This is a genomic window from Pedobacter hiemivivus (assembly GCF_004331685.1).
Lineage (GTDB): Bacteria > Bacteroidota > Bacteroidia > Sphingobacteriales > Sphingobacteriaceae > Pedobacter > Pedobacter hiemivivus.
This window is the reverse complement of the sequence record NZ_SJSM01000003.1, coordinates 1-115,343: the sequence shown is the minus strand read 5'-3', so window position 1 is coordinate 115,343 and position 115,343 is coordinate 1. Positions and strand designations below refer to the sequence as shown.

Sequence of the window (115,343 nt, the reverse complement as noted above, 5' to 3'; positions counted from 1 at the left end):
TCGGATGGTGCAACAGACGGTGTTCCGGATAACCTGATGAAGCACGAATACGCTGTACCATGGATAAAAATGATTCATCAGGAAATGCAGCAAATAGAAAAAGGCAAGTCGGATATTAACCCTTATGCCATTACCAATGAGGCTGAATTTTTTGCTGTAGTATCCGAATACTTTTTCGAAAACCCTAAACAGTTAAAAGATAAACACCCAGAGTTATATCAGATCTTATCGGATACCTTTTTACAAGATCTTGCCAGTAAATAGCTTTTAAAGACTACCTAACAATGCAACAACAAACTCTGTAGGGATCTCTACATGGGGGATATGGCCACAGCCATCAAATTCAATAATTTTAGCCCCAGGGATCTTAGCCGCAGTTTGCTTTCCTAAAAACCTATACTGTCCGTATAAAACCTGTTGATCAGGGCTAAGTAAGCCTTTGCCTACGATGGTTTTATCTTGTTTTCCGATAAACAAAACGGTTGGCACTCTTACATTGATAAACTCGTGTACAACTGGCTGCTCATAGATCATGGTATAAGTCATTGCGGCAACTTTTGCCCATCTTGGAAAATCAGCACTATTGGTTACTCCTGCAGCTACCCGTACCAACTCTTCATATTCAGGCTTCCAAACCGTAAAATAAGAGCTTTGGTAGTATTTTTTAATGCTCTCTGCTGTAGCTTTCAACTCTGTCGCATACTGTTGATCGGTGCTTACATAAGGAACAAAAAGACGGTAATCTTCTAGTCCTATAGGATTTTCAAGTAACAACATCTCTGTTTGTCCAGGATACATCAGCGCAAAACGGGTAGCCAACATTCCACCCATTGAATGACCTAACACACTTGCTTTTTGGATACCCAGTGTATCAAGCAAAGCTTTATTCCAGGCTGCCATTTGATGAAAACTGTAATGAATGAAAGGTTTTGAAGATTTACCAAAACCAATCTGATCTGGAACTATCACTCTAAATCCTCTGCTGGTTAAAGCTTTGATAACTTCTGTCCAGTAATATCCCCCAAAGTTTTTACCATGGAAAAGCATCACTGTCCTGCCGTTGGCCATTTGTGTGGGTGCAACATCCATGTAGGCCATACGTACATCCTGCCCTTCTACAGCTATAGGGAAATATTTTACGGGATAACCGTATTTAACATTTTCTAAAGTGATGGATAAAGTATCTGTTTTTTGAGCCTGTGTAGCAGTAACCAAACAAAGAATGGCCAAAATGGAAAGTGATAGTCTTTTTAACATAGTTAGTTTTTAAAGCAACAATAAAAGGAAGCGAAAGTTCTAAACTTAAGCATTATTTATTTTTATGTGCAAAATAAGGGAATTATAGTTGTATAGGCTGTATCATTAGCCCGTTCGTGATCCTGAATTTATTTCAAGATCACGAACTGACTAATGATACAGCCTTACAAAGAGTTACCTCCGACTATAAAAAGGGAACACTAATCCCGAATGTAACATTACGACCCGGGTTATAAATACCTACTGGCTTGTACCTACTTAGGTGATTGTAATATTCCTTATTTAAAAGGTTTTGTCCGGTTACCCAAACATTCAGTTTGCCTTTATCCGTATTGAAGCTTGTACCAAAACCCGCATCCAATAGTGTGTAACCATTAGTCTGTGTTTCAAAACTATCAAAACGAGCTTGTTTAAATGTGTTTGTAACACCTACTTTAAAGTAAGTATCGGCTAATCCTTTTACATTTGGTTCAAAGCGTATTTCATTGCTGATACTGGCCGCTGGAATGAATGGCAAAGCCTCATCATTAGCCCTATTCACACCTTTCGTATAAGAGAAGGAGTTTTCAAAATGCAGGGATTTCACGATGTGAAAATCAACAGAAGCCTCGCCACCAAATAAATCGGCATTGGTTTGCACATAACGATAAACTGGTAGAGTTTCTACACTCCCATCCTCATTATCGAAAGGCATGGTCTCATTGTTAAAGTTTCCGGGATAAATGTAATTAAAGATCCTATTAGCATACGCATTTAAACCAAAGGTTACCTGCTCGGCTGTATACTCCAATCCAAGGTCGAACTGCAGACTGGTTTCCTGCTTCAAATTGCTGTTGCCAATCTCGTATCTAAAGGTTCCTTCATGTCGACCATTCGCACCAAGCTCGGCAATGTTTGGTGCTCTGAAGCCCGAACCAGCATTGCCTTTAAGCACCAGATTTTTTGCAACTTCGAAAGCGAAGCCCAATGAACCAGACATATTAGAGAACTCGTTGTTAAAGCCATTAAAAATCTGTTCTCCATTAAAGCTCAAATCTTTACCATTCATCTTTTTGTAATCGTAACGAACACCTGCATTGATCGCCCCCTTTGTGAAATTTCGTTTCAAATAAACAAAAGCACCGATGTTGTTGCTGTTATAATCGGGGATCAGAAACTCCTCACCACTATTCACGTTATTTTGATACATGCCTTGCACACCAACTGCGGGTTGCCATTCGCCAAGATTAGGAAAGTTGTACTTTACATCATAGGTATATGATTTGAGGTTTAAGTTTAAACCTGGCTCCTGCGCACTTTCTTCAAACTCTTTTCTAATATTACTCTGGAAAGCAAATACGGTTTTCAATTGTCCCTTTCCCAGGATAAAATTGCTGTTCAAAGCGGCTCTATAATGTGTCAGGTTTTGGAATGGCAAACCGACTGCTCTTTCCTTCGCTTCCGATTGGGGGATCACATCCCCGTCTTCATTTACAAAGTTACCATCTGCATTCGGCCCATTTTCGACAAGTCCAATATTGGTATGAAAACGGGAGAAGCTAAGATGAGAATAGCCCCAACTTTTATTTAAGCCCAACATTCCATTGAAATCTAGCTCATTAAACCCTGAATTTGGCACAGTGGTATTTTTATACCCAAAACCGTATGCATTTTTATAAGATGCACGTCCGCGATAAACAAAGCCATCATCGTTTCCTTGCAGCATTAATGAAGAGGCGCTTAGTCCGTTATTTGTACTATAGGTAGAACTAAACGCACCATTGTATACACCTGGTGCAGGCACTAGATCATCGATCACATTAATTACACCACCCAATGCATCCGAACCATACAATAAACTTGCTGGTCCTTTTAAAATCTCAATCCTTGCTGCAGAGAACTGATCGACCTGGATACCGTGCTCATCACCCCATTGCTGCGCTTCTTCTCTTGCACCATCAACCATTGTTAGAACCCTGTTGTAGCCAAGGCCTCTTATGATTGGTTTAGAGATAGCTCCACCGGTGCTTACCTGAGAAACACCCGGGATTTTAGCAATTGCATCAATCAGGTTTGTACCTCCAGATTGGGCTAGTTTTGTTTTGCCCACTGTAACCACTGATAAACTATTGGTTTTATTGTTAGAACTAAAGGGTGTGCCAGTGATGACCACCTCTGCACTCTCGATAACTGAGGCCGATAAAGGAATCACTAAGTTATGTTGGCTGCCCAGATCAACTAGTACAGAATATGTTTTGTAGCCCACAAAACGAACTTCTAGCAAAAACTTCCCTTTTGCAGGTACATTTTTCAGAATAAATTCCCCTTGTTCGTTAGTGCTTGTAATGGCTTTTAGATCCGTAATGTAAATGGTTGCGCCTGGAAGCGGAGACTTCATATCAGCGTCAATAACCTTGCCTCTAAACTGGGCAACTTCGGTAGCGAAACTCAATACCGGAAAAAATAGATATAGTGCTATAAATAGTAAAAGATGTACTCTTTTCATCAGAATAAATTGTTTAAACGACGGCACCGGCATATAATCATATGCTGATCCATCAAAATAATAATTAAAAGGAAAACAGGTGTACTACCTGTAAATTGGCAATTAGGCTACAGGAGGACCCCGAAGCGCCAGGTCAATTAATTCTGTATAAGACCCACTTATGGTGTGGTAGGTTTTGGATACAGGTTTCCAAACCAGGTAAACCTGAAACTGATGTTTAGTGGTAATGTAATTTTTTTCGAAATGAGCTTCACAGATTAAACAATGTTCCGCTTTATTGGTAACATGCAATTTATGGGTACATGTTTTTTCATGAACAGAGCACTTAGGCTCATCGTGATGGTGATTGTGAAAGGCACCAAAGGGAGTGAGTGCTATGGCAAATACCCATAACAACAAAACCGATAATATCCGATGGATATGTAAATGTCTTTTCCCCAATTCGAGTCAAAACTAATAAATTCTATATAATTATATTCAATGATTTATAATCATTGCCAATCTATGACGAGAATTGTACAAATAAAAAAAGAGGAACAATCGCCACAATTGCTCCCCTTTTTTAACCTAAAACTAAAAACTATATATAAGACTATAATAATAGCAAAAGGTTTCATCGAAATACATATTTTTTATTATTTGTAATTAGTTTACTTAGGTCGGGTCACCCATCCATAAATATTATTGTTTAAAAAAAACAAATAATATCTAAACAAATCGTCGTACTTAATATCTTTGTAATTATAAATCGCCTCCGACTTTGAAAAAAAAAGCTGTAACATTTAAAAATATCCTTGTCATTGAGGATAATAACGCCATTCTTGATGTGATCACTTTAATTCTGCAAAGTGAATCCTATAAGGTAACCGGATTAAGTAAAAGTGCAGATATGATGATGCACATTGATCTGAATAAGCCGGATCTTCTTATTCTTGATATCATGCTTCCTGACGGAGATGGAAGAAATTTGTTAAAACAGCTAAGAACAAATCAACCAACAGAGAAGTTACCTGTCCTGATGATCTCTGCAAAATATACCGCACAGAACATACAGCACGGAGAATACAAGCCAAATGGTTTTTTACCAAAACCGTTTGACATTGACGAACTACTGGATAGAATTGAGGGTATTCTTGCCGGAAAGACATACTAGCCCTGTGGGCCAAATTCGTAGATTAAACTAAAAGACCTTACTATGAACGACAACGAACAACTTATCCAACATTTTTATACTAGCTTTCAACGAAAAGACATACAAGCGATGCAAGACTGTTATGCAGCTGATGCCACGTTTAGCGATCCCGCATTTACGAATTTAAATGCTGCAGAAGTCAGATCGATGTGGGCCATGCTATTGAAGAGTGGCAAGGATATGCGCATTGAGTTCAAAAACATTAAAGGTAATGAAGGTGGTGCAACCGCCGAATGGGATGCCTGGTATACTTTTTCTGCGACAGGCAATAAGGTTCATAATTCCATAAAAGCTTCTTTCCTGATTGAAAATGGAAAAATAGTCAAACATACAGACCACTTCAACTTTTACCGATGGTCAAGACAGTCCCTTGGCTTGACCGGCGTATTACTGGGATGGACCAGCTTCCTCAGAAATAAGGTCAGTATTACTGCAAAGAAAAAACTGAAAAGCTTTATGCTTGGAAAAGCTTAATTAGCTTTTAACAATTCAATGATGGCTTCGGCAGATAACTTTTGTTGCTGTCCACTTTGCATCTCTTTTAATGTGAGCAAGCCTGTTTGCATTTCATCACTTCCGATCAATATCACATATGGGATCTGCTTATCATCTGCATAGCTCATTTGCTTTTTAAGCTTCGCTGAGGCAGGATATAACTCTGCAGCGATATTTTCCGCACGCAAACGCTGTAAGATCGGCAGCGCGTATCTTTCGGCGTCATGATCGAAATTACTAATCAATACCTTTGTGCCAACAGCAGCAGATTCAGGAAAAAGGTTTAGTTCCTGCAATACGTCATAAATCCTATCAGCCCCAAAAGAGACACCAACTCCAGTTAAACCCTTTAAACCAAACATACCGGTTAAGTCATCGTATCTTCCGCCACCGCCGATGCTGCCCATGGCTACCTCATTGGTTTTAACTTCAAAAATACAGCCTGTGTAATAGTTTAATCCACGCGCTAGCGTGATATCAAGCTCCACATTAGGTTTTAAAGAAGAATCGGCTTTCAGCATTTCTTTTACATAATCAAATACCGATTCTATTTCCTTTATCCCGGTTAGGCCAGTTTCGGAAGTTGCCAGTACAGATTTTAAGCTATCCATTTTCTGCTCATTTGAGCCTTCCAATAAGATAACAGGTTTTAATTTCTCAATATCATCTTCAGTAAAACCGCGTTCTATCAGTTCTTTGGTTACTCCATCCAGACCAATTTTATCCAGCTTATCTATAGCCACAGTCATATCAATAATCAGTTCTGGTTTGCCAATTACTTCAGCAATCCCTGATAATATTTTACGATTATTGATTTTTATAGTAAAGTCTTTTAATCCCAGATTGCTCAACGCTTCCTGGTAGATCAGAATAAACTCTGCCTCATTTAATAAACTATCTGAGCCTACCACATCCACATCACATTGATAAAACTCTCTGTAACGTCCCTTTTGCGGTCTATCAGCACGCCATACTGGCTGCACCTGGAAACGTTTAAAGGGCAATGAAATGTCATTCTGGTGCATCACAACGTAACGCGCAAAGGGCACGGTTAAATCATACCTTAAAGCCTTTTCACTAATGGATGAAATCATCGCATTTGAATTGGCTTGCGCCAATAAATCAGGTTTTACTTTAGAAAGGTAATCTCCGCTGTTTAATATCTTAAATATCAGTTTATCCCCCTCATCACCATACTTACCTGTTAAAGTCGAAAGATTCTCCATTGAAGGGGTTTGTATTTCGGCATAACCGTATTTCTTAAATACCTTTTTAACAGTATCAAAAATAAAATTACGTTTCACCATTTCCTGAGGAGAAAAATCTCTGGTTCCTTTTGCTAAAGAGGGTTTGATATTCGACATGAGCGCAAAAGTACAAAACTAACGGGCATAAAAAAAGGTTGTCTGCTTTTACGCAGACAACCTTTTGTATTTTTATGATTTGAAAGTTAAACCAATAATCTAATTGGCTCTTCTAATAATCCTTTAAGTGTTTGCAAGAAAGCAGCACCTGTAGCCCCATCAACCACACGGTGATCACAGCCTAAGCTCAGCTTCATCACGTTACCCGGTACAACTGCTCCGTTTTTAACGACAGGAATTTGTTGTATCGCACCTACAGATAGGATTGCTCCATCAGGAGAATTGATGATTGATGTAAATTCATCAATACCAAACATACCCAGGTTAGAAACTGTAAAAGTAGATCCTTCCCAATCCGATGGTTGTAATTTTTTAGCTTTTGCTTTCTGTCCGTATTCTTTAACCTCTGCAGAGATATGAGATAGTGATTTACCATCAGCAAAACGAACTACAGGAACCAATAAGCCATCTTCTACAGCCATTGCTACACCAATGTTTGTATGCTCATTGAAACGGATTTTATCACCTCTCCATGAAGAGTTGACTGCAGGATGTTGTTTTAACGCAACAGCAACAGCTTTAATGATAATATCGTTGAATGAAACTTTAACTGGAGCAACAGAATTAATAGCCGTACGTGCAGTCATTGCATTGTCCATATCAATACTAATATTTAAGTAGAAATGTGGAGCAGTAAACAAGCTTTCTGCTAAACGTTTAGCGATAACCTTACGCATTTGCGATACAGGCTTCTCAGTATATCTTTCTTCACCTACATATTGAGGAATAACTGGCGCTGCTTTCTCTGCAGCCGGAGCTGATGAAGATTCTGCTTTTGCAGCCGCTGGAGCAGACTTAAAGTTTTCGATATCTTTCTTAATGATACGTCCACCATCTGCACTCCCTGCAACCTGTGCAAGATCAATTCCTTTATCTTTTGCGATTCTTTTTGCTAATGGAGATGCCTTTACGCGATCTGTACTAGTCGATGAAACCGGAGCTTCTTCTGTTGCAGCAGCTTTCTCTGCTACCGGAGCATCAGATGTTTTATCAGCAACAGGTTTTGCAGGAGCATCACCTTGACTAAGAATTCCACTGATGTCAGTTCCAGCAGGGCCAACAATAGCAATAATGCCATTTACTTTAGCTGCCTGACCTTTTTCAACACCGATATGCAATAAAGTTCCTGCAGCATACCCCATCACTTCCATAGTAGCCTTATCGGTTTCTACATCAGCAAGGATATCATCGTCTTTAACTTTATCACCAACTTTTTTATGCCATTCAGCAATTACGCCTTCAGTCATAGTATCGCTTAGCAAAGGCATTCTTACTACAGTAACACCCATTTTCTCCAAATCAGCTTCGCTTAAACCAGTCGCCGCAGCAGAAGTACTTTCTTCTTTCGCTGCTTCAGCAGGTTTAGTCTCTGCAGCTGGAGCAGCACTAACGGCGCTTTCAGCATCAAGGGCAGCTTTATAATCTTCGCCTTCTTTACCTATAACCGCAATAACAGCATCAACTGGAACAGCTTTACCTTCTTCTACACCTATGTATAAAATGGTGCCATCCCAATATGATTCTAAATCCATGGTCGCCTTATCGGTTTCCACTTCGGCCATTACATCACCGCTTTTAACTTTATCGCCAACTTTTTTATGCCATTTAGCCATTACACCTTCAGTCATGGTGTCGCTCATTTTGGGCATTCTAACTATTTCAGCCATTCTATAATATCTATTGAAATGCGTTCTTAATTAATCTTTTACGTAAGGATAATCCTGTTGTACATAAACATCCTTAAATAACTCTGATGCATCAGGGAAAGGAGATTCTTCTGCAAATTTCACAGCATCATCCACAATCTGTTTTATCTTACCTTCAACTTCTTCAATCCAAGCCTGATCAGCATATTTCTCTTTCAAAACAACTTCTCTTACAGTCTCAATTGGATCTTTAGCTTTATATTCTTCTAATTCGTCTTTAGTACGATATTTAGCTGGATCAGACATCGAGTGTCCACGGTATCTGTATGTTCTCATTTCCAGGAAGGTTGGACCTTCACCGGCTCTTGCACGCTGAATAGCTTCATCCATTGCATTATGAACTGCAACAGGATCCATACCGTCAACCGGAGCACATGGCATATCAAAACCTAAACCTATTTTGTAAATGTCAGTCATGTTTGTGGTACGCTCAACAGAAGTTCCCATTGCGTAAAAATTGTTCTCACAAACAAATACTACAGGAAGTTTCCAAAGCATGGCCATATTGAATGCTTCGTTTAAAGCACCTTGACGAACAGCACCATCACCCATGTAACAAATATTTACATTGTTCGTGCCTTTATATTTTTCAGCAAATGCAATACCTGCTCCCAATGGAATCTGTCCACCTACAATTCCGTGCCCACCATAGAAATGAAATTCTTTACTGAACATGTGCATTGAACCACCTTTTCCTTTTGAACAACCAGTAGCTTTACCATACATTTCTGCCATAATGCTATCTGCACTTACACCCAAAGCTAGCGCATGAGCATGATCACGGTAAGTAGTAATCATGGAATCTCCTTTCTGCATAGCAGAAATTGCTCCGGCTACTACCGCTTCCTGACCGATATATAAATGACAAAATCCACGGATTTTTTGTTGTCCGTAAAGTTGACCGGTTTTCTCTTCGAACTTGCGCATCAGCAACATCGACTCAAACCACTTCAGATAGGTATCTTTATTTATTTCTACTGCACTCATTTTTGGGGTGTTGATTTTTTTACGAGAGCAAATCTACTTTTTTATTGCAATAAATCGAAGCAATTGATGTAAAATGCCTATAATGGTTACATAAATTATGTTGGCCAGCAATGCTTCTAACAAGGTCAATATTAACGCATATAGCCAAGATAACAAATTAAAAGCAAACAGATCATTCAGAACGCAATCATAAGTTGCACTTAAAACCCGACTGGCAGAAACTTATATGGTGGAAAAAATTTAGGCCCCTTTGTTAAAATGTTGATAACTTTCAATATAAAATTGCCCGAATTTGGATAACATTTGTAAAATGTATATGTTTGCCATCCAAACAATAAGCCCGTAGTGGTGTACGTTTAAGTGTAAGTGATTAATACCCAAACTTAACAGTATAACATGATAAAAAAGTTTTTGTTGTCCTCCCTAATTTGTTTATGCAGTCTTACGGCTATCAACGCACAAACGAAAACAAAAGAAACAAATAAATTAGCTGATCCAGACAATTTAGCTTCACAATATTTTTCACAGGTTATGGGTGTTGCAGTTGATGCAACTTCAAACGTAAAACTATACAAATTCATTTACGAATGGATTGGTACTCCTTACAGATTTGGAGGAAATACACAAAAAGGAATCGATTGCTCGGCTTTCACCAAAGCAATTTATGATAAAGTTTTCAACACTACCATCTTAAGAAACTCGCGTGATATTTTTAGCATGGTTGACCCATTACCTAAGGATGAACTGAAAGAAGGAGATCTGGTATTCTTCAAAATAAAAAGCCGCAGTATTACACATATCGGAATTTACCTTGGAGACAATCGATTTGCTCATGCTTCTTCAAGCCGTGGTGTAGTAATTAGCAATTTAAACGAACCTTATTACTCAAGATATTTTTATAAAGGTGGCCGTATATTAGATGGCGTGAAGGAAGATCTTATTCAAGAATAGATCATCTTTAAAGATGAAGTTTTCTACCATAGGCTTTTTCTCCGCCGCTATCCTACTTGCCGCCTCAAGCTGCCAAAGCAATACCGCTAGTGTTCCTAAACATTTACCTGTCCAGGACACCGTTAAGGTTGTAAAAAAAGACACGATATCCATCACCGCTGTTGGCGACATCATGATCGGCTCTGCTTATCCAAGTAAATCCAATCTGCCCCCTGATGATGGCGTAAATAGTTTTAAAGCCGTAGCCGATTATTTAAAAGGCGATATCATTTTTGGCAACTTAGAAGGCTGCTTCTTAAATAATGGAAAATCTACAAAATGTAAAGATACCATTGGCAATAGCTGTTTTGCGTTCAGAATGCCTGAGCGTTATGCAGGTATCATCAAAAATGCCGGTTTTAACTTACTCAGCGTAGCCAACAATCACGTAGGAGATTTTGGATTAAAAGGGAGAACAAGAACAGCCGCCATTTTAGATTCCCTAAACATCAATTACGCAGGCCTGCTATCTCATCCTTTCAGTGTTTTTGAAAAAGATAGTGTTAAGTATGCTCTCTGTGCCTTTGCTCCAAATGAAAACACCGTATCGATAAATAAGATTGACAGTGCGATACAACTGGTTAAGCGCTTAAAAGCGAAAGCTGATATTGTTATTGTTTCCTTTCATGGTGGCGCAGAAGGTGCTAAATTCGAACATGTAACCAAGAAAACGGAAATATTTTACAACGAAAACCGTGGCAATGTATACGCATTTGCTCATGCTGTAATTGATGCGGGTGCCGATGTGGTTTTAGGCCACGGCCCTCATGTTACAAGAGCGATGGAAGTATACAAGAATAAATTCATCGCTTATAGCCTGGGCAATTTTTGCACCTACGGTATGTTCAGTCTCAAAGGTCCGAATGGAATTGCTCCCTTACTACAACTCAAAATAAACAGCAAAGGAGATTTCCTATTTGCTGATATTATTTCTGTAAAACAGGACAAGATCAATCGTCTGACAGTAGATACTCAGGACGGGGCGTTCAAAAAGATTAAATCCCTAACTGATACGGACTTCCCCGGACACCGTTTAGATTTTTCTTCGGCAGGACGAATCCAACGGAGAAACTAGGACTCGTCCTTTGTATTTTTAACCAAGCCGATACCTGACACAAAAAATATCAATCCAATAATGCCAGCAACAATCAGTTCCCGGCTTTGTATGCTATGATTTACAAAGCCGTATCCGGCGTAAATAAGTCCTATTACACCTAATATAGTTAGTACAGTGCCAAAAATACGTTTAACATTCATAATGATTATGATTTAGTATAACTGTATTACAATATCCATGCCTCTATGGAAATTCAACAATGTGATTATTAAATCTTCAAATGAGACAAGAATTTTAGTACCTTGATATCATTATATTAGTAACCTATAAAACCCCATTATGTATACAACGTATATCATTCTTTTTGTGCTGATAGTCATTTTAATCAGTTCATTTGTTACCGTTAAACAAGGTACAATTGCTGTAGTTACAATTTTTGGAAAGTACAGACGGCTTTTAAGCCCAGGACTGAGTCTAAAAATCCCTTTAATAGAAACCATCCACTCCCGAATCTCGATACAGAACAGATCGGTAGAGTTATCTTTTCAGGCAGTTACACAGGATCAGGCAAATGTATATTTCAAAGCCATGCTTCTTTATTCAGTAATCAATCATGATGAAGAGACCATTAAAAATGTAGCTTTTAAGTTCGTAGATTCAACTAACTTAATGCAGGCATTGATTCGTACCATCGAAGGGTCGATCAGGGCTTACGTGGCCACACAAAAGCAAGCCAACGTACTTGCACAGCGTAATGAGATTGTAGACCATGTTAAGCATCAGATTGACCAGGTATTGGAGAGTTGGGGTTATCATTTGCAGGATTTGCAACTAAACGACATTACATTTGATGAAGAGATCATGCGCTCGATGAGTCGCGTTGTAGCCTCTAACAACTTAAAAGCAGCTGCAGAAAACGAAGGTCAGGCTTTATTAATTACTAAAACCAAAGGTGCAGAAGCCGATGGTAATGCAATTAAAATTGCTGCCGCTGCTGAGCGTGAGGCTGCACAGCTTCGTGGACAGGGAATTGCCTTATTTAGGGCTGAGGTTGCCCATGGTATGACTAAAGCGGCTCTGGAAATGGAAGAAGCTAACCTGGATATCTCGGTAATCCTTTTCACCATGTGGACAGAATCTATCAAACAGTTTGCAGAAAACAGCGAAGGCAATGTGATCTTCCTTGATGGTTCAACTGAAGGGATGAATCGTACCATGAAAGAAATGATGGCTATGCAAATTCAAAAAACTACAGATAGCAAAAAATAAATACTTGCTTGTATAAAAAAGGGGTTTTATCACGTGATAAAACCCCTTTTTTATATCGTTAACTTAATCTTTATTTAAACTCTCCTGTAGTTTTAACAAATTGTTTTCCTTTAGGATTTGCCAGCTGCATAAAGTCCGCCATAATCTTTAAGCTCTCATTCTGAATAAAATCAAAATTATCTTCTTTCTTTATCTTGTCTCCTTTTTTAACAGGCGCCAAACCTCTTGATGCTCTTAAAGAGTTCAACCTAGCCAAGTTTTTAGCTTCAAGACTGTCTCTTTCCACTTTCAATTTAGCTTCATTTAAAGGCACCGAAACTTCACTTTCGCGTTTTTTAGATTCAGCAATATCTTGTACCATAATTTTATAATCAGGCGATTTGTCCATGCGTTGTTCATGTAGCTTAACAAGCTCCGATTTAAATGGCGTCAGATCAGCCACCGGAGCAAAATCAGACTTTTTAACTTCATCCCAAGGCAAAGCTGAAGGCTCTGTATCCTCTCCTATTTTATCCATTGGATATAATGATGGGAATTGAATATCAGGCATTACACCTTTATGTTGTGTACTGCTACCCGTTACACGGTAAAACTTAGCCATTGTAAGATTAATCTGTCCGAGCTTAACATCTTCTTTACCTGTTTTTATAATTGTTCCGTTTTTATTTACCAAAGCCGCTAGCTTCTGTAAAATAGACGGATTAACCAATTTATTCATATCGATTGAAGATTGCACGGTTCCTTTACCATAAGTTTGTGTCCCCATGATGATCCCTCTTCCATAATCCTGAATAGCACCGGCAAAGATCTCAGATGCAGAAGCACTCAATCTATCTACCATAACGCCCAGTGGGCCATCCCATACTACACCTGGATTAGCATCCTCACTTACTTCTACCTCGTTTTTAAGGTCCTTAACCTGTACAACAGGTCCCTTATTGATAAACAAACCGGTAAGATCAATGGCTTCAACCAAAGAACCGCCACCATTTGCTCTTAAATCCATTACAATTGCATCAACTTTATCTAGCCTTTTTAAGGTATCAATCAATAGCCTTACATCACGTGTTGTGCTTTTATAATTAGGATCCCCGGCATTTGCCGCTTTAAAATCAGCATAAAAAGCAGGAACAGTAATGATTCCTATTTTGTATGGTTTGCCGTCCGATTGGATTGTCTGTACTTTCTTCTTAGCAGACTGATCTTCCATTACGATTTTCTCTCTCACCAATTCTATAATAACTGGTTTAGAAGACATCTCTTTTCCTACAGGGATGATTTTTAGACGAACCTTTGTACCCTTAGGCCCTTTTATTTTAGCAACTGAATTTTCAATTCTCCAGCCAATGATATCTTCGAATTCACCATCACCCTGCGCTACACCGATAATCCTGTCGCCAGCACTTAATAGCTTGCTTTTAAATGCAGGTCCGCCTGGAACTACTTCCGAAATCTTCAATATTTCGTTTTCCAGTTGTAATCTAGCCCCGATACCTTCAAAAGACCTTGCCATGTCTTCATTAAACTGCTGTGCATTAGCCGGATTGAAATAGTTTGTATGCGGATCAATAGTTTCAGTAAATGCATCCATGATGGTTTGAAACACATCTTGATTATTTAGCTTTGAAGCTTGTGACTTCAACGCCTGATAACGCTTTGTAAGTGTTTCTTGATTCTTAGCCTCAGCAGTTCCGGCAATCTTTAAATTAACCAGTTCGTATTTAATCCTTTTTCTCCAGATATCATCCAGCTCAGCTTTTGATTTTGCCCAAGGCATTTTTTCACGATCAAACACATAAGTTTCATTCGCATTAAAATTCTGCTTCGCTTTAATTTCAGTGAAGGCAAAATTGATAAACTCGTTATATCGCTTTAAATAAACATTAAATATATAAAACGGGGCATTCAAATTTCCGCTACGGAAATCGTCATCCAGTGAATTTCTAAATTTTTCAAACTCCTTAATATCCGATGCCTGGAAGTAATATTTATATGGATCCAGCTCCTTAATGTATTTATCCAATACCAATGAAGAGATTGAATCGTTAACTTTTATCTTCTTGTAATTGTAGTTTTCAATCAGCGCAACGATCTCCTTACATACCAATGCCTGTTTTTCATCAGGCATAATATTGCTGACTCCCTGAACCAATTGTTGAGGTTGCGGGGCAGCGTGACATGCAAGAACTGCGGCAGTAAAGGTTACCAGTAATATCTTTTTCAACATCTCTTTTACGATTTTAAAATCCATTTTTGTATTTAGTACTAATATGATACCAATTTTAGAAAAAAAAAGAAAAGAGACAGTATTATTACTGTCTCTTTTCTGTAAACATACTAAAAGTAGTCAAATTACTATAATGACAATGATACAAAAAAAACGATTTGTTTTATAATTTATTGTTTCACCAATTGTTTCTTGGCCATAGCTTTAGCAGGGATTTGAGCCTTTGCTTCCCTAATTTGATTTTTAAATCTAGCCATATTTGAAGACTTAGCTAAAAGCTCGGCCCTGTTCAGGTCTTTCAGTGCAAGGGTATATTCTTTTTTCTTCGTTTTTACCTGTGCCATACCTAAAATTGAATCTATATATGCGTTGTTATCGCCAACCTGTTTAGCAAGTATCCCCTGTTGGGTATAGAACCATAAAGATTGAGTTAACTTATCTGCTGCCAGGTATATTTTACCTAACTGGCTATACGATTCCATCTGTCCCGTTTTACTGCCAATTTTAGCGTAATTTTTTAAAGCTACATTAAGCGTCACCTGTTCCGCTTCGGCATAATGTGCCATTAGATAATGAGCATTCGCCAATCTCAATAAGGCAGAACCATATTGGCTAAACTTTTTAGAACTATTGTATTCAAATGCGGCTTTACCAAATAGGGTAATTGCATCATTTAAATCACCGTGACGTTCTTTTTTTTCAGCGTCAGCAAAATAGGCATCCCCGCTATTTTCTTCCAAATTTGACGTAACAATATTCACCGCCCCATTTACTTGTGGTGGTTGTTGTGACAAGAAAGGATTTGTTTGGGACATAGCCTGATTAGCGCTAAAAAGACAAATCAATAGGAAACAGATTTTATTCATCGCATCAAAGATATGACAAATTTACATAAACAACTGTATACTAAACAAAAAGGAGAAAATTCAAACTTTACTTAGGGGTAGATAACCGAGGTGCAATTCATCTTCAAAAAGGAGGGTTGTAGGCTCTATTTGTATATCGAACCTACTTTTCATGTGTTCTGGAAGGACATCAGCTATTTCAAATGCATCATCAACATCCACTCCGTACTTATCATCAATATGGGAAACAGCACCTTCAAACCCTGTATGCTTATAAAAGGTGGTTTCTTTAGCTAATCTGCTGGCATCCGCCATCGTATCAGCAACCAGAAGCATTTTATAGTGGAGTTCATCAAATTCTCCTGGTTTATAGCCTCCAAGATTGATAAAAAATAATTTATTGACATTAGTCTCCACTACATCTCCTTTGGGTACCACTTTTAAACTATAGCTCCCCACAGCTGTTACTTCCCGCCAGGCATCAATATGGATTTTATCATTTGCTTCTGGCCAAAAATTAAGAATATCAGTCTTCAGATCACTTATGGAATCCCTATGGCAAAAAAAATATCATGCTGTTCTGTATGTCTACCTTGCGGTTTACAGCCAAGTAAAATCATAAATAATTTTGGTACCAGGTTACCTTCCATTTCACAAAGTATTTACTTAAACTCTGCTATAAGTTGTTTACAACGCTCTTCTATTTCTAGAAAAACGGGCTCAAACAGTTTATCATCAAAATAAGGATCTGTTACTTCAAGCTCATCCGGTAAAAACAACTTCACTTTATTCCGATGTTCCGTAGTTGAAGCAAGCTTTAATACATCCTTCAAATTATTTTGATCCATAACCAGGATATGATCGAAATCATCAAACATATCCCGGTTAAAATGTTTAGCTCTTTGCTTAGAAATATCATAACCAAAATTGCTGGCGACAGCAATACTCCTCCTGTCAGCAGGCTGATTTACATGCCAATCACCAGTACCTGCAGAAGAGATTTCCCAACCCAATTGTTGCTCCTCTACCAGATGGCGCATAATCCCCTCCGCCAATGGCGAACGGCAAATATTACCCAGACAAACCATTAATATCTTCATTTACTTAGTTATAAATGTCATTAAGAATACTTGCCAGGCAAATTCCACCTTTTAAAAGCTGCTCATTAAGCAAACCTACAAATTCGAAATTATACTTATAGCTCAATTTTTCTTCTGGTTTAATATTAGCATAAATCTTATTGCATGCCTGATAAGATCCATAAACATAATCCTTTAATGAATAAGTTTTCCAGGTACCCAATTGAGCAGCAGATGGATAATCAATGGCATTCGCATACTCCGTATAACTTAACTGCTGATAACCGATAAGCGCTTCATCCCAAACCCTGTGTAGATTAGATTTTTCGCCAAACCAGGTTACAAAAACCTTATTTCCACCCAAATCTTCTTTTCTAGCTGTATGCATTGGCTGATTTAAGTCGCCAACCAAATGGATAAGCATCCGCATAGCCAATAACTTCTGATCTGCGGTGCTCTGCTTGTTTTTTAAGGTGGCAGTCATTTCAAGAGCTTTATTGTATACATTCGCTCCCTTTTCAGTATCCAACACATCAAATACACCTTGCTTATCTAATCCTTCAGGCAAGTTTACAAAATGCCAGTTGTATAAATAGTCATAGGTAGGATCAGACTTTATAAAGTCACCCCAGTTACTTGCCATAGCAAGGCTTTCGTTACCTAAGATATCTTTTACTCCTTTTCTTGCTTTATTAGTCAGATGGCTTTCCGCAACTTGTGCAACTATCCTATGACCAAGCATCCCCCAAGCTCCTGCATTTAGCGGTAAGTACAGAATAACAGCTAAAATTAAAATGGCTTTGTACCCAGTAGTTATTAAACTCTTTTTCGTATTCATCGATGTATAATTATGCTTATCATAGCGATATCAGGTATTACAATTCTTTAGGCACGCAAATAATCCGTTCCTTTAAAATCAGATTACATTCCCTTTGATTACCTACACTTTCCAGATGCAGGCTGCTAGGTTCAGAAGATTTAATGTAAAAAGCTTTTTCATATCTTCCAATCTGGTAACAGCCCGACACCTTTTGTTTATAATTTGCCTTAGTGTAAGTTCCTGCTAAAAATAAGCTATCTCCCCTTACTGCATATACCCCTTTAGCGTATTCTTTCCACACCCCACCGTTAAAGCAGGAGTCCGAATAGTAGTTCACTTTGGAGTGTGTGGTCAGGTCAACATAAAACGAGTCACAGGTAAACTTAAACTTATGCTGTGTATAACTCAACAGTTTATCCGAATTTTTGATACTGTCTTGATTCCATATACCTTGCAAAAAAGCTTCTCCTTTTCCCTGAACATCAGGTAACCTTCTGCACGAGGCAGATACACACAAAATAAGCAACAGATAAAATGCCAATCTCAACATTCCCATACAAATATTAAGTGCTTATTTTAAACTACCAACCATATCCTCTGGACGAACCCACTCATCAAATTGTTCACCGGTTAATAGGCCTAATTCAATTGCAGCATCTCTTAAGGTTTTATTTTCTTTATGTGCTTTCTTTGCAATCTTTGCTGCATTCTCGTAACCAACATGAGGATTTAATGCCGTCACTAGCATTAAAGAGTTTTCCAAATGTTTTTTTATCTCTGGAAGATTTGGAAGAATTCCGGCAGCGCAATGGTCATTAAATGAAACGCAAGCATCTCCAATCAAACGTCCCGATTGTAAAACGTTGGCCGCAATTACAGGTTTAAACACATTCAGTTCAAAATGGCCTGTAGCCCCACCGATACTTACAGCAACATCATTTCCAATCACCTGAGCACAAACCATTGTTAATGCTTCTGGTTGTGTAGGGTTAACCTTACCTGGCATGATAGAAGATCCCGGTTCGTTATCAGGAATAATGATCTCCCCGATGCCAGAACGCGGGCCCGAGCTTAACATCCTTACATCATTTGCAACTTTCATTAATGAAACCGCCACACGCTTGTATGCACCAGAAAGCTCTACCATTGCATCATGCGCAGCTAAAGCTTCGAATTTATTAGGCGCAGTAACAAAAGGCAAGCCTGTTAAATCCGCTATCTTTTTAGCCACCAATACATCGTAACCTTTAGGCGTATTTAAACCTGTACCAACAGCTGTACCGCCTAAAGCTACCTCACTGATCATTACCAAAGCATTTTTAATAGCTCTAAGACCATTACTAACTTGTTGTGCATAGCCAGAAAACTCTTGTCCAAGAGTTAAAGGAGTAGCATCCATAAAGTGAGTACGTCCTGTTTTTACGATTGTAGCAAATTCTTCAGATTTAGCGACAAGGGTTTTATATAATTTTTCTAATCCCGGAACCGTAACTTCAACGGCTTGTTTATAAGCCGCAATGTGCATTGCAGTAGGGTAAGTATCATTTGATGACTGCGATTTATTTACGTCATCATTAGGATGCAAAACTTTTTTATCATCAGCCAGATCTCCACCATTCAAAACGTGCGCACGATAAGCGATAACCTCATTGGCATTCATGTTACTTTGCGTACCTGAACCCGTTTGCCAAATCACCAATGGGAATTGATCATCTAAGCTACCTGCAATCACCTCATCACAAGCTTTTGCAATCAAAGTTGCTTTATCTTGTGATAAAACACCCAGTTCTGTATTTGCTAATGCCGCTGCTTTTTTCAAATATCCAAAAGCATGAATGATCTCTTTAGGCATAGAAGCCTCCGGACCAATTTTGAAGTTATTTCTTGAACGTTCAGTTTGAGCACCCCAATATTTATCAGCAGGCACCTGCACTTCACCCATCGTATCGTGTTCGGTTCTAAAATTCATAGTATTCTTTTTTTTGTTGTCGCAAATTTAAAGTTTTTATGCCTCAATGAGTTGGATTTATGTAATTAATCAACGACAAAGTTTACAATGTTTAAAACTCTTTTACGTTTAAAGGGGTAAAAATCCTTATTTTTCGACTTTTTAACCTGTATTGCATTGTCCATGAAATTTCGTCAACTAACTATAGCCTTATCATTAGCCATATTATCATTATCATCCTGTTCAAGTCCGGCAGAAAAAGCCAAGAAGGCAGAAGCAGATAAAAAAGTAAGAATACCTGAAGACGATAAGGCGGATAGTTTATTATTGGTATACAATCCGGCAAAAGGTGATAAATGGATTGCCGATTTTGTACAAAACTTACATAAAAAATATAGCTTCAATGGAAACGTACTGGTAGCAAAGGGTGGAAAAATCATTTATGAAAAAGCTGTTGGCTGGGCGGATTACCTACATCGCGACAGCCTGAAAATAAACTCAGAATTCGAGCTAGCTTCTATTACCAAAACCTTTACCGGTGTTGCAATTATGCAACTGGTTGAAACAGGAAAGCTTAAACTTACAGACGATGTGAAAAAATTCTACCCAAACTTCCCTTATGACGGGATAACTGTAGAATTACTACTATCGCACCGTAGTGGAATGATGAATTACGTTTATTTCATTGACGATATCTGGCGTAAGGAAAAACGCGACATGAAAAAAGGAGTATCAAACCAGGAAGTAATGCAGGTAATTGCTGATAAAAAACCTAATCCATATACCAAACCTGACAGACTTTTCCATTACAACAACTCGAACTTTATGGTGCTGGGTGCAATTATTGAAAAGGTAACTGGGCAACGCTACTCCCAATATATGATGGAACATATATTTAAGCCGGCCGGGATGAAAAACACACATGTTTATTCTAAAGCAGAGTATGAGAAAATCCCTGTAGACGTTGTAGGTCATGATCGTAACAGCTGGCGATACTCTGTAGTGCAAAACTTTTTAGATGGTCCTGTTGGCGATAAAGGTATTTACAGTACTTTGCATGACTTAGTCTTATATGATAAATATTTAAAGAACGGTAGACTATTAACACAAAAAAGTCTGGATTCAGCGTACAGAGGCCGAAACAAAGCTATTAAAGGTCATTTTAATTATGGCTATGGCTGGCGTATGTTTGACGGAGAAAAAGATAGAAAAGTAGTGTACCACACAGGTTGGTGGCACGGGTTCAGACACATCTATGTACGCGATTTCCAAAAGGATATAGTCGTTATATTTCTAGGCAATTTAACCAATGGCAGTCTGATGCACCTCGATGAACTATATAAGCACCTTGGCGTACCAGTTATTCGTAAGGGAGCCTATTCTGGCGCAGGATCTTTACCCGGAAGCGATGAGGATTAATTAAGAAATCTTATCAAAGGCAATACCGCGACGCCTTTTAGCAAGATAGGTCTTCAGCAAACTATTTTCGGGCAATTCCAGATGAGGATCTACAGTCAGTAATTCTATAACTGTATTTCTGGCTTCCTGCAAAATGAGCTGATCCTTTGCCAAGTCCGCCAATTTCAGTTCCAACACCCCACTTTGCTGAGTACCGGTAATATCACCGGGGCCACGGAGTTGCAGGTCTATTTCTGAAATTTCAAACCCGTTACTGGTTTTCACCATGGTTTCCAGACGTAATTTCCCGTCTGCACTTAATTTGTTTCCAGACATTAGAATACAGAAAGATTGCTCGGCACCACGCCCTACCCGACCACGTAATTGGTGCAATTGTGAAAGTCCAAAGCGCTCTGCATTTTCAATGATCATAACCGAAGCATTCGGAACATTAACGCCCACTTCGATTACAGTCGTAGCTACCATAATCTGACTTTTGCCATCAATAAACTGCTGCATTTCGTATTGTTTATCGGCGTTGCTCATTTTACCATGCACAATACTAATCTGATAATCTGGCCTCGGAAACTGATAGCTCATCTGTTCTATCCCAGCCTCGAGATGCAAAAGATCCAACTTCTCACTTTCCTTAATCAATGGATAAACCACATAAACCTGTCGCCCCTTGGCAATCTCCTGTTTCATAAAACCAAACATCCGCAAACGCTGCCCTTCAAACAAATGTTTCGTTTCAATTGGTTTCCTGCCCACAGGCAATTCGTCGATCACAGACACATCCAAATCACCGTACAGCGTCATCGCGAGCGTCCTTGGTATCGGAGTAGCCGTCATCACCAATATATGTGGGGGTACAATATTTTTACGCCACAGCTTAGCGCGTTGCTCAACTCCAAAACGGTGTTGTTCATCAATCACTACCAGACCAAGGTTTTTAAATACAACCTTATCTTCGATCAAAGCGTGTGTTCCCACTAAAATATCGATCTCACCTGCTTCCAATGCCAGGTGTAGCTGCGTACGTTGCTTCTTGGTTGTACTGCCAGTAAGTATGGAGACCTTAATCAGGCGATCCTTTAATAACGAACTGATTGATTCATAGTGCTGACGAGCCAATATCTCTGTAGGCGCCATCATACAGGCCTGATAGCCGTTGTCATTAGCCAGTAGCATACTCATTAAAGCTACCGCCGTTTTACCGCTCCCAACATCTCCCTGCACCAAACGATTCATCTGAATACCGCGCTGGGTATCCATTCTAATTTCTTTGATTACGCGTTTCTGTGCACCAGTAAGTTCGAAAGGAAGTATTTCATTATAAAATGTGTTTACACGTTCCCCGACTAACGGAAACAAGTGTCCTTTAAATTTCAGCTCTCTAAGTTGTTTATTGTACAACAACTGCAATTGAATAAAGAATAGCTCCTCAAACTTCAATCTACTCTCAGCCTTTTTTAATAAAGCAACATCTTTAGGAAAGTGGATATTTAAAATAGATTCCTTCCTTGATATCATGTGATATTTTTCGAGAATATAAGGAGGTATAGTCTCCTTAACTTCAAAAAGATGTTGTTCCAGCAATAAGGTTTGCAGCTTTTGAATACCCTTACTATCCAAAAAAAACTTCTTTAATTTCTCTGTCGAATTGTAAACTGGTTGTAGCCTAAGGTTACCAGTAATGGTGGCAGGCCTCGGATAACTTTCCAATTCAGGGTGCGAGATACTAAAACTCCCATTAAATACCGTCGGCTTACCAAATACAATATAAACCTTCCCTTTCATCACATGCTCATCTACCCATTTTAAACTTTGAAACCACACCAATTCAATGGAACCAGTTTCGTCAGTCAAACGGGCTACAATTCGCTTCTTATGTTTTTCGCCAATTTGTTCTTTACCTGTAATCCGTCCTAATATCTGCACATAAGGAAGCTCAGGGCTCAGTTCGTTAATTTTATAAAACCTTGTCCTGTCAATATACCTAAATGGAAAATAATTGAGCAATTGGTCGTAAGTAAAAATACCCAGCTCCTTTTGCAAAAGTTCTGCACGTTTAGGCCCCACGCCCTTCAGAAATTCGATAGTCGTATCTAAGGTAGATGCAAACAAAGCTTTAAATATTTTTTCTCTTAAATGTAAAGATATCTTTTATGATAGCCCAATTAAATACAACTACCGATAGTAGCAGTAATAAGTAAGCGAACAATTGATGTGCATCAACATATTCACCGAAGTAGAAAATAGCTACCGTAAAGGCTATAATGGGATTTATATAAATAATAATCCCCAACGTTGACGACGGAATTCCTATTAATGCAAATAAACTTAAAAACAAAGGAATTATGGTGAAAAAGACAGCAATTAGTGTAATATTTCCCCAAAACCATAAGTCCTGAGGAAAGCCTTCATGTTTCAATAAATAAAAAGGCAACATTAGTATAACTGCAAAACCTATTTGGACAGCCAATACATTTAACTTATCCAAATGTTGCATTTTGCGCTGTATAATGAGGTAAAATGCATACAATGAAGCAATGATTACCGACCATAGCACTTCTACAAATGAACCGGTGGCCAACAACAAAATACTCAATAAAGCTATACCAAGGGATATCAATTTCAGCCTGGATAATGATTCTTTTAAAATCAAGAATCCTCCAAAAGCGGTAATCAGCGGGCATACCATATAAGCAAAGGCCGCCGATTGCAAACTCACGTTATTTACGGCGTAGATATAAGTATACCAGTTAGATGTGAGCAGCAACGTAGAGCCAATTAACTGCAATAGAATATTGCGCCTCTCCCTGTTCGTAATAAACGAAAGATAAACGAGATCCTTTTTAAGCTCTTTTCTTCTGAATACAAGAATAGCAAGCCAAATAAAAATAAGGGAGGTAAAAATACGATAATACAAGATCTCTTCTGAAGGAAAAGCCTTCAGATTTCTTAATGGAATCGAGAAAAAACCCCAGATAGCAAAAGATAAAATCCCTGCAAAAAAGTACCGTAAATTAGATTTCGGCAAAATTTAAGCTTTATATGCAGTCATCGAAATTTCCACGTTTACGCCCTTTGGCAATCCTTTTACAGCAACCGTTTCACGAGCAGGAAAGTTCTTGTCAAAATAAGAACCATACACTTCATTCACTTCAGCAAATAAGCCCATGTCTGACAAAAAAATGGTCGTCTTTACCACATCTTCAAATTCATAAGAAGCTTCAAGTAAAACAGCTTTAATGTTTCTCATTACCTGGTGTGTTTCTTCCTTTATTGAAGATTGAGTTAGGTCACCCGTTTCAGGATTTATAGCTACCTGACCTGACAAAAATAAAAAGCCATTAGCAATTACTGCCTGACTATATGGTCCAATTGGAGCCGGAGCATCAGTGGTGTTTATTACCGTATTCATATCAGTATTCAATTAATATTAAGAGTTATGATGTTGTTTAAATTCAGCTTAAAAAAAGCCAATCAATTAATTTCCATAAAACACCTCCTACAAACATCACAATAGCAATAGCATTGATGATGTGCATGATTTTTATATTGGTATTTGTTGGCCTGTTCGAATCCTTTTTTCTGAATAAATACATACTTACACAAAGGTATAAATAAAAAAAAGAGGGCTTCAAAATTGAAGCCCTCTTTTTCGTATTTAATTAGAAATAATTAGTTTCTAGCTGATTCAACACGACGGTTTTGGATACGACCTTCTTCAGTATCGTTTGAAGCGATTGGATTAGCTTCACCATGACCTTTAGTTACAACTTGACTAGCGTTAACACCAGAGTTAACTAAGTAAGTTTTAACAGAGTTAGCTCTGTCTTTAGATAATTTCACATTGTATGCAGCAGTACCTTCGCTTGAAGCGTAACCGTTTACAGTTACTTTACCACCGTTTTCACGCAATACTGAAGATAATTTATCTAAAGTAGGGTAAGACTCAGTTTTTAAAACTGAAGAGTTGAATTCAAATTGGATAGTTTCAAAACCAGTTAAGTTACCAGTGTTTGGAGCTACAACTGTCTCTACTTTAGGTAGAGGACATCCTGAACCATCAACAGCTGTTCCTGCAGGAGTACCTGGACATTTGTCGAATTGATCAGAAACACCATCACCATCGCTATCTTTTTTCAAACCTTCAATAGATTGTTCAACAGCAGATACACGAGTTTTTAAAGCTTCAACTTCATTACGTAAAGATGGATCTTTCAATTCATCATACATTAAAGCTAATGGGTTAACCCACTCTAAAGCCGGTTTAGATTTAGAACCTAAAGAGAATTCTAATCCAGCATATCCGTAAGAGAATTTATCTTTGTTTGAAGCGCCATTTGCATAAACTCCATCCAAGTTATCTCCGTCTAAGAAGTGCATAGTATAACCTAAGTTAAATGCTACACGCTCAGAAACTTTAAATTTAACACCTACACCTACTGGGATATATGCTTCTTTAACGTAAGTTTTAGCATCATGTGAGTCACTTGCAGTACCAACTGATTTATCTTTCCAGTCAACAACAGTATTATTTGCTAAAGTTACTTTAGGCGCATAAGCGATTAAACCGTAACCAGCAGATACGTAAAAGTTCACAGAGTTCTCACGACGCAAGAAATCTACTGTAGCTACATTTACAACACCTCTAATGTCAGCTGAGTAACCAATTTCAGTTTCAAATGCTCTAGTACCATTTTGAACTTGACCAGGAGCATCTTTGTTAGTTCCAGAGATCTTTCCGCGGAAAATGTTACCTTCTATGCCAAAAGCATGACCTAATTGTTTTTTCAATGAAATGCCGTAACCTAAGTTAACTTCAGCATTTTTGAAATCGTTAGTACCACCGATAGCAACAAATGGAGATAAAACACCACCGTTAACACCAATAGACCACGTTCTGTACTGGCCTCTACCACCAAATACCTTGGCAGAAGAAGAAGTCGTAGCATCCTGAGCGCTAGCAAGAGTTGTTACTCCAACTATCGCTACGAAAGAGGCTGCTAGACCCTTTTTTAAAGTAGAATAATTCATAATTTTCTTTTTTAAGGTTAAACAAATTTTAATTGTATAATTTTTTTGTGTAGCAAAATTAAACAAATTTTTAAATTCTCAAAACACTTACACAAACTCCGTTCCAAACTTCTAAATTATTAATAAATAACGGTATTTAGGGCTATTAACATCGCATAAACACTTTAAATCACTAAAAGTTTTTGATTCTGCATAAAAAAGAACAGCCATGCCACTAAATGGTGTTCAAAATACACTTCAAGCTAGTTTTAACTTTTAAACAAAACACCAAAAAACCGCATAATTAGAGCCTAAAGCCACAATACAGGAAAGTCCTGTTTTTAAGACAGGTCAACCATCAATCTGTCAAACCCAGTTATCAGTAAAACGATAAATGTTAAAATCCGCGCTTTTCATAGCCTCAATAAGCTCCGTAAGCAATTTCTGTCTATCAATACCTACCATACGATGATATTGGATAATTTTAAAGGCCTTTTCCGCCAGCAGAAAAGGTTTACGTTCGTTATCAATTAAAGCCGGCTGAAGCAACCATTCACACAGCTCAGCTATCCCCTCCTGCTTATCAGCGACAGTTTTAAACACAGGAATGCACTCGTGTTGCTGATGAACCAATTTTTTAAGATTATTTGCAAATGTATCAGCACCCTCCCTATCCGCTTTATTCACGACAAAGCCTTGGGCAATCTCCATCAAGCCAGATTTTATATTTTGAATTTCATCACCCGACTCTGGAACAAGGACAACCACTGTTTTATCAGCAAGTCCCGCAATCTCAACCTCTGACTGACCAACACCAACGGTCTCAACAAGGATCATATCAAACCCCGCCGCCTTTATAACATCTACAATTTCAATCGTTTTTGCTGATATTCCTCCCAATGCCCCACGAGTTGCCAATGATCTGATGTACACATTAGGGTTATTAAACTGCTGGGACATCCTGATCCTATCGCCTAACAAAGATCCAAAATTAAATGGCGAAGTAGGATCCACGGCAAGAATGGCAATTTTTTTACCCTCCTTTACAATGTGCGCTGTAATTGCATTTACCAAGGTGCTTTTACCCGCTCCCGGAGGCCCCGTTATTCCTATTACAGGAATTTTCGAGTTAACCTTCAATGTCCTTAACAATTCAGTAGCCGGAGGGATATCATTTTCTACAAAGGTAATTGCCCGCGCCAGGGCATTAAAATTCCCTTGTTCAATTCCTTTTAAAAGTGGGTCGTTGGCATCCATTAATAAAGTATCTTTGCTACAAAGAAATAGAATTAATTCAATATTCCCTTAAAGGGTCTACTCCAAACACATTAGATCAAGCATTAGCAATGTCAATACCCAAGATCATTTATCAAACGTTTAAGTCCAACAAACTGCCATTAATTACCAGATGGCAAATTTCAAGATTCAGAAGAAAAAATCGGGATTACAACTATGAATTCTATGACGATAAAAGAATTGAATCTTTTTTGAAGGAAGCCTACGATGATGAAACTTTAAAACTTTATCAACAACTTAATATTGGTGCGGCAAAGGCAGATTTCTTCAGATACGCAATATTGCTTAAAAAAGGAGGTATCTACCTGGATATAGACAGTTCTATAAAGGGAAGTCTTAATGATTTCATTCAGTCGGATGATGTTGCCATCATTTCTGATGAACGAAATCCTGGTTTATGTGTACAATGGGCATTGGTTTTTGAAGCTCATCACCCCTTTCTACAAAGAACTATGGAACTGATGTCAGACAACATCAGGAATAACAAATATCCTCATGATGTACATAAAATGACCGGACCAACAGTTTATTCAGAAGCTATAAAGCAATGCTTAAAGGAAACCCCTAACATCCCCTACCGTAAACTTGGAATAGATTACAACGGTCATTTTAAGTTTAAATATCCACTAAGTAAACTGCTATATCAAAAAGGTACTCATTGGAAAAAACAGCAATTAACGCAGCCTGTACTTAAGGTAAACAAATAGCACAAAGCTAATCCTGTTTTAATAAAACTTACATTTGCAAAAAATACCTTTGAATACCACCAATGAAAGTAACAGGCTTTACCTTTATAAGAAACGCAATCGCAAACGACTACCCTGTAGCGGAGGCCATTCGTTCTATTTTACCACTATGTGATGAATTTGTTGTTGCCTTAGGAAATTCAACAGACGAAACAGCTGCACTTATAAAATCAATTGCACCGAATAAGATAAAAATAATTGATACGGTTTGGGATGATTCCCTTCAAAAAGGGGGACAGGTATTTGCAGAGGAGACAAATAAAGCCATAAAAGCGATTTCGCCCGACACGGATTGGATGATTTACATTCAAGGTGATGAATGCATCCATGAAAAGTACCATGATGTGATCAAACAAGAGATGAAAAACAGCCTGAATGATGCGCAAATAGAAGGGCTACTTTTAAAGTACGTACACTTCTATGGCTCTTATGATTATTATGCCGAGTCACGACGTTGGTATCGAAGAGAAATCCGCGTGCTGAAAAACTTGCCCGGGATACATTCTTACAGAGATGCACAAGGTTTCAGGATCAATGAAAGAAAATTAAGGGTCAAATTAATTGATGCCTATATCTATCATTACGGTTGGGTAAAGACACCTAAGGCCTTACAAGGAAAGGTTAGAAACTTCAATCAGTTCTATCAAACTCAAGATTGGGTGGAGCAAAACTATCCCGTTCAGGAAGCTTTCGATATGAGAAACGCGGATCGCCTGGTTAGATTTGAAGGCACCCACCCCAAAGTAATTCAAAACAGAATAGCAGCCACCAACTGGACATTTGATGAAGATCTGACTAAAAGAACTCCTAAAATGAGCCTTAAAAGACGAATATTACAAAAAATAGAAGACCTAACGGGAGTCAGGCTGTTTGAATACCGTAATTATAAAATTATTAAATAATCATGATGAAGAAAAGTCTTTCTATCATTATCCCAAACTATAATGGCCAGCACTTACTGGAAGCCTATTTACCATCAGTGCTTCAGGCGGTCGAAAAAGCAGAGGTCCCCTTCGAGATCATTGTCATCGATGATGGCTCAAAAGACCAAAGCATAGATTTTATAAAACAACATTATCCTCAGATACATCTGCTTATAAATGATAAGAATCGCGGTTTCTCATATACCTGCAATCAGGGCATAAAAGCAGCACAATATGACCTCACATTTCTCTTAAATTCAGATGTGAGACTTACTGAAGATTACTTTGAAAAACAATGGAAGTACTTTCAACATGAGGATACCTTCGGAGTTATGGGGCGAATTATGAGCGCTGACGGTAGCAAAATAGAAGATGCAGCCCGAATTTTATTTCGCAAGGGTTGCCGACTTAAAGCAAACAGGTTTTATTATTCAACGGATCCTAACGAGCAAAGTACCTATACCGCCTATCTTTCCGGAGCAAATGCTTTAGTTGACACAAAAAAACTTAAAGAGCTGAATGGTTTTGATGAAATCTACTCACCTTTCTCTTCCGAAGACTCGGATCTATGTTTAAGAGCATGGCTTGTGGGTTGGAAATGTTATTATGAACACCAATCCGTATGTTTCCATCAGGTTAGCGGAAGTACAAAAACTCAGATCAAATCAGATTTTATAAAAAAGATCTATTACCGGAACAGGTTTATATTTCATAAAATCCACTTAAATGGATTTAGGGGATGGATATGGCCGCCTTATTTGTTCCTTTTGGAAGTATTACCTAAGCTTATCCTCGGAAAATCATGGATGCTGACAAGCTACAAGGAGTACCTACAGCATATCCCTCAGATAAAAACTTCCAGAAGTAACATTCTATCCCTCAAGAAAAAATACGATTCTCAACTTGATGTGCAGGATATCATCGATAAAATTAACACTTCCATTTCTAACAAGAATGTAGTATTCCTGTAACAACTTACCTTTTATTATAGAAAACGTAACTTTGCAGCCTAATTTTTATAAATGAAAACCTATTTCAGATTATTATCATTTGCAAAACCTATTGAAAAATTTGCAATACCATATATCATCACGACCTTGCTTGCAGTGCTTTTTGGGGTATTAAACCTCACCTTGCTAGCTCCTCTATTTGGGGTAATGATGTCAGACGACAAGCCTAAGCCCATTCCAACTGATACTCCAGTTTCGAACTTTAACGTCATGGCAAAATTTCAGGAATTTGTTGATCATTCTCTGGCTATTTATGGTCCAGAAAAAACATTAACATATATCTGTATTATTATTATCACTTCCGTTTTGCTTTCCAATATCTTCAAATATTTTTCTCAGAGAACTATGGAGGACTTAAGAGTGCATACCCTTTTAAATCTCCGCAAAACGGTATTTAACAATGTAATGAACCTTCACGTAGGATACTTTAACAACGAACGTAAAGGAGATATAATTTCAAAAGTTTCTTCGGATGTGCAAGTTGTACAATTTACGGTTACTAACACCCTACAGGTAGTATTTAAAGAGCCTGTAACCCTTATTTTCTACATCATTGCTTTATTAATGATATCTGTAAAGCTAACCCTATTTTCTTTAATGGTAATCCCCCTATCGGCTTTCATCATTAGTAAAATTGTAAAAAGATTAAAACAACAAGCTAAAGAATCACACGAATCTTTTGCTAAGATGATTGGGTTTTTAGACGAAGCACTTGGTGCTATCAAAATCATTAAGGCCTTTAATGCAACACAAAGGATAAAAGATAAATTCCATAATGAGAATGTTTTCTATTCCAACCTAAATAGAAAAATGGTAAGGAGACAACAGTTAGGATCGCCCGTATCTGAATTTCTTGGTGTTCTAATGGTTGCATTTATTGTTTGGTATGGTGGGTCACTTACGATGAGCAAGCAGCCGAATGCACTTTCCGTAGGGCAATTTATCTCCTATATTGCAATTTTTTCACAAGTAATGCGTCCTGCAAAAGCCTTAACTGATGCTTTTAGCGGAATACATTCAGGTATTGCAGCAGGAGAACGTGTTTTAGAACTTATTGACACCAAGCCGGAGATGGTAAATAAACCAGGTGCACAAGCTCTAAATGGCTTTAACCAGGCTTTAACTTTTGAAAACGTATCATTTAGTTATGGCACAAAAGAAGTATTAAAAAACATTCACCTCAACATTCCAAAAGGAAAAACCATAGCTTTGGTGGGGCCTTCAGGAGGTGGTAAAAGTACACTAATGGATCTAATTCCGCGTTTTCATGATCCAAAATCCGGAAGCATCAAAATTGATGGCCATGATTACAGAGATTTAACCATCGAAAGTATACGTGCTCAAATGGGTACCGTAAACCAAGAATCTATATTATTTAATGATAGCATCTTCAACAACATTGCATTCGCAAAACCCGACGCAACAGAAGAAGAGGTAATTACTGCAGCAAAAATTGCTAACGCTCATGAGTTTATATTAAATACAGAACAAGGTTATCAAACTTTCGTCGGTGATAGGGGCAACCGTTTGTCTGGTGGGCAAAGACAGCGAATCTGTATTGCAAGAGCAGTATTGGCCAACCCCCCAATTATGCTCTTAGATGAGGCAACTTCAGCACTTGATACAGAATCAGAAAAACTAGTACAGGAAGCTTTAAACAACTTGATGAAGAACCGAACATCTATTGTGATTGCGCACCGCCTAAGTACCATCCAACATGCAGATCAAATTGTAGTTATAGACCAAGGAAAAGTACTGGAAACAGGAAGTCATCAGGAGCTAATGGCTAATGACGGACTGTATAAACGTCTAATTGATATGCAAACGTTTATTAATTAATTATCCTAGATGAAAAACGACATAGAAAGCACAAAGCTATTTGCAGAAGACTCCTATCCCTTTGAATTTTCAATTTGTACGCTTGTAACAAAAAAAACCGAATACCAGGAAATGCTGAATTCCTTCTACGAAAAGGGATTTAAACCGGGTCTTTGTGAGTTTTTATATATCGACAATACCGAAACCTGTACACTAGATGCCTATAAGGGATTAAATAAATTCTTACAGGAGGCCAAGGGTAAATACATCATACTATGTCATCAAGATATTATCATTCATGATCATGACATTCAGCATCTTTTGCTCAACATTGATGATATTGAAAAGGCGGATAAAGATTGGGCAATCCTAGGTAATGCCGGCGGAGTCAATTTAAAATGGATAGCTACTAACATTACTCAAGTATGTGGTAATCGAATTACGGAAGATAGATTGCCACTCCGCACAAAAACTGTAGATGAAAACTTTATAGTAGTAAAAAAAAGTGCGAATCTTGCGCTTTCACGCAATTTATCGGGATTTCATTTATATGGAACAGATTTATGCCTCATTGCTGATATTCTAGGTTTTAACGCTTATGTAATTGATTTCAATCTCACTCATAAAAGTAATGGGAATGCGGATAAAAGCTTTTACGACTTAAAGAAAGCTTTACTTAAAAAGTACAAATATGCACTTCGAGGAAGGTTCATGTCAACCACTATTACAAGATTCTACGTATCAGGAAATTGGTTTACTTTATATTTATACAATATGCAACCTATAAAATTCATAGTCAGGCAATATTTAAAAATATTTAAAAGAAAAAAGCGATACGTTTTAAAAACTGAACACAACAATGCTTAAAGTTAATCAGGATACTAAGGTATATATATTATGTGCGCCTAATTTTGCAACGGGTGGGCCAGAGGCCTTACATCAACTTGGACATCAGCTAAATAAAATGGGAATACAGGCATTTATGTATTATTACCCTTTTCCTGCTAAAGGAGTCGATCCTGTACATAAATTCTATGCAGATTATCATGTACCCTATGCTACTGATGTAATCAATATCAAAGAAAACATTCTTATTCTCCCGGAAACCTCACCTGAACACATTTTCGAAGAGAAATTCGGCTTGATGACTAAAGTAATCTGGTGGTTAAGTGTTACAAATTACTATCGTCAGCTAGAGCCGAAAATGAGGCGAGCTAAACGAAAACCATCCTATTGGTTAAGAAAGCTATATAATCCCATTCAATTTGCGACACTCTCAAAGATTAAAGAATTGAATGTAGCTAACATTGGCCATTCCTTCTTTTCCATGCAACACCTTAAAAAAGCTGATATAACACCTATTGGACAAATTTCAGACTATATGAGTCCTGAATTCTTTAAAAAGGTTGATGACGACGTGATTAAAGAAGATATTATTATCTATAATCCCGTAAAAAATGGAGCCTATTTAGACAAAATAATTGTGCTCACTCCAACGTACAAATGGATTCCGCTAATTAACCTTACTCCAGAACAGGTGGCTCAAATGATGAATAAAGCAAAATTATATGTTGATTTTGGCTATCATCCAGGCAAGGAAAGAATGCCTAGGGAGGCCTGCATCATGAAGTGCTGCATGATCATTGGAAAAGAAGGTTCAGCAGCCTTTAGTGAGGATATGCCAATTCCTGAAAAGTATCGTTTTGACAAAACAGACGAAAATATCCCTGCAATTCTAGAGACTATCGCTCTTTGTCTTTCTAATTATGAGGAGGAAATAAAAAGCTTTAGTAATTACCGGAAGAATCTTTATATGGAAGAAAAACAGTTTGCAGAAGCTGTTCAAAAGGTTTTTATTAAAACAAATGCCTCTTCATAAGATGAATACTGCACCTTTAATTTCTATTGCCCTTTGTACCTATAATGGGTCCCGATTCTTGGAGAAGCAGATCATGAGTATCCTAAATCAAACCTATAAAAACATAGAGCTTATCGTTGTTGATGATTGCTCCACGGATCATACTTTCGAAATTATAGCGCAACTTGCTAGTCAATATCCTCAGATAAAACCATACAGGAACTCAGAAAACCTTGGCTTTAATAAAAATTTTGAAAAAGCGATCACGCTCTCTGCCGGAGCTTACATTGCCATTAGTGATCAGGATGATATATGGTTAAAAGATAAATTACAGCGTCTTATTGACCATATTGGAGATAAATGGTTGATCTTTTCCAATTCAGAATGGGTAGATGAAGAAGAAAATATGCTGGGTCGACAAATGTTAGCGCCAAATTTCGAATTGAAAGACCGCTCTTTTAAAAGCGTCCTCTTTTATAATATTTTTACTGGGCATACGATCCTTTTTTCAAGAGATTTATTAGATTATATCCTTCCTATTCCGTCCAATGGCTATTACGATTGGTGGATGGGATTTGTAGCCCTTTACCATAATAAAATTACCTACTTAAATGAATGCCTTACGCTTCATCGGATCCATAGCACCTCAGTATTGTACAAAGAAAAGAATCAAACTAAACCAAGCCCAAAATCCGACAGGTTTAAAGAGATTAGTATAAATCTGGCTATCTTAGGGGTCTATAAGAATTTAAAAGAAGAAGACAGAAAATTGATTGGCAAAATACATACTGCCTACAGTAAAAAAAAATATAGCCTTTACCTGATCCAGAACATTTATAAATATTATGAATGCTTCTTCCCTGATCTAAAAAAACGTAAAGGCCTGAGCAAACTAAATTTTGCCATAAAATTTTCAAAAGGCTATTAATCTAGCGCTCATTGCAATTAAATATATGAAAGTTCATCGCTGGATAGATAAATACAATTATAAGGTATCCTTTAGGATCATTAAAAAATACAGCTCCCAAATAGCCAATGGAGGATCAGTACTGTATGCTTTACACCCCTTATTCTGGAAAGATTATTTATTACGCATTCTACTGGTACTTTCCTCAATTATCACGATTAAAAAAACGGCATACAAAAACTTTTACAGTATAATTTCCTGTAATTCATCCCCATTTTTTTCCAGAGATAAAAATCCTGCACTATATATAAAGCTAAGAGATTTAATTTCAACACTATTTGGCTACAGATATTTCGTTGAGGAAGAAACTTTACCGTTATTAGGCAGTAAAACCGTTTCATCTAAACATATTACCTTCAAGAGCTTTGAAAAGCCCTCTGTAAGCGTTATAATCAACAACGTCACCCGACTGGATTACCTTTATAACTGCTTACAATCATTACAGGATAATATTTCTGATCAACATCCTTATGAAGTTATTGTAATCAACAGAACAAATGATTCTGATATCAAATCCTTTCTCAAGGATAATGTGAAAGGCATTAGTTTGCAAGATGTAGCACTACCCGCCGTTACAACTAAAGGAGATCTTATCTACCTACTTTCAAGTGATACACAGATAAAAAGAAAAAGCATAGCGTTTCTAATTGAGACTTTAAAAAATAAAGCCATCAATTGTGCTGGAGGTAAACTAGTATCCAAAAATGGCCTCCTTCTTTCGGCTGGAGACCAGGAATTTTTCGAAGACCCAAATCATCCCGACTTCAATTATCAACAAGAGGTAACAATATGTAGGTTCAATAATCTGATTATTCGCAAGGACTATTTTTCTACATTGAATTTAACCAATAATATACCTGCTATATACCAACCCCTATCAGAAGCGATTTGTTTCAATGACTTAATCTTAAAAAAAGACAGTTTGGAACATATAACATTAAATAAAGAACCGCATTATAAAACCATTCTCTTTATTGATGATATAATCCCAACACCCGATCAGGATTCCGGTTCCAATAGAATATTCAAAATCATGCAACTTGTAAAAGCTTTGGGCTATCATGTCATGTTTTTACCCGCCAACGGGGAAAAGAAAGCCCATTATTTTGAACAAATGGTCCTAGAAGGCTTCGAAGTATTATATCGATTTCCCAACCGAAAAGGAATGATTCAAATCTTAATGACCAGACTACATCGTATAGATATGGTCTGGCTATGTAAGCCTCATAACAATGAACAGTTTAAATTTCTGTTCGAAAAGAAGAAAGATTTACGCTGGATCTACGACACTATAGATCTCCATTTCTTACGATTACAACGTGAAGGAGAACTATCAAAAGATGACAACCTTATTCAATCAGCTAATGCAATAAAACTGGTAGAACTTGATATTGCAAAACACGCAGATCTTACCATTGCCATTACAAATGATGAGCAAATAATCCTTCAAAAGGAACAGATCAACAATGTTGCTGTAATTCCAAACATACACGAAATGAAGACTACACCTGAAGAGGCAAAATCTTTCTCAACACGCAACGGATTACTCTTTATTGGAGGATACCTTCACAAACCTAACATTGATGCCGCAGAATGGCTTGTAAAGGAAATTATGCCTATAATTTGGGAGCAAGATCCATCAATCACTTTAACATTGCTGGGGAGCAGTCCAACCAAAGAGGTCCTGGCATTACAAAGCGCCCGCGTAATTGTTCCTGGTTATATACACGATGTCTCGTCTTATTTTAACAACAACAGGATATTTGTTGCTCCTCTGCGGTTCGGGGCCGGCATGAAAGGTAAAATCGGCCAGAGTCTTGAATTTGGGCTCCCTATAGTTTCTACTAACATTGGAGTCGAAGGGATAGGGCTAACGGATGGACATGATGTTATAGTAGCAAACGACACCATCGCTTTTGCTGAGAAAATTATGCAGCTTTACAGTTCCCCTGAATTATGGACTGAGATCAGAAATAATTCAATAAATGTATTAAAAGCTTATACGCCAGAAGTCGTAAAACAACAACTGGATCGTTTGCTAAAAACAATAAACTAATGCCTTTAGTCAAAAAAGCAAAAGGACCTATGACGAACTACAAAATATCGATAATTACAGTCAACTACAACGACAAAACCGGTTTAGAAAAGACTATAAAGAGTGTTACAAACCAGTCTTTTAAAGATTTTGAATTTATAGTTATTGATGGCAACAGCACTGATGGGAGCAAAGAGTTATTAAAGGAAAATGCTGCTCTGTTTACCTATTGGTCTGGAGAACCCGATAAGGGTATTTATCACGCCATGAACAAAGGCATCCGAATCGCAACAGGTAATTATTTACTTTTCCTGAACAGTGGCGATTGCCTGTATAATGATGAGGTTCTTGAAAAGGTAAATCAGGAAATAGATGGTAAATATGCCATATATTATGGGGATATCATTTACGATGAAATTACCAGACAAACTAAAAGAACATTTCCCGAGCATCTAACTTTCGGCTTTTTTTATGAACAGAACCTATCTCATCAAGCTAGTTTCATAAAAAAGTCCCTTTTTGAACAGTTTTTTTATTACAATGAAGATTATAAAATTGTTTCCGATTGGGAATTCTTTGCATATACTATTTGTAAAGAAAACGTTCCTTATAAGCACTTAAACTTTGTGGTGACCAATTATGATGCAACAGGGATATCCTCTAATACAGACAATCATAAAATGATGTATAAAGAACGGGAAGCGACTCTTGAAAAATATTTCCCTGTATTCATTGAAGATGCCCCCCTACTTTTAGAACTGCAACAAAAAAAGATGAAACAGTTCCTATTTATAAAACAGTATCCAATTGCGTACAAAGTACTAAAGGCCTGCATTAACACCATTCTACTCTTTCTACCAAAATTTAAGAGAACAATCTAAATCATCAACTATGCTCAAAATATTCTACGATCATCAAATTTTCAGTGAACAAACTTATGGAGGCATATCCAGGTACTTTAAATACCTGATGGATGGTATAAAAAACACCTCAGATATCGAATATAAATTAGGTGTACTTAAGTCAAATAATTACTATATCAGGGACGAAGAGCAACCGCTTAATAAAGCACTTTTTAAAACACTTTTTAAAACACAACACGAGCTTGTAAAGCGCAATAATTCATACTGCAAGTATTTACTAAAGAAAAATGATTTCTCGATCTTTCATCCCACATATTTTGATCCCTATTTTTTAAAGTATTTAAAAAACCCATTAGTCATAACTGTTCATGATATGACATATGAAGCATTGCCGCAATTCTTTAATTCGGGAGATCCTTTACCATATTATAAGAGACTATTGATGGAGAAGGCTGATAAAATCATTGCCATTTCTGAAAATACAAAAATGGATATCATAAAATATAGCAAGATTAAAGAAGATAAAATTGAGGTCGTTTATCATGGGATTGATCTTACTCCTTCAGCGTATGCATCGATAAAGCACTTACCTGAAAATTACATTTTATTTGTTGGTTCAAGATGGTCCTATAAAAACTTTCATACAGTAGCTCTGGCCTATAAATCCCTTTTGACAAAGTTCCCTGACATAAAGTTAATTCTTGCAGGGGGCGGAGCCTTAACTTATGGAGATTCCGAATTTCTACTACGGAATGATATTCTGGATAAAACAATCCAAATATCCGTTACCGATGAGCAATTAAATACCCTTTACAAGAACGCCATCTGTTTTATCTATCCATCCTTATATGAAGGATTCGGTCTGCCAATTTTGGAAGCTTTTAAGAACAATTGCCCTGTAATCTTGAGCAATTGTAGTTGCTTCCCTGAAATCGCAGGAGATGCGGCAGTTTACTTCGATAGCCAGTCCCCTAAATCATTGGAAGAAAAAATTGAATCCTTAATAGAAAACCTTCCGCTCAGAAAAGAAATGATAGCTGCCGGGAACAAAAAAACACTTGAATATCCAATTGAAAACTGCGTAAGGAAGACAATAGACCTTTATCTGTCCATAAGTTAACACCAAAAATATTACTTAAAAAATTCCATTTCTCTTTCAACACAGAAATCAGCTAGATCATCATCATCCCGATGGAATAAACAAACATCATAATATGGGAAAGCACAATCTGATTTTCTGTTTATGTAAGCATAAAGCTGTGCAAGTAAAAGGGTATTGCTTATTTCAGTCGACAACAAAAACTTACCAAAATTGTCATAGTAAAGAGCCTTATTATATCCCAGATCCTTAAAATTCTCAAAGATCGTTAACCCATCGTCTTTTTGTAGTGTAAGATAATCCGCATCATATTCAAAAAATAGAACTGGTTTATCTCTTTTAATTGTATTAAATGAACCTCTTAAAATCTTAAAATCAAATCCGTCTGTATCTGTTTTCAATAACTTGATGTTTTCGATTTTATTTTTAGCTACAAGATCGTCCAGCTTAACAACCGCTGTTGTTTGTCCAGAACCAGTACTTATGTTCGCTGTTCCCCTTGTATTATCAATAACAATACTTTCTTCCTTCGATTCTTCACCTAAAAATGTCTCGTGAACCTCAACTCCTTTAAACAAGGGTAGATTCTGGGCTAACAGCGCTATATAAACTGGGTCTCCTTCAATAGAATGAATCAATTGGTCTACTCCTTCACTTCTAAAAAGAGCTATAGTGTCCCCAATATTTGCGCCCACATCAATGATTGAATAATTCGGATATTTATGTTCTAAATACTTAGCTATTCTTGATAAATTTCTTGAATAATATTTAAACTGAGTTAAATATTCTTCGATCGGATGCTCATAGTTTGACAATAAACTGTAATTACCAACTTTAACCTGTTTTTCCTTCGGTTGTATTTTCTTTTTTCTAAATAATCTTCGTAATCCCATTTAAGTTTTGATGTTCTGCAATCTATGATCTACCTAAGCTCATTGAACAGGAAGCTCAGGAGCAAATCTCAACGAATATATATAATCTAACCAGCCTACGCAACCATCGTTCCTATTTACCTTTTATTTTTTTCCAAGTCCTCGAAAAAACATTTTTCTGCTTTATTGGAGGCTCATATTCCTGCCTTTGTTGTGTGTAGAGATCTGCCTCCACGTTTGGTATAAAGAAATATGGATGTACGATTGAATCTATTTCTACAGTCTCCAAATTAGCAAACTCATGATCACCTATTGTATGTGTCGCATCCGCTCCAAAGCCAATATTCTTAATGAAATTCTGATTAGGCGCGATACTTAAGTAATTATGGATAATGGTAAAGTAAGAGTATTGGTAATCCCAAGTATCAATTTTACCATGATAAGTATCGTGTAAATTCTTGTACCAAGTTTCTTTATAAGGCGCATGGCTTGCCAAATTTTCTAAATCGGACTCTTTAAAACTAGCAAAAGAACTCATGTTAACATCATAGTTATTCCATGCTCTTCGCCAACTTGCCCAACCCCAAATGTGTGGAAGTCTGGAAAAGTAATAGCTACTTTCACCCCTTTTTATTCCGTTTTGGAAGTTTGCTCCACTAATATGGCCAATTCTATCGTCATCTTTATATTTCTCCAATAAACTTGAGCAAAATCCAAAGAAACTTGAAGAGGGCAGACAATCATCTTCTAAAATAATCCCTTGTTCTTCCGCTTCAAAAAACCAGTTAATTGCGTTGCTCACAGCAACCCTACAACCCAAATTCTCCTCTTGAAAAAGAACCTTCAGTTCACAGTCCCAAGTTACATTTGTGGCTATCTCTCTAACAAGTTTACACTTCTGAAATTCGTCTACATTACGTGGCCCATCAGCAGCAACATATAACCTTTTCGGTTCAGCTTCCTTTATTGCCTGAAATACTTTTGAAGTAGTATCAGCTCTATTAAAAACTAAGAATAGAACTGCATCTTCTCGATTGTATTTTATCATACTAATTATAAAATTCCAAAGATATTAAAGTCCCCAAACCTACGTGAAAGCCTCATCATTTTAAATAATTAAGCTTTCATGCTTAAAAAACACTGTTTTAACGGTTTTAGCGAAAAATTCATATTGCTCCTTTTCCATAAACCTATATAAATCAGAATCCATAAACTCAGCAATAGATAAATCACACTCTATTAAAACGACCTTAGGCTTATACTTAGTCCAATTGTTTGAGATTAAAATCTGGAAATCAAACCCTTCGGCATCAATTGATAAAAAATCAATTTCTTGATTTGCTGGCAAGTGATCATCCAAAATAGAAGCCAATGTACTTGTTTCCATTACAACCGTCTTATCAATCCAATAAGAATCTTTTTTTTGATATTCATTAGCAAGTTCCAATGAGAAAGTATTCAAAGCAGTTTCATTGAACACATAAAATGGCATCTTCTCCTTAAGATTAGATACGGGGATTTCAAGGTTAATATCAAGAGGCCTAATACGATTAAACGGCTCCATACTCCCCGGACAGGCATCGATGTTTATACCCCTCCAGCCGTTTTCATAGAACTTATAGGTATTAGAGAATCTTATTGGATGATGGGCACCTACGTCAACAAAAAAACCATCCTGTCGATTTCCAAAAACCCGGGATAAGATTCCATCTTCACCTTCTTGTGAATATGACAAATTTAGATATGAAATTGGTTTAGCTTTCTTTAAGCCTAGTAATGTACGAAGTCCCATGTATTATAATAATGTCCCTAAAGGTAATAAATTATAACGTTTTAAAAGGTGAACACATGTATTTAAAAAATAACTGGCTGTGAAAGCCCGGCTCTAGATACCTTCAACAGGACCTTCTATATATTGACCAAAAAGTCGCTAAACGATAATCATTTCTTTTTTTCGAACAAAAAACCCTTATCATATCCAATAAACTGCTGGCCTATTGCTGTTGTCGTCTATGGTATAATAAAAGTTCAAAACATGATCGGAAAAATGCTTTTAGGCTCGTTCAACAATCGACCCACCAAAATCAATCGCATTTAATCTATTCCTATTTTCGACCAACCTATTATATACAACAGCGAAGAAATAATGCCATAGGGACACTCTATTTGATCAAATAACAATAGAATCCTGGCTGTACACAGCTTCATTATTCTTGACTTCTAATAATAATGCTTTGCTTTCCCAACGATGTTGCCAGCTTCATATCCCGAAGCACGCCTTTTTGCTTCATTCCAACTATTGAAGTATCCAAACCAACCATATGGATGGACGTTTTTAGCTTCTTTTTAAGGATATTTTTAATCTTGAGCATGGCTAACAATACTAAATTACCGTCCGTTTGAAGAAATAAAGTTCTTGGCATTACACCATTTTGAGACCCATTGGATACTCCGATCTACAGCCTATGGCAGGTTCAAGATGAATTTGAATAAATAGAATAACAGATAATCGGGTATCTAAATTAGCGTCCCGATTATCTATTATTCTATCAATTCAAAATATTAATTGGGAGAATTAAAAGCATAAAACTTTATGCCATTTTCAATCCATCCATTTGCAAGAGGATTATACGTCATATCATAAAAGTATCCGTAAGTAACCTGAGGATGAAAGAATTGGTGAATAGGAACTCTAAAATCACCTGGCACGTTGTACGCATAAAAATCAGGCTGCCCAGTGGATGCCCACTGATCAAGCCCAATGGTGTTGTTGGTCGTTAGACAATATATAGCTTTGGTCTTATGTTGCATAATATATACAGGAACCGATCCTGCAACCTGAGTCCCATAAACATAAATCGGATCATTTGTTATGCGTCTCCAACCCGGACGTCCTTCCATAAAGTTACTATTGATTGTATATATATGTCCAAACTGCGTGGAGTAAAAATTATACAATAATCGCTTAGCACCAGAACAATCACTAGTATAGTAATCCCCATTGATAAGGGTATTATAAATACCATGATTTTTTGCATTTCTCAATCTATAGGCTATAATAGCACCTCGCGAATTAGTCGTTAAATTACCACTCTTAACAACGTAATCATGAAATGCTTGTAAACCACTAATGGTCTCTGCAGCCAAAGTAGATGAACCTCCAATTGCTGTTCCACTAATTGTCATTTCTTCCGTTACATCCTTCTCCTCCTGTTCTATGTTACCTCCTCCATTAGCACCCCAAGCATTAAAAGTAACTTTTAATGCTTTTTTAACGCGAGTAGAGTCATAAGAGCTTTCTACTAAAAGATAAGCACTTCTTCCGTAATCTATACTGGATACATAAACCGGAGCTATACCGGAATCATAATCGATAGGCTTATTGAAGAGATTTCCATCCTGAGGAATGTCTATATCAGCAGTAAAAAACTTCTGATAAATCTTTAACAGATAGTAATTTTTGTTGTTAACATTGTTTTCATTATAATTAGCAATAGAGGTAAAAAAAGATCCAATATTTAGATTTGCTCCAGCAATCATTTCGATCTCTTTCTTAGACCTTATTTGGGTTACTTGAAAGGTAAAACTAGCTGGCTGTTCCCCAACTATTGGAGAATTGGTAATTTCTTGCATAGCTTCTCTAAAAGAGCTGAGCTGGGGAGTGATCGTTTTAGAAATAGGTCCAGTAGCCCCTTGAATTGAAACGGAGAATGTGACAGGCTTCCGAATATAATCTGAAGGAAGAAAAACTGGAATGTATTGCCCTGTTTGAATACTATTACCATCCAAAAGAGATCCCACATAAAGTATGTCAGAAGTAGGATCTAATACACTTAATTTGTCAAATGTTTGAGACTGCGTATGCAAAGTGGATACACATCCGGAACCATTGTTGGTCGTTGCCACGGACATTCTTTTTCCAATTTTAGTGGAGATTGAAAAGAGCGGTTCGTTGAGATTACTAAATTGATTATTCTCGTTCGTTATTCTGTTTTCAGAATTGATGTTTTGTTGGCTTTCCTCCTTCTTGCAGGAATAAAGAAGGCAAAGTAAAGCTAATGAAAGCGATAATATTTTATTCATATTTTTATTTTTTTCTAAAAATGAAAATATATAACGAAATAAAACTCAATACTACGTGAATGCCCCGTTACACTACGCGAATGAGCACCGTCATTACGTCAATGATATTCTGACATAAAAAACAAAGATATTCTATGAATACAAAATAAAGAGACCTTTGCTCCAAAACAACCGACTGAAATTAAGCTTTTATAGACATCTCATCAATAAACTAAAGGCACAGCAAAAAAATAATTATACAAAAAAAGCGCATTGAAGTTATCCTCCAATGCGCTTTTTTAATATAGTTTGTTTACTTACAACTTCCTTTTTACTTCAACTTGTTCGTAAGCTTCTACAATATCGCCTACCTCAATGTTATTGAAGTTCTGGATGTTCAATCCACACTCGTAACCTCTTGATACTTCTTTCACGTCATCTTTATAACGTTTCAATGAAGCCAGTTCACCAGTGTAAACTACCACACCATCTCTAACGATACGGATCTTGCTGTTACGTGTAATCGTACCATCTAATACCATACAGCCGGCAATTGTACCAACCTTAGTGATTTTAAAGGTATCTCTGATCTCAACGTTAGCCGTGATCTTCTCTTCGAACTCAGGAGCCAACATACCTTCCATCGCCGCTTTGATCTCGTTGATCGCATCGTAGATGATAGAGTATAAACGGATATCTATCTGTTCAGCCTCGGCCAATTTACGTGCACCTGTTGAAGGACGCACCTGGAAACCGATGATGATCGCATCAGAAGCAGAAGCTAACAATACATCAGACTCTGAAATCTGACCAACCGCTTTACCAATGATATTGATTTGAATCTCTGGAGTAGACAGTTTCAATAATGAATCTGATAATGCCTCGATAGAACCATCCACGTCACCTTTAACGATCAAGTTAAGCTCTTTAAAGTTACCGATAGCCAAACGACGACCGATCTCATCCAATGTAATGTGTTTCTGAGTACGAAGCCCTTGCTCACGCATCAATTGTAAACGTTTGTTTGCAATCTCTCTAGCTTCAACTTCACTTTCCAGTGCATTGAATTTATCACCTGCAGTAGGTGCACCTTGCATACCCAATACCTGTACTGGTACCGATGGACCTGCTTTATCTACTTTTTGACCACGCTCGTTAAATAACGCTTTAACTTTTCCACTGTAGCTACCTGCAAGGATAGGATCACCTACCTTTAAAGTACCTGCTTGTACCAGAACTGTAGTCACAATACCACGTCCTTTATCAAGTGTAGCTTCAATTACGCTACCAGTAGCACGTTTATTAGGGTTAGCTTTAAGATCCAGCATTTCTGCTTCTAATAATACCTTCTCTAATAACAGATCTACATTTTGTCCGCTCTTACCAGAAATCTCCTGAGACTGGAAAGTACCTCCCCAATCCTCAACCAAGATATTCATGGCTGATAATTGTTCACGGATCTTTTCAGTATTTGCACCTGGTTTATCAATTTTTGTGAAGGCAAATACCAATGGTACGCCTGCAGCCTGTGCATGGTTAATGGCCTCTTTTGTTTGAGGCATCACCGCATCATCCGCTGCAACAACAATAATTGCAATATCGGCTACCTTCGCACCACGAGCACGCATCGCCGTAAAGGCCTCGTGACCCGGTGTATCCAGGAATGTTACTTGTTTACCTGTTGGTGTAGTTACCATATAAGCTCCAATGTGCTGGGTAATACCACCGGCCTCACCTGCTACCACATTTGCTTTACGGATATAATCCAACAATGATGTCTTACCATGATCCACGTGTCCCATAATGGTAACAACTGGTGCTCTTGGCAATAAATCTTCTTCAGTATCTTCTTCTTCAATAATGATGTCACTTTCATCATCCGGTTTAACGAATTGTATTTCGTAACCAAACTCATCAGCAACAATAGTCAAAGTCTCAGCATCCAAACGTTGGTTGATCGATACAAACATACCTAGACTCATACAAGTCGCGATAATTTTTGTAACCGGCTCATCCATCATCGTAGCCAATTCATTCGCCGTTACAAACTCCGTAACCCTAAGTACACGTGATTGTGATTCCAGCTCCATTGCTGCCTCATCAGCAGACAACGCAACATCATCACGTTTCTGACGACGAAGTTTTGCACGTTGAGCAAATTTACCAGATTTACCAGCTCCACTTAAACGAGCAAGTGTTGCTTTAATCTGATCTTGTATTTCTTTTTCCGTAGGTTCTTCTTTAGGTCCGCCAGAAGGTGATCCTGGTTTGCTGTTCCTAAAATTAGGCCTGTTGGCTGTATTGTTAGTATTGTTTCTAAAGTCCGGTCTGTTCGCAAAAGTTGGGGCAGGTTTAGGAGTACCCGGCTGTCCGCCTTGTACTTGTTGACCGCCTTGGTTTTGACCACCACCTTGCTGTTGTCCTTGACCAGGTTGGCCAGGATGTCCACCAGGAGTTTTCTTGCGTTTACGTTTTCTTTTCGCATCAGCACTTTCTCCCGAAGAAGCTACTGGCTGTGATTTACGATCAGGCGTTACCGGCAAGGTAATCTTTCCAATGATATTAGGGCCAGAAAGTTTTACTGACCGTGCTTTAATCACTTCAGTTTCTTCAGGCTTTTCAACTTTTGGTGGTTCAGGAGTTACTTTTGGTGCAACTACTGGCTCAGGAGCTTTAACCACTGGTGCCTCAACAACCGGTTTTGGTTGCTCTTCAGCTTTAGGTGTTTCCACAGGCTTAACAGGTTCAGGTTTTATTTCCGCAACAGGCTGTTCAACCGGCTTCTCTACTTCCTTAACCGGCTCAGGTGCTTTTTCAATAGGAGCAACCGGCGCTACTGGTACCACAGGTGTTTCAACCTTAGGTTCCGGTGCTGGAGCTTCCTCTTTCTTAACAGGGCGTGTTTTAGCATTTAAATCATCAAGATTGATCTTTCCTACTATTTTCACACCAGGTAAAGAACCTTCTTCAGCTTTCTCTTCTACTTTCTCAGCAGCAGGAGCTTCTTCCTTAGGCTTCTCAGCGGGAGGAGTATAAGCATTCAGGTTTTTAACTAAAATCCCTTCGTTTTCAAATTCAACATTTTTCTTAGGTGCTTCAGCAACTTTATCGGTTACTTCCGGCTCATCACGACGAATTTTACCAATAACAATTTGATTGGCTTCTTCTTTTACGATCTTATCGCCCTGAAACTCTTTCAACAATGCATTGTACATGTCGCGGGAGAGCTTAGTAGTGGGTTTATTCTCAACAGAAAAGCCTTTCTTTTCTAAAAACTCAACGGCCGTAGCTATACCTACGTTAAGTTCCTTAACTGCTTTAAATAAAATTATTGGTTTGTCGTCTGACATTGATATCCTATTTTTTCTTTAATTCTTATACAAAAGTAACGTTTATTCTTGTTTATTTCATGTGTAGGCAATTAGTTTTTAATTACTACATTATTTTGTAAACACCATAGCCAACGTTATTCAAACTCTGATTTTAAAATACTCATGACTTCTTTGATGGTCTCTTCTTCTAAATCGGTACGTTTAACCAACTCATCAACAGACAAAGCCAACACACTCTTAGCTGTATCACAACCAACAGATTTCAACTCATCAATGATCCAGCTATCGATTTCGTCCGAGAACTCTTCGATATCCACATCCTCATCTTCTTCACCTGCTTCGCGGTACACATCGATTTCGTAACCAGTTAATTTACCAGCTAGTTTAATGTTATGTCCACCACGTCCAATTGCCAACGAAACTTGATCTGGCTTCAAATAAACTGAAGCATGTTTAGTTTCATCATCTAATTTAATAGAGGTGATTTTTGCTGGGCTCAATGCCCTTGTAATATATAATGAGATATTGTTTGTAAAGTTAATCACATCAATATTCTCGTTTTTAAGCTCTCTAACGATACCGTGGATACGTGAACCTTTCATACCAACACAAGCTCCTACCGGATCAATTCTGTCATCGTATGATTCTACAGCAACCTTAGCACGCTCTCCTGGTTCACGAACGATTTTCTTAATGGTAATCAAACCATCAAAAATTTCAGGAACCTCGATTTCGAACAAACGTTGTAAAAACTCAGGCGCAATTCTCGAAATAATGATCTTTGGCGTAGCATTTACCATATCCACTTTCAAAATCACCGCACGAACAGAATCTCCTTTTTTGAAGTAATCCGCTGGGATTTGCTCCGTTTTCGGCATCATCAACTCATTACCTTCATCATCAAGCACCAAAGTTTCTTTTTTCCAAACCTGGTAAACTTCACCCGTAACGATCTCACCAACTCTGTCTTTATATTTCTTAAAGATTTCGTCTTTCTCTAATTCCAAGACTTTAGAAACTAGTGTCTGACGGGCGGCTAAAATCGCTCTACGACCAAAACTCTCCAATGTGATCTGCTCAATGTAGTCGTCGCCAACTTCCATGTCCGGATCCAATTGTTTTACCTCCGCCAATTCAATTTCTAAATCATCATCCTCAGAAAAGCCATCTTCCATCACTTTTCTGGTGCGCCAGATTTCCAAATCTCCGTTGTCCGGGTTAACAATTACATCGCAATTCTCATCCGTACCATATTTTTTACGCAACATACTGCGAAATACCTCTTCCAGCACACTAATCACTGTAGGACGGTCGATGTTCTTGAAGTCTTTAAACTCTTGAAATGAATCGATTAAATTAATATTGCTCATTTTTATTTAAATGAAATTAAAACCTTTGTTTCTGTTATATCATTAAAGTCTATGCTGGTTTCTACCAACTGAACCTTTTTACCTTTTTCTTTAACCTTTGCTTCTATGGTTATGCTGTTTTCATCAGCACTTAACAACTTCCCTTCTTTCACCTCGCCACCTGTCAGCTTTACACTTAGCTCGCGTCCAATATTTTTAACATATTGTCTTTTAAGCCTTAAAGGTTCACCCACTCCTGGCGAAGATACTTCCAGATTATATGCCTTTTCAATTGTATTTTCCTCTTCCAAATGAAAACCTACATGCCTGCTAATGGCCGCGCAATCCTGAATACTAATCCCCTCATCGCCATCAACATGTATAATAAGCTTATGATTTGGCAGCATCTTAACCTCAACTAAAAACAACTCCGGCCTATCCGAAATCTTCTCTTCAACTAATTCTGTTACTCTTTTTTCTACCTGCATAACCAATTTGCCAATAATAGAAAAGAGGGGACTTCTGCCCCCTCTTACCTCTATTACAGCGCAAATGTATGAAATATTTTTATAAATTAAAAATGCTATAACACAATGAGTTCTAATATTTAAATTGTTCCTACCTGGTTAGTAATTGTTGATGCGCTCTTACCCCAGGTTTCAACTCGTTTTTCAGCAATTCTTTTACACTCCCAAACCTAGCGTTCAAATGAGTTAAGACCAGATAGTCTCTTCCTTTTACAAAAGGCGTTTTAGGGATAAAAACAAGATTGCTATCTGTAGCTACAACTTTACCCTCAATCGGAAGCTCAGTTAACGTCGAGTCCTGATCGGATGGCGTTTGCAAAACAGAGACCAAACCATTAAGCGTCGAATCTGCTCCAGAGGATTCATTTTGTAGCTGCAACAAGCCCGAGCGATCGATATTATCAAATACAATAGCCGAACTATCCGCAGAAAAGCCTATTAAAAGTGGCTTGTTATTTGCTGATGAACAGGCGAACAAAAAAATAACAAACAAAAAACCACCAAACGATCTAACAAAACATTTAACCATACCGCTAAATTAAACATTATGAGATTTATTGTAGAAATATTATTGACCGGACTTGCAGTATTTATAGGCGCCCGTTATTTGGTGCCAGGCGTCACAGTAGACGGCTTCGGAACAGCCGTTATTGCAGCTCTTTTAATTGCACTAGCCAACGCTACTATTGGATTTATTTTACGGGTACTCACCTTTCCCGTTAATTTTTTAACGCTTGGATTGATTTCTTTTATCATTTCGGTGTTAATGATCTTATTGGTTTCCAATGTGATGTCGGGATTTCACGCTTCAGGATTTTGGGCAGCGGCGTTTTTAGCCATTGTAGTCGCAATCATCAAGGCCATATTTGGGTCCATTGGTGGGACTGAAAGAAACTAAAACCTACTTTAACAACCTTTATTTTTTTTAAAAAAAATAAACAGGTCGATTTAAGAGAAAACTTTAAAATAATATTTATTTTTTGTGGATGTTATAGCCTGGAATGCATAAGTTAAGCGACAGTAAATCTCAATTTCCTGATTCGAGATCTAGCTGCTTAAAAACTTAGGCTATGGAATTAGAAAAGCAACAAACGCAATTCATCTTAGAGATCAAAGAAAAAGTAAGAAGCGCTCAATACGAAGCACTAAAGACAGTAAACACCCAGCTCATTAATCTATATTGGGAAATTGGCAAGTCAATAACCGAAAAACAGAAAGATGGCTGGGGAAAATCCATTGTACCCAAACTGTCTACTGAACTGCAAAAAGAGTTCCCCGGAATTGGTGGATTCTCCTCTCCAAATCTTTGGCTAATGGCACAATTTTACACTGAATATCAATCAGTTACAAATCTCGTACCATTGGTACGAGAAATTAGCTGGAGCAAGCATATCACTATATTAAAAAAATGTAAAAATGACATGCACCAACGCGAGTTCTACATCAGAGCGACTAAAAAATTCGGCTGGACAAAAGATGTGCTCATTCACCAAATAGAGAACAAAACCTTCGAAAAATATTTGTTAAACCAAACTAATTTGGAAAAAGCCTTGCCTGAGCCACAAAAGAAATTGGCTCAATTGGCGATAAAGGATCATTATACTTTCGACTTTTTAAATATTACAGAAGGGCATCAGGAAAGCGATCTCGAGCAAACATTAATAAAAAATATAAAAAGCTTTTTATTAGAGATGGGGAGCGACTACGCTTTTATTGGCAATCAATACAAACTGGAGGTTGGCGGACAAGAGTTTTTTATTGACCTTTTGTTGTTTCATCGAAAACTTCAGGCAATGATTGCCATAGAGCTAAAAATTGGAGATTTTCTACCAGAGCATAAAGGTAAAATGGAGTTTTACCTTGCTGTACTAAATGATAAAGTACGGCTACCTCATGAAAATGAATCAATTGGAATTATTATTTGTAAAAATAAAAACAGGACCGTTGTAGAGTATTCCTTAAATACAAGTTCACTTCCTATTGGAGTAGCTACTTATAGCACAACTAATACACTACCCAATGAGTATAAGTCACTTTTGCCAAGCGCAAAAGATATAGAAGACAAGTTACAAGGGTTCTTTAACGAAACATAAGCTCCAAACAAAACAGGACGCCCATCTCAATCTGAATATCAGCTAGTTAAAATCTCGTACCAATGGTACGAGATTTTAACTAGCGCAAGCATATCAACTATATTAAAAATCCAACACTAAACGCCCAATTCCTTATCCAGATATTCAGACACTTTAGCGACCGCATCACCGATCGTACCACTCAAAATTGTGATAAATGAACCCGATTTTGTAGTCGCAATCAGGTATTTTAAACAATCATCACCACTGTTGTTAATCATAACTTCCATATCAGGCTTCACATCAGCAATTCCTTCCAGCAATAAATCGATCAAATCCTGAGGAACACGCCCACGAAGGTATTTTTCCTGACAGATGATAATTTTATCGAACATCTGAGCGGAAATACGTCCAGTTTCTCTAATATCCTCATCTCTTCTATCTCCAGTAGCAGAAATCACACCAATATGCTCAGTAGCTTCAATAGACTTCAGATAAGTTTTAATACCATTATAACCATTGGCATTGTGTGCAAAATCAACCAGAACCTTAAACTCTTTAAAGTTGAAGATATTCATCCGCCCTGGTGTTTGAGCCGCCGAAGGAATAAACGTTTCTAGTGACATCCTGATATCCTCAATCTTATATCCCCATAAAAAAGTAGTCAACGTTGCAGCCAATACATTTTGGATCATAAAATCTACACTACCACCAAAGGTTAAAGGAATATGGGTTACTTTCTCTACTCTGATCTTCCAATCGCCCTTTTTAATCGTGATGTAACCATTCTCGTAAACTGCCGCTATCCCTCCTTTTTTACTGTGCTCTATAATAACTGGATTATTTTCGTCCATGCTAAAATAAGCCACATTACAATCGGCATTGCCCGCAATTTTAATACAGTATTTGTTATCGGCATTCAATACCGCCCAGCCACTTCTTTTAACCGAACCAATAATTACCGCTTTTACCTTAGTCAGATCATCCAGCGTATGAATATCCGAAATCCCAAGGTGATCTTCCTGTATATTGGTTACCACGCCAATATCGCATTGGTTAAAACCCAAACCGGCCCTTAAAATACCCCCACGAGCAGTCTCCAAGACGGCGAATTCTACCGTAGGGTCCCTTAATATGAACTCAGCACTAATAGGGCCAGTTGTGTCGCCCTTCATCAGCATGGTATTCTGCACATAGATGCCATCAGAGGTGGTAAAACCCACTCTAGTACCATTGCTTTTCAAAATATGCGCAATAAGTCGGGTTGTAGTTGTTTTTCCATTGGTACCAGTAACCGCAACAATAGGAATCCTTGCCGATTTACCTGGCGGATAAAGCATATCAATTACTGGAGCAGCAACATTTCTTGGCAAACCTTCACTTGGGGCCAGGTGCATCCTGAAACCAGGTGCCGCATTAACCTCCAATACAACCCCGCCATTTTCAGGTAAGGGCTGCGTAAGGTTCTCGGCCATAATATCAATTCCGCAAATATCCAACCCAATAACCCTTGAAATACGTTCACAAATAAATACATTCTGAGGATGCACAAGATCTGTCACATCTATTGATGTACCGCCTGTACTTAAGTTGGCTGTAGATTTTAGATAAACAATTTCACCTTTCGGCGGAACCGTTGCAAGTGTATAACCTTTCTTTTCCAGCAAATCGATAGTATCACGATCTACTCCGATCTCTGTTAAAACATTCTCATGTCCATATCCCCTTCTAGGGTCTTCATTTTCTTTATCAATCAATTCTTGTATCGTTCCTTGTCCATTACCTGTTACATGAGCAGGAACACGCAAGGCCGCAGCAACCATTTTATGGTCGATAACCAGAACTCTGAAATCATATCCAGTTATGAAACGTTCTATAATGATTTTACGGGAATAAGTTTTAGCGTATTCAAAAGCCGCAGCAGCCGCTTCATCGGTTAGCACATTAATAGAAGCACCCTTGCCATGATTTCCATCCAGCGGCTTAAATACCAATGGATAGCCAACCTTTTTTATGGCATCTGGCAAATCTGCTACATCAGAAATGGTCACGCCCTTAGCTACAGGAATAGCCGAGTCTTGTAAAATCCTTTTGGTTTCATCTTTATTACAGGCAATATCAACAGCGATACTATTGGTCCTTTCTGTCATAGTTGCCCTAAAGCGAACCTGATTTTTACCATAGCCCAATTGCACAAGAGAACCTTTATTTAACCTTATCCAAGGAATATCCCTCGAAATAGCCTCATCTATAATTGAGCCCGTGCTGGGACCAAAACGTTCTATCTCTCTCAATTCGCGCATCCGCTGAATATCAGCCTCCAGGTCATACTCCTGATCATTGATCAAGGCTTCTGCAATTCTAACAGCAGATTCAGCAGCAAATACACCTGCTTTTTCTTCGATATAGCTAAACACAACATTGTAGATACCTTCTGTTTTAGTCTGCCTGGTTCTTCCGAAACCCGTATCCATTCCAGCCAGCGTTTGGATTTCAAGCGCAATGTGTTCAATCACATGCCCCATCCAGGTGCCTTCTTCAATACGAGCTAAAAAACCACCAGGCGCACCCTTTGAGCAGCGATGGGTATATAAACTAGGCAGCAACTTTGCTATCCGTTCCCCAAAACCTTCAATCACATTTGTCGGCCTCTGCTCCATCTCTTCCAGATCCAAACGCATTTGGATTAACTTCTTCCTTCTAATTGACCATATATTCGGTCCACGGAGCACCTGTATGCCTAAAATATTCATATCGAAATTATTGTTTTATGTGTTGATTGTGACCGCATTATAGGAATCTTTTACAGTTATCATGATACGGTCAAATGGAGACATTAAAGTTGGGCATATTTTTCTAATAAATTACTACTCCAATATGGATTGTTTACATCTATTTTTCGCAAGGGCGAAATCTGGAAAACCGTCCAAAAAATCATAAATAAATCCCATTATTATTAATAAAAATGGCAGATTTTACACTATTGCATATATATTTGGAATTATTGATAATATATTACAGGCAAAATGACTCCAAAAGGGAAATTAATAATAATAGGGGGTGCAATAAATACAGGAAGTTTTACAGAAACTATGTTTGGATTGCCCCAGAATATGAACTTTTTTGAAAGGGGCATTTTAAAAAGAATCACAACAGAATCATCAAAGAATACGGAATCGCGCTTTGAGATCATCACGACTGCATCTTTAATACCCGAAAAAGTAGGCGAAGAGTACATTAAGGCATTTGCCCAACTTGAGGTTCATAATGTTGGGGTACTAAATATTGCCAAAAGAGAGCAGGCCAATGCAGCAGAAAATTGTGCTCGTGTAAAGGCCGCAGATGTGATCATCTTTACTGGAGGCGATCAACTCCGCCTATCCTCCATCTTTGGAGGCACTTCAATTCACCAAATCCTGCTCGACAAATATCAGGATGAAGCGATTGTGATTGCAGGTACATCTGCCGGAGCGGCTGCCAGTTCAAAAAACATGATCTATCAAGGAAGCAGCAAGGACGCCTTGTTAAAAGGAGAAGTAAAAATTACTGGCGGATTGGGCTTTATCGACGGCGTAATTGTAGATACTCATTTTGTCCAAAGAGGAAGAATCGGCAGACTTTTATATGCTACGGCCAGCAATCCAGGAATCCTGGGCATAGGCTTAGGTGAAGATACAGGCTTATACATCTCAAATGGCAATACCATGGAAGCCATTGGCTCAGGTATGGTAATTTTGGTAGATGGGAGAAATATCACCGATACTAACCTTACAGATGTAGAGATGGGACAACCGGTATCCATCAGTAATATGACGGTTCATACCATGTCCGACGGCGACGTATACGACCTTAGCTTACACCAACTCACTATCCACCATCCAAAATCAGTTTCAATAGACTAACAGCAATGAAAATTATTATTCATGGTGGCTTTTTCAGTGAGTCGGCAACCAACCAGGAAACGAAAAAAGCAAAACAAGACGCCCTTTCGGATATTACCCAACAATCCTACAACTACCTAAAAACACATACTGCCTTAGAAACCGTTGTTTTTGGTACGAAATTATTGGAAGACAATGACCTATTTAATGCCGGTCTGGGTTCACAAATACAAAGTGATGGCAAGGTACGGCTAAGTGCCTCCCTTATGGATGGAATAACCCAAAAGTTTAGCGGAGTCATCAATATAGAAAACGTACAACACCCAATAAAGATCTCGGAAAGTCTACTGGCTTACGATGATCGCGTATTAAGCGGAGATGGCGCGCTCACATTTGCCCGCAATAACGGTTTCGAGTTCTACAATCCCATTACTCCGCAACGCCAACAAGAATACGAAGCAAAAAAAAACGAATCCTTACGCAAAGGAACAGTAGGCTGTGTTGCTTTAGATCAATACGGCAACCTTGCCGCAGCAACCTCTACAGGAGGTAAAGGCTTTGAGATCCCATGCCGCGTTAGCGACTCCGCTACTGTAGCCGGCAACTTTGCCAACCAACACGCAGCCATTTCCTGCACAGGAGTTGGCGAAGACATTGTAAGCGCCGGCCTTGCCACTAAGATTGTCACCCGCGTAACCGACGGCTTTACCCTTAAAGCTGCCTGTGATAAATCATTTCAGGAATTAGCTACCATTGATGGCTTTGCCGGTGTTATTGGCATTAGCGCAACCGGAGAGGTATACCATACAGATTCTCACCCATACATGGTCTGGGCAGCGTTTGATGAAACACTAAAAGTCTTCGGATAAAATACTTACCCTTGTAAAGGCTGATCCGGAAAGAAATCTTTGATAGAGCAATTAAGAATACCAGCGATCTTGTTTAAGTGGTTTAGATTATATTTATCAGGTGTTTTACTGCTTTCAACGTTACCAACAAATTTTGAACTTAGCCCGATTTCTATCGAGAGGTTAACTTGACTTATGCCCGCCTTAAGTCTTAGCTCTCTCACTTTATCAATCACAAATTGTTCTATTTTAGAAATTTCACTCATTTAATAGCTAAGTAAGACATTATTGAACAGCATAATGTATGCATATTTATGCTGCATCAGGCTGTAGAACAAACCTGTATTGCACTGATCAGGGTGCATCTGGCCTATCGAGCAGAGATGCGTAATTTACGCCGTCTTTTACACCTCTGCTCCTGCTTTTCAAATGCCCCCATAGAAATGTTCTTATCCGGTAGCCCTGATGACGAAAGACTTTTTGAAGTATTGCTTAAAAGTTATTCGAGAGCGAGATACAAAGATACTTTTAACATTTCCGAAGATGACTCCTGGTTTTTATACAATAAGATTATTGCGTTTGTAGCACTTGCTAAGGTAATGTGTGAAGAGAAGATAGCACAGTTAACACAACAAGCCATGTTATATAACGAATTTGCCAATCCAGCCACAGCCGCCAATTAGCAACCAATTTTACTATTCAATACTGATTTAAAAATAAGATTATGGAAAACATCATGAAAAAACTGGATTACCAGCCCGCAAATTTATCAGACTATGAATTAGAAAACCCTCTAAGCACAATGGTCGACTTTTTGGATAACAATGATCTCCATCATATCAGGGAAAAAGCTTGGCAACTCTATAAGGGATGGGTGAATAACTCAGTCAGATTTACCGAGGGAGATGAAAATGCCGATATGCTATACTTTTACACCCAACTCATTGAATTTATAAATGCGGCGTTTATATATACGGAAAAGAGGAAACTGGAAATTCAGCCATCTAAGGGATGAAAATAAATAAGCGATCGGTCTGCCTAGTATAATACTCCAAATATAGTCCAAGTATAGTCCAACTATACTCCAACTTTTAATATAAAAACATGGAGTATGATTACTGTTTAATCTTTTTTAACTTGAAATTTTGTAGTACGCTAACCAAACCTTATCTTAGATCAGTTGTTTATTTATAAAAAACATATAGATCATGGCAAAATTTGACGGAAAATTCCTGACAGGCGTAATAGGACCTGCTGTTTTTAAGAAGTATCGCAACATGCAATTGGTTACAGGCAAATCCAGGTTGACAAAGGAGAAGCAAACTGAAAACACACACAAAGCAGCAACTCAATTTGGGATCGCCAGTACGCTGGCAGAACAATTCCGGAGCGTTACAACGGAGATCATCACAGATTTTTATGATGGAACAATGGTTTATCGCTTTAGAACGGATGTACAAAAGGCCTTGAAACAAGCATTCAACGCTCAATCTGAAACTTATCATTTTACAGCCAACAGTTTTGATCGGCTCAATGGTTTTGAATTTAATGCGGATTCACCGGTAATGGATAATTTCTTTGTGCAACCTGAGCAGCGCATCGAGGGAAATATCCTGACCATCAAATTGCCGGAAATGCTTGTTTCAAAGGACATGAAATTTCCAGCAAAAGCGACTTCCTGCTTGCTAAACATCGCTGTGGGGATGTTTGACCTTACTTATGGAAATAGAACGATGTGTCCGATTCAGTCGATTGAAATTCCAAATGGTTCAAGAGATAACGTTATTCCTGCGCAGGAACTTAGTTTTGAAATAGAACCAGGCTGTTTATGCATTTCTATGTTTTCATTTCAGTTTATACAAAAAACATTTTCTGGTAACCTGATCATCAATAGTAAAACCTTCAATCCTGTTGCTGTATTCAGAGCAGTAATAGCGGATGGAATAGTAGATAACGAACAGACAGAAAAATGGGATGAGATGTCAGTTGTGAGGGATTCTAAACATTTTAATAAACCCAAAATGGAACTTAAAGCGATTGAGCAGGAACAGGAGAAAGTGAAAAGTGGAGCAGATTTCCCTAAGTACGTTCAAGCGATCAAAGAGTTAGGCGTAGCAGAATTTGTGACCTACGTATCCAATAGCCATACCCTGTATTCTGGGCATAATGGCCATCAGCTAAGCTCCAAGGCACAATATGAACCTTTAGTCGTCGCTGCTGTGGGTAATAAGAAAAAGTTTAGGAAGTATTTGAAAATGCATCAGGCAGGGCAAACGGATTACCTCAGCTTTTGCAGGCATTGTGCGGAAACAGGAATCGATAGATGGATAGTGAATTTATCATTGATGACCTGCACTTATTATGATCAGAAACATCAGCTCGTCCTGACAGAACCGATCCCAAATTCCGAATGAAATTGATTTTAACATACGAAAGGCAGAAGTCAAACCCCTGCCTTTGTGTTGTGAATAAAAAAATCACCCAGAAGAGGCCTCAGCGTTCTTGGAGCTTCTTCAGCGACAAGTAATGCAGCCTCTGAAGAGAATGGTTATTTTTTAAACATATTTTTCAACGCCTCTAATTTCAATTGCAAATCCCCTTCAGGCAATGCTTTCTCTTTTTGCCCAGACTTTTGCTGAGGCTTAGCCACCGCTTTTTTATGCTGATCCGGCTTCGCAAAAGACCTGGCACCAGAACCCTTAGCCCTATCTCCGCTCCCTTTATGATCCTGCTTAGGTTTTGCTCCTACCTCTTTTTTCATAGACAAAGAGATACGCTTTCTCGCGACATCCACCTCCACAACAGTAACCTCAACCTTTTGGTGTACTTTAACAACCTCATTCGCATTGGCTACAAACTTGTCAGCAATTTGACTGGTATGCACCAAACCATCCTGATGTACACCTATATCTACAAACGCCCCGAAATTGGTAATATTAGTTACAATACCCGGCAACTTCATTCCTACTTTCAGATCAGCGATTTCATTTACGCCATCAGTGAAGCTAAACACCTCAAACTGCTCACGTGGATCTCTTCCCGGTTTAGCCAATTCAGCAAGGATATCATTTAAAGTAGGCAAGCCAATTTCTTCGCTCACATACTGCTGAGGTTTAATCTGCTTTTGCAAGTCAGTATCTTTAACCAACTGATTTACGCTACAATTTAAGTCTCTCGCCATTTTATGCACCAAAGCATAACGCTCAGGATGCACACCACTCGCATCTAAAACAGCCTCCGCATCCCTAATTCTTAAGAAACCAGCTGCCTGCTCGAATGCTTTATCACCTAAACGTGGCACTTTCCTTAAGCTTTCGCGATTTTTAAACGCACCATGTTCATTGCGATAATTGACAATGTTTTGTGCCAACTGAGGACCTAAACCAGACACATAAGCCAACACCTGCTTAGAGGCCGTATTCAACTCAACACCTACCGCATTTACGCAGCTCATTACCGTATCATCAAGCGAAGCCTGCAATTTACTCTGATCCACATCATGCTGATACTGACCTACACCTATCGATTTAGGATCAATCTTCACCAATTCAGCCAATGGATCCATCAACCTGCGACCAATAGAAACTGCACCTCTTACCGTAATATCTTGTGTAGGAAACTCTTCACGCGCCACATCCGATGCAGAATAAATAGAGGCTCCGTTTTCACTCACCATCACCACTACAATACCTGGAATATTTAATCCGCGAACAAAAACCTCAGTTTCCCTTCCGGCGGTACCATTACCAATTGCAACAGCCTCAATATTATATTTGGCACAAAGCGAGGTAAGCGTCTCTGCTGCCTTTTTAACATTCCCCTGCCCTGTGTGCGGGTAAATGGTTGTATTTTCTAATAATTTGCCTTGCTTATCCAGACACACCACCTTACATCCGGTACGGAAACCAGGATCAATAGCCAGCACATCCTTCTGTCCCATTGGAGCAGCAAGTAATAACTGACGCGCATTCTCAGCAAATACACGAATAGCCTCTTCATCGGCCTTTTCTTTAGAAAGACTTCTGATTTCCGTCTCCATTGCAGGGCCAAGCAAGCGCTTATAACTATCCTGAACAGCCAATTTAACCTCTGCAGCACAGGCATTGTTACTTTTAACAAACTGACGTTCGAGGATATCAATGGCACCTTCTTCAGCCGGAGTTGCATCCAGCTTCAAAATCCCTTCATTTTCTCCACGACGAATAGCCAGAACCCGGTGAGATGGCGCTGTTTTAAGCGACTCTTCCCAGTTAAAATAATCTTTATATTTAATTCCTTCTTCTTCTTTCCCTTTGATCACAACAGACTTAAAAGCGGCCTTTTGCTGGTAATAATTACGCATAGCGGTTCTCGCCTCAACGTTTTCATTTACCAACTCGGCAATAATATCCCTTGCCCCTGCCAGTGCATCAGCCAAAGAGGTTACACCTAGCTCATCGTTTAAGAACTTCCCTGCCTCTGTTTCCGGCGCTACCTTACCTTGTTCCAATAGAAATAACGCCAAAGGCTCTAATCCTTTTTTCCTCGCCTCAGAAGCCCTTGTTTTGCGCTTAGGTTTATATGGCAAGTAAATATCCTCGATGGTAGCGATATTTGTTGCAGCATTAATCTGCGCTTCCAATTCAGGACTAAGTTTATCTAGTGCTGCAAGCGCCTTTAAAATAGCCTCTCTGCGCTTATCCAATTCCCTCAATTGTTGAAACCTGTCGCGAATACCTGCTACCTGTACCTCGTCCAAGCTTCCTGTCGCCTCTTTCCGATAACGTGAAATAAAAGGAACTGTTGCTCCCCCATCCAGTAATTCAATAGTAGCGATAACTTGTTTTTCCGTTACTGCCAATTCAGCAGCAATGATTTTAGAATGATTGCTCATTTATATTTTGTTTGATCTCCCAACGTACAATTGCCGCCAAAAATAAACCTAACAATTGACATCCTAAAATAAATTATGGTTAACAAAAAAAATCCTGCCGGTATTACCGACAGGATCCTATATCATCATGCGCTCAGAAAAGCGGCAATAATTTTTTATTTATTCACGTACATTACTTCTTTAACTGCTTTTACCACTTTTTCTGCGTTAGGTAAGCTCGCCGCAATAAGGGTCGGAGCATAAGGCAATGGTACATCTGCACAAGTAATGCGCAAGATTGGAGCATCTAAATAATCGAAAGCATTCTTTTGAACGTTAAATGCAATCTCAGAAGAAATTGAAGCCAATGGCCATGCTTCTTCTACAACCACTAAACGGTTGGTTTTCTTAACAGATTCAATGATTGTTTCATAATCAATAGGACGTACAGTACGTAAATCGATCACTTCAACACTAATTCCTTCTTTAGTCAATTCCTCAACCGCAGGGTTTACCACGCGAGTAAGCATTTTACCAAAAGTAACGATGGTTACATCAGTACCTTCTTTTACCACATTGGCTTTACCAATTGGCAGGTAATATTCTTCTTCAGGAACTTCACCTTTATCACCGTACATTACTTCCGATTCCATAAAAATAACTGGATCTGGATCAAGAATAGCTTGTTTAAGTAAGCCTTTAGCTTCGTAAGGAGTAGAAGGAACTACAACTTTTAAACCTGGACAGTTTGCATACCAGTTCTCAAAATTCTGGGAGTGCTGTGCACCTAACTGACCTGCATTACCTGTTGGGCCACGGAATACGATTGGAACAGGAAACTGACCGCCACTCATAGACAACATTTTAGCTGCACCATTAATGATCTGATCTATAGCAACCAAAGAGAAGTTAAAAGTCATAAATTCTACAATCGGAGTTAATCCGTTCATTGCAGCACCTATAGCAATACCGGCAAAGCCTAACTCAGCAATCGGTGTATCAATTACACGTTTCTCGCCAAACTCATCAAGCATACCCTGACTAACTTTATAAGCGCCATTGTACTGCGCAACTTCCTCGCCCATAAGGAAAACGTTTTCATTTTTACGCATTTCTTCGCTTAAGGCTTCACGCAAAGCTTCTCTAAATTGAATCTCTCTCATTGTATATTCAAATATTAACTGGCACAAATATAAGTATTGTAATGCAATTATAAAGTAGTGTTTTAATTACCCTTTAGAAGCCTCAAATCGGCTAAAATAATTTGGCATTTTACATTCCACACAGAGTTAAATATGGAGAAAATGCAAAACCGGCTTCATTCTCTGTTGGCACAAAGGGCTGACTTTCATCAAACAACTCGGCAAGTTTACCTTCTAAGAAACCAATAAACTCCTCTTTTATGCTTTCCAGCTTTACTCCATTTAGCTTTAGCTTCTCTTTGCCTTCTATAAAAAATGTACCTTCCTTGCGCATGTTGCGGATACTATACAAGTTAGGCTCAACCTGTTCAAGCGCATTTGCCCGTTCAAATACATAAGTATAAAATAGCGTCTGGATTAGGGCCTTGTTTTGTTTGTTACTGTTGGTATCAAAAACATCAGCTAAATTACTATACCGCAAAATATCGCTACCCGTTTTATAGTCTACAATACGCGTAATCCCATTTTTACGATCTATACGATCGATGATTCCATGCAAAATGATCGTCTGCTCTACCCCATTAACCTTAAATTTAAAATCGACCTTATCCTTTTTCTCTAAGGCCAAAACCTCAAAAGGAGCTTCATTCTCGTCATAATCTAAAATCAGGTTGGCATATTCCTCAACAATAGCCAGCACAACCTTCTGCATTCCATTATGACTTACCTGATGGTTTTCATTTTCAAACATCACCTGCGCAAAGGCTTTTACAGCCAACTGTGGGATTTTTTTACGATATTCCGCTATCCGCTGCTTGGTTATGACCTTATCCTCGGCCATCAAATCACCGTAAAAAGTCTCCAACACGAAGTGCAACATCGAACCAATATAATTGGCTTCCAGATTTTCCGAAATCTCTTTTGGCTCCTCTATCCTGGCCACGTATTTATAAAAGAACTGCAGCGGACAATTCACATAAGACGTTAAGGCCGATGCCGACAATTGTGTTTCACCCGTTAGGTATTTATTGAGTACAGCCATCACCTTTTCATCTTTATGGATGATAACTGGCCTTTTTTGTTCTGTAGAGATACTTTGCTTATGCTCCAAATAGTTAAAAGTATAACCACTTTCGTATTCGAGTTGCCTCAAAAAACGTGTTGGCTCCCCGGTATTGGTATCATCTGCCTGCGCATTATAAACCAAGCTCACCTTACTGGAGCGCTGCAGCAAACGATAAAACATATAAGCTGAAATGGCATCCTGATTTTCAAGAACAGGTAAACCATAGGCTCTGCGGATGCTATCCGGAATAAAACTTGGCGAGACACTAGTCTGAGGCAGCAACCCCTCATTAACCCCTAAAATATAGACCTGATCAAAATCAAGGCTTCGACTTTCCAACAATCCCATCACCTGAATACCTTGAAGTGGTTCTCCCGTTAAAGGAACAGCGATCCCCTGCACTGCTTTTTGGATAAGCGACAAAATAAATGATAGCTCCTTTGGACTATTTAAGCCGGGCAAATAAGTATTTAAAGCATCGTGCAGTCGGTTAAGCTCTTTAATGGTCGCCACAAACAAATCGGCCTCCGTTTGGCGCAGGGTTTTATGGGCCAACTGCTGTTCAAGGATATGCTTAAAAATGGCCTGCAACGTATTCGTTGCTTCGGCACTATTTTCAACTTTGGTAAAAAACATTGCCAGCAATCCCTTTTGGGCTTTTAACCTCGACAAAGGCACTTCAGCCAATTGTTCTGCCAGCAATTTTTGCTGAATCTTGCTACGTGTCAATTCAGTAATTCCCGTAAGCGGATGAGACAAGAAGGCTTCAACCTCCCTGTGATACACTGTATCTTTTTCTCCCTGGATCAATTGCGCTTGTACACTTAGCCACAAATCCGCCAGACCAAAAATGGACGAAGCCACCAATGGGTACCCCATCGTCACATTTATATTTATAGGATGCTTTTCAGCACCATCATGATAATGCGTGGGTATAGTTTGCAATACAGGTAAAAGCAGACTTTCATCTGCAAGGATAAGCGCAATCTTACCGGCATTGTCTTCCGCTTTTAATAGCGGATAATCGGCCTGAAGCGCAGTACTCAGTATTTTTGCCTGTGCAACCTGCCCTTGGGTTTTATAAACATTTACAGTTTTAGGATTCGCTTTGATCAGGCTTTTACTTGCTCCTAAAGCATTCAGCAAACCATTTACCTCAAAGTTCTTTCTTAAAAACAGCCCTGCCTCCTGCAACGTATCCTTCATATAATACGTATCCGTATCAAAGTAGAACAAGGTTTTTGCCTGATCCTGCCAACGCTTAAAAACCACAGCCTCGGCCCTACTTAAGGCATTAAAACCTACAAATACCAATTTTGGATAAGTGCCTGTAAAGTTTGGCAGCCCTGCTTTCCCTTCAGCCAACTGTCGGTAAATATGCCCCATAGTGGTTAGGCCCTTCTCTTTCAAGGCTTCATGATAACCATGGTACAAGTCAGGCATTCGCCCCCACATCTTAATAAACTGTTCTTGCTGTTTTTTATGCTTTCCTTCGGAATAAGAACTCCAGAAGCCCTTTAAAAATTCCTGTTGCTCCTCACTTAAATAATCAAATTGATAATCTACTTCTGCAAAATCTTCCAGTTGTTCAAATAACTTCCCGGCATTCACCAGGTCATTGTCGATTTGAGCAAAATCACTCAAAATAATCCGGGCAATGGGATAAAACTTAGCTGGATCTATCTTGGCTTCGCCATTTTGCAATACCAGCTCATTGTATTTCTGATATAAAGTAAAAAACTGCGTAAAGGCATCTGCCACCTTTAATTCGGAAGACAAAGCAAAAAACTCCTGAATAGTAAAGAAAGAAGGACTCCAAAAAGGCTTATTGATGATTTTTGCCAAATGATCCTGTAAGTAGGCCACCGGACGCTTGTTGTTAAAAATAATGGCAGCGTGTTGCAGGTTGTCGCCCAGCTGCGTTACCAAATCCTCGGCCACTTCTCTTAAAAATGGTTTTATATTCAATTCCTTACTCATCTTAAACCAGTTTTAATTGTCCACTTAGCGCATAAAACAAATAGGTTTTTACGTTCGTATAGCCCATAGCCATCAATAAGGCTTTATAATGGCTAACCTGTTCAATATGTTTGTCGCTTTCTTGCTGTGTAAATTTATAATCAACTATTGTGACCTCATTGCCATTCACCAACACCTTATCAGGTCGGTAACTTTTGCCTTTCGTATCTATAATACTGCGCTCGTTTAAGCTCTGCTCACTCTTGCCCAATATCTCTTGTAAACCTTCATGCTGTAAAACGGCAACAGCCTGAGCCTTTAAAAACGGCAATTCTTCTTCCTTAAAAATACCTTCCAATAACAAGGTCTGCAAAACAGAATCCACCGCTGCTACATCGCTCGCTCCAGCCAATACCTCATGAAGGATCGTTCCTGTCCTACCAGCACTTTCACCCGTTAACAAATCTATTTCTCTTCGCTTTAAATTGGCATCAAACACTTGACTCAATCGATCAGAAACTGGGTAATAATCCATTTCTATCTGTTGTATAGCCGTGTCTTTTTCAGGTCGATCGAGCACCGCCCCATCTATCACATAATTACCTTCCTCCGATAGCTGATCGGAAAAAACCTTACTTAGCAAATCACCTATATTGGTAATTGTATCGGTCTTTTTACCCATGGTACTGATGTACAAATATTCTTTGGAGCGGGTTGTAGCCACATAAAGCATATTTAAAGCATCCATATTGTTATAAAGCAATTCCTCAAAGTAAGGCTTAGCTACACTGGAACGACCAAGCTCCTTATTGTATTTTAAAGGAATACTGTGCAAATGATGATAAGGGGTATCAGATGCCGGAACCCAGAAAATGCCATTAGGTTTACCATTAATATCCCAATTGCAAAATGGCAGCATCACAGCCCTAAATGCCAAACCTTTAGATTTATGAATAGTGATTACCTGTACAGCATCAGCATTATCTGGCGAAGGCAAGGTTTTCCTGGCCCCCTCTTCGTCCCAAAAAGCTAAAAATGCGGCAATGCCTTTCTCTCCATGCAAAGCAAAACGACCCGTTAAATCGCGTAAAGCAAACAGATAGGGTAAGTTGGCGACATGCTTGCTTTCGCCCAAACCATAAGCGGCTATAATTTTTTCTAATAGCGCCGGCAAAGGCTGCTGCATCCAGGTTTGCCAATCCGCACACAAATCGGCAGGCAACAGATCCGCAAGCTGCGTCAGATTTTTAAACTTTAATGAGAAATAATGATGGGGTTCAACCGGTTTTTCCTGTAAATTGGCATACAAACTAATGCAGTTTGCTTTATACAGTGCAGTATTTTCCGACAATCCACCCATTACCTGCAAAGTGTTGATGATTAGTTTTACTGCACTATTGTTATTCAGCAATAAAGCTTCTCCCGAAATCACATCAATGCCCTGTTCCATTAGTGCTTCTACCGCAGCCACAGCTTCCGAGTTAGAACGAACCAACACACAAATATCCTTCAGTTTATAATTTTTATCCTTAATAAGGATATCCAGCTCTGCCATCATTTTAGCTAACGCCAAATCCCTAAAAGTAGTCTTAGTTAATGTATTGCCTTCCGCATCTTCCTTTAAAACATTAAAGTTAATCGTTCCGCCATCCAGTGTAAATGGCGTAGTTTTCTGTCTTGCTTCAGCATAAACATCGGTTACAATATGATCAAAACCTTGCTCTTGCCACCAATTTAAAACCTCGGCGACATCCTGTTCGGCAATGGTCCCATTCAAATTGACCTGCATCAATTCTGGCAGTTCCTTAAATAAGTAGTTATTAAACTCAATGATATTTAATGTACTCCGGTAGTTCTCTTCCAAACTGTCTTCCAGTACATTTTCTGCTTTAATATCCAGCTTTGCCTGTTGGTGAAGCATGTTCCAATCGCCATTTCGCCAACGATAAATTGACTGCTTAGTATCGCCTACAATTAGGTGATCAATCAGTTTGCCACTAGGCGAGGCGATAGAGTTGCTAAGCAACGATTTAAAGCTACCCCACTGATTGGCCGAAGTATCCTGAAACTCATCAAATAGAAAATTACGGTATCGATTGCCCATCTTTTCCCAAATGAAAGATGGGTTATCATCTGCATCATCGGTTATCCCTTTTAATAGGGTCTGTGCATCACTGATTAACAGATTTGGACTTTCGTCTCTATAATCTTTCAACAAAACAGCCATTTCCTGCATCAAGCGTAGGTAATATAAATTCTTATTGAATGCCTGAGCCAGTAAATACCCCGCTAATCCATCCTGATAAATATTTACCAGTTTTGACAAAACAGGGTTCAACTCCGAATAAGCACCACTTTCTTCACCCTTTTGAAACCACTCCTCAGGCTGATCGACTATCTTTAGCAGGCTAGATATTTTACTTAAATCCCCTGCAGCTATTTTCGGCAGGTTGTTTAATGGTGATCGTGACTTGCCTTTCAAGCTGGATACCTCTATCCCTTCCACCTCAAAAATCTGTTGAGCTTGCTCCGCTAGTTCCTTAATGGTGCTTTCAAAGGTCTCCATTCCGAGCCGGGTAACCTTATTGTAATCCTTAAAAAGGGCATCCAAGTCAGCCGATTCTCCCAGCTCCTTAATTGCATTTTCAAAGGGTTGATACCGTTCTTTGAAAATCTCATTAGCCAAATCAATTAGCTCCCTACGATAATTCCAGCTCAAATTATTATTGATCCGATCTAAGGCCAGATCAATGATCCACTGCAATAAAACAGGATTTTTATCCAAAGCTTTATCCAATCGCTCGGCCAATTCATTCTTTACCTTATCATAATTCATCTCCAGGCCATAACCTGCATCCAAACCTAGCTCAAAGGCAAAACCCCGAATCACTTTCTGCACAAAACCATCTATGGTACTCACTGAGAACCGGCCGTAGTCATGTAAAATCTTGCGGTATATTTTATCAGATTTCTGTTTTAAACTTGCCGCATCCATATCGGGATGTCCTTTTAAGACGATCTCTCTGTAGTCGTTGATCTTTTTTGACGGATCTCCCTCAGCAAAACCTTTCAACACCTCCATAATCCGACTTTTCATCTCTTCTGTAGCTTTATTTGTAAAAGTTACAGCCAGAATTTCGCGATACTTGGTTTCACCCGATAACAAAAGGGTTAAATAATGCGCTGTTAAACTGAATGTTTTACCGGATCCGGCAGATGCTTGTAATATTTTTAAAGGCTGTTGAGGCATTAGGTAAAGCTATTAATATTTTATAACATCGGCAGACAAAATAATAGTTTAGCGGCATATGCTTCATGATAATTACATTACCATACTTGAAAGATAAATACTTAAAATTGTATATAAATTTAAAAAGATGAAACAACTAGCTTTAGTTTTACTGGCGTTTATAGCCATATCCAGCACAGCATTAGCACAGGATAAAGCACCTGTTAAAAAAGAACCTATAACGATTTACAACCCTAAAGCCAATGCAAAGGCCGACATTGATGCCGCCGTAGCAAAAGCAAAAAAGGAAGGTAAACACGTATTTATCCAGGTTGGCGGCAATTGGTGCAGCTGGTGTATTGCTTTTCATAAGCTGGTTGACGCTACGCCTGAATTGAAAGATTATTTAAACAGTAACTACGAAACTGTACTGGTAAACTATAGCCCAGAGAATAAAAACCCTGCTGTAATGGCTAGCTTAGGTTATCCCGGCCGTTTTGGTTTCCCTGTATTTGTAATTCTTGATGGAAACGGTAAAGTAATTCACATCCAAAACTCTGCCTATCTGGAAGAAGGAAAGGGGCACAGTGTAAAAAAAGTAATGGAATTTTTAAAGGGATGGACAGTTGCCGCCCTTAAACCCGAAAATAATAAATAGAAGCTGTAGATCAGCGTTTCTTTTTTACTGCAATCCTTGGTGGTCTTTCGGCCATAGTGATGGCTTGTCCTAACAGGTCCCTGATCACCACGGAAGCGCAGACCCCGCCAAAGGCCGCCGGAATGTACGACATAGTCCCATAGGCAGATTTCTTAAAATTACTACCATCGGTCATCACCAAAGAATCTTTTATCACCGCTTCCGTAGAAAAGACTGCTTTGATTTGACTATAGTTTCCAAGTAGCTTTAATCTTTTTCGTATATCTGATGCAAAAACGCATTGATAGGTATCCGGGAGCCAGGTTACCCTGAGCAAAGTAGGATCCATTTTGCCCCCAGCCCCCATCGAACTCACGATGGGTACGTTCTTCTCTAATGCTTTAGACAATAGGACAATTTTAGGGCTAAGGCTATCTATACAATCCATCACATAATCAAAATGATGCTCCATTAGCGCACTACATCTTTCAGGAGTTAAAAAGTCCTGTATAACATGTAATTTAAGATCCGGATTAATGGCCAATAAGCGCTCTTTCATAATATCGGCTTTATGCTGACCATGGTTGGTAGCCAAAGCTGGCAGCTGCCGATTTCTATTACTCGGATCAACAACATCCCCGTCTACAATTGTCATCTCCCCAACACCAGATCGACATATAAACTCTGCAGCAAAAGAACCCACACCTCCTAATCCTACCACCAGTACATGTTTTTGTTGCAAAAGATCTATTCCCTCATTTCCAATCAGTAGAGCAGAGCGTGACAACCAGTTTAAATCAGACATATTAAATAAGCATTATTTTTTTCCAGTTGGCAAAAATAAGCGCTTTCATCTCCTCTAGAGTAGTATTTTTCAAATTTGCAGCAGCTTGATAAATTTCCTGTATGCTACAGTCAGCAGCATCTGTTTCCAAAAAGAACATATCTGTGTGTTTAACCAAGTCCGCAGCTCCCGAATCGGCATGTAGTATCGCCTTACCAAAAGAAAGGTAAAACCCTTTGTCCAACAATTTCTGCCCCAATTCTTCATCCTTGTTAAACCCATGGACAATAAGAGGCACACTGACTTTCATTTCCTTTTGTAAAGACATCAATTCGTCAAAACACCTTACACAATGAAGAATAACAGGCTTATGAATCTCATTGGCCAACCTGAGCTGTTTCCTCAAAATAATCAGCTGATTTTCCAGGCTTTCCCCTTTCAATCTGTCTAAACCACACTCACCAATCAGTTTAACCCGGGTTTCTTTTGCCGTCTCAGCAAGTTTTAAATAATCTTCATCCAGATGCTCCATTGTCGCAAACCAAGGATGTAATCCTAATGAAAGTTCCTGGTCTTCTGGCAATACGACGCGCATACCTCTGGTTAAAGAAAGACTAAGTATACGCCTAACTCCGTCTTCCCTCCCTTCCTGATGTGTATGTATGTCTAAAAATTGCACAATAGTATTTTAAAGTCCGTCTCCATAGTTAAAGAAGCTATTTACAGTAACTGGTAGCTTTCCTGTAGCGATTATTTGATTTTTGATCACCCCAGCCGCTGCCTTTTGCATAAAGTCCTCTTTCTGATAAGCAATAATCAAGCCTTTACTTTGCTCTAGCCCTGGTAATGCGGCTAAGTTATATGGATTGGCAAATAAAGCGAAAACCGCATTACTTAGCGCCATATCTTTTACAAACATATTTAGATCAGCACTCAATACCATTCCGTTGCCCGGACGTGTACGGGTATCATGAATACCAATAATAATTTGATCAAATGCCTTAAGGTCTCTTAACACCTTTGCAATTGCATTGGCATTCGCATTTTTATCCAAAGTATAGAAAATAGCGTTTTTATAGTAAGCACCAAGTTCGCGTTGAAAAGTTGTAACCTCGGGAGTGCCGATGCTGATAATTACGGTACGCTGCTCTGCTTTAAGTTGTTGAATGTTATTTTTTCCTCTTAGCATAGTCATAGACGCTTCTGCCAGTTGCTGCAGCAATGCCAAACTTTCCAGACGATTTACTTCGGCCACTACATTCTGCTCATCAATGCTCTTCTTAACGTTTAAACCTGCCCAATATTTAGCTGCAAGGATCTTTTTAACGCTTTCATCAATCTGTGCCATGCTAATCCTGTCTGCTCTAATCGCTTTACGCACCAATTTTATAGCTCTTGCACTGTTCTCAGACAACTCTATAATGTCATTACCAGCAATAATACCCATCACATCAGCTTCGCCGTTTTTAAAATTCTTAACCACCCCATTCATACCCATTGCATCAGAAATAACAATGCCTTTAAAACCTAGTTCATCCTTTAAAAGTCCGGTAACTATCGGTTTTGACAAAGTAGATGGCATATTAGGTGTATTGTCCAATGCCGGAATATTCATATGTGCAATCATTACACCAGCAGCTCCGTCCTTAATTAACTCTTTAAAAGGATAAAGCTCCAAACTGTCTAAACGCGTCTTTGTAAATGTTAATTGCGGCAAATCGTAATGCGAATCCACATCTGTATCACCATGACCAGGAAAATGTTTGATACTAACTAGCAATCCCCCATCCTGCATCCCTTTCATATAAGCTGCCGCCTTAGTGGCTACATTATATTTGTTCTCCCCAAAGGAACGGAAGTTGATCACCGGGTTTTTAGGATTATTGTTCACATCCACATCAGGCGCAAGATTCATGTGCATTCCAATACGTTGATAATCCTTCGCTACTTCAACCCCCATTTTATAAAGGAGATCCTTATTTTGAACCGCACCCAGTGCCATTTGATATGGATAAGAGATGGTGCTATCCAAACGCATTCCTAATCCCCATTCGCCATCAGAGGTAATTAATAATGGAACTCTGGCCAAGGACTGGTATTGATTGGTTAAAATAGCTTGTCTAGCGGGACCGCCCTGAAAGAATACTAAGCCACCAATGCGCTCCTTCTTGATCACCTTCCCTATTGAATCCTCATAAGCCTTACCAAAATTGGTATGTGCCCTTACAAAGAATATTTGCGCAATTTTTTGACGTTTACTTAACCGTTTAAAAACAGAGTCTACCCATTTATTAGGTTCAGCTAGTGTTTGTAAGTAGGATTTCTTTTGTGCCTGTGCACTAAATAGGGTTGTTAACAGGAGTAAACTAACTATAAAAAAATGCTTGACATTCATTTGTATAACAATTGGTTAAACTTCAAAGTTAAGCAAAAGTTCCATTTTAATGGATTTGAGCAATCATGTATAAAGAGAATACCCCAGGAATTTTGAAGCCCACCATACATTGTATCAAATTTGATACAATGTGAAAGTCAATAACTCTATGCTCATCATTGATGATCGAGTTGAATTAAATCGGCTAATTAACAGCTATACATACCGTTTAGGGCCATTTATAAGAAAAAAATATTCTACCCATATAAAGTTGGCACATTTCTTTCAACTACTGGTGTATTAAAAACACATAATTATGAAAAAGTTAATCATTTTGGCTCTAGGCCTATTTGCAGCAGGTGCTGCCAATGCACAAGCCCCAATTAGATTGGGAGTAAAAGCAGGTTTAAACCTTCCAAACATTATCAAAGATGATGGTAACAACGATTTTAAAACAAAAGTAAATCCTGGTTTTAATGCAGGTGTCACTTTAGATATCAACCTGATTAAAGGTTTAGCATTTACGCCTGAATTACTTTATTCGACCAAAGGATACAAAGCTGAAACTACATTTGGGGACTACACAACAACAACCAGTTTCATCGATATTCCAATTTTAGCCAGTATTAATCTTGGTGGAAGTGGCTTAAACCTAGTAGTAGGTCCACAAGTGTCCTTCTTACTTTCTACAAAGAATAAATTTGAGAATGGTATAGGGACTGTAGAGCAGGAGATCATTGAAGACAAATCTGATCGATTTAAAAAGAGTCTTGTCGGCGGACTTATTGGCTTTAGATATGACATCAACAATAAGATCGATATCCATGGTCGTTACGCCTTAGATTTCCAGAAAAACAACGAAGATGGCTCAAATGAAACTCCTGAGTTTAAAAATCAGGTCTTCTCTCTAGGTTTCGGTGTGAAATTCTAATTTTACGCTCATAAAAAAAGGCGCCTTTATCATCACTCATGGTAAAGGCGCCTTTTTTACAAAACATATCATTGCCTATTTTGTTATAAGTGTAGTATTCATATTATCATTCATTACTATGAAAAATCAACCCACACAAAAGCACAGTGGAAGTGATCAAGGTAAAACAACATCCGATCGAATGTTCCACAGTACAAAACAAGACAAGAAACAGCAAGGCATTTCAAACGGAGGGGGTCAGCGTTCCGACCAAACCTCCAACAGAGATAACCAACGCAAACGCGAAGGTCATTAAGGTTTTATTTAAAGGAGGATAACTATTCCCTGTTAATCCAGAAAAGCATTCCATACGGGATGCTTTTTTTTATAATTTCAAATTGCGTCTTTTACTTTCGATAATGATTGTTTATACTTACGTTTTATTACACATCATTGTAATTATAAATTATGAGCAAATTTATTTTATCCTTTGATCAGGGAACCACAAGTTCAAGGGCGATTGTATTTAATAAGGAAGGAAGCATTGTTTCCATCGCACAAAAGGAATTTGAACAAATCTATCCTCAACCAGGATGGGTAGAGCATAACGCCAGTGAAATCTGGACCAGTCAAATTTCTGTAGCAACAGAAGCGATAGTAAAAGCAGGCATTACACCGACCAATATTGCTGCAATAGGCATTACCAATCAGCGTGAAACCACTGTATTATGGGATAGAAAAACTGGAGAACCTTTGTACAATGCCATTGTATGGCAAGACAGGCGCACATCTGGTTATTGCGATGAGCTTAAAGCCAAGGGAATGGCTAAAAATATACAAGAAAAAACAGGCCTTATTTTAGATGCTTATTTTTCTGCCACCAAAATCAAATGGATTCTTGACAATGTACCGGGGGCTAGAGAAAAAGCTGCTGCTGGAGACATCGCGTTTGGAACTATCGACTCCTGGTTGATATGGAACCTAACCGACGGAAGAGTACACGTAACTGATGTCAGTAATGCATCAAGAACAATGATATACAACATTCACACCTTGGATTGGGATCAGGAATTACTGGATCTTTTTGATATTCCAAGAAATATCCTTCCAGAAGTTAAATCATCCAGCGAGGTTTACGGAGAAACCACCGGCAATGTACTTGCTGCAAAAATTCCTATTGCGGGAATTGCTGGCGATCAGCAAGCAGCCTTATTCGGGCAAATGTGCACGCAGGTAGGAATGGTGAAAAACACCTACGGAACGGGTTGTTTTATGCTAATGAATATTGGTGATAAACCCATCGTTTCACAAAACAATCTGGTAACTACTATCGCTTGGAAAATAAACGGAAAAGTACAGTATGCCTTAGAAGGCAGTATTTTTATTGGTGGTGCAGTTGTACAATGGCTAAGAGATGGCTTGGGTATTATCAAAACATCTGCCGAAGTAGAAGAACTGGCGCTTAAAGTTCCAGACACTGGAGGAGTATACCTGGTACCTGCATTTGCCGGACTTGGAGCCCCGCATTGGGATCAGGATGCACGTGGGACTATAACCGGCATTACTCGGGGCACAACGGCCTCACACCTGGCAAGGGCGGCGGTAGAAAGTATAGCTTTTCAAACAATGGAAGTACTTAAAGCGATGGAGGCCGACTCGGGGCACAGCATTAAAGAATTAAGGGTAGACGGTGGTGCCACGGCAAATGATATGTTAATGCAGTTCCAGGCCGACTTACTTGACACAACTGTAATCCGACCAAAAGTAACCGAAGTAACCGCATTAGGCGCAGCTTATCTAGCGGGACTGGCTGTTGGATATTGGGATAGTATGGACGACATTAGCGGACAATGGAAAATTGACAAAAATTTCAATGCTGGAAAAACGGATCACATTCCTGAACGAATTAAAGGCTGGAACAAAGCTGTAAAAGCTGCAAAAGCTGCTGCCGAAAACTAAGATATTTAAACACAATAAACTTAATCCATATGTCTCCATTTGCAGCCGAAATTATTGGCACTATGTTTATGATTTTATTGGGCAACGGAGTTGTTGCCAACGTGGTTTTGAAAGGAACCAAAGGGAATAATGCCGGATGGATGGTGATCACTACCGCCTGGGCCCTTGCGGTATTTGTAGGCGTGGTTATCGCCGCCCCATACAGTGGCGCCCACCTAAACCCTGCCGTAACCATCGGTCTGGCTGTAGCCGGAAAATTTAGCTGGGCGGATGCCCCGACCTATATCGCAGCACAGTTTATCGGTGCCATGCTGGGCTCCTTCCTGGTTTGGTTGCTGTTTAAGGACTTCTATGCGGGTACAGAAGATAAGGGAGCAAAGCACGCCACTTTCTGCACGGCGCCCGCCATCCCTAATACGGTTTCCAACCTGATCAGTGAGATCATCGGAACTTTTGTCCTGATCTTTGTTATATTCCACTTCACAGGTGCAGAAATGGGTGCAGATAAGAATCCAATTGGATTAGGCTCCATTGGTGCATTACCAGTAACCTTTTTGGTTTGGGTAATCGGTTTGTCTCTTGGTGGCACTACTGGGTACGCCATCAATCCTGCAAGGGATCTTGGGCCAAGAATTATGCACGCGATATTGCCTGTAGCAGGAAAAGGGGGCAACAATTGGGGATATTCATGGATCCCTGTTATTGGACCTATTGTAGGCGCTACATTGGCCGCTGTGTTTTATTTATGGATAAAAATATAGCCAATCATTAAAGGAACAACATTCGATTATACAAGACAGCTCTGTAAGCATCAGACACCGGTACGATATTTTGGTTAATGACAAGCATTCCACCCTCCACCGTATCAATCTTGCTTACATTGACAACAAATGAGCGATGAACCCTTAAAAAGGTGTTTTTGGATAGCTTTTCTGCTACCGATTTTAATGAAGAGTGGATAGCATAAGTATGGCCAGGGACGTTGATTTTAACATAATCACCCCTGGCCTCCATATATAAAATATCGCTTATTTTTAATCGACGAACCACGTTAGATTCCCGTATAAATACAAATTCATCTGCTTGATCTGGCAAGGCCAGACTTTTTACCACCATTATCTTTCGGGCTTTTTCTACCGCCATCAAAAACCGGGCAGGCCTAACTGGTTTTATCAAAAAATCTACGACATTGAGATCAAAGGCTTCCGCAGCGTAATCTGTTGTAGAAGTAGTAATAATAACCATAGGTCGCTTCTCACCCAGGCATTTAACCAACTCTATGCCATTCATATCTGGCATTTCTATATCCAGAAACAAAATATCTATCTCATTTAGCTGGATTTGCTCATAAGCTTCAATCGCACTAAAGCACTCTCCCACCACAGAAAGTGTAGCGTCCAGGCTGATTAGTTTTTTAATGATAGTTAACGCTATAATATTGTCATCAACAATTAAGCAGTTCATTTAGTATGGAGAATGATTGCGCTAAAAATAGGTATAATACGCAGAACGTCACATCAATGAACAAAATGAACACGACGAAAATGCATTTCATCGGGCCCATCTGCCTTTCTGCCTATTCTTCATTTCAAGGGCCAAATACCTAATGTAACTTTAACTCATCATTTTAACAAATACTACCCGCGATGCTAACTACTAAAAAATTATTTATTGCAACAATTGCATTATTTGCCACCCAATTCGTTCAGGCACAATCCTCAACAATGAATAACCCCGTAAGCTTTAAATTAAGCAATGGCATGACGGTTATTGTTGCAGAGAACACCGGAACAGATAAAATTTACTCGAGCTTTACTGTTGACAACGAAACGGTGGATGAAAATAATGCTCCAGCCCAAAACATATTAAACCTGATGTTAAACGAAACTGCAAGCGAAGCTGAAACAGGAATAAGTTTCGATGACAAAGGTGGCAATCTGGCATCATTAGCTACAGATTTTAACAAAGCACTATCCGTAATGTCTGGGTCTATAAAAACGCCTGCTTTAAATCAATCTTCTCTTGATAAAGCAAAGCAAACTATAATTGAGCATTTGAAAGCTCAGGATCGTTATTATCCAGTATCCGTAAATGAAGCATCCTTAGCGCAATTAACACTAAAAGATGTACAAGCCTTTTACGAAAAAAGCATTACTCCATCAAAAGCCTTTCTTACCATTGCAGGTAACATTGACCCTACTACCGCAAGAGCATTCGCTAAAAAAGAATTCGACAGCTGGAAATAAGATCGTAGCGACCAAAGTACCGTCATTCCGTTAAATTGTATTGTTTATCTTTAGATTCGCTGTAAGAGAGCCTCAAACCAAGCCCTAGATCCTTTTTAATTATGCATCCCCCATCCGCTCGGATATCCCAACTACTTTTTGTTGATCACATAGTTCACCAAAAAATTATTGTCATTAACCGCATCACGGCTACTCACAGAAAAGGTAAGAATGGAGAACTTCTTTAGAAGCCTCTATACCTTGTGCACTCAATGACACAGCATTTAGCAAACCCGATAGCAAGCCTTAAAACAACAAAAGCCCAACAATGTTGGGCTTTTAATCATTCAGCGGAGAGTGAGAGATTCGAACTCTCGATACCCTTGTGAGGTATACACACTTTCCAGGCGTGCTCCTTCGACCGCTCGGACAACTCTCCGTTTTGCGGATTGCAAAAGTAGAAAAATTTTTGAATGCTAAGGAATATTACTCAATAACAGAAACTTTAATCATATTCGTTTTGCCTTTAGCTTCCATTGGTATTGCTGCAGTATTGATGATCACATCACCAGCTTTAATCAATTTATTCGCTTTAAGCAAGTCATTTACATCCTGAATAGTTTCATCAGTACTTTCAAATTTATCATAATAAAAGCCTTGAACACCCCATAATAAACTTAGGCTATTTAGTAAACTTCTGTTACTTGTAAAGATGTAAGTAAGTGCTTTTGGTCGGTGACTAGAGATCTGAAACGCTGTATAGCCGCTCAATGTCATCGAAACGATACCAGCAGCATTTGTTTGTTTAGCCAGGAAACAAGCTGTATCACAAACCGCATCACTTAAAAAGCTATCAGCTTTATGCTTCAAGAATTTTTCAGGGTGGAAAGGATAGTTATTATGTTCAATATTTTGGATGATTTTCTGCATAGTTTCGATTACGATCAATGGAAACTCACCTACAGAGGTCTCACCGCTTAGCATTACTGCATCAGCACCATCCAATACAGAGTTAGCCACATCATTCACTTCAGCACGTGTTGGCCTTGGTGTAGTGATCATACTTTCTAGCATCTGTGTAGCCACAATTACCGGTTTAGAAGCCGCGCGACATTTTTGCACAATCATTTTTTGCAACAAAGGCACTTCTTCCATTGGCATTTCAACACCTAGATCACCACGGGCAACCATAATACCGTCAGAAACTGCAATAATCTCATCAATGTTTGCAATTGCTTCAGGTTTTTCAATCTTGGCAATTACGCGAGCTGTTTTACCTCGTTGTTTGATGATATCTTTTAATTCTATAATATCCTCAGCGTTACGTACAAAAGAAAGACCGATCCATTCTACATCGTTTTCGAGAACAAACTCTAAATTATTACGATCTTCTGCTGTAAGAGAAGGAATAGAAACCTTAGTATTTGGCAAGTTCACACCCTTTCTTGAAGTCAAGATTCCACCGTGAACAATTTCACATAAAACCTCATCAACAAGATTAGTTTCAATAACTCTCATCTGCAATTTACCGTCATCTAGTAAGATAATCTCACCAGCTTTAACGTCCTTCGGAAAGCTTTCATAAGTGATATAAATGCGTTCTTCATTACCGATACATTCTTTAGTGGTGATAACGGTTGTAGCACCGTTTACCAATTGAATACCACCATCCTTAACCATACCAATCCTAATCTTAGGACCCTGTAAATCAGCAAGTATACCGACGTTATAATTATGTTTTTTATTGAGTGCACGAATGGTGTCCAAAACTTCCTGGTGATCCGCTTGTGAACCATGAGAAAAGTTCAAGCGGCATACATCCAGTCCCGCATTAAACATACTATATAAAACTTCTGGTTTAGCTGAGGCTGGGCCTAATGTAGCTACGATTTTTGTTCTTGAATGAAATGGTTTCATTGAGTTATTTAAATTTATTACAGACCAACAAAACGAGCGTTTATCAACACAGAAAACCGATGCCAGTCTGATTTATTAAAGTTATCTGTTTGGTTATGTAAAATCAAATATAGTGTATTTTGTACACCTTCAACATAAAATTTACATTATCAAATTTTCTTTCGACTTCAATTTAGCTGGATCAATCTGCGCAGCAACCTGAATATCAGGAAGTTTATTAATTCCAGATATAATGTAATTCAAATCTTCCTTATCAATATACTGATGAATAATCATAAAAAAATCAACTTTCTTCATCTCAGGAATTAAAAATCCTTCTGCATTTCGGTTGTTTACGATGTAATATTCGATCTCTCCTTGCTCCACAAAGTAGTAATATTTGGAAAAAGATAAGGGCTCTTCGTCAATATTAAAGTAAACTTCATGGTCGTCAATCTTCTCAAATCCAAAATTTAAGCTTGTATTTATTTTATGACAAAGTACATAATCCTTTAAAGATGCGGTAATGGCAATTAATACGAAATCGAGGTCTAACGATAGTTTTAAGTAAGTTTTGTTCAAAACAGAATATTTTACTGGAATACGAAATTATAAAACTAATTTTACATTGATGTTCAAAATAAAAACATTAAAATTGGGAGAGAAATAAAAACATTTGAAATGTGTAATAATTTATTTTTCTTTGCACTGAATTATTTAACCATTAAATTATAACATTATGTCTGATATTGCTTCAAGAGTTAAGGCTATTATCGTTGAAAAATTAGGTGTGGATGAAAACGAAGTTACACCAGAAGCTTCTTTCACTAACGACTTAGGTGCGGATTCTCTAGATACAGTAGAACTTATTATGGAGTTTGAAAAAGAATTCAACGTAGCAATTCCTGATGATCAGGCTGAGACTATTGGTACAGTTGGTCAAGCAATTGCTTACTTAGAGAAAAACGTTAAGTAAAATACGGTTTCCGTATAATCCGTATAAATGGAATTAAAAAGAGTAGTAGTTACAGGGTTAGGTGCGCTCACTCCAATTGGTAATACCGTTCCAGAGTTCTGGGGTGGTTTGCTTAATGGGGTGAGTGGTGCCGGCCCTATTACCAGTTTTGATACTTCAAAGTTCAAGACAAAATTTGCATGCGAGCTTAAAAACTTCAATCCTGAGAACTTCATGGATAAGAAGGAAGCTCGTAAATTAGATCCATTTGTCCAATACGCGATAGTCTCTACAGATGAGGCTGTTAAAGATGGTAATTTCGATTTTTCACAGCTCGACACCAATCGTATTGGTGTAATTTGGGGATCTGGTATTGGCGGATTTAAAACATTTCAAGAGGAAATGAGGAACTTCTTTTTAGGTGATGGTACGCCACGCATAAATCCGTTCTTTATTCCAAAAGTGATTATCGACATTGTTCCCGGCCATATTTCTATAAAATATGGGTTAAGGGGACCAAATTTCGCTACCGTTTCTGCTTGTGCCTCAGCTACAAACGCCATGATTGATGCTTACAACTATATTCGTTTGAATATGTGTGACGTTGTGATTAGCGGTGGTTCTGAAGCCATCATTAATGAAGCCGGTATCGGTGGATTTAATGCAATGCACGCCCTTTCTACAAGAAATGATGATCCATCAACAGCTTCAAGACCTTTTGACTTAGACCGCGATGGCTTTGTTGCCGGTGAAGGTGCTGGAACCATTATTCTGGAAGAGTTGGAACATGCTAAAAAACGTGGTGCTAAGATCTATGCTGAGTTAGTTGGCGGCGGAATGAGCGCAGATGCAAACCATATTACAGCCCCACATCCGCAAGGATTAGGCGCAAGAATGGTAATGACAAATGCCTTAAATGATGCTGGATTAACGACTGCAGACATCGATTACATTAACGTTCACGGAACTTCTACTCCGTTAGGTGATATCTCTGAAAGCAGGGCTATTGTAGATTTATTTGGAGAAGATGCTTATAAACTAAACATCAGTTCAACAAAATCAATGACAGGACATTTATTGGGTGCCGCAGGTGCAGTTGAAGCTATTGCTACAATTCTTGCAGTACAAAACGATATTGTTCCGCCAACAATAAACCACTTTACTGATGATCCTGAGTGTGATTCAAAATTAAATTTCACGTTTAACAAGGCGCAAAAACGCACCATTCGTGCTGCTCAGAGCAATACATTTGGTTTTGGTGGTCATAACGCGTCTGTGATTTTCAAAAAATACGAAGAATAAGAAATAATTAATGCCATTATTTGATCTCTATAAGCTTTATCTTTCACCTGATAAGGTCTTTATAAGAAAGTTGAAAAACATATTAGGCTTTGTGCCTGGAAATGCTGTTTTGTATAAAATGGCATTCAGGCACAGGTCTGTGGCAAAAGTTTTAAAAAATGGAACCCGAAGCAGCAATGAACGTCTTGAATTTTTAGGCGATGCCATCCTGGGCTCTGTAATAGCCGAATTACTCTTTAAAAGCTACCCTTACAAAGAAGAAGGATTTCTAACCGAAATGCGTTCTAAAATTGTAAATCGTGCCAATTTAAATCAACTTGCCCGTAAAATGGGATTCGATCAGCTGATTGTATTTGATCAAAAAGCCGTTAACGTTCAAACCAAGCATCATTCTATGCTTGGAGATGCCTTTGAAGCCCTTATTGGTGCCGTTTATTTAGATAAAGGCTATAATTACACTAAAGATTTCCTGCTTAAAAGGATTGTTAAACCCTATATTGACATCCATACCCTTGAGCTTACAGAAACCAATTTCAAAAGTAAACTGATTGAATGGTGCCAACGCCATGGAAAAGATATCACCTTTGATCTGATCCCGAATCTAGAAGGCGAAAGCCCTAAATTATTCAGCATTCAGGCGGTTATTGAAGGCGAGAGTTATGGTATTGGAAGGGACTACAACAAGAAAAATGCGGAAAAATTAGCTGCAGAAAAAACCTGCGAAGCCTTATCTATCTAATTCTTAATAGGTTTTCCTAGCGTATCTGTATACTTTTTATACGAATCTCTGATGTATTTGATAGCATCATACTCCGCCCAATTTTTTGCTTTTTCGTACTCCGGTCTATAATCTAGCATAAATTTCTCCAGATCAGCCCCTTTCAGGTCAGTATTGTTTTGTATCAAATACTCATTAAAGAACCCATCAATGCGGCTCTGCTGCATTTCTGTTTCATAATAACGTCCAAATCGTCTCGCATTCTTAGGTGTTCTACCAAACAGCTCATAAACCGCAGTTAAGGGCATAAACAAAAAAGATAAAAATGGTGGTTTACCCTGATAAAAAGAGCCTTTATTTCTATAATCCCTTTTCAAATCCTGGAGTTCTTGTTTTTTAGTTTGTCCGCTAATGTTCACCTCTCTAAGCATCTTTCCCCGCTCTAAATAAATCGCAAGATCCTTATTATTGGCCACAACAACCTCAGCATCAGAAAAGTCTCTTTTAATTACCAAAAGCGTATCTCCTATAGATGCTCTGATCTGGAACAAGCCAAAGTCACTACTTACTACCCTAAAGCCACTCCGTTTATTGATAACCTCCGATGCAGCGATGCGATTTGAAGTCCCTTTTTCAAATATAACCCCTCCCAATAAAAAATCTTGCGCCATAACAGCAGGGATGGAGATCAGAAAAAATGCCCAAAACAATAAAATATTTAAAGAATTAAACTTCATTATTGGTTATTTATAGCTGTAAAAATAGCCATTGTTTAGTAATTACCTTAGTTAAAAAAAGTTAAATGGGCAGAGAAAGCCAATAAATTATATCTTTGCACATGATAAAATCAATGACAGGATACGGCCTGGCCTCTGCAGATCATCAGAATGTAAAATTCGTTGTAGAGATAAAATCCTTAAATAGTAAGTTTTTGGAGCTCAATTTAAAGCTTCCTAAAGCCTTTTCTGATAAGGAATTGCTATTGCGCAATGTTTGTAGTAAAGATATTGAACGCGGAAAAGTAAGTGTTTCCATAAATATTGAACGTGGCGAAGAAGCTTTAAAAGGCGCGACCATCAATGCTGCTTTACTAAGCAAATATTACAAGCAACTAGAAGAAATCAACATCAACTTAGGTGCAAATTCAAGCAATCTTTTACAAGCAGTGCTTAATTTCCCTGATGTAATTAGTTATGTTGATGACGAGGTAAGTGAAAATGACTGGATGATCCTGAACAATACTTTTACTAAAGCTTTGGCTAGTTTCAACCTATTTAGAGAAACCGAAGGTGCTGTTTTAAAAGCTGATTTGGAGCTAAGAGTTAAAAATATCCTTGCCTTTTTTAGCCAGATCGAAGTATTAGAGCCACTTAGAATCCCACTAATCAAAGCTCGTTTAAACCAGTTTTTAGAAGAAAACGTGGGCAAGATCAACGTAGATCAAAACCGTTTAGAACAGGAATTGATTTATTATATCGACAAATTAGACATTACCGAAGAGAAAATCCGCTTAAGAAGTCACTGTGATTATTTTACCGACACTTTAAAAAGCAAAGATGCCAATGGTAAAAAGCTAGGCTTCATCTCACAAGAGATTGGCCGTGAGATAAATACCATGGGTGCTAAAGCCAATGATGCCCAGATTCAACAATTGGTTGTTGGAATGAAAGAGGAACTGGAAAAGATTAAAGAACAATTATTAAACGTTTTGTAAGTACCAATGAAACAAGGTAAATTAATTATATTTTCTGCCCCCTCGGGAGCAGGCAAAACCACTATCGTTAAACATTTGCTTACGAAGTTTCCATCTTTAAGTTTCTCCATTTCTGCCACTACACGTGAGTCACGTGGCGATGAAAAAAACGAAAAAGATTATTATTTCATTTCTAAAGAAGATTTTCTACATAAAATAGCGCACCAAGAGTTTGTTGAGTTTGAAGAAGTTTATAAGGGTACTTTTTACGGCACTTTAAGATCAGAAATTCAACGCATCTGGGACAATGACCAGCATGTTATATTTGACATTGATGTTGAAGGCGGTTTGCGCTTAAAACGTAAATATGAAGAGGATGCCCTGGCTATTTTTGTCCAGCCCCCCTCATTAGAGATCTTAAAAGAACGTTTAACAGGTCGAGGTACTGATAGTGCCGAAAAACTTCAAGAGCGCTTTGTAAAGGCCGAAAAAGAGTTGGCTTACGCTGATAAATTTGACGTGGTCCTTAAAAACTTCGATTTAGAAACAGCCTGTCTTGAAGCCGAAAAATTAGTAGGAGATTTTATAAAAAATAACCCGTTAATATAGATTGATGAAAACCGGACTCTTCTTTGGCTCCTTTAACCCCATCCATATTGGTCATTTAATTATAGCCAATTACATGGCCGGTTTTTCCGGACTTAAAGAAGTGTGGCTGGTCGTTTCTCCGCACAACCCATTAAAAAACAGAAACAGCCTTTCGAATATGTACGATAGGCTGGAAATGGCAAAGTTGGCGACAGAAACATCTGATAGGATTAAAGTCAGCGATATTGAATTTAGTCTGCCTCAGCCCTCCTATACCATTGATACGCTGGCGTATCTACAAGAAAAATACCCCGGAAAAGAGTTTGCACTAATTATGGGCGCAGATAATCTAGCCTCTTTTAAAAAGTGGAAAAACTACGAGATTATTTTAAAAAACTACGAGATTTATGTCTATCCCAGACCCGGGGTAGACCTGTCGGAATGGGCCGATCATCCCTCAGTTAAGATCACAGATACCCCTCAAATGGATATTTCGTCAACCTTTATCCGTAAAGGAATTGCAGCTGGCAAAAATGTACAGTACTTTGTCCCAGACAAAGTACTTTCATTTATCGACAGCAAAAACATGTACCGCTAAGCGTATATCAAAAATATAGTCGGTTTTTTATGGAGATCAATCCGCTCCTGCTTCCACTGACCAACCGACATCGTTTTTACAAACTCATCTTCTCCAGTTAAATTACAGGCCACGCAAAGCTGTGTTTGTGCAGTTGTATTTTTAAGAATATCTTCGAAAAGGTGGTTATTACGGAATGGCGTTTCAATAAAAATCTGAGTCTGCTTTTTCGCTTTTGCCAGTTGCTCCAATTCTTTAATGCGCTTTCCTCTTTCCACTTTATCAATTGGCAGATAACCATTAAAGGTAAAGCTCTGTCCATTAAATCCTGAGGCCATTAAAGCCAACAAAATAGAACTAGGGCCTACCAAAGGCACTACCTTTATCCCACGTTTGTGTGCTTCCAAAATTACATCAGCACCTGGATCAGCAATTCCTGGACAACCCGCCTCACTCATCAAGCCAACATCTTTTCCCGTCATCAGTTCCTTAAAATAAGGCACCATAGAGTCATTACGCTTATGTTTTCCATAATCATGGACGGTCAAATCGCTTTGCGGAATTGTTATTCCCGCTTCTTTTAAGAACTTCCGGGCAGTCTTCTCATTTTCAACAATATAAACACTTAAAGAGTTGATGGTATCTCCAAGAAATGCAGTAAAAGATTTTTGAGCTGCATTTTCTGCCAGAGGAACAGGGATAAGAAATAATGTACCTTTTGTCATTCGTAATATGATTTTGTATGCAAAAGAAGAGAATTATTTGCGGTAAAGCGCATATTTCCTCATTTAAATAGTGTGGTCTATAAGTAATCTTAGCTTTTAAACCTACCGTCATCATCAGAAAAACGGTAAATTGTATATAGTAGTTTTAAATTAAAATAGGCCTAACCACAAGATAAACAAATTTAATTAGGGCACTTAGAAACACCACAATGTAATATTTTAGTAGATACATTAAACTATTCGCAGTTTTTGGAACTCAAATTGATACGTTAAAAGCGTTAGGTAAATTAAACACACACAAAAATGAAAAACATGATCAAATTACCGGCTATAGTACTTGGGCTACTGCTCATGCTAACCGGGACCACACAAAAGGTTATGGCACAGGGAGACGATGTGTCGTTACAATCTTTTTATGATGAACTGTCTCCCTACGGAACCTGGATTCAGGATCCTCAATATGGTTACGTTTGGAGACCAGACGTAGGCCAGCAAGGCGATTTTAGACCTTATTACACAAACGGTCGTTGGGTAATGACTGAATATGGGAATACTTGGGTATCAAATTATGATTGGGGATGGGCTCCATTCCACTATGGAAGATGGGTTTACAACAACTACAATGAGTGGGTTTGGATTCCTGATACCACATGGGGTCCGGCATGGGTAAGTTGGAGAAGTGGAGATGGATATTATGGATGGGCACCAATGGGTCCGGGCATGAACATTAACATCAGCTTTAACATCCCTTCTTTATGGTGGGTATTCATACCGCAAAGGAATATCTATTACGACAGTTTCCCAAGGTATTATTCGCGCAGAAATACGGTTTACATAAACAACACGGTTATCATTAATAACACTTATGTACGCAACAGCAGAACTTATTATTCTGGCCCAAGGGCTGATGATATCAGACGTGCCACAAGACAGGATGTAAGGGTTTACAATGTAAATAACACTGGCAGACCGAGCAGAACCAACATCAGTGGAAACAGTGTAAATATTTATACACCAAGACCTAGCAGAGGCAATTCGAATGTAAGTGCAAGGCCGAGAGAAGCGATTAGACAAGAAGGGGCTACTACAATAAGAGGCGATAGAAACCCTTCAGGCAATGGATCAGTAACAGGTCGTCCTTCGAGAGGTGAAAACCCAGGAAATACCAATAGGCCAAATGTTACACGTCCGGAGGGAAATACAAGACCTACAGAAGGTAATAACTCGAGACCGGGTAGGAATGAGAATCCTCAAAATCCTGGATCTCGTCCTCAAAGGCCAGAGGGGGTAACACCAAGTAGGGAAAACCCAGGACAACGGCCACAACAAGTTAATCCTTCGCAGCCGCAAGTAGAGCGTCCAACACGTCAGGAAAGACCTACGCAACAGCCGCAAACACAGCCGCAGCAAAGGCCAGAATCACCTCGTCCGGAAAGAATGGAAAGGCCTCAACGCCAAGAAAGCAGACCGACTCCACAACCTCAGCAGCAACAAGAAAGACCTGAGGCTCCTCGTCCGCAAAGACAGGAACAACCTCAACGTCAGGAAAGCAGACCTGCACCGCAACAGCAACAACAAAGGCCAGAGCGTGTACAGCAGCAACAGCCGCAAAGAAGTAGTGAAGGCAGAAGCAGCGAAAGCAGAGGTGGTGGTGAAAGACCATCGCGTGGTGGCAGAAACTAGCCGAACAAATCATTTAGTATAATTGGGTGCCCAAAAACCAGGGCACCCTTTTTTATTTGCTTTAATGTTGATCCGTGCGATATGAAAAACTCATCAAACAACTAAAAGTCCGACACTACAATATCGGCATCCGGATTAACCTTGCTACGATGCAGATTGCCCCAATCGGACATGGCTTTCAGCATCGGTCTCATACTTAGCCCGAGCGGCGTAAGTTCGTATTCTACCCTAGGCGGAACCACCGGATATACCGTGCGCTTAACCACCTGATCAGCTTCCAGTTCACGCAATTGCGAAACCAACATCCTTTCAGAAATTAGTTCTATCGAATTTTTCAAATCACTGTAGCGCATCGTATGGTGCATCAACCTGCAAAGTATTGCAGGTTTCCATCTACCTCCTAATACAGATAATGAATAGGCCATACCGCAACTGTCGTTGATCTGTTTTTCATTAATAGTGTTCGTAGATGATTCCTTTCTCATTTCTTACCTTTTTGTTAGTACCTGACAATTCAGTGTATACTAACAAAAATAAGTATTAGTATCTACTTTTGAATAGAAATCAATAACAAATAGTATGAAACGATTAGAAAACAAGATCGCATTTATTACCGGCGGTGGCCGTGGAATGGGAGCAGCTATTAGCAAAAGACTGGCAGAAGAGGGGGCAACTGTAGTATTAACCTATTCTAAATCCAGGGAAAAAGCAGAAGCAGTAGCCGCAGAAATTAAGGCGAATGGCGGGCAGGCTTCTGCTGTGGAAGCCGACAGTATCGACCCGAAAGCCTTAACAACTGCCATTCAAAAAACCATTGCAGAACTTGGCCCCATTGACATTCTGGTGAGCAATGCAGGAATCTATATTGGTAAGGAATTTGAATCACATACACTCGAAGATTATGAAGAGATCATGGCAGTAAACGTTCGGGCGGTATATGTAGCATCCCTTGCTGCAGCACCCCATATGCCCAACAATGGCAGGATCATCACCATTGGCAGCAATATGGCTGATAACGCAGTCAGTCCTCAAACCACTTTATATACCATGAGTAAAGCCGCGCTTAAAGGTTTTACGAGAGGGCTAGCCAGAGATCTGGGCGCTAAGGGCATAACTGTAAACCTTGTGCAGCCAGGTCCGATTAATACCGACATGAATCCTTCAGATAGCGACCTGGCCGATTTTCTGAGAAGCCGAATGGCACTTTCAGACTATGGAACAGGCGAAGATATTGCAGGCCTGGTTGCCTATCTGGCCAGCGAAGAAGGAAGATTCATTACAGGGACTGCCATTACAATTGATGGTGGCTTGAATGCCTGATCATTACATTTCCGTATATCAGCAACTTAATACCGATAGTTAATTTTATAGAAATAATGTTTATTTAAAATATTCTATTTATCTTTAAAAAACGCAACACCCTATAAATTAAGAATAACTAAAACCCCGGCCAATGAAATAAAGAAATAGCACAACATATCATTTACTTCTTAAATGAGGTATTAATTCAGAGTCTCATCTTTCAAAATTCTGACAATACGAACCGAGACAATAGATTAATGCCCGTAACAAATATTGTTGTACTTTTGAAGGTGCACTATAGCGTTATGGGCTCTATTGTAATCCGTTGGTTCAAGGCCGTCAGAAGCCCGAAAGATGGCGGTTTTACGTAGAGTCTGCTATGGTCCACCTTCGTTTCATTTAAAAACGAAGCTAGCACAAGCCGCTCCTAAATCCCCAGAGACTCATTTTTTTAACTTTAAAAATGAGCATATGAATCACCAACAGTATCTACACAAAAGACCATCAGGTACCAAAGCCCAGCAACAAGAAGTTGCCAATGAAGTCTTAAAATCTTTTTTTTCTGTTTATTCACTAGACGATAGTCTTGAATACCTTCGCCAAATGATGACACAAAGTTATTATACCAAAAAAGAATTTTTGAATAATGTAGAACGAGCTAATTTGATCGCTTTCTATGAATATCTCCACCCCATGATTATGGCCACCAGCATCCTTTATGATGACAAATACCCGCTACATCAACCTAAGCCAGAAACTAGTCACGCTTAAGGAGTAGTCCTCACATAGTCCACACATTCCACACACTTTCTTCACAAAAAGCTACCTTTTTGTGGGTTTGGTGTGAAGGATGTGTGAACCAGGTGTGAAGAAGCCTTAACCTTGTGAAGGATTTAAAATCTTGCTATTCCAAATTGGAATAGCAAGATTGGTAAGAAAATATTTAGCGTTTCCCCCGATTACTTCATGTTTCGTTTAACTGATGAAGAATTTAAAATCTTGCTATTCCAAATTGGAATAGCAAGATTGGTAAGAAAATATTTCCCATACCAGCTTAATTAATTTTAACATATAGTAATTATTATACAATAACTATAGATCTTAGCCAAAAGTAAGCATGTTATGGAAGAAGAAAACCCTATTGGAACGAAGTTTCTTATCATCCCAGATGAAATTATAATGAAGCAGATCTATCTCATTCGTGGCCATAAGGTTATGCTGGATGAAGACCTCGCTGAGTTATATCAGGTAACTACAAGCAATTTAAATAAAGCGATTGCAAGAAATATTAAGCGTTTTCCCGATGATTTCATGTTTCGTTTAACTAATGAAGAATTTAAAAACTTGGACTTCCAAAATGGAATAGCAAAATGGGGTGGAAGACGGCAGCCGCCGAATGTATTTACAGAGCAGGGTGTGGCAATGCTATCAGGAGTATTGTCGAGTGATAGAGCCATAACGGTAAATATTCAGATCATGCGGATTTTTACCCGTATTCGTCAAATGTTGGCAGATAACACCGATTTGCGTTTAGAAATTGAGAAGATTAAAACGAAGCTTGATAATCAAGATAAAAATATGGAGATCGTATTCAGATACCTAGATGAACTGCTGGAAAAACAAGAAAAGCCTAATCCTCCAAGAAAAAGAATTGGTTTTAAGCCAGATAGTTTTTAATAAAGGTATACTTTATTGCCTTTGCTCTTCCAAATTGGAATAGCAAGATGGGGCAAATGCAATGCTTTTACTCAGACGCTGATTTTTATATATTATAATTATCTTTGCAGCCGCGTTGAACGCACAGGCTTAATTCTTTATGATTCACCCAGAAATAGAAAAACGAAAAACATTTGCCATTATCAGTCACCCCGATGCCGGTAAAACAACCTTAACAGAGAAATTCCTGCTTTTTGGCGGTGCCATTAATACGGCTGGAGCGGTAAAACGCAACAAGGCCAACCAAAGCAATACTTCCGATTTTATGGAGATAGAGAAACAGCGTGGTATCTCTGTAGCTACTTCTGTAATGGGTTTTGAATATAATGGCAAGCGTATCAACATTTTAGACACACCTGGTCACAAGGATTTTGCGGAAGATACTTACCGTACCTTATCAGCAGTAGATAGCGTAATCCTCGTTGTGGATTGTGTGAAGGGGGTTGAGGAACAAACAGAGAAATTAATGTCTGTTTGTAGAATGCGTAACACTCCGGTAATCATTTTTATCAATAAAATGGACCGCGAGGGTAAAGAAGCCTTCGATTTACTGGATGAAGTTGAAAGTAAATTAAACATCAGCCTTTGCCCTTTATCTTGGCCAATTGGTCAGGGACACACTTTTAAAGGCGTGTATAGCATATACAACAAACACTTAAACCTGTTTGAACCTGATAAGTCAAAAATCAGCGCACCAGTAATTGAGGTTAATGACTTAAATGACGAGAACCTGAATAAGTTTTTAAAACCTAAAGAGCTTGAAGGCTTAAAAGGTGATTTAGAACTTGTACATGGTGTTTATGGCGACTTAGACAAAAGCATGTACATTGAAGGGTTGTTGGCACCGGTATTTTTTGGTAGTGCTATCAATAACTTTGGTATCAAAGAATTGCTGGATACTTTCATCAATATCGCCCCAAGTCCAAAGGGACGTGAGGCTGAGCAGCGTGAAGTGGCAGCTGAAGAAAAGAACTTTTCTGGCTTTGTATTTAAAATCCACGCAAACCTTGATCCAAAACACCGCGACAGAATTGCCTTCTTAAGGGTTTGTTCGGGCAAGTTTGAACGTAATAAATTTTATTACCACACCCGTCAGGATAAGAAACTGAAATTCTCCAACCCGATGGATTTCATGGCCAACGAAAAAAGTATCGTTGAAGAAGCATGGCCTGGTGATGTGGTAGGTCTTTATGACAGCGGAAACTTTAAAATAGGCGACACGCTTACTGAAGGAGAGAAACTTCAATTTAAAGGCATTCCTAGCTTCTCTCCCGAGATATTTAAGGAATTAGAGAACAGAGACCCATTAAAGACAAAACAGCTGGAGAAAGGCATACAACAGCTTACAGAGGAAGGCGTAGCACAATTGTTTATCATGCAACCCGGAAACCGTAAGGTAGTTGGTGCTGTAGGTGAACTTCAATTTGAAGTAATTGCCTTCCGTTTGGAACATGAATATGGCGCTAAAGCTGCATTTAGGATGCTTAGCTATACGCGTTCTAATTGGGTTACATCAAAAGACAAGACTAAACTTGCTGAGTTCCTGAAAAGGAAACAAGCACATATCGGTGAAGATAAAGACGGTAACCCGGTTTATCTAGCCGACAATGAGTTCATGATCAATATGACAATGAGGGATTTTCCTGATATTGAATTCCATAAAACATCAGAGTTTAAATAACAAAAATGCCGGAAGATTTGTCTTCCGGCATTTTTTTCGTCATCCTGAATTTATTTCAGGATCTCGCACTGGCATGGTCTTTCTCTTGAGCGATCCTGAAATAAATTCAGGATGACGAGGAGCATATAGCACGTATGTCATTCCCCCTTTTTTATATTTTTTCTAATGCTAGAGTCTCAGGATGACGGCCAAGGGCATAATTTTATAATGATACAATCTTGCTACGCCAGTAATTTCTCGATAGCCTGATGTGTTTTTTCAAATTTAAATTGCGATAACACTTCCGTCATCATGCCTTCAATCTCTCCATTGCAAAGGTTTCCAATACTTCCTTCATGCGTATGGTTTACGGCTTTACCCGGAGCAAAAGTGCCATTATCAATAGATTCGCCAACGATTTTATAAGCTTCCCTAAAAGGAGTACCATTCAACGCCAGTTCATTCACCACCTCTACGCTAAATAAATAAGCATATTTCTTGTCATCCAGAATATGATCTTTCACGGTAATGTTTTGAAGCATGAAAGTGGTCATTTCCAAGCATTCGTTCAAAGAGGTAATTGCAGGGAAAAGATTCTCTTTTAACAGCTGCAAATCGCGGTGATACCCAGAAGGCAAATTGGTGATCATTAAAGCAATCTCATTTGGCAAAGCCTGAATCTTATTGCAACGTGAGCGGATCAACTCAAATACATCAGGATTCTTTTTGTGCGGCATAATGCTCGATCCTGTAGTCAATTCGTCTGGGAAGCTGATAAACCCGAAATTCTGATTGATGAACAGACAAACATCCATTGCCATTTTTGCTAATGATGCAGCAACAGAAGACATGGCCTGCGCCAAAATTCTTTCTGTTTTGCCCCTACCCATCTGCGCATAAACCACATTGTAATTTAAACGCTCAAAGCCTAGCAATGCAGTCGTCATGGTTCTGTTTAAAGGAAAAGAAGAGCCATAACCCGCCGCAGAGCCCAAAGGGTTTTTGTTACAGATTTTCCAGGCCGCCAACATCAATTCCATATCATCTACCAAACTTTCGGCATAAGCACCAAACCATAGTCCAAACGACGAAGGCATTGCAATTTGTAAATGCGTATAGCCCGGCAACAGTTTATCCTTATGTGTATTACTCAACGAAATCAATTGTCCGAACAACACATTGGTATTGCCCACCATCTCTTCAATGCAGCTTCTGAAATATAATTTCAGATCAACCAAAACCTGATCATTGCGCGAGCGTCCGCTATGTATTTTTTTTCCTGCCTCCCCAATTCTTTGAGTTAGCAACCACTCAACCTGAGAGTGTACATCTTCAACAGTATCTTCGATAACGAACTTTCCAGCCGCTATTTCAGCGTAAATATTTTTAAGTTCTTTTTGAATCTCTACAAGCTCGTCGGCGGTAAGCAAACCTATGCTTTCCAGCATTTCTACGTGTGCAAGTGAGCCTAAAACGTCAAAAGCTGCCATTTGCAAATCCAGTTCCCTGTCTTTACCAACCGTAAAAGTTTCAATATCCTTATTTACATCAATATTTTTTTGCCAGATCTTCATGTATCAATTTTTAAAATTTTAATCTATTTGCCCCCTACTACTGGTTTCAGCATTGCGATATAAAGCTCAATACCTTCTTCAATTTCGTTGACATGCACATATTCATCAGCCATGTGCGAGCGGGCAGAATCTCCAGGCCCAACTTTTAAAGAGGGAATGCTTAATAATGCCTGATCAGAGGTAGTCGGTGAACCATAGGTAGTACGACCTAAAGCCAATCCGGATTGGACTATTGGGTGTTCTTTATCAATAGATGAAGGTTTTAATCTTGTAGAACGGGGTTGCACATCGCAATCCACATTTGTACGAATGATCTTTAATACCTCCTCATTTGTATAAGCATCAGTTACCCGAACATCAACCGTAAAATTACAAGTAGCAGGAACAACATTGTGCTGAGAACCGGCATTGATAATCGTAACTGACATTTTTAAAGGGCCAAACATCTCAGACACCTTAGAAAAACGATAGCTACGAAACCATTCGATATCCTTTAAAGCTTTATAAATGGCGTTATCCCCCTCTTCACGTGCGGCATGACCTGCTTTTCCATGTGTGGTACAATCCAACACCAACAATCCCCTTTCGGCAATTGCCAGGTTCATTAATGTCGGCTCACCTACAATAGCAAACTCCAGTTCGCCTAAATCAGGCAACACACACTCTAAACCATTGCTACCAGATATTTCTTCCTCAGCGGTAGTGGCCAGGCAAATGTTATAATTTAAGCCTTCCTGATCATAGTAGTAAAGAAAGGTCGCTATAAGCGATACGAGACATCCTCCGGCATCATTACTGCCCAAGCCGTACAATTTACCATCTTCAACCGCAGCGTCGTAAGGGTTGCGCGTATAGCCTGTATTTGGTTTTACGGTGTCATGGTGCGAATTTAAAAGCAATGTCGGCTTAGCCGCATCAAAATGCTTGTTATAAGCCCATATATTATTCAGCTTTCGATTGGTTTTTATACCTTTCTGCTGCAAAAAAACCTCAATTGCATCAGCTGTTTTATCCTCTTCTCTGCTAAAGGATTGTATGCTGATCAATTGTTTCAACAACTCTAAACTATCTTTTTGCAGTCCCGCTATCATCATATCTATTCTTTTGTATATAAAGCACCCGCTTTAATTGCTGAAAGTTTAATTCCTTTTATTAATGATGAACTGAAGCCATTGTGCTCCATTTCGTTTAATCCTGCTATGGTACAGCCCTTAGGAGAAGTTACTTTATCAATTTCCTGCTCAGGGTGTGATTGCATCAGTAATAACAGATCGGCAGCGCCTTTAGCTGTTTGCACAGCCATTTTTAAAGCTTCATCGGCATGGAAACCGATCTCTACTCCGCCTTGCGATGCTGCTCTGATCGCTCTTAAGAAGAATGCGATACCACAAGCACATAAGGCCGTAGCCGAAGTCATGAGGTCTTCGTTAATTTTAACCACAGAACCTACAGTTTCGAACATCCTGATCACCTCTGCTACATTTTCGGCAGTTGCATTGTCAGTAGCCACACAGGTCATAGACTGTCCAATGGCGATCGCCGTATTTGGCATTGCCCTAATCACCTGTACGTTTTCACCTAATTTACTCCTGATATCTATACAGCTTACACCGGAAGCAACAGAAATAAACAATTGCTTTTTATCATCAACAACAGCTTCTATTTGGGATAACAAGTTGTTCAATTGTTGCGGCAATACCGCCAAAACAACAATATCGGCATTTGCAACTACAGCAGCGTTGTCATCACTAACTACAAAACCTTGCTCGGCCAATGCACTTAAACCCGAAATATTTCTTCTGGTTAAACTGATCTGTCCGGGTTCGGCATAGTTAGATTTAACTAGACCTTTGGCTAAAGAGATACCAATGTTTCCGCTTCCTAAAATAGCAATGCTGCCTTTAAACTTGTTCATAATTATTTTATTAATCTGGTTCCGAAATTATTTTCATTAATCTGTGGCAGTTCATCAGCCTTACCAATGTACACAGCTGCTACGCCACTTTTTATTGCTTCAAAAGCATTGTGCAATTTAGGGATCATTCCGCCTGAAACCACACCTTCACTTTTTAAGGTGTCAAACTGCTCCATCTTTATCTCTGTTACCAATGAACTATCGTCGTCTATATCACGCATTACTCCTCGCTTTTCAAAGCAATAGATTAACGAAGTTTCATAGAAATCCGACATAGCCACTGCCACTGCCGAAGCAATAGTGTCGGCATTTGTATTTAAAAGCTGTGTTTCCCCATCGTGGGTAATGGCACAAAGTACAGGTACCAATCCTACTTCTAATAGGCTAGAAAGGGTTTTAGTGGAGACAGATGAAGCATCCAAATCACCTACAAAACCATAATCTATATCCTTTACAGGCCGCTTTACCGCTTTAATGATATTGCCATCTGCACCGGTAAGCCCTATTGCGTTACAGCCTTTTGCCTGTAACTGGGCCACCATGTTTTTATTGATTAAGCCGGCATACACCATAGTTACCACACGAAGGGTTTCTATATCAGTAATCCGTCTGCCTTCAACCATTTTAGCTTCTACACCAAGCGAAACGCCTAACTCTGTAGCAATTTTTCCACCACCATGAATTAAAATCTTGTCGCCCGGAAGCGCTGTAAAGTCCAGTAAGAACCGATGTAGTTTTTCTGAATCGTCAATTACGTTACCCCCGATTTTAATTACACTTAGTTTCTTTTTCATATGCCCTATAGTTTTTCAAGCATTTGCTTTAACACCGCCTGCGCTGCCCATAAGCGGTTTCCCGCTTCATGGATCACCAATGAATTAGGACCATCCAATATTTCTGATGAAAGCTCTAAATCGCGACGAACAGGTAAGCAATGCATCACCCGCGCGTCGTTAGTCGGTTTTAACTTATCATTAGTTAGCATCCAGCCTTCTGTAAAAGGTAATACTTTACCATATTCCTCATAGCTAGACCAATTTTTAACGTAAATGTAATCTGCACCGGCCAAAGCCTCATCCAAATCATGGGTAATATGAGCTCCTTGCGTAAAATCTGCATTTAACTCATAACCTCTAGGTTGAGCAATGGTAAAATCAAGCATTCCCTCTTGCTGCGCTTTGCACATCCACTCCGAAAAAGAGTTAGGAACTGCCTGCGGCAATGCTTTTATGTGTGGTGCCCAGGCTAAAACAACCTTCGGTTTAGCAGGACCTTTCCAGGTTTCTTTTATTGTAACCAGATCGGCCAAACTTTGTAAGGGGTGGCGGGTCGCGCTTTCTAAGCTAACCACAGGAACCTTGCAATATTTTATAAATTTATTGAAGAAATCTTCGTTATAATCCTCATCACGGTTCAACAGTTTAGGAAAAGAACGCAAGCCCAGCACATCACAGTACTGCCCCATTACAGCTGCAGCCTCCCGAATATGCTCTACGGTAGTTCCGTCCATCACGATACCATCTTGTGTTTCTAGTGCCCAACCCTCTTTATCCATGTTCATCACCATCACATTCATCCCTAAATTAAGGGCTGCCTTTTGAGTGCTTAAACGGGTACGTAAGCTGGGATTTAAAAAAACTAGCCCAAGAGTTTTATTTTTACCCAAATGCTGGTGCGCATACGGGCTTTCTTTAAGTGCCAATGCATCATTAACCAATTGGCCGATGTCTTGCACATCATTTACTGAGGTGAATTGGTTCATCCTTTTAAAGCGGTTTTAAAATCATTCAAAAATTGATCTGCCAGATCCTTAGTTAAATTTAAAGCAGGCAATAGTCTGATGACATTAGGCTTTGCCTCTCCAGTAAAGATTTTATATTTAAATAGTAAGTCTTTTTTTACGTTTTGAAGGCTTTCTGGAAGTTCTATTCCGATCATTAAGCCACGCCCACGCACTTCTTTTATTCCCTCTATTTGCTTTAATTCATTGATCAGATAAGTGCCAACCTCTTCCGCATTTTTTAACAGATTATCCTGTTCAATAATTTCCAAAACTGCCAATGCAGCTGCACAAGCCAAATGGTTACCACCAAAAGTGGTACCCAACATACCATGCCAAGGCTTAAACTTAGGCGCAATAGAAATCCCTCCTATCGGGAAACCATTACCCATTCCTTTTGCCATGGTATAAATGTCGGCATCAACACCTGCATAATCATGCGAGTAGAATTTACCTGTTCTGCCGTAACCGCACTGCACACTATCCGCAATATAAACGGCATTATATTGGTCACAAAGTGAACGGATCTTTTGTAAAAAGCTTACAGAAGCCTCTTTGATACCACCAACACCTTGTATTCCTTCAATAATTACGGCTGTAATTTCATTTCCATACTCCGCAAATGCATTCGCTAAAGCAGCTTCATCATTGTGTGGCAAGAAAATAATGTTATCAGTTTCGTTTACTGGAGCGATAATTTTAGGATTATCTGTTGCAGAAACCGCCAAAGAAGTTCTGCCATGGAAAGCCCCCTTAAAGGCAATTACCTTTTTTCTTCCATTGTAAAAAGAGGCTAGCTTTAATGCATTTTCATTGGCTTCAGCTCCTGAGTTACATAGGAACAACTGGAAATCTGTCTTCCCTGAAACTTTGCCGAGTTTTTCAGCCAGCTCGACTTGTAAAGGAATAAGCACAGAATTGGAGTAAAAGCCTACTTTATTAAGTTGATCTGTTAAGCGTTTTACATAATGCGGATGGGTGTGACCAATAGAAATTACAGCATGACCGCCATATAAGTCTAAATATTCCTGACCATTTGCATCCCATACTTTGCTACCAGATGCTTTTACTATTTCTATATTATTTAATGGGTATACGTCGAATAAGTTCATTTTTATTTAATTTTTAAAGATTAAGGATTCCGTCCATTATACTGAAAATCAGAACAAAGACGGTACATAAAAGAGCGTTGAGAACGTTCTAGCTAAAATGCTACTGCCTTTAGCCGGAGTCCTTCGGTCTCTTCCAATCCAAAAATTAAATTCATATTCTGCACCGCTTGTCCGCTTGCCCCCTTTAATAGGTTATCTATAATACTTACAATAAACAGCTTGGTACCATGCTTTTCTACATGTACAATTGCTTTATTGGTATTTACCACCTGTTTTAAATCGATATTCTTTTTGCTCACATGCGTAAACGGATGTTTTGCATAATAATCACGATAAATGCGCTGTGCTTCTTCGGTTGTTAAATCGCTTTCCAAATACATCGCCGCTAAGATACCCCTTGCAAAATCGCCACGTTGTGGGATAAAGTTCAGCACCTGCTCAAACTTTCTATTGAGCTGTTTAAGGCTCTCACCAATCTCATTTAAATGCTGGTGTTCGAAAGCTTTATAAACCGATAGGTTGTTGTTGCGCCAGCTAAAGTGTGATGTTGCCGCCAAGCCCTGTCCCGCACCTGTTGATCCAGTTGTTGCATTGATGTGTATTTCGTTTGTCAACAATCCTTTTGCCGCCAGCGGAAGTAGACCCAACTGAATGCAGGTTGCAAAACAACCCGGATTAGCAATAAAACTACTTGTTTTTATGGCCTCTCTGTTCAACTCTGGCAAACCATAAGCCCAACGGGTACCTGCATTAACCTTTAGTCTGAAATCCTGACTTAAATCGATGATCTTAATCGCTTTATTAATGTCGTTGTTTTCCAAAAACAGCTTTGAATCCCCGTGTCCAAGACATAGAAACAACACATCGATATCAGATGTAAGTGAAGGAGAAAAACGCAAATCTGTATCGCCAAGCAAGTCGGTATGAACATCAGAAACCAAGTTTCCGGCATTGCTCTTACTGTGTACAAATTTAATTTCTACAGAAGGGTGATTGATCAGAATGCGAACTAATTCACCTCCTGTATATCCTGCACCGCCAACTACACCTGCTTTAATCATGTCCGTTTACTTTATGCCAGATCATTACCTGGTTGCCAAAAATCTTAGAAAACCCTTTTACATCCTCGCCACTCCATGCGTTGTTCATTTCGCCATAGCTACCAAACTTATTGCTCATCAAGTCATGTTCAGACTCGATGCCTATAATATTGAAGCGATAAGGCAACAACTCTACAAATACCGTTCCGCTAACCACTTTCTGAGTATCAGTTAAGAAGGCTTCGATATTGCGCATAATTGGATCATGAAATTGACCTTCGTGTAGCCAGTTGCCATAAAAAGTAGACAATTGTTCTTTCCACGAAAGCTGCCATTTAGTTAAAGTATGTTTTTCAAGCGTATGGTGTGCTTTGATGATCACAATTGGAGCCGCAGCTTCAAAACCCACACGTCCTTTTATACCGATAATGGTATCTCCAACGTGAATATCTCTGCCAATACCATAAGGCTGTGCAATAGCTTGTAATTTTTGAATAGCTTGAACTGGAGCTAAAGTCTCGCCATCAATCGCCACTAACTCTCCTTTTTCAAAAGTTAAATTGAGTTTACGTGGAGTTGTTTCCGAAACCTGTGTAGGCCATGCCTCTTCAGGTAAAGTCTCATTAGAAGTTAAAGTTTCTTTTCCTCCAACAGAAGTTCCCCATAGTCCTTTATTAATCGAGTATCTCGCTTTTTCAGCGCTATATTCAACACCATGCGCATTCAGGTATTCTATTTCCGCTTCGCGGGATAATTTTAAATCTCTAATTGGTGTAATGATCTCTACGTTAGGAATGATGATATTAAAAATCATATCAAAACGTACCTGATCGTTACCTGCGCCTGTACTACCGTGAGCCACATAATCAGCCCCAATCTTTTTTACGTAATTGGCAATTGCTGTTGCCTGACTTACACGCTCTGCACTAACGGAAAGAGGATAGGTAGCATTTTTCAATACATTACCATAAACCAGGTATTTAATACAGCCGTTATAATAATTTGTAGTTTCATCAACCACAGCATGAGAAACTACACCAAGAGCGTAAGCGCGCTTTTCAATTTCCTGTAATTCCTCATCAGAAAACCCACCTGTATTTACAATTACAGAATGAACCTCAAGTCCACGGTCCTGAGCAAGGTAAATGCAACAAAATGAGGTATCTAAACCTCCGCTAAAAGCTAAAACAACTTTCTTCTTCATCTTAATATAACAGCTATTTAAATAAAACACTAAACATTAGAAACAGGGATTTCGGGCCCTTCTTATTTGGAGACTTTGTCTTAAGCACTAACCTTTGCTTAATACGCATAAAACGTTCGTACAACTTTGGCTTTTTATGCAGCTCTTCAGCAAACTTCTTTGCTACTTCATGCTTCTGCTCTACTGGATCGTACAACATCGCAGTACACATACAGTTTTTGCGCTCCTTCATTTTTAATATTTCGAAGTTAACACAACTTTGGCAACCTTTCCAAAATTCCTCGTCCTGAGTAAGTTCAGAATAAGTAACGGGTTCGTAGCCAAGATCAGAATTGATCTTCATTACGGCAAGGCCCGTGGTTAAACCAAATATCTTGGCCTTTGGATACTTCTGTCGAGAAAGTTCGAATATTTTTTCCTTAATGGCGTGCGCTAAACCCGCCTTACGGTATTTAGGACTAACAATAAGTCCAGAATTGGCCACAAACTGCCCGTGAGTCCATGTTTCTATGTAGCAGAATCCTGCCCATGAGCCATCTTTATGAAATGCAATAACGGATTTACCGTCAACCATTTTCCCTGCTACGTACTCCGGAGAGCGCTTAGCAATACCTGTACCTCGTGCTTTAGCCGATTCAGCCATCTCTTCACAGATTTCTTCTGCGAAGACACGATGTTCAGGAAGTGCAACCTGCACTATAAAATCGTTTATATTCATTAATATGATAACGAAAAAATATAAATATTTTGATTAATTGTTTTTTGAGAGGCAATCCTCTTCGTAAATGACCTGATATAAGGGATTTACTCAGATCCGCGGCGTATAGGTTTGCCGGTTCGTAGTCACAAAAAACACGGGTTGTAAACGTTCAATAAACAGACTTCTTGAAGCAATATTCTTTGCTTCAACAATAGAAAGTTTATGCGTTGCGTGTTTGATCATTTTCTGCGTATAATAATTATTTGAATGAGTTGAGGCGCAAAGGTTTAAATAAATATCGAATTGTGCAATACGTTTTTAATTTTTTTACATTTTTCAGTGATTTCCAAGGCATTAAAGCCCTTCAAAAAAGGTATTTCACCATTTAATAATAAAAACGTGTATTTAACTTAACGTCCGAATCTGAAATAATGTGATAAAAGATTAGGCATTCCGTCCATCATACCGATAATCATCTCTGCTCCTGTTACCGAAAAAGTAATGCCATTCCCGCCAAAGCCCAAAAGAAAATAACTATCCGGAAATTTCGGATGCTGACCAATATAGGGCAAGCCATCTTTTGTTTCACCGAAAGTACCGCACCAGCAAAAATCTTCAATAAATGTCACCTCTGGAAGATATTTTTTCAGGGTTTTGACCAACCGATCTTTCTTTTTACAAAGCAATAAATCCCGTCTTAGCGCATTTTTAAAGTCAACATCTTCACCACCCACAAGTAACCGACCATCTGCAGTGGTACGCATGTACAAGTAAGGCTTATCCGTATTCCAGAACAAGGTTTTATTACACCAGGGAGTATGCTTATTCTCTTTTTCACTAATTATTGCATAAGTGCTTTTTAAAGCCACAATTTTATCTGGCAGCATCCCCTGAGTTTCATATCCAGTACAATAGATGATTTTTTTGGCGCGAATTTCTGCGCCGGTATGCACTACTACTTTAACACCATCCTTCTCATATTTTACCTTTTTCAGCTCCGTTTTATCAAATACCCTTAAACCCTTTTCTGAGTTATAATGCAGTAGATCATGGGTCAGGCAAAAAGCATCTACACTTCCGCCATCTTCCGACAAAATCCCTCCTTCGGCCACCAATCCGTATGCTGTAAATAATTGTTCCTTATCCAACCACTTCACCTCAAAACCAGCAGCTAAACGAGCCTCAAACTCGGGTTTCAACCATTTTACATCTTTACTATTGCCCGCAAAATAAACGGATTCCTTTTTTTCAAACCCACATGCTGATTTGATCTCATTTACCACATTATGTAGGCTATCTATCGCATCCCGACAAGACAAATAACTGGCAATAGCGCCCTGCTCGCCTATCAACTCCTTTAATTGATATAAAGGAATATCTATTTCATATTGGAGCATTGATGTGGTTGCCGAAGTACTGCCATTGGCAATCTCTCTTTTATCAATTAAAACTGTTTTATATCCCTTTTTTACAGCAGCATGAGCCATTAACGCTCCTGTTATACCTCCGCCAACAATTAACACCTCTGTATCTATATCTTCCCGCAAAGAAGGATATGAATATTTTATTCCATTTTTTACCAGCCAAAAAGGTTCATTCGAACGTACATCCATAATTTTAATTGATACTTTTATAACACCAGAATCCCCAATCTGTTTGATTTACCCGATGCACACCGGCTCATATTTAATCTGTTTGCATATACTTACTCTAAGCAGCACGATATTTACGTTCTTCCAGTCACGATCCCATTCACTAAATACAATGGATCTTTTTAAACTATTTGTCGATTTTAACAGCAAACTGATGAAATAAAGCTTCTTTTTTCATTTTAATCGGTATAGTTTAAACCAATTTCCTTTAATTTCGTTGTTATAAAAAAACAACCTGATTATGTTCGATAAATTGATGGCGGCACAACAAAAGGCCGATGAAATAAAAAAACGCCTGGATACAATTTCTGTTTTTGGCGAAGTTGAAGGGGGTGCTATACGTATTACCGCTACTGCAAATAAAGCGATTACAAGTGTAGAGATTAACGATGACTTTTACAAACAGGCCGATAAAGAAGAGTTAGAAGAACTGCTACTTACAGCCATAAACAAAGCGCTGGCACAAGCTGATCAGGTGAGCGCCACGGAAATGCAGGCTGCAACAAAAGATATGTTTGGCGGAATGGGTGGTATGTTTGGACAATAATACGCAGTTTTATTAAATAGAAAAATAGAGATGAAGTATACTTATTATGGACAATCTTGCTTTCTGCTTGAAGCTGATGGCAAAAAGTTTCTTTTTGATCCTTTTATTACTCACAACCCGCTAGCTAAGCACATTGATATCAAAGGCATTGAGGCCGACTATATCCTTGTTAGCCACGGACACGCAGATCATGTTGCCGATCTAGTAGAAATTGCAAATCAAACAAAAGCTCAGGTAATCGCATTGGTTGAGGTGGCCGACTGGATCAGAAAACAAGGTGTACAAAATGTAACCGACGTGAATTTTGGCAAAGCTAAATTTGACTTCGGGATGCTACGTACCGTTTGGGCTACACACTCAAGTAGTAATCCGGATGGCAGTTATGGTGGTAACCCCGCCGGTTTTGTATTAGATCTGGATGGAAAAGCAATATATTATGCCGGGGATACGGCACTAACGGTAGAGATGAAAATCCTGGCAGACTTGTATCATTTAGACTATGCCATTCTTCCTATTGGGGGCCATTATACGATGGATGCCGATGATGCCGTAGTGGCTACGAAATACATTGACTGCGATAGAGTAATTGGTGTGCACTATAACACTTTTCCGCCAATTCAGATTGATACTGAAGCCGCAATAGCCAAGTTTAAAAGAGAAAACAAGTCACTGTTTTTACCGGGAATCGGTGAAACGATTGAGCTTTAATTGCAAAATATTCTATTCAAAAATAGCCTGATCATCAATTATGATCAGGCTATTTTTTATGCGATCGTCATCCTGAACTTATTTCCAGGATGACGACCGTATTAATGCGCCGCTAACCAGTTCACTCCTTCACCAATCTCAACTTCAATTGGCACGGTAGTTTTAATTGCAGTTTTCATTCGATGTGAAATGATATTCTTCATAGCTTCGACTTCTGTCTTCAACACATCGAACACCAACTCATCATGTACCTGCATGGTCATTTTAGACTGTAAGCCTTGCTCCTGAATATCTTTATGGATATTTATCATCGCTACCTTAATCATATCCGCAGCAGAGCCTTGTATTGGCGCATTTATGGCATTTCGTTCTGCAAAACCACGAACCGTCTGATTCGCCGAATTGATATCACGTAAATACCTTCTTCTGCCTAGAATTGTCTCTACATATCCATTTTCACGGGCAGAGTTCATGGTATCGGACATAAATCTCTTGATACCAGGATACTGAGTAAAATATTGATCTATAATTGCCGCGGCCTCTTTTCTTGGGATCCCCAGGTTCTGTGACAATCCAAAAGCAGACTGCCCATATATGATTCCAAAGTTTACTGCCTTAGCATTACGACGCTGTGTTGAATCTACTTCTTCAATAGCAATGCCATACACTTTAGCTGCGGTTGCCGTGTGAATGTCTATTCCTTTGTTAAAGGCCTCCAACATATTCTCTTCTTTACTAATCTCTGCAATAATGCGAAGCTCTATTTGCGAATAATCCGCTGAAAGCAGGATATGATTTTCATCTCTGGCAATAAATGCCTTCCGCACTTCCCTACCGCGTTCTGTACGGATTGGAATGTTTTGCAGGTTAGGATTATTTGAACTTAGCCTTCCTGTTGCGGCAACGGCCTGATTGAAACTAGTGTGTACACGACCAGTTCTAGGATTTACCAACAATGGCAAAGCATCAACATAAGTTGATTTTAACTTTTGTAACTGACGGAAATCTAAAATATCCTGAACGATGTCGCTTTTATGTGCTAGTGCCAACAATACATCCTCTCCAGTTTGGTATTGACCAGTTTTTGTCTTTTTAGCTTTAGGATCAAGCTGTAGTTTATCAAAAAGCACCTCTCCCAATTGCTTTGGTGAGGCCAGATTAAACTTAATGCCACATTTATCGTACACATTCTGTTCAAACTTTCTAATATCCAATTCCAGCTCTTTAGAGTAATTGATCAGCGTATCCATATCAATCCTTACGCCTTCTATTTCCATATCAGCGAGCACGTAAACCAACGGATTCTCTACTTCTGTTGCTAATTTTTCGGCGTTTAGCTCTTTTAGCATTGGCATAAAAACATTAGCCAACTGTAAGGTTACATCAGCATCCTCGACAGCATAATCTACCACTTGCTCTACCGGAACATCACGCATATTGCCCTGTCCTTTGCCCTTGGCACCAATTAAGGTAGTGATAGAGATTGGCGAATAGTTTAAATAATTCTCCGACAACACATCCATATTGTGTCTGGTATCTGGATCTATTAGATAATGTGCCAACATGGTGTCAAATAACTCTCCCTTAATGGAAACGCCATGCCATTTCAGCATCAACATATCATACTTAATGTTCTGCCCTATTTTAACGATATTCTCGTTTTCAAACACAGATTTAAACTCATCTACAATCCGTTGCGTTTCTTCTTTATCTGCAGGCACAGGCACATAATAACCTTCGCCAGGTTTAATGCTAAAAGACATCCCCACTAAATTAGACAGATTAGCATCTGTTCCAGTGGTCTCCGTATCAAAAGAGATCCTTTCCTGCTGCTGCAAAAGCTCAATTAACGATTTGCGCAACTCGGCTGTATCTACCAATTTATAATCATGTTCGGTATCTGCTATGGTTTTAAGGGGCACCATTTCTAGTGAAGGTGGTGGCGGCGGGCTAACAACCACCTGAACACTCCTTAGCGGTTCACCTACCGCATTACCGAAAAGGTCTGTTTGCTGAGAAACTACTACGGTGCCTCCTCTATTAAAGTCATCACCAAATACTCTTTTCCCTATGGTTCTAAATTCTAATTCGGCAAATAAAGGTTCCAACAATTCCCTGCTAGGCGTCTCTACCTCTAATGCTGTTTCATCAAATTCAACCGGAACATTTAATAGAATTGTCGCCAGTTTTTTAGACAATAGGCCCTGCTCTGCATAGGTTTCTACATTTTCGCGTTGCTTACCCTTCAATTCGTGTGAATGGGCAATAATATTTTCTACCGAACCGTATTGTTTGATTAATGATTTTGCAGTCTTTTCTCCGATGCCAGGGATACCAGGGATATTATCAACCGCATCTCCCCAGAGACCCAAAATATCGATAACTTGTTCTACGTTTTCAATTTCCCATTTCTCCAACACTTCCTTTACACCCAGTATCTCCATATCATTGCCCATACGTGCGGGCTTATAAATGAAGATATTTTCTGACACCAGTTGGGCAAAATCCTTATCTGGGGTCATACAAAATACTTGAAAACCTTTTTGCTCTGCCTCTTTAGCCAAAGTACCGATGATATCATCAGCCTCATAGCCATCCTTTGTAATTACAGGGATCTTAAACCCTTCTATTAACTTAAAAACATAAGGTAAGGCCGCCGAAAGATCCTCAGGCATCGACTGGCGGTGTGCTTTATAAGCCTCAAAATCAGTATGCCTTTCTGTTGGTGCCGCCGTATCAAAAACTACGGCGATATGAGTTGGGTTTTCCTTTTTAAGTATCTCCATTAAGGTATTGGCAAAACCCATTACTGCCGAAGTGTTGACTCCTGCTGAAGTAAATCTGGGGTTTTTACTCAATGCAAAATGTGCCCTGTAAATCAGCGCCATACCGTCAAGAAGAAAAAGTCGTTTCATATTTTTTATTTAAAATTACTCGGATAAAGGTAACAATACTCCCTTGGACCACAACAAAAACAGAATAATTTCCGTTATTTGATTATTATGAAAGGGATAAAAGTATACGCCTTGCTGTTGATGCTTTCTATAACTGCAATTGCGGTAAAAGCACAGGATATAATCGTTATTTCGGAAGGAAACTTTGTTAGGGGAACCATACAAGGCACAGACTTCTCTACTGTTATGCTTAAAAATGATGATGGAAACATTTCTCCATATAAGGCTAAGGACATCAAAGAGTTTTTATGGAATGGGGAAACCTATGTAAGCAAGCCTATTGTTATCAAGAAACGCATGGAACTTCGTTTTTTCAAGGTTGTAGAACGAGGAGCTGTAAACCTATATAGTATTGGAGGAAATGGTGCCGCTGAGCAACCTCAGGAAAAAAGACGCCGTATACAACCTAGCGTAGGTATTGGTGGTGGCACCGGTGGTTTTGGCGGATTCGGTGGCGGTGTAGGCATTACCATTGGCGGCGGTAGAAACAGAGATGATGACCAACCTCGAGCAGTTGCCCCTACTGCCTATTTTATTGAGCGCTTTGGCACAGGCCCCATGGTAGAACTTCCTGTTAATGGTGGAAATTCTGAAGGTAAAAACCAACAAATTAAAAATGTGTTATTGCAAAAGCTGATCAATGACGAAGATCTTGCCGAGCGTATAAAGACCACAGAAACCTTTGACGCTAAACTGATCAAGGCTTATGTGGCGGCTTACAACGAAATGCACAAATAAATTATCTGCTGATACAGGTTTCTATATGGTCATTCACCATCCCTGTTGCCTGCATATGCGCATAGCAAATCGTGGTGCCAAAAAACTTGAAGCCCCGCTTTTTCATGTCTTTACTAATGGCATCGGATATTTCCGTTCTGGCCGGAACATCCTTTAAGGTAACCACTTTATTCATGATCGGTTGCTTACCCGGTATAAATCCCCATATATAATCAGAAAACGAGCCAAATTCTTTCTGTATTGCTATAAATAGCTTGGCATTGGTGATGGCAGCCTTTACTTTTAGCTTATTTCTAATAATCCCAGGGTCATTCATCAAGCGTTCTTCATCCGCCTCGGTAAATGCAGCAACCTTATGCACATCAAAATTGGCAAAAGCCTTTTTGTACCCTCCTCTTCTTTTCAAAATAGTGATCCAGCTTAAACCTGCTTGAGCGCCCTCTAGAATTAAGAATTCGAACATAGTTTGATCATCATAAACAGGTTTACCCCATTCCTCATCATGATATTTAACATACATAGGATCGGTTCCACACCATCCACATCTTTCTAGTTGTTTTTCCATACTATAATTCTTGTAACGGATCCCAGAAATGCTTTTTAAAGTTCTGTATTTTATCGCCTTTTACCATAACCCCTTCCTTCTCCAACAGTTCCTGCATTAGATCTGGTGTTTCAAAGTGGAACTTCCCAGTCAACAGCCCGGAGCTATTTACAACTCTATGCGCTGGAATAGGGGGATGTGCAAGTGAGGCATTGCTCATGGCATAACCCACCATACGTGCAGAACCACCAGCGCCCAGACTTTTGGCGATAGCACCATAAGAGGTTACTCTCCCCTTAGGGATTAGTCTTACCAACTCAAAAACCTGGTCGTAAAATGATTGTTCCATTTCTTGTTTTGCGGTTACTCCAAAGAGAACTGTATATAATTAATGCTTTTATCGTGCTTTAAATAGATGCGTTCGTAATGTGTTTTAATAGAAAGCACCTCATCATAAAACTCTGATTTATACAGTTGATCTGTTTTTTTATGACATTTTAAACCAAGCTCTTCTACCTTTTCGACTGTATAAAGATACAAGCCATCGTTATCCGTTTTTAAATTTATTTTACCACCCGGTTTCAAGAAGGTTTTGTATTTATCTAAAAATCCTGGAAAGGTTAAGCGTTTCTTTTCACGGCTATCTTGAGGTTGTGGGTCTGGGAAAGTGATCCAAATCTCATCGATCTCATTTTCACCGAAAAATTCCATGATATCTTCAATCTGGATTCTTAAAAAAGCCAGGTTAGCAATTCCTTCATCCATCCCCGTGCGCGCACCTCGCCAGATTCTATTGCCTTTTAAATCAACTCCAATAAAGTTTTTTTCCGGAAAGAACTTTGCCATACTAACGGCATATTCGCCTTTACCGCATGCCAACTCAAGCACTACTGGATGATCATTTTTAAAATGTTGCGATGCCCATTTACCCTTTAATTCTTTTCCAGCATCCAACTGATAAACATTTGGGAAGGTGTCTATTTCCGCAAACTTTCTTAATTTATCTTTACCCACTATTTTGATTTTTATACAAACTTAGGCAAATAGTTATTTTATCCCTCCCGTAAACCTTAATTTATTTCAGGATTTTACATATTCATGGTGGCTTTTCGTACTTTTGTGACCTCATTATAAGATACGTGGAAAAAAACGCAAAAATATACGTTGCAGGACACCGGGGAATGGTTGGCTCTGCGATTTACCGTAAATTACAAAAAGAAGGCTACAGCAACCTAATCACCAGAACATCAGCAGAGCTTGATTTGCGCAATCAGCAATCAGTTACTGATTTCTTTGCTACTGAACAGCCTGAATATGTATTTTTGGCGGCAGCGAAAGTTGGCGGCATCATTGCCAACAATACCTACCGTGCCGATTTTCTTTACGAAAACCTATGTATCCAAAATAATGTAATCCATCAGGCTTATACAAATGGGGTTAAAAAACTAATGTTCCTGGGCTCAAGCTGTATCTACCCAAAACTAGCGCCTCAGCCACTAAAGGAAGAATACTTGCTTACTGGCCTACTTGAAGAAACCAATGAGCCTTACGCCATTGCTAAAATTGCCGGGATTAAAATGGCCGATGCATATCGTGCCCAATACAATTGCAATTTCATTTCTGTAATGCCAACCAACTTGTATGGCTACAATGACAATTACCATCCTCAAAATTCTCATGTGTTGCCTGCGCTGATTCGCAAGTTTCATGAAGCAAAAGTGAATCAACATGCCGAAGTTAACATCTGGGGATCTGGCACGCCTATGCGAGAATTCTTATTCGCTGATGATCTGGCAGATGCATGTTATTTCTTAATGCAAAATTATAACGAAGCTGGATTTTTAAATATAGGTACTGGGGAAGACCTAACCATAAAGGATCTGGCTATATTGATTAAAGATATTATAGGATTTGAAGGTGAGCTAACTTTTGACAGCAGCAAACCTGACGGCACACCACGTAAGTTAATGGATGTATCCAAGCTACATGCCTTAGGATGGAAACACAAAGTAGCTCTGGAAGAGGGCATTAAGCTAGCTTATCAGGATTTCCTGGAGAAGCATAGCTAAAATTGATATCTTTGCTAAAGAAAAATAAACTTTAGCTATATGACCTTAGTTCAACTGGAATATATTGTTGCGGTAGACACTTACAGAAGTTTTGTAGGCGCTGCCGAGAAATGCTTTGTGACCCAACCTACGCTGAGTATGCAGGTTCAAAAGCTCGAAGAAATGCTAAATGTCAAGATCTTCGACCGCAGTAAACAACCAGTTGTTCCAACAGAAATCGGCTCTCAGATTATTGAACAAGCAAGACTAGTCTTGCAAGAAAGCCAAAAAATTAAGGAGATCATCAACAACCAACAACAAGAGGTTAGTGGCGAACTCAAAGTTGGCATTATCCCTACTGTTGCACCTTACCTTTTACCCCGGGTAATTTCGGCAATGATGGCGAAATACCCCGACTTGAAATTATTGATCTGGGAGTATACCACTGAAGACATCATACACCATTTAAAAACTGGTGTGCTGGACTGCGGAATTCTCGCTACACCGCTTGGTGACAACAATATAGCCGAATTACCGCTGTACTATGAAAACTTTGTCACCTACATCAGCAAAAACAGTAAGCTGTATAAAAAGAAGACTATTGACTCGGAAGACCTGGAAGATGAAAACATCTGGCTGCTTAATGAGGGGCATTGTATGCGATCTCAGGTATTAAATATCTGTCGTTCGACCAGTCAAAATAGACTTCAGGGACTAACTTACAACACCGGTAGTGTAGAAACGCTGATCAGGATGGTAGACATGAATAATGGTGCGACCTTGCTGCCTGAGCTGGCCTTAGAGGAACTAAACAGCAGACAACTGAGCAAGGTGAGGCATTTTAAATCACCGGAGCCTGTAAGGGAAATCAGCCTTGCAACGCACAAGAATTTCATTAAGAAAAGAATGTTAAATGCGTTAAAGGATGAGATTCTGGCGGTTATCCCAAAAACGATGAAGCAGAAAAAGAAAAAGGATATAGTAGGCATATAATAGTCCACAAAACAGCTCGACACAAAATACCGGCGGAGTTTTACACTTTATTAATAACTGGTATAAATTCTATAGCTTAGCCTAAATTTCTTAACTCAAATTAGCGCTATGAAAAAGCATGTAAATTACTGGATAGTTTTACTACTATTATTGACATTTTCTGTAAGTAAGGCTCAGGAGAACTATCAGCCTGGTTATGCAATCCTTAACGACGGAACCCGTGTAAGCGGCTCAATCCTCATATACGATGATGCCCCTTGGTTCAATCAACGTTTTATTTTCCTAAAAGACTCTGTGGCGATTATCGGCAACCCTGACGTAAAGCCAAAAAAGTATAAAGTCGATGACATGAAATTTTACCAGGCAGGATCGCGTGCCTTTGAAAAAATCCATTTTGTAGATGCAGAGAATCTTCAGCTAAAAAGTCTTGGTTCAAATGATCATATGATGGAGCGTTTATCTGCAGGCCGGATCAATTCTTATCGTTTTTATTCTTATCCTGAAGAAGTGGAGGTATATATGATGACCACCCCTGCCGACATTGCTGAAAAAAGAAGGCTTAAGACAAACGAGCTTATAAGGGGATTTAAGATCCTTGCGATTAAAGACAATACAGGCAAACCAAAAAATGCGTTCGACGCCGATCTTCAAAAGTATTTTGAAGATACCCCTGAAGTATTGCAGAAATATAAAAATGGCACCTATGGAAACGAGCCCATTGTGGTAAAAAAAGGTCTTGCAGCCAGAATGGTTGCCATGGCAATGAAAACGGCTTTTAAGCCTAAAGAAGCTGAAGCCATTATTGTTGCATTTAATGACTATAATGAGAAAAACATAAGCAAAAAATAACAAGAGGCCCGGATGCAAAAACATCCGGGCCTCTTTATATGATTGATCCTGCTATAAAAACAGGAAGAAAATTAAGCTTTTTTGAAACGTTCAGCTACAGCATCCCAGTTCACTACATTCCAGAAAGCAGCAATGTAATCAGGACGTCTGTTTTGATAATGCAGGTAGTAAGCATGTTCCCAAACATCCATTCCTAAAATTGGAGTACCTTTTACTTCAGCGATATCCATTAAAGGATTATCCTGATTAGGAGTAGATGAAACTACTAATTTTTTATCAGCACCTACGCTTAACCAAGCCCATCCTGAACCAAAACGAGTTGCACCAGCTTCAGCAAATTTAGTCTTAAAATCAGCGAATGAACCAAATGCAGCATTAATTGCATCAGCTAAATCACCTTTAGGCTCTCCACCTTTATTTGGACCTATAACTTCCCAAAACAAAGAGTGGTTATAATGACCTCCACCGTTGTTTCTTACTGCAGGGGGAAACTTAGAGATGTTTTTAACAATTTCTTCGATACTTTGAGTAGCTTCTGGCTTGCCTTCTAAAGCTTTATTTAGGTTAGTAACGTAAGCTTGGTGGTGTTTACCATGGTGGATTTCCATAGTTAATTTATCGATATGCGGTTCTAATGCATCTGTTGCGTATGGTAACGCAGGTAATTCAAAAGCCATACTATTATGATTTAAGTTTAAATAATTATTTAATTTTTGCCAACGACTCAATAATTGCCGTCTTCAACAGCAAATATAACAATCGAGGGTTAAGTTTTGTTCAATACTTTGTCAAGTTTAACCTCTTTTATTTTCGAAAAACTTTTTCATCAAGGCGCCACATTCTTGTGCTAAAACACCACTTCTCAAAACTGTTTTTGGGTGTAACAAACTCGCGTCTTTGGTTGTAAAACCTCTTTTAGGTTCTGAGGCACCATATACCACTTTACCAATCTGCGTCCAATAACTAGCTCCTGCACACATCACACAGGGCTCAATCGTAACGTATAAAGTACAATCCTTTAGATATTTGCCCCCAAGGGTTTGCGATGCTGCCGTAAACGCCTGCATTTCCGCATGCGCAGTTACATCATTCAACTGCTCAGTTAAATTATGTCCACGGCCCACTATGCGGCCTTTACAGACCACAATTGCCCCTATTGGGATCTCTTCAGCCTCGTAAGCTTTTTGTGCTTCCTGTAAGGCCATACGCATAAAATGCTCATCTTCCGCGGCAGGGTTATCTTCTTCTGAAAAATTATAAAAGCTCATGCCCCAAAGATAGTATTATATCATTTTACTCCCATTAGGAACTTTCCCATTTAAGGTGGTTAATACAATATTCCCGCTTTCATCCGCAAATCCCGTAACCAGGAACTCCGACATAAATTTACCAATCTGTTTTTTGGGAAAATTAACCACCCCCACAATCTGTTGACCAACTAACTCTTCTTTCGTATACAGCGCTGTAATCTGGGCAGAGCTCATTTTGATACCCAATTCTCCAAAATCTACTTTTACTTTATAGGCAGGTTTTCTAGCTTCCGGATAATCCAAGACCTCTAAAATTGTCCCTGCACACAATTCGACTTTCTCGAAGTCATTCCAGGTTATTTCTTCCATGCCGTGAATTTACAATTTATTCAATGATATGATCCTTGTGAATTAATCAACTAGCCACATTGTTTTTTTTATCTTTGCCCCCATGATGATCGATGTAATACTTAAAAAAGGCAAAGAAAAAGCTGCTGTGCTGCGCCATCCCTGGATTTTCTCTGGTGCGATTGACAAAATTAAAGGAAAGCCTGAAAATGGTGAGGTGGTCATCGTAAGATCGGCAGAAAAAGAATTTCTTGCTTATGCTTATTACAACGATCAATCAAGGGTAGCCCTCCGCTTATTAGAATGGGATGAAAGCATCACCATAGATAAAAGTTGGTATCAACGAAAAATAAAAGCGGCTATTGACGCTCGCGCCCATGTATTAAGTGCTGAAACTAACACCTGCAGATTGGTATTTAGCGAAGCTGATTTTTTACCCGGCCTTATCATTGATAAGTATGGTGATTTCCTATCCCTGCAGGTATCGAGTGCAGGAATTGAGACCATACAAGAAGATATCGTTGATATATTAAGACAAGAGTTAAACCCTAAAGGGATATTTGATAAAAGCGACGCTGGTGCCCGTAAACATGAAAACCTGGAGCCTGCACAAGGACTCATTTGGGGAGAAGCACCTCCTGAATTTATTGAAGTAAAAGAAAATGGCGTCCTATACCACATCAACATTGCTGATGGGCAAAAATCAGGATTCTATTGCGACCAACGTGACAATAGGCAAATCCTTGCAGCTTACACGAAGGACAAAACCGTGCTGGATTGCTTTTGCTATAGTGGCGGTTTTACTTTAAATAGCTTAAAATACGGCGCTGCACATGTAACCAGTGTAGATAGCTCTGCATTAGCTATTGAAACCTTAAAACATAACCTTGAGCTTAATGGCTTTAGCGAGGATAAACAAAGCAGCATCCAGTCAGATGTAAACAAACAACTCCGTGTTTTTAAGGAGGAAGGCAAAACTTTCGATGTACTGGTATTAGATCCCCCTAAATATGCACCTTCCAGATCGGCTTTAGATCGCGCTGCAAGGGCTTACAAAGACTTAAACAGATTGGGCATGCTCCTGCTAAAAAAAGGCGGCATATTGGCTACTTATTCTTGTTCAGGAGCTGTAGATCTGGAAACTTTTAAACAGATCATCGCCTGGGCCGCGTTAGATGCAGGCCGGGAAGTTCAGATCATTAAGCAATTTAGCCAACCTGAAGATCACCCGGTAAGAATTTCCTTCTCCGAAGGAGAATACCTAAAAGGACTATTACTGAGAGTACTTTAAAATAAAAAAAGAGGGTGTTATCACCAGTCATGGTCGGAAGATTTATCTTCCGACTTTTTTTGTTTTATTACCTTTATTTTTTTCGCGTAAGTCGTTAATAATCAGTTAATTATGTTGTTTTTCTCACAAGAAATCACTATCTTAATGGCTGATAATCAATGAGGTATGGCTGTATTTAAAGATCATAAAATAAACATAAACCACCTGTTAGGATTCATTCCGGAAGCGCTTATAGCACATCTGTCAGTAAATACCAAAATCGATCACTATGCAAAAGTTCTACATGGTAAAAAGATGTTTTACTTATTGCTCTATGGCCTTTTGGAAAACGAAAAGCTTAGCCAGCGGACATTAGAAGACACCTTCAACGACTCCGTGTTTA

At 38.9% G+C, this 115,343-nt stretch carries 108 protein-coding genes, 1 tRNA gene and 1 pseudogene (1 of these 110 running past the window's edge); 48 read left to right on the top strand and 62 right to left on the bottom strand.

Features of this window, described 5'->3' with window-relative positions; translation table 11 throughout:
- A protein-coding gene (locus EZ444_RS06665) for a M90 family metallopeptidase (RefSeq protein ID WP_131607953.1) crosses the window boundary here: on the top strand, positions 1-264 show its end. It extends 519 nt beyond the left edge of the window; only the last 264 of its 783 coding nucleotides appear in the window; its start codon lies beyond the left edge, outside the window; it ends in the stop codon at positions 262-264.
- A gap of 3 nt (positions 265-267) precedes the next feature.
- Here the strand turns inward: EZ444_RS06665 and EZ444_RS06660 are convergent, their stop codons facing one another.
- Together EZ444_RS06660 and EZ444_RS06655 are read right to left on the bottom strand one after the other, a co-directional pair.
- The gene (locus EZ444_RS06660; RefSeq protein ID WP_131607952.1) at positions 268-1,257 is read right to left on the bottom strand and encodes an alpha/beta fold hydrolase; all 990 of its coding nucleotides are present in this window, start codon (positions 1,255-1,257) and stop codon (positions 268-270) included.
- A gap of 184 nt (positions 1,258-1,441) precedes the next feature.
- Positions 1,442-3,742, bottom strand: coding sequence for a TonB-dependent receptor (locus EZ444_RS06655; protein WP_131607951.1), 2,301 nt, complete (start codon positions 3,740-3,742; stop codon positions 1,442-1,444).
- A 760-nt stretch (positions 3,743-4,502) separates the two neighbouring features.
- On the opposite strand from EZ444_RS06655, the gene EZ444_RS06650 reads away from it, so the two are divergent.
- Both EZ444_RS06650 and EZ444_RS06645 read left to right on the top strand, forming a co-directional pair.
- Positions 4,503-4,895: a response regulator transcription factor gene (locus tag EZ444_RS06650; RefSeq protein ID WP_131607950.1), complete on the top strand. Its 393-nt coding sequence runs from the start codon at positions 4,503-4,505 to the stop codon at positions 4,893-4,895.
- Between the two features lie 42 nt (positions 4,896-4,937).
- Positions 4,938-5,408, top strand: a complete 471-nt coding sequence (locus EZ444_RS06645; protein WP_131607949.1) for a nuclear transport factor 2 family protein — start codon at positions 4,938-4,940, stop codon at positions 5,406-5,408.
- Here the strand turns inward: EZ444_RS06645 and hisS are convergent.
- The 3 genes from hisS to pdhA all read right to left on the bottom strand — a co-directional run bounded on the left by hisS (position 5,405) and on the right by pdhA (position 9,546).
- Positions 5,405-6,793: a histidine--tRNA ligase gene (gene hisS, locus EZ444_RS06640; RefSeq protein WP_131607948.1), complete on the bottom strand. Its 1,389-nt coding sequence runs from the start codon at positions 6,791-6,793 to the stop codon at positions 5,405-5,407. The genes EZ444_RS06645 and hisS overlap by 4 nt on opposite strands.
- 86 nt (positions 6,794-6,879) lie before the next feature.
- Positions 6,880-8,520 (bottom strand): pyruvate dehydrogenase complex dihydrolipoamide acetyltransferase, encoded by a 1,641-nt coding sequence (locus tag EZ444_RS06635; RefSeq protein WP_131607947.1) that lies wholly within the window; start codon positions 8,518-8,520, stop codon positions 6,880-6,882.
- A gap of 30 nt (positions 8,521-8,550) precedes the next feature.
- Positions 8,551-9,546, bottom strand: a complete 996-nt coding sequence (gene pdhA / locus EZ444_RS06630) for a pyruvate dehydrogenase (acetyl-transferring) E1 component subunit alpha (RefSeq protein WP_131607946.1) — start codon at positions 9,544-9,546, stop codon at positions 8,551-8,553.
- A gap of 396 nt (positions 9,547-9,942) precedes the next feature.
- Between pdhA and EZ444_RS06625 the strand changes: the two genes are divergently transcribed.
- Entirely contained in the window at positions 9,943-10,497 is a 555-nt protein-coding gene (locus tag EZ444_RS06625) for a C40 family peptidase (RefSeq protein WP_131607945.1), read from the top strand.
- Between the two features lie 13 nt (positions 10,498-10,510).
- The gene (locus tag EZ444_RS06620) at positions 10,511-11,611 is read left to right on the top strand and encodes a CapA family protein (protein WP_131607944.1); all 1,101 of its coding nucleotides are present in this window, start codon (positions 10,511-10,513) and stop codon (positions 11,609-11,611) included.
- Here EZ444_RS06620 and EZ444_RS06615 read toward each other — a convergent pair.
- Entirely contained in the window at positions 11,608-11,793 is a 186-nt protein-coding gene (locus EZ444_RS06615; RefSeq protein ID WP_131607943.1) for a hypothetical protein, read from the bottom strand. The two genes, EZ444_RS06620 and EZ444_RS06615, sit on opposite strands and share 4 nt — an antisense overlap.
- Positions 11,794-11,932: 139 nt before the next feature.
- On the opposite strand from EZ444_RS06615, the gene EZ444_RS06610 reads away from it, so the two are divergent.
- The gene (locus tag EZ444_RS06610; protein ID WP_131607942.1) at positions 11,933-12,862 is read left to right on the top strand and encodes an SPFH domain-containing protein; all 930 of its coding nucleotides are present in this window, start codon (positions 11,933-11,935) and stop codon (positions 12,860-12,862) included.
- Between the two features lie 70 nt (positions 12,863-12,932).
- Here the strand turns inward: EZ444_RS06610 and EZ444_RS06605 are convergent, their stop codons facing one another.
- The 7 genes from EZ444_RS06605 to fumC all read right to left on the bottom strand — a co-directional run bounded on the left by EZ444_RS06605 (position 12,933) and on the right by fumC (position 19,802).
- Entirely contained in the window at positions 12,933-15,113 is a 2,181-nt protein-coding gene (locus EZ444_RS06605; protein WP_131607941.1) for a carboxy terminal-processing peptidase, read from the bottom strand.
- Between the two features lie 146 nt (positions 15,114-15,259).
- Positions 15,260-15,955 (bottom strand): tetratricopeptide repeat protein, encoded by a 696-nt coding sequence (locus tag EZ444_RS06600; RefSeq protein WP_131607940.1) that lies wholly within the window; start codon positions 15,953-15,955, stop codon positions 15,260-15,262.
- A 60-nt stretch (positions 15,956-16,015) separates the two neighbouring features.
- Positions 16,016-16,372 carry a hypothetical protein gene (locus EZ444_RS27585; protein WP_225874655.1) on the bottom strand — a complete coding sequence of 119 codons (357 nt, stop codon included), beginning with the start codon at positions 16,370-16,372 and terminating at the stop codon, positions 16,016-16,018.
- Between the two features lie 224 nt (positions 16,373-16,596).
- Positions 16,597-17,034, bottom strand: a complete 438-nt coding sequence (locus EZ444_RS06590) for a low molecular weight protein-tyrosine-phosphatase (protein ID WP_131607939.1) — start codon at positions 17,032-17,034, stop codon at positions 16,597-16,599.
- A gap of 4 nt (positions 17,035-17,038) precedes the next feature.
- Positions 17,039-17,851 (bottom strand): S1/P1 nuclease, encoded by an 813-nt coding sequence (locus tag EZ444_RS06585; protein ID WP_131607938.1) that lies wholly within the window; start codon positions 17,849-17,851, stop codon positions 17,039-17,041.
- Between the two features lie 37 nt (positions 17,852-17,888).
- Positions 17,889-18,389: a fumarate hydratase gene (locus EZ444_RS06580; protein WP_131607937.1), complete on the bottom strand. Its 501-nt coding sequence runs from the start codon at positions 18,387-18,389 to the stop codon at positions 17,889-17,891.
- 15 nt (positions 18,390-18,404) lie between these two features.
- A complete protein-coding gene (gene fumC, locus EZ444_RS06575; RefSeq protein WP_131607936.1) occupies positions 18,405-19,802 on the bottom strand; it encodes a class II fumarate hydratase in 1,398 nt (465 codons plus the stop codon).
- Positions 19,803-19,964: 162 nt separating this feature from the next.
- Here fumC and EZ444_RS06570 point away from each other — a divergent pair, with 162 nt between their 5' ends.
- Positions 19,965-21,200 (top strand): serine hydrolase domain-containing protein, encoded by a 1,236-nt coding sequence (locus EZ444_RS06570; RefSeq protein ID WP_131607935.1) that lies wholly within the window; start codon positions 19,965-19,967, stop codon positions 21,198-21,200.
- Here the strand turns inward: EZ444_RS06570 and recG are convergent, their stop codons facing one another.
- The 6 genes from recG to meaB all read right to left on the bottom strand — a co-directional run bounded on the left by recG (position 21,201) and on the right by meaB (position 27,461).
- Complete coding sequence (gene recG, locus EZ444_RS06565; protein WP_131607934.1) at positions 21,201-23,306, bottom strand: ATP-dependent DNA helicase RecG; 2,106 nt, start codon at positions 23,304-23,306, stop codon at positions 21,201-21,203.
- 4 nt (positions 23,307-23,310) lie between these two features.
- Entirely contained in the window at positions 23,311-24,222 is a 912-nt protein-coding gene (locus EZ444_RS06560) for an EamA family transporter (RefSeq protein ID WP_131607933.1), read from the bottom strand.
- 3 nt (positions 24,223-24,225) lie between these two features.
- Positions 24,226-24,606, bottom strand: a complete 381-nt coding sequence (locus tag EZ444_RS06555; RefSeq protein WP_131607932.1) for a RidA family protein — start codon at positions 24,604-24,606, stop codon at positions 24,226-24,228.
- A gap of 43 nt (positions 24,607-24,649) precedes the next feature.
- On the bottom strand, positions 24,650-24,790 hold the full coding sequence (locus tag EZ444_RS27790; RefSeq protein ID WP_317130115.1) for a DUF6728 family protein: 141 nt from the start codon (positions 24,788-24,790) through the stop codon (positions 24,650-24,652).
- A 76-nt stretch (positions 24,791-24,866) separates the two neighbouring features.
- Complete coding sequence (locus EZ444_RS06550) at positions 24,867-26,225, bottom strand: OmpA family protein (RefSeq protein ID WP_131608293.1); 1,359 nt, start codon at positions 26,223-26,225, stop codon at positions 24,867-24,869.
- A gap of 345 nt (positions 26,226-26,570) precedes the next feature.
- Positions 26,571-27,461, bottom strand: a complete 891-nt coding sequence (gene meaB / locus EZ444_RS06545) for a methylmalonyl Co-A mutase-associated GTPase MeaB (RefSeq protein ID WP_131607931.1) — start codon at positions 27,459-27,461, stop codon at positions 26,571-26,573.
- A gap of 89 nt (positions 27,462-27,550) precedes the next feature.
- Here meaB and EZ444_RS06540 point away from each other — a divergent pair, with 89 nt between their 5' ends.
- The 10 genes from EZ444_RS06540 to EZ444_RS06495 all read left to right on the top strand — a co-directional run bounded on the left by EZ444_RS06540 (position 27,551) and on the right by EZ444_RS06495 (position 38,840).
- Complete coding sequence (locus EZ444_RS06540; protein ID WP_131607930.1) at positions 27,551-28,207, top strand: glycosyltransferase family 32 protein; 657 nt, start codon at positions 27,551-27,553, stop codon at positions 28,205-28,207.
- Positions 28,208-28,269: 62 nt separating this feature from the next.
- Positions 28,270-29,148, top strand: coding sequence for a glycosyltransferase family protein (locus EZ444_RS06535; protein ID WP_131607929.1), 879 nt, complete (start codon positions 28,270-28,272; stop codon positions 29,146-29,148).
- Between the two features lie 2 nt (positions 29,149-29,150).
- Complete coding sequence (locus EZ444_RS06530) at positions 29,151-30,140, top strand: glycosyltransferase family 2 protein (RefSeq protein ID WP_225874654.1); 990 nt, start codon at positions 29,151-29,153, stop codon at positions 30,138-30,140.
- A gap of 51 nt (positions 30,141-30,191) precedes the next feature.
- Positions 30,192-32,018, top strand: a complete 1,827-nt coding sequence (locus EZ444_RS06525; RefSeq protein ID WP_131607928.1) for an ABC transporter ATP-binding protein — start codon at positions 30,192-30,194, stop codon at positions 32,016-32,018.
- A 9-nt stretch (positions 32,019-32,027) separates the two neighbouring features.
- On the top strand, positions 32,028-32,864 hold the full coding sequence (locus EZ444_RS06520; protein ID WP_131607927.1) for a hypothetical protein: 837 nt from the start codon (positions 32,028-32,030) through the stop codon (positions 32,862-32,864).
- Positions 32,857-33,876, top strand: a complete 1,020-nt coding sequence (locus tag EZ444_RS06515; protein WP_131607926.1) for a hypothetical protein — start codon at positions 32,857-32,859, stop codon at positions 33,874-33,876. The genes EZ444_RS06520 and EZ444_RS06515 overlap by 8 nt, the downstream gene beginning before the upstream one ends.
- Positions 33,863-34,783, top strand: a complete 921-nt coding sequence (locus tag EZ444_RS06510) for a glycosyltransferase family 2 protein (RefSeq protein ID WP_131607925.1) — start codon at positions 33,863-33,865, stop codon at positions 34,781-34,783. Before EZ444_RS06515 ends, EZ444_RS06510 begins: the two co-directional genes overlap by 14 nt.
- A gap of 25 nt (positions 34,784-34,808) precedes the next feature.
- Positions 34,809-36,878, top strand: a complete 2,070-nt coding sequence (locus EZ444_RS06505; RefSeq protein ID WP_131607924.1) for a glycosyltransferase — start codon at positions 34,809-34,811, stop codon at positions 36,876-36,878.
- Positions 36,878-37,738, top strand: a complete 861-nt coding sequence (locus EZ444_RS06500; RefSeq protein ID WP_205945217.1) for a glycosyltransferase family 2 protein — start codon at positions 36,878-36,880, stop codon at positions 37,736-37,738. The genes EZ444_RS06505 and EZ444_RS06500 overlap by 1 nt, the downstream gene beginning before the upstream one ends.
- Before the next feature lie 88 nt (positions 37,739-37,826).
- Positions 37,827-38,840, top strand: coding sequence for a glycosyltransferase family 4 protein (locus EZ444_RS06495; RefSeq protein WP_225874653.1), 1,014 nt, complete (start codon positions 37,827-37,829; stop codon positions 38,838-38,840).
- Between the two features lie 11 nt (positions 38,841-38,851).
- Here EZ444_RS06495 and EZ444_RS06490 read toward each other — a convergent pair whose 3' ends face one another.
- The 9 genes from EZ444_RS06490 to EZ444_RS06450 all read right to left on the bottom strand — a co-directional run bounded on the left by EZ444_RS06490 (position 38,852) and on the right by EZ444_RS06450 (position 49,490).
- On the bottom strand, positions 38,852-39,712 hold the full coding sequence (locus EZ444_RS06490; protein ID WP_131607922.1) for an FkbM family methyltransferase: 861 nt from the start codon (positions 39,710-39,712) through the stop codon (positions 38,852-38,854).
- A 112-nt stretch (positions 39,713-39,824) separates the two neighbouring features.
- The gene (locus EZ444_RS06485) at positions 39,825-40,739 is read right to left on the bottom strand and encodes a nucleotide-diphospho-sugar transferase (RefSeq protein WP_131607921.1); all 915 of its coding nucleotides are present in this window, start codon (positions 40,737-40,739) and stop codon (positions 39,825-39,827) included.
- Between the two features lie 60 nt (positions 40,740-40,799).
- Positions 40,800-41,426 carry an FkbM family methyltransferase gene (locus tag EZ444_RS06480; protein ID WP_205945216.1) on the bottom strand — a complete coding sequence of 209 codons (627 nt, stop codon included), beginning with the start codon at positions 41,424-41,426 and terminating at the stop codon, positions 40,800-40,802.
- A 472-nt stretch (positions 41,427-41,898) separates the two neighbouring features.
- On the bottom strand, positions 41,899-42,114 hold the full coding sequence (locus EZ444_RS06475; RefSeq protein WP_131607919.1) for a hypothetical protein: 216 nt from the start codon (positions 42,112-42,114) through the stop codon (positions 41,899-41,901).
- 139 nt (positions 42,115-42,253) lie between these two features.
- Positions 42,254-43,774, bottom strand: coding sequence for a thiol-activated cytolysin family protein (locus EZ444_RS06470; RefSeq protein WP_131607918.1), 1,521 nt, complete (start codon positions 43,772-43,774; stop codon positions 42,254-42,256).
- Positions 43,775-44,070: 296 nt separating this feature from the next.
- Positions 44,071-47,103 carry a translation initiation factor IF-2 gene (gene infB, locus EZ444_RS06465; RefSeq protein WP_131607917.1) on the bottom strand — a complete coding sequence of 1,011 codons (3,033 nt, stop codon included), beginning with the start codon at positions 47,101-47,103 and terminating at the stop codon, positions 44,071-44,073.
- A gap of 116 nt (positions 47,104-47,219) precedes the next feature.
- Positions 47,220-48,455 (bottom strand): transcription termination factor NusA, encoded by a 1,236-nt coding sequence (gene nusA, locus EZ444_RS06460; protein ID WP_090783111.1) that lies wholly within the window; start codon positions 48,453-48,455, stop codon positions 47,220-47,222.
- Positions 48,456-48,457: 2 nt separating this feature from the next.
- Complete coding sequence (gene rimP / locus EZ444_RS06455; RefSeq protein WP_131607916.1) at positions 48,458-48,922, bottom strand: ribosome assembly cofactor RimP; 465 nt, start codon at positions 48,920-48,922, stop codon at positions 48,458-48,460.
- A gap of 130 nt (positions 48,923-49,052) precedes the next feature.
- Entirely contained in the window at positions 49,053-49,490 is a 438-nt protein-coding gene (locus EZ444_RS06450; protein ID WP_131607915.1) for a hypothetical protein, read from the bottom strand.
- 18 nt (positions 49,491-49,508) lie between these two features.
- On the opposite strand from EZ444_RS06450, the gene EZ444_RS06445 reads away from it, so the two are divergent.
- Positions 49,509-49,859 (top strand): phage holin family protein, encoded by a 351-nt coding sequence (locus EZ444_RS06445; protein WP_131607914.1) that lies wholly within the window; start codon positions 49,509-49,511, stop codon positions 49,857-49,859.
- Between the two features lie 172 nt (positions 49,860-50,031).
- Positions 50,032-51,054, top strand: coding sequence for a PDDEXK nuclease domain-containing protein (locus EZ444_RS06440; RefSeq protein WP_131607913.1), 1,023 nt, complete (start codon positions 50,032-50,034; stop codon positions 51,052-51,054).
- Between the two features lie 116 nt (positions 51,055-51,170).
- Here EZ444_RS06440 and cphA read toward each other — a convergent pair whose 3' ends face one another.
- Positions 51,171-53,786: a cyanophycin synthetase gene (gene cphA / locus EZ444_RS06435; RefSeq protein ID WP_131607912.1), complete on the bottom strand. Its 2,616-nt coding sequence runs from the start codon at positions 53,784-53,786 to the stop codon at positions 51,171-51,173.
- Between the two features lie 273 nt (positions 53,787-54,059).
- Here cphA and EZ444_RS06430 point away from each other — a divergent pair, with 273 nt between their 5' ends.
- Positions 54,060-54,935 (top strand): cyanophycinase, encoded by an 876-nt coding sequence (locus EZ444_RS06430; RefSeq protein WP_131607911.1) that lies wholly within the window; start codon positions 54,060-54,062, stop codon positions 54,933-54,935.
- 5 nt (positions 54,936-54,940) lie between these two features.
- Positions 54,941-55,783: an isoaspartyl peptidase/L-asparaginase gene (locus tag EZ444_RS06425; RefSeq protein WP_131607910.1), complete on the top strand. Its 843-nt coding sequence runs from the start codon at positions 54,941-54,943 to the stop codon at positions 55,781-55,783.
- Positions 55,784-55,788: 5 nt separating this feature from the next.
- Here EZ444_RS06425 and EZ444_RS06420 read toward each other — a convergent pair whose 3' ends face one another.
- On the bottom strand, positions 55,789-56,028 hold the full coding sequence (locus EZ444_RS06420) for a helix-turn-helix domain-containing protein (RefSeq protein ID WP_131607909.1): 240 nt from the start codon (positions 56,026-56,028) through the stop codon (positions 55,789-55,791).
- An 18-nt stretch (positions 56,029-56,046) separates the two neighbouring features.
- Between EZ444_RS06420 and EZ444_RS06415 the strand changes: the two genes are divergently transcribed.
- The 3 genes from EZ444_RS06415 (at position 56,047) to EZ444_RS27575 (ending at position 58,176) form a co-directional block, all read left to right on the top strand.
- Positions 56,047-56,445, top strand: coding sequence for a HEPN domain-containing protein (locus EZ444_RS06415; RefSeq protein ID WP_317130119.1), 399 nt, complete (start codon positions 56,047-56,049; stop codon positions 56,443-56,445).
- A 41-nt stretch (positions 56,446-56,486) separates the two neighbouring features.
- The gene (locus EZ444_RS06410; protein WP_131607907.1) at positions 56,487-56,777 is read left to right on the top strand and encodes a hypothetical protein; all 291 of its coding nucleotides are present in this window, start codon (positions 56,487-56,489) and stop codon (positions 56,775-56,777) included.
- Positions 56,778-56,970: 193 nt separating this feature from the next.
- The gene (locus EZ444_RS27575; RefSeq protein WP_225874652.1) at positions 56,971-58,176 is read left to right on the top strand and encodes a DUF1398 domain-containing protein; all 1,206 of its coding nucleotides are present in this window, start codon (positions 56,971-56,973) and stop codon (positions 58,174-58,176) included.
- A 134-nt stretch (positions 58,177-58,310) separates the two neighbouring features.
- Here EZ444_RS27575 and EZ444_RS06400 read toward each other — a convergent pair whose 3' ends face one another.
- From EZ444_RS06400 to EZ444_RS06385, 4 genes are all read right to left on the bottom strand, one after another.
- A complete protein-coding gene (locus EZ444_RS06400; RefSeq protein ID WP_131607906.1) occupies positions 58,311-60,635 on the bottom strand; it encodes a Tex family protein in 2,325 nt (774 codons plus the stop codon).
- 155 nt (positions 60,636-60,790) lie between these two features.
- Positions 60,791-61,777 (bottom strand): pyruvate dehydrogenase complex E1 component subunit beta, encoded by a 987-nt coding sequence (locus tag EZ444_RS06395; RefSeq protein WP_131607905.1) that lies wholly within the window; start codon positions 61,775-61,777, stop codon positions 60,791-60,793.
- A gap of 109 nt (positions 61,778-61,886) precedes the next feature.
- Entirely contained in the window at positions 61,887-64,802 is a 2,916-nt protein-coding gene (locus EZ444_RS06390) for a PD-(D/E)XK nuclease family protein (RefSeq protein ID WP_225874651.1), read from the bottom strand.
- Between the two features lies 1 nt (position 64,803).
- Positions 64,804-68,031 carry a UvrD-helicase domain-containing protein gene (locus tag EZ444_RS06385; RefSeq protein ID WP_131607904.1) on the bottom strand — a complete coding sequence of 1,076 codons (3,228 nt, stop codon included), beginning with the start codon at positions 68,029-68,031 and terminating at the stop codon, positions 64,804-64,806.
- 127 nt (positions 68,032-68,158) lie between these two features.
- On the opposite strand from EZ444_RS06385, the gene EZ444_RS06380 reads away from it, so the two are divergent.
- Entirely contained in the window at positions 68,159-68,668 is a 510-nt protein-coding gene (locus EZ444_RS06380) for a thioredoxin family protein (RefSeq protein ID WP_131607903.1), read from the top strand.
- Between the two features lie 10 nt (positions 68,669-68,678).
- Here EZ444_RS06380 and EZ444_RS06375 read toward each other — a convergent pair whose 3' ends face one another.
- The 3 genes from EZ444_RS06375 to EZ444_RS06365 are packed head-to-tail and all read right to left on the bottom strand — an operon-like array spanning position 68,679 to position 71,826.
- A complete protein-coding gene (locus tag EZ444_RS06375) occupies positions 68,679-69,452 on the bottom strand; it encodes a tRNA threonylcarbamoyladenosine dehydratase (protein ID WP_131607902.1) in 774 nt (257 codons plus the stop codon).
- Between the two features lies 1 nt (position 69,453).
- Positions 69,454-70,110 (bottom strand): TatD family hydrolase, encoded by a 657-nt coding sequence (locus EZ444_RS06370; RefSeq protein ID WP_131607901.1) that lies wholly within the window; start codon positions 70,108-70,110, stop codon positions 69,454-69,456.
- A gap of 9 nt (positions 70,111-70,119) precedes the next feature.
- Complete coding sequence (locus EZ444_RS06365) at positions 70,120-71,826, bottom strand: glycoside hydrolase family 3 protein (protein ID WP_131607900.1); 1,707 nt, start codon at positions 71,824-71,826, stop codon at positions 70,120-70,122.
- A 295-nt stretch (positions 71,827-72,121) separates the two neighbouring features.
- On the opposite strand from EZ444_RS06365, the gene EZ444_RS06360 reads away from it, so the two are divergent.
- From EZ444_RS06360 to EZ444_RS06350, 3 genes are all read left to right on the top strand, one after another.
- Complete coding sequence (locus EZ444_RS06360) at positions 72,122-72,736, top strand: porin family protein (protein WP_131607899.1); 615 nt, start codon at positions 72,122-72,124, stop codon at positions 72,734-72,736.
- Positions 72,737-73,183: 447 nt separating this feature from the next.
- The gene (gene glpK / locus EZ444_RS06355) at positions 73,184-74,674 is read left to right on the top strand and encodes a glycerol kinase GlpK (RefSeq protein WP_131607898.1); all 1,491 of its coding nucleotides are present in this window, start codon (positions 73,184-73,186) and stop codon (positions 74,672-74,674) included.
- Positions 74,675-74,703: 29 nt separating this feature from the next.
- Positions 74,704-75,435, top strand: coding sequence for an MIP/aquaporin family protein (locus EZ444_RS06350; RefSeq protein WP_131607897.1), 732 nt, complete (start codon positions 74,704-74,706; stop codon positions 75,433-75,435).
- A gap of 7 nt (positions 75,436-75,442) precedes the next feature.
- Here EZ444_RS06350 and EZ444_RS06345 read toward each other — a convergent pair whose 3' ends face one another.
- Positions 75,443-76,138, bottom strand: a complete 696-nt coding sequence (locus tag EZ444_RS06345) for a LytR/AlgR family response regulator transcription factor (RefSeq protein ID WP_131607896.1) — start codon at positions 76,136-76,138, stop codon at positions 75,443-75,445.
- A 182-nt stretch (positions 76,139-76,320) separates the two neighbouring features.
- Here EZ444_RS06345 and EZ444_RS06340 point away from each other — a divergent pair, with 182 nt between their 5' ends.
- Positions 76,321-76,920 carry an insulinase family protein gene (locus EZ444_RS06340; RefSeq protein WP_131607895.1) on the top strand — a complete coding sequence of 200 codons (600 nt, stop codon included), beginning with the start codon at positions 76,321-76,323 and terminating at the stop codon, positions 76,918-76,920.
- Positions 76,921-77,250: 330 nt separating this feature from the next.
- On the opposite strand, the gene EZ444_RS06335 is transcribed toward EZ444_RS06340, so the two are convergent.
- From EZ444_RS06335 to EZ444_RS06325, 3 genes are all read right to left on the bottom strand, one after another.
- A tRNA-Ser gene (locus EZ444_RS06335) sits at positions 77,251-77,338 on the bottom strand.
- A gap of 47 nt (positions 77,339-77,385) precedes the next feature.
- The gene (gene pyk / locus EZ444_RS06330; RefSeq protein WP_131607894.1) at positions 77,386-78,816 is read right to left on the bottom strand and encodes a pyruvate kinase; all 1,431 of its coding nucleotides are present in this window, start codon (positions 78,814-78,816) and stop codon (positions 77,386-77,388) included.
- A 141-nt stretch (positions 78,817-78,957) separates the two neighbouring features.
- Positions 78,958-79,377 (bottom strand): IPExxxVDY family protein, encoded by a 420-nt coding sequence (locus EZ444_RS06325; RefSeq protein ID WP_131607893.1) that lies wholly within the window; start codon positions 79,375-79,377, stop codon positions 78,958-78,960.
- A 157-nt stretch (positions 79,378-79,534) separates the two neighbouring features.
- On the opposite strand from EZ444_RS06325, the gene EZ444_RS06320 reads away from it, so the two are divergent.
- Genes EZ444_RS06320 through rnc form a run of 3 tightly spaced genes read left to right on the top strand, consistent with a single transcriptional unit; the run spans position 79,535 to position 81,791 of the window.
- A complete protein-coding gene (locus EZ444_RS06320; RefSeq protein ID WP_008241990.1) occupies positions 79,535-79,771 on the top strand; it encodes an acyl carrier protein in 237 nt (78 codons plus the stop codon).
- A gap of 27 nt (positions 79,772-79,798) precedes the next feature.
- Positions 79,799-81,052 (top strand): beta-ketoacyl-ACP synthase II, encoded by a 1,254-nt coding sequence (gene fabF, locus EZ444_RS06315; protein WP_131607892.1) that lies wholly within the window; start codon positions 79,799-79,801, stop codon positions 81,050-81,052.
- Between the two features lie 10 nt (positions 81,053-81,062).
- Positions 81,063-81,791: a ribonuclease III gene (gene rnc / locus EZ444_RS06310; RefSeq protein WP_169472401.1), complete on the top strand. Its 729-nt coding sequence runs from the start codon at positions 81,063-81,065 to the stop codon at positions 81,789-81,791.
- Here rnc and EZ444_RS06305 read toward each other — a convergent pair.
- Complete coding sequence (locus EZ444_RS06305) at positions 81,788-82,507, bottom strand: hypothetical protein (protein ID WP_225874650.1); 720 nt, start codon at positions 82,505-82,507, stop codon at positions 81,788-81,790. The two genes, rnc and EZ444_RS06305, sit on opposite strands and share 4 nt — an antisense overlap.
- A gap of 113 nt (positions 82,508-82,620) precedes the next feature.
- On the opposite strand from EZ444_RS06305, the gene EZ444_RS06300 reads away from it, so the two are divergent.
- The 3 genes from EZ444_RS06300 to nadD are packed head-to-tail and all read left to right on the top strand — an operon-like array spanning position 82,621 to position 84,649.
- Positions 82,621-83,484, top strand: a complete 864-nt coding sequence (locus EZ444_RS06300; protein WP_131608287.1) for a YicC/YloC family endoribonuclease — start codon at positions 82,621-82,623, stop codon at positions 83,482-83,484.
- A gap of 6 nt (positions 83,485-83,490) precedes the next feature.
- Positions 83,491-84,072, top strand: a complete 582-nt coding sequence (gene gmk / locus EZ444_RS06295) for a guanylate kinase (protein WP_131607890.1) — start codon at positions 83,491-83,493, stop codon at positions 84,070-84,072.
- A gap of 4 nt (positions 84,073-84,076) precedes the next feature.
- Entirely contained in the window at positions 84,077-84,649 is a 573-nt protein-coding gene (gene nadD, locus EZ444_RS06290) for a nicotinate (nicotinamide) nucleotide adenylyltransferase (protein WP_131607889.1), read from the top strand.
- On the opposite strand, the gene EZ444_RS06285 is transcribed toward nadD, so the two are convergent.
- Positions 84,646-85,353: an SAM-dependent methyltransferase gene (locus EZ444_RS06285; protein ID WP_131607888.1), complete on the bottom strand. Its 708-nt coding sequence runs from the start codon at positions 85,351-85,353 to the stop codon at positions 84,646-84,648. The two genes, nadD and EZ444_RS06285, sit on opposite strands and share 4 nt — an antisense overlap.
- A 303-nt stretch (positions 85,354-85,656) precedes the next feature.
- Here EZ444_RS06285 and EZ444_RS06280 point away from each other — a divergent pair, with 303 nt between their 5' ends.
- Positions 85,657-87,036 carry a DUF6600 domain-containing protein gene (locus EZ444_RS06280; RefSeq protein WP_131607887.1) on the top strand — a complete coding sequence of 460 codons (1,380 nt, stop codon included), beginning with the start codon at positions 85,657-85,659 and terminating at the stop codon, positions 87,034-87,036.
- A gap of 101 nt (positions 87,037-87,137) precedes the next feature.
- Here EZ444_RS06280 and EZ444_RS06275 read toward each other — a convergent pair whose 3' ends face one another.
- Positions 87,138-87,521: a winged helix-turn-helix transcriptional regulator gene (locus EZ444_RS06275; protein ID WP_131607886.1), complete on the bottom strand. Its 384-nt coding sequence runs from the start codon at positions 87,519-87,521 to the stop codon at positions 87,138-87,140.
- Between the two features lie 94 nt (positions 87,522-87,615).
- Between EZ444_RS06275 and EZ444_RS06270 the strand changes: the two genes are divergently transcribed.
- From EZ444_RS06270 to EZ444_RS06255, 4 genes are all read left to right on the top strand, one after another.
- A complete protein-coding gene (locus EZ444_RS06270; protein ID WP_131607885.1) occupies positions 87,616-88,356 on the top strand; it encodes an SDR family NAD(P)-dependent oxidoreductase in 741 nt (246 codons plus the stop codon).
- A gap of 453 nt (positions 88,357-88,809) precedes the next feature.
- Positions 88,810-89,109, top strand: coding sequence for a hypothetical protein (locus EZ444_RS06265; protein ID WP_131607884.1), 300 nt, complete (start codon positions 88,810-88,812; stop codon positions 89,107-89,109).
- A gap of 351 nt (positions 89,110-89,460) precedes the next feature.
- A complete protein-coding gene (locus tag EZ444_RS06260; protein ID WP_169472400.1) occupies positions 89,461-90,015 on the top strand; it encodes an ORF6N domain-containing protein in 555 nt (184 codons plus the stop codon).
- A 139-nt stretch (positions 90,016-90,154) separates the two neighbouring features.
- Positions 90,155-91,735: a peptide chain release factor 3 gene (locus tag EZ444_RS06255; RefSeq protein WP_131607883.1), complete on the top strand. Its 1,581-nt coding sequence runs from the start codon at positions 90,155-90,157 to the stop codon at positions 91,733-91,735.
- 221 nt (positions 91,736-91,956) lie between these two features.
- On the opposite strand, the gene argH is transcribed toward EZ444_RS06255, so the two are convergent.
- The 11 genes from argH to EZ444_RS06205 all read right to left on the bottom strand — a co-directional run bounded on the left by argH (position 91,957) and on the right by EZ444_RS06205 (position 102,652).
- Positions 91,957-93,288: an argininosuccinate lyase gene (argH, locus tag EZ444_RS06250; RefSeq protein ID WP_131607882.1), complete on the bottom strand. Its 1,332-nt coding sequence runs from the start codon at positions 93,286-93,288 to the stop codon at positions 91,957-91,959.
- 23 nt (positions 93,289-93,311) lie between these two features.
- A complete protein-coding gene (locus tag EZ444_RS06245; protein WP_131608285.1) occupies positions 93,312-94,379 on the bottom strand; it encodes a M20 family metallo-hydrolase in 1,068 nt (355 codons plus the stop codon).
- A gap of 5 nt (positions 94,380-94,384) precedes the next feature.
- A complete protein-coding gene (proC, locus tag EZ444_RS06240) occupies positions 94,385-95,203 on the bottom strand; it encodes a pyrroline-5-carboxylate reductase (protein ID WP_131607881.1) in 819 nt (272 codons plus the stop codon).
- A 2-nt stretch (positions 95,204-95,205) separates the two neighbouring features.
- Positions 95,206-95,997, bottom strand: coding sequence for an acetylglutamate kinase (argB, locus tag EZ444_RS06235; RefSeq protein ID WP_131607880.1), 792 nt, complete (start codon positions 95,995-95,997; stop codon positions 95,206-95,208).
- A 5-nt stretch (positions 95,998-96,002) separates the two neighbouring features.
- Positions 96,003-96,965 (bottom strand): Rossmann-fold NAD(P)-binding domain-containing protein, encoded by a 963-nt coding sequence (locus EZ444_RS06230; protein WP_131607879.1) that lies wholly within the window; start codon positions 96,963-96,965, stop codon positions 96,003-96,005.
- Positions 96,962-98,095 (bottom strand): aspartate aminotransferase family protein, encoded by a 1,134-nt coding sequence (locus EZ444_RS06225; RefSeq protein WP_131607878.1) that lies wholly within the window; start codon positions 98,093-98,095, stop codon positions 96,962-96,964. Before EZ444_RS06225 ends, EZ444_RS06230 begins: the two co-directional genes overlap by 4 nt.
- A 92-nt stretch (positions 98,096-98,187) precedes the next feature.
- Entirely contained in the window at positions 98,188-99,156 is a 969-nt protein-coding gene (gene argC, locus EZ444_RS06220; RefSeq protein ID WP_131607877.1) for an N-acetyl-gamma-glutamyl-phosphate reductase, read from the bottom strand.
- Positions 99,149-100,339 carry an argininosuccinate synthase gene (gene argG / locus EZ444_RS06215; protein ID WP_131607876.1) on the bottom strand — a complete coding sequence of 397 codons (1,191 nt, stop codon included), beginning with the start codon at positions 100,337-100,339 and terminating at the stop codon, positions 99,149-99,151. The genes argC and argG overlap by 8 nt, the downstream gene beginning before the upstream one ends.
- Positions 100,340-100,352: 13 nt before the next feature.
- The gene (locus EZ444_RS06210) at positions 100,353-101,057 is read right to left on the bottom strand and encodes a GNAT family N-acetyltransferase (RefSeq protein WP_131607875.1); all 705 of its coding nucleotides are present in this window, start codon (positions 101,055-101,057) and stop codon (positions 100,353-100,355) included.
- A gap of 90 nt (positions 101,058-101,147) precedes the next feature.
- Positions 101,148-101,282: a hypothetical protein gene (locus EZ444_RS27735; RefSeq protein WP_262711001.1), complete on the bottom strand. Its 135-nt coding sequence runs from the start codon at positions 101,280-101,282 to the stop codon at positions 101,148-101,150.
- A gap of 167 nt (positions 101,283-101,449) precedes the next feature.
- The gene (locus tag EZ444_RS06205) at positions 101,450-102,652 is read right to left on the bottom strand and encodes an NAD(P)/FAD-dependent oxidoreductase (protein ID WP_131607874.1); all 1,203 of its coding nucleotides are present in this window, start codon (positions 102,650-102,652) and stop codon (positions 101,450-101,452) included.
- A gap of 280 nt (positions 102,653-102,932) precedes the next feature.
- On the opposite strand from EZ444_RS06205, the gene EZ444_RS06200 reads away from it, so the two are divergent.
- Both EZ444_RS06200 and EZ444_RS06195 read left to right on the top strand, forming a co-directional pair.
- Complete coding sequence (locus EZ444_RS06200) at positions 102,933-103,238, top strand: YbaB/EbfC family nucleoid-associated protein (protein WP_131607873.1); 306 nt, start codon at positions 102,933-102,935, stop codon at positions 103,236-103,238.
- Positions 103,239-103,268: 30 nt separating this feature from the next.
- A complete protein-coding gene (locus EZ444_RS06195; RefSeq protein WP_131607872.1) occupies positions 103,269-103,946 on the top strand; it encodes a metal-dependent hydrolase in 678 nt (225 codons plus the stop codon).
- A 101-nt stretch (positions 103,947-104,047) separates the two neighbouring features.
- Here the strand turns inward: EZ444_RS06195 and polA are convergent, their stop codons facing one another.
- Positions 104,048-106,861 carry a DNA polymerase I gene (polA, locus tag EZ444_RS06190; RefSeq protein ID WP_131607871.1) on the bottom strand — a complete coding sequence of 938 codons (2,814 nt, stop codon included), beginning with the start codon at positions 106,859-106,861 and terminating at the stop codon, positions 104,048-104,050.
- Positions 106,862-106,948: 87 nt separating this feature from the next.
- On the opposite strand from polA, the gene EZ444_RS06185 reads away from it, so the two are divergent.
- Positions 106,949-107,638 (top strand): hypothetical protein, encoded by a 690-nt coding sequence (locus tag EZ444_RS06185; RefSeq protein WP_131607870.1) that lies wholly within the window; start codon positions 106,949-106,951, stop codon positions 107,636-107,638.
- A gap of 1 nt (position 107,639) precedes the next feature.
- On the opposite strand, the gene EZ444_RS06180 is transcribed toward EZ444_RS06185, so the two are convergent.
- From EZ444_RS06180 to trmB, 3 genes are read right to left on the bottom strand one after another with little or no spacing between them, the layout of a single operon-like run.
- Positions 107,640-108,203: a DNA-3-methyladenine glycosylase I gene (locus EZ444_RS06180; RefSeq protein WP_131607869.1), complete on the bottom strand. Its 564-nt coding sequence runs from the start codon at positions 108,201-108,203 to the stop codon at positions 107,640-107,642.
- A 1-nt stretch (position 108,204) separates the two neighbouring features.
- The gene (locus EZ444_RS06175) at positions 108,205-108,531 is read right to left on the bottom strand and encodes an MGMT family protein (protein ID WP_131607868.1); all 327 of its coding nucleotides are present in this window, start codon (positions 108,529-108,531) and stop codon (positions 108,205-108,207) included.
- A 14-nt stretch (positions 108,532-108,545) separates the two neighbouring features.
- A complete protein-coding gene (trmB, locus tag EZ444_RS06170; RefSeq protein WP_131607867.1) occupies positions 108,546-109,196 on the bottom strand; it encodes a tRNA (guanosine(46)-N7)-methyltransferase TrmB in 651 nt (216 codons plus the stop codon).
- 113 nt (positions 109,197-109,309) lie between these two features.
- Here trmB and fcl point away from each other — a divergent pair, with 113 nt between their 5' ends.
- The 3 genes from fcl to EZ444_RS06155 all read left to right on the top strand — a co-directional run bounded on the left by fcl (position 109,310) and on the right by EZ444_RS06155 (position 112,072).
- Positions 109,310-110,251, top strand: coding sequence for a GDP-L-fucose synthase (gene fcl, locus EZ444_RS06165; RefSeq protein ID WP_225874671.1), 942 nt, complete (start codon positions 109,310-109,312; stop codon positions 110,249-110,251).
- Positions 110,252-110,290: 39 nt separating this feature from the next.
- Entirely contained in the window at positions 110,291-111,223 is a 933-nt protein-coding gene (locus tag EZ444_RS06160; protein WP_131607865.1) for a hydrogen peroxide-inducible genes activator, read from the top strand.
- A gap of 108 nt (positions 111,224-111,331) precedes the next feature.
- Positions 111,332-112,072: a hypothetical protein gene (locus EZ444_RS06155; protein ID WP_131607864.1), complete on the top strand. Its 741-nt coding sequence runs from the start codon at positions 111,332-111,334 to the stop codon at positions 112,070-112,072.
- Between the two features lie 71 nt (positions 112,073-112,143).
- On the opposite strand, the gene EZ444_RS06150 is transcribed toward EZ444_RS06155, so the two are convergent.
- From EZ444_RS06150 to EZ444_RS06140, 3 genes are all read right to left on the bottom strand, one after another.
- Positions 112,144-112,749 carry a superoxide dismutase gene (locus tag EZ444_RS06150; protein ID WP_131607863.1) on the bottom strand — a complete coding sequence of 202 codons (606 nt, stop codon included), beginning with the start codon at positions 112,747-112,749 and terminating at the stop codon, positions 112,144-112,146.
- A gap of 117 nt (positions 112,750-112,866) precedes the next feature.
- Positions 112,867-113,340 carry a nucleoside deaminase gene (locus EZ444_RS06145; protein WP_131607862.1) on the bottom strand — a complete coding sequence of 158 codons (474 nt, stop codon included), beginning with the start codon at positions 113,338-113,340 and terminating at the stop codon, positions 112,867-112,869.
- A 15-nt stretch (positions 113,341-113,355) separates the two neighbouring features.
- The gene (locus EZ444_RS06140; protein WP_131607861.1) at positions 113,356-113,691 is read right to left on the bottom strand and encodes a tRNA-binding protein; all 336 of its coding nucleotides are present in this window, start codon (positions 113,689-113,691) and stop codon (positions 113,356-113,358) included.
- Positions 113,692-113,776: 85 nt separating this feature from the next.
- Here EZ444_RS06140 and EZ444_RS06135 point away from each other — a divergent pair, with 85 nt between their 5' ends.
- Together EZ444_RS06135 and EZ444_RS27365 are read left to right on the top strand one after the other, a co-directional pair.
- Positions 113,777-114,961 (top strand): class I SAM-dependent rRNA methyltransferase, encoded by a 1,185-nt coding sequence (locus EZ444_RS06135; RefSeq protein WP_131608284.1) that lies wholly within the window; start codon positions 113,777-113,779, stop codon positions 114,959-114,961.
- 165 nt (positions 114,962-115,126) lie between these two features.
- Positions 115,127-115,343: pseudogene (locus tag EZ444_RS27365) on the top strand (IS4 family transposase); the annotation flags it as partial.

Bases quoted from the DNA above. Each gene is read 5' to 3' on its own strand.
- EZ444_RS06390 (WP_225874651.1), bottom strand. From the start codon at position 64,802: ATGAGTAAGGAATTGAATATAAAACCATTTTTAAGAGAAGTGGCCGAG.
- EZ444_RS06495 (WP_225874653.1), top strand. From the start codon at position 37,827: ATGGATGGTATAAAAAACACCTCAGATATCGAATATAAATTAGGTGTA.
- EZ444_RS06660 (WP_131607952.1), bottom strand. From the start codon at position 1,257: ATGTTAAAAAGACTATCACTTTCCATTTTGGCCATTCTTTGTTTGGTT.
- EZ444_RS06145 (WP_131607862.1), bottom strand. From the start codon at position 113,340: ATGAGCTTTTATAATTTTTCAGAAGAAGATAACCCTGCCGCGGAAGAT.
- EZ444_RS06195 (WP_131607872.1), top strand. From the start codon at position 103,269: ATGAAGTATACTTATTATGGACAATCTTGCTTTCTGCTTGAAGCTGAT.
- EZ444_RS06490 (WP_131607922.1), bottom strand. From the start codon at position 39,712: ATGGGATTACGAAGATTATTTAGAAAAAAGAAAATACAACCGAAGGAA.
- EZ444_RS06585 (WP_131607938.1), bottom strand. From the start codon at position 17,851: ATGAATACGAAAAAGAGTTTAATAACTACTGGGTACAAAGCCATTTTA.
- EZ444_RS06510 (WP_131607925.1), top strand. From the start codon at position 33,863: ATGCCTCTTCATAAGATGAATACTGCACCTTTAATTTCTATTGCCCTT.
- EZ444_RS06280 (WP_131607887.1), top strand. From the start codon at position 85,657: ATGAAAAACATGATCAAATTACCGGCTATAGTACTTGGGCTACTGCTC.
- EZ444_RS06655 (WP_131607951.1), bottom strand. From the start codon at position 3,742: ATGAAAAGAGTACATCTTTTACTATTTATAGCACTATATCTATTTTTT.
- EZ444_RS06360 (WP_131607899.1), top strand. From the start codon at position 72,122: ATGAAAAAGTTAATCATTTTGGCTCTAGGCCTATTTGCAGCAGGTGCT.
- rimP (WP_131607916.1), bottom strand. From the start codon at position 48,922: ATGCAGGTAGAAAAAAGAGTAACAGAATTAGTTGAAGAGAAGATTTCG.
- argG (WP_131607876.1), bottom strand. From the start codon at position 100,339: ATGAAGAAGAAAGTTGTTTTAGCTTTTAGCGGAGGTTTAGATACCTCA.
- EZ444_RS06450 (WP_131607915.1), bottom strand. From the start codon at position 49,490: ATGGTTAAATGTTTTGTTAGATCGTTTGGTGGTTTTTTGTTTGTTATT.
- nusA (WP_090783111.1), bottom strand. From the start codon at position 48,455: ATGAGCAATATTAATTTAATCGATTCATTTCAAGAGTTTAAAGACTTC.
- EZ444_RS06605 (WP_131607941.1), bottom strand. From the start codon at position 15,113: ATGGATTTTAAAATCGTAAAAGAGATGTTGAAAAAGATATTACTGGTA.
- proC (WP_131607881.1), bottom strand. From the start codon at position 95,203: ATGAACAAGTTTAAAGGCAGCATTGCTATTTTAGGAAGCGGAAACATT.
- EZ444_RS27790 (WP_317130115.1), bottom strand. From the start codon at position 24,790: ATGTATTTATTCAGAAAAAAGGATTCGAACAGGCCAACAAATACCAAT.
- nadD (WP_131607889.1), top strand. From the start codon at position 84,077: ATGAAAACCGGACTCTTCTTTGGCTCCTTTAACCCCATCCATATTGGT.
- EZ444_RS06515 (WP_131607926.1), top strand. From the start codon at position 32,857: ATGCTTAAAGTTAATCAGGATACTAAGGTATATATATTATGTGCGCCT.
- EZ444_RS06635 (WP_131607947.1), bottom strand. From the start codon at position 8,520: ATGGCTGAAATAGTTAGAATGCCCAAAATGAGCGACACCATGACTGAA.
- EZ444_RS06260 (WP_169472400.1), top strand. From the start codon at position 89,461: ATGGAAGAAGAAAACCCTATTGGAACGAAGTTTCTTATCATCCCAGAT.
- EZ444_RS06340 (WP_131607895.1), top strand. From the start codon at position 76,321: ATGCTAACTACTAAAAAATTATTTATTGCAACAATTGCATTATTTGCC.
- EZ444_RS06505 (WP_131607924.1), top strand. From the start codon at position 34,809: ATGAAAGTTCATCGCTGGATAGATAAATACAATTATAAGGTATCCTTT.
- EZ444_RS06230 (WP_131607879.1), bottom strand. From the start codon at position 96,965: ATGAACCAATTCACCTCAGTAAATGATGTGCAAGACATCGGCCAATTG.
- cphA (WP_131607912.1), bottom strand. From the start codon at position 53,786: ATGAATATTTTAGGCATACAGGTGCTCCGTGGACCGAATATATGGTCA.
- EZ444_RS06615 (WP_131607943.1), bottom strand. From the start codon at position 11,793: ATGAATGTTAAACGTATTTTTGGCACTGTACTAACTATATTAGGTGTA.
- EZ444_RS06200 (WP_131607873.1), top strand. From the start codon at position 102,933: ATGTTCGATAAATTGATGGCGGCACAACAAAAGGCCGATGAAATAAAA.
- EZ444_RS06140 (WP_131607861.1), bottom strand. From the start codon at position 113,691: ATGGAAGAAATAACCTGGAATGACTTCGAGAAAGTCGAATTGTGTGCA.
- polA (WP_131607871.1), bottom strand. From the start codon at position 106,861: ATGAAACGACTTTTTCTTCTTGACGGTATGGCGCTGATTTACAGGGCA.
- EZ444_RS06445 (WP_131607914.1), top strand. From the start codon at position 49,509: ATGAGATTTATTGTAGAAATATTATTGACCGGACTTGCAGTATTTATA.
- EZ444_RS06395 (WP_131607905.1), bottom strand. From the start codon at position 61,777: ATGAGAGAGATTCAATTTAGAGAAGCTTTGCGTGAAGCCTTAAGCGAA.
- EZ444_RS06425 (WP_131607910.1), top strand. From the start codon at position 54,941: ATGAAAATTATTATTCATGGTGGCTTTTTCAGTGAGTCGGCAACCAAC.
- EZ444_RS06380 (WP_131607903.1), top strand. From the start codon at position 68,159: ATGAAACAACTAGCTTTAGTTTTACTGGCGTTTATAGCCATATCCAGC.
- fumC (WP_131607936.1), bottom strand. From the start codon at position 19,802: ATGAATTTTAGAACCGAACACGATACGATGGGTGAAGTGCAGGTGCCT.
- EZ444_RS06265 (WP_131607884.1), top strand. From the start codon at position 88,810: ATGAATCACCAACAGTATCTACACAAAAGACCATCAGGTACCAAAGCC.
- argC (WP_131607877.1), bottom strand. From the start codon at position 99,156: ATGATTAAAGCAGGTGTAGTTGGCGGTGCAGGATATACAGGAGGTGAA.
- infB (WP_131607917.1), bottom strand. From the start codon at position 47,103: ATGTCAGACGACAAACCAATAATTTTATTTAAAGCAGTTAAGGAACTT.
- EZ444_RS06275 (WP_131607886.1), bottom strand. From the start codon at position 87,521: ATGAGAAAGGAATCATCTACGAACACTATTAATGAAAAACAGATCAAC.
- EZ444_RS27735 (WP_262711001.1), bottom strand. From the start codon at position 101,282: ATGATCAAACACGCAACGCATAAACTTTCTATTGTTGAAGCAAAGAAT.
- EZ444_RS06550 (WP_131608293.1), bottom strand. From the start codon at position 26,225: ATGAATTATTCTACTTTAAAAAAGGGTCTAGCAGCCTCTTTCGTAGCG.
- EZ444_RS06410 (WP_131607907.1), top strand. From the start codon at position 56,487: ATGGAAAACATCATGAAAAAACTGGATTACCAGCCCGCAAATTTATCA.
- EZ444_RS06625 (WP_131607945.1), top strand. From the start codon at position 9,943: ATGATAAAAAAGTTTTTGTTGTCCTCCCTAATTTGTTTATGCAGTCTT.
- EZ444_RS06135 (WP_131608284.1), top strand. From the start codon at position 113,777: ATGATCGATGTAATACTTAAAAAAGGCAAAGAAAAAGCTGCTGTGCTG.
- EZ444_RS06400 (WP_131607906.1), bottom strand. From the start codon at position 60,635: ATGAGCAATCATTCTAAAATCATTGCTGCTGAATTGGCAGTAACGGAA.
- EZ444_RS06430 (WP_131607911.1), top strand. From the start codon at position 54,060: ATGACTCCAAAAGGGAAATTAATAATAATAGGGGGTGCAATAAATACA.
- gmk (WP_131607890.1), top strand. From the start codon at position 83,491: ATGAAACAAGGTAAATTAATTATATTTTCTGCCCCCTCGGGAGCAGGC.
- EZ444_RS06345 (WP_131607896.1), bottom strand. From the start codon at position 76,138: ATGAACTGCTTAATTGTTGATGACAATATTATAGCGTTAACTATCATT.
- glpK (WP_131607898.1), top strand. From the start codon at position 73,184: ATGAGCAAATTTATTTTATCCTTTGATCAGGGAACCACAAGTTCAAGG.
- EZ444_RS06255 (WP_131607883.1), top strand. From the start codon at position 90,155: ATGATTCACCCAGAAATAGAAAAACGAAAAACATTTGCCATTATCAGT.
- EZ444_RS06270 (WP_131607885.1), top strand. From the start codon at position 87,616: ATGAAACGATTAGAAAACAAGATCGCATTTATTACCGGCGGTGGCCGT.
- rnc (WP_169472401.1), top strand. From the start codon at position 81,063: ATGCCATTATTTGATCTCTATAAGCTTTATCTTTCACCTGATAAGGTC.
- EZ444_RS06590 (WP_131607939.1), bottom strand. From the start codon at position 17,034: ATGAAGATATTAATGGTTTGTCTGGGTAATATTTGCCGTTCGCCATTG.
- EZ444_RS06580 (WP_131607937.1), bottom strand. From the start codon at position 18,389: ATGGGAATGTTGAGATTGGCATTTTATCTGTTGCTTATTTTGTGTGTA.
- EZ444_RS06155 (WP_131607864.1), top strand. From the start codon at position 111,332: ATGAAAAAGCATGTAAATTACTGGATAGTTTTACTACTATTATTGACA.
- hisS (WP_131607948.1), bottom strand. From the start codon at position 6,793: ATGTCGAATATCAAACCCTCTTTAGCAAAAGGAACCAGAGATTTTTCT.
- meaB (WP_131607931.1), bottom strand. From the start codon at position 27,461: ATGGATGCCAACGACCCACTTTTAAAAGGAATTGAACAAGGGAATTTT.
- argB (WP_131607880.1), bottom strand. From the start codon at position 95,997: ATGAAAAAGAAACTAAGTGTAATTAAAATCGGGGGTAACGTAATTGAC.
- EZ444_RS06530 (WP_225874654.1), top strand. From the start codon at position 29,151: ATGATGAAGAAAAGTCTTTCTATCATTATCCCAAACTATAATGGCCAG.
- EZ444_RS06420 (WP_131607909.1), bottom strand. From the start codon at position 56,028: ATGAGTGAAATTTCTAAAATAGAACAATTTGTGATTGATAAAGTGAGA.
- EZ444_RS06185 (WP_131607870.1), top strand. From the start codon at position 106,949: ATGAAAGGGATAAAAGTATACGCCTTGCTGTTGATGCTTTCTATAACT.
- EZ444_RS06555 (WP_131607932.1), bottom strand. From the start codon at position 24,606: ATGAATACGGTAATAAACACCACTGATGCTCCGGCTCCAATTGGACCA.
- EZ444_RS06245 (WP_131608285.1), bottom strand. From the start codon at position 94,379: ATGATAGCGGGACTGCAAAAAGATAGTTTAGAGTTGTTGAAACAATTG.
- EZ444_RS06645 (WP_131607949.1), top strand. From the start codon at position 4,938: ATGAACGACAACGAACAACTTATCCAACATTTTTATACTAGCTTTCAA.
- EZ444_RS06350 (WP_131607897.1), top strand. From the start codon at position 74,704: ATGTCTCCATTTGCAGCCGAAATTATTGGCACTATGTTTATGATTTTA.
- EZ444_RS06285 (WP_131607888.1), bottom strand. From the start codon at position 85,353: ATGACAAAAGGTACATTATTTCTTATCCCTGTTCCTCTGGCAGAAAAT.
- EZ444_RS06500 (WP_205945217.1), top strand. From the start codon at position 36,878: ATGCCTTTAGTCAAAAAAGCAAAAGGACCTATGACGAACTACAAAATA.
- EZ444_RS06440 (WP_131607913.1), top strand. From the start codon at position 50,032: ATGGAATTAGAAAAGCAACAAACGCAATTCATCTTAGAGATCAAAGAA.
- EZ444_RS06305 (WP_225874650.1), bottom strand. From the start codon at position 82,507: ATGAAGTTTAATTCTTTAAATATTTTATTGTTTTGGGCATTTTTTCTG.
- EZ444_RS06600 (WP_131607940.1), bottom strand. From the start codon at position 15,955: ATGAATAAAATCTGTTTCCTATTGATTTGTCTTTTTAGCGCTAATCAG.
- EZ444_RS06485 (WP_131607921.1), bottom strand. From the start codon at position 40,739: ATGATAAAATACAATCGAGAAGATGCAGTTCTATTCTTAGTTTTTAAT.
- EZ444_RS06535 (WP_131607929.1), top strand. From the start codon at position 28,270: ATGAAAGTAACAGGCTTTACCTTTATAAGAAACGCAATCGCAAACGAC.
- EZ444_RS06620 (WP_131607944.1), top strand. From the start codon at position 10,511: ATGAAGTTTTCTACCATAGGCTTTTTCTCCGCCGCTATCCTACTTGCC.
- EZ444_RS27575 (WP_225874652.1), top strand. From the start codon at position 56,971: ATGGCAAAATTTGACGGAAAATTCCTGACAGGCGTAATAGGACCTGCT.
- fabF (WP_131607892.1), top strand. From the start codon at position 79,799: ATGGAATTAAAAAGAGTAGTAGTTACAGGGTTAGGTGCGCTCACTCCA.
- EZ444_RS06475 (WP_131607919.1), bottom strand. From the start codon at position 42,114: ATGCCAAGAACTTTATTTCTTCAAACGGACGGTAATTTAGTATTGTTA.
- EZ444_RS06300 (WP_131608287.1), top strand. From the start codon at position 82,621: ATGACAGGATACGGCCTGGCCTCTGCAGATCATCAGAATGTAAAATTC.
- EZ444_RS06150 (WP_131607863.1), bottom strand. From the start codon at position 112,749: ATGGCTTTTGAATTACCTGCGTTACCATACGCAACAGATGCATTAGAA.
- EZ444_RS06205 (WP_131607874.1), bottom strand. From the start codon at position 102,652: ATGGATGTACGTTCGAATGAACCTTTTTGGCTGGTAAAAAATGGAATA.
- EZ444_RS06180 (WP_131607869.1), bottom strand. From the start codon at position 108,203: ATGGAAAAACAACTAGAAAGATGTGGATGGTGTGGAACCGATCCTATG.
- EZ444_RS06210 (WP_131607875.1), bottom strand. From the start codon at position 101,057: ATGAATATAAACGATTTTATAGTGCAGGTTGCACTTCCTGAACATCGT.
- argH (WP_131607882.1), bottom strand. From the start codon at position 93,288: ATGAAGATCTGGCAAAAAAATATTGATGTAAATAAGGATATTGAAACT.
- EZ444_RS06225 (WP_131607878.1), bottom strand. From the start codon at position 98,095: ATGAACTTATTCGACGTATACCCATTAAATAATATAGAAATAGTAAAA.
- EZ444_RS06365 (WP_131607900.1), bottom strand. From the start codon at position 71,826: ATGAATGTCAAGCATTTTTTTATAGTTAGTTTACTCCTGTTAACAACC.
- EZ444_RS06160 (WP_131607865.1), top strand. From the start codon at position 110,291: ATGACCTTAGTTCAACTGGAATATATTGTTGCGGTAGACACTTACAGA.
- EZ444_RS06570 (WP_131607935.1), top strand. From the start codon at position 19,965: ATGAAATTTCGTCAACTAACTATAGCCTTATCATTAGCCATATTATCA.
- EZ444_RS06470 (WP_131607918.1), bottom strand. From the start codon at position 43,774: ATGAATAAAATATTATCGCTTTCATTAGCTTTACTTTGCCTTCTTTAT.
- EZ444_RS06540 (WP_131607930.1), top strand. From the start codon at position 27,551: ATGTCAATACCCAAGATCATTTATCAAACGTTTAAGTCCAACAAACTG.
- pdhA (WP_131607946.1), bottom strand. From the start codon at position 9,546: ATGAGTGCAGTAGAAATAAATAAAGATACCTATCTGAAGTGGTTTGAG.
- EZ444_RS06375 (WP_131607902.1), bottom strand. From the start codon at position 69,452: ATGTCTGATTTAAACTGGTTGTCACGCTCTGCTCTACTGATTGGAAAT.
- EZ444_RS06175 (WP_131607868.1), bottom strand. From the start codon at position 108,531: ATGGAACAATCATTTTACGACCAGGTTTTTGAGTTGGTAAGACTAATC.
- EZ444_RS06610 (WP_131607942.1), top strand. From the start codon at position 11,933: ATGTATACAACGTATATCATTCTTTTTGTGCTGATAGTCATTTTAATC.
- EZ444_RS06320 (WP_008241990.1), top strand. From the start codon at position 79,535: ATGTCTGATATTGCTTCAAGAGTTAAGGCTATTATCGTTGAAAAATTA.
- EZ444_RS06520 (WP_131607927.1), top strand. From the start codon at position 32,028: ATGAAAAACGACATAGAAAGCACAAAGCTATTTGCAGAAGACTCCTAT.
- EZ444_RS06525 (WP_131607928.1), top strand. From the start codon at position 30,192: ATGAAAACCTATTTCAGATTATTATCATTTGCAAAACCTATTGAAAAA.
- pyk (WP_131607894.1), bottom strand. From the start codon at position 78,816: ATGAAACCATTTCATTCAAGAACAAAAATCGTAGCTACATTAGGCCCA.
- EZ444_RS06385 (WP_131607904.1), bottom strand. From the start codon at position 68,031: ATGCCTCAACAGCCTTTAAAAATATTACAAGCATCTGCCGGATCCGGT.